Source organism: Microvirga sp. BF8, assembly GCF_059888585.1.
On sequence record NZ_CM187619.1, the window covers coordinates 2,897,420 to 3,010,582 of the forward strand.

Below are 113,163 nucleotides of genomic sequence, written 5' to 3' on the forward strand. Positions count from 1 at the left end.
GCCGTGCATCCCGCACCCGGCTATCTCGAGGGCGTGCGCGAAGCCTGCACGCGCTACGGCACGATCCTCATTTTCGATGAGGTGATCACCGGATTTCGCCTAGCGGCCGGCGGCGCGCAGGAGCGCTTCGGCATCACGCCCGACCTCTCCACCTTCGGCAAGGCCATCGCCAACGGCTTCCCGGTCGCCGCCATCGCCGGGCGCGCGGATCTCATGGACATGTTCGCCACCGGCGGTGTCGTGCATGGAGGGACGTACAACGCACAACCCATCGCCATGGCGGCGACAGCCGCCACCCTGAAGTCGCTGAAGCCCTCGCTCTACGCGACGATCGAGGAACGCGGTGGCCGCCTCATGACGGGCATGCGCGATATCTTTGCGCGTGCCGGGGTGGTCGCCCAGGTGGCCGGGTTCCCGCAGGTCTTCCACGTGGCTCTCGGCCTCGAAGAACCGGCGCGAAACTACCGCGACCTCGCCCGGATGGACCGGGCCGCCTACGTCGCTTTCACGACCGCCCTGTTGCGCCGGGGCGTGCGGGCCCTGGAGCGCGGCGCCTGGTTCCTCTCCATCGAGCACACGGACGCCGTGATCGAAGAAACCCTCCTGGCCGCCGCGGATGCCGTGAGCGAACTCAAGGCCAAGGGCGCATTGCCGATCGGGGGGGCCCACAAATGAATCTCCATCTCGCGCCGGGGCGGACAGCATGCGCATCTTCGTAGCCACCCTTGGGACCGAGACAAACACCTTTTCGTTCTTTCCGACGGGTATCGATGACTTCAAGGATACGTTCTGGTGCGAGGGGAATATCGAGGCCGTTCCCGCCTCGCCCTGGTCGGCGCCAGGGCAAATCTGGGTCGAGCGCGCGCGCCAGGAAGGCTGGGAAGTGGTCCAGAGCCTCTTCGCCTTTGCATCCCCGGCCGGGCCTACGACGCGCGCGGCCTACGAGTCCATGCGGGACCGCATCCTGAGCGACCTGCGAGGGGCAGGCCCGATCGATGCGGTCCTGCTCTACCTGCACGGAGCCATGGTGGCGGATGGCTACGACGATTGCGAGGGCGATCTCGTCTCGCGCATACGCGCTCTCGTCGGCACCCGCGCGAAAATTGGAATCGAGCTCGACCTTCATGCCCACATCGACCATACCCTTGTCGCTGCCGCCGACATCATCGTGATCTACAAGACCTATCCGCATATCGATCACGCGGAGCGGGCCGAGGATCTCTTCGATCTCATGCGGCGGACCCTCATGGGCGAGATCGACCCCAAGATGGCCCTGTTCGACTGTCGGACCATGGGGCTATTTCCGACCACCATGGAAGGACCGATGGGGGCGTTTACGCAGGCGATGTTCGACGCCGAGGGGAAAGACGGCGTCCTCTCCCTTTCCCTGAACCACGGCTTTCCCTGGGCAGATGTTCCTCTGGCAGGCGCGAAAATGCTGGCCGTCGCCGACGGTGACACGGCGCTGGCTGAGCGCGCGGCGCGCGATTTCGGGGAGCGCTTCTATCGCATCCGCAGGGCTGCCATGCTCCCGTTCACGCCGTTCAAGGAGGCAATCGCGGAGGCAAGGGTCAAGGGCGACAAGCCGCTCCTCATTGCCGATACGTCCGACCAGATCGGCAGCGGGGCGCCTGGTGATACCACGCATGTCCTACAGGCCTTTATCGAGGCGGGAATTCGCAACGCAGCGATTGCGCCTCTGTGGGATCCGCTCGCGGTCCGCATCTGCTTCCAGGTCGGCATTGGGGCGCGGATCAGATTGCGGATTGGCGGCAAGTTCGACCCCAATTCCGGCCCACCCTTCGATGCAGATGCGGAGGTTCGGTTTCTGAAGAAGGACGCTTACCAGGACCACATCAACGACGAACGGATCAGCATCGGCGACGCCGCCGTCGTGCGAGCCGAGGGCATCGATATCCTTTTGACGACGCAGCGCACCAATCTCTACTCGCTGAGCCTCCTCACGCTGCACGGCATCACTTTCGACGACAAGCAGGTCGTCGCGATCAAGAACCTCTACAAGCACAAGGATCTCTTCGTCGACAACACACGCAAGCAATTGTTCGTGGCCACACCCGGAACCAGCAATCCCGACTGGGCCGCCCTGCCCTTCAAGCGCCTGCCGCGTCCGATCTGGCCACTCGACCCGGATCCGCTCGGGCTCGACTGACTCGGCGCTCCGCCCCGGTCCCGTACAGCAGATCGCCTCAAGTGCGGGTGTTGCGCAGGAACTCCGCGAGCCGTGCGCTGCGCGGATTTCCGAAGATCTCCGCTGGCGGCGCATCCTCGATGACCAGGCCGTGATCCATGAAGACCACCCGGTTCGAGACATCGCGGGCAAACCGCATCTCGTGTGTCACGATCAGCAGCGTCGCTCCGTCGTCAGCGATCGCCTTGACCGTGTTCAGCACCTCCTGGACGAGCTCCGGGTCGAGGGCAGAGGTCACCTCGTCGAGGAGGACGAGCTTCGGATCCATGGCGAGTGCACGGGCGATGGCGACACGCTGCTGCTGGCCGCCCGAAAGTTGGCTCGGGTAATGATCGGCCCGGCTGGAAAGCCCCACGCGTGCGAGCCAGCGCTCCGCGACCGCACGTGCCTCCGGCTTGCTGAGGCGGCGGACTTTACGTAGGCCGAGCATCACGTTGCCGGCGGCGGTGAGGTGCGGGAACAGATTGAAGCTCTGGAACACCATCCCGGTCATAGAACGTTGGCGCGACAGCTCGCGGTCGCCCAGGCGATGGCGGCGCCCGTTTACCACCCTGTACCCGATGACCTCCCCGTCGAGTACGATGTCGCCGTCCTGGAATTCCTCAAGAAGGTTGACGCATCGCAGCAGCGTCGTCTTGCCCGAGCCGCTGGATCCGATGACCGACACCACTTCACCTTTGTGGAGCGTGAGGTCGACCCCTTTGAGGACCTCCACGGCGCCGAAGCGCTTGTGCAGTCCGCGGATTTCGAGGAGCGGGCGCGCAGCTTCCATGATCAGCGTCCCTGCACGCGCCGCTCGACAGCCTTGCCGAGCTGGTCGAGGGAGATGTTGGCCAAAAGATAGAGAACTCCTGCGAAGAAATAGAACTCGATGGTCATGAAGGTACGTCCGATGACTTCCTGGGTCCTGAGAAGAAGCTCGCCCACGCCGATGATCGACAGGAGGCTGGACCCTTTGATAAGTTCAACGCCCGTGTTGATCCAGGGCGGCAGGGCGCTGCGCAGCGCCTGCGGCAGAAGCACGTAGGCGAGCGTCTGCGGGAAGGTGAGTCCGATGCTGCGCGCCGCCTCGGCCTGGCCGGGCGGGACCGCCTGTAGGGCACCGCGGACCAGTTCGCCGATATGGGCGCCTGCAAAAAGCGACAGCGCCAGGATGCCCGCATGGGTTGCATTCAGACTGATTCCGACGACGGACGGAATATAGAAGGCCGCAAGGATCAGGACGAGGACGGGCGTGCCCCGCATCACGTCCACGTAGATCCGGAACGGCAAGCGGACGATGGCGGCGCCGTAGACGAGCTGGATGCCGCAGATGCATCCCAGGACAGTGCCGAACAGGATGGCGGCCGCTGCGACCTCGATCGTGAGCAGGAACCCGTCCCACAGGGGCCATCGGGCGATCCAGACCTGGTTCAGGAACGGCTGCATGGGCTCAGAACTTCGGGAACAGCCGCTCGAGACGGCGTAAGATTGCGGCAATGGCGAAGCAGGTCGAGATGTAGAGTCCGCTCGCCACGATCCATGTCTCGACGACACGGAACGTGTCCACGTTGATCTTGCGCGCCTGGAACGTCAGCTCCGGAATGGCGATCGCCGCAGCGATCGAACTATCCTTGAACATGCCGATGAAGGTATTGCCCATGGACGGCAAGGCATTGCGCAGCATGATCGGCGCGACGACCGAGACGTTGGTCTGGATCCGCGTGAGGCCGATGGCCCGAGACGCCTCGACCACTCCTTTCGGCACGGATGCAAGGCCGGCGCGGAAGACCTCCGTCAGGTAGGCGCCCGAGTAGAGCGCGAGAGCGCCGATGAAGCTCTCGTACTTGTCGAACCGGATCCCGAGCTGCGGAAGCGCGAAATAGACGATCAGCACCAGGACGAGGAGAGGCAGGTTTCGGATCAGCATCACGTAGCCGGCGGCGACCGCGCGGACGCTGCGGGACGGGCCAATGCTGGCGAAGGCCGCAACCAGACCTATGACGGTGCCGCACGCCACTGCCGCGATCGCCAGGCCGAGTCCGATAGCGAGCCCCGACAACAGGTTGCCGAAGCTCGCCCAGACCGCTCCGAACTGAAGCGAATAACCCATGAGCTGCGTATGCGAAGGCTATCGGAACTCGGACGGGAAGCCGATCTTCGGCTCCGGCGGCGTCTCGCCGAACCAGCGCTCGAAGGCCGCTTTGTAGACTGGGAACGTGGTGCCGGTCATGGACTCGCGTATGGCGACGTTCACGAAGTTGAGCCAATCAGGATCGCCCTGTCGGACGATGCAGGAGTAGGTCTGCGGGTTCCAGCTGAAGCCGGAATCCACATAGCGGCCAGGATTTTGCTTCATGTAGTAACGCAGGGACGAGGAGTCCGTCGCCGCGGCGTCGGCCCGCCCGGAGTTGAGGGCCTGATACATGAGATCGACGCTCTCGAACTGGTCGACCTTCGCCTCGGGAAGCGCGTCCCGGACCATCTGTTCCGCAAAGACGTTCTGAAGCACCGAGACGGTCACCTTGTTCCCCGCAGCCTTGAGGGCGGCGTAGTCAGCGTAGCGGCCTCCCGAAACGAGCATGAGACTGACGCCTTCGCGATAGTACGGGACGGTGAACGCCACCTGCTGCGCGCGCGCCGCCGTCACGGTCACGAACTGGCACGCGATGTCGACCTTGCCGGTCACGATGTTCGGAATGCGGGCATCGGAGGCCTGATTGACGAACTCGATCTTGGAGGGATCGTCGAACAGGCCTTTAGCGATGATCTTCGCGATCTCGATGTCGAAACCGACGAGTTCACCTTTCTCGTCGCGGAAATGCCACGGGGGATTGGTACTTCCGGTCCCGACTATGAGCTTCCCGCGGCTAAGAACTTCCTTCAGCTTTCCCTGGGCGGAGGCGGTTTGCGCCGGCAGCATCGCCAGCGCGCAGAAACCGATCCCGACAGCTACCTTGATCGTCCACTTCAACACGCTGTTCCCCTCTTCTTCGTTGTCGCGTCCCGCCTCGCATCGCCATCGCGTATATCGCCTTGCCGCGCGAAGTTCGCGCCGTGTCTCCTACTTGCGCGCTTCGACGGTGCCTCGCGGTCGCGATGATCGCACAGAACAGCGAAGCATTTGGCAGTTTTGATCCCAGCACAAGCGTGGACCGTTCCACGGGACGAAACATCTGGGAGTGGGTTGTCCCGGAAAGCTCTTCCCGGGCATCCGACCGTCCTGGACCAGCCGGCGTGATCCGCACCGGAGGTGCTGCCCGAGCAAGCACCATTTGATACGGTTGTATCGCGAATTCGAAGAGAAGACGTGAATGGGATGAACGTTTGCCAGCTCGTTCACGGCAAGCCACTTGAACCGCTCTGCAAGCGAGAGGTTCGGGTGAGAGGGCAGCAAGATCTGTTCCTGATCATGCGCCGGCATTATCAACCAAGGACAGTTACTTTCAGGGCAGGATTGATGCCGCCGACTCCGGTCCGGCGCGTTTCCCGTCCAGCGGCGAAGCGAAACTTTCCCGGGAGTTGGAGCGCTGGCGGCCTTTCTCGCCCACAGAGTCCTGGTCACAGGCTGACCTGGTTCCGTCGCAAATCCGAAGCCGGGACGGGAATGGAGCAGAAGATCACGATCCGTTCATACGGCGAGTGGATCAAGCCGTTTGGCAAGAGGCGGCTGCCGATGACAGACAGGTGCCTGTAGAACGGCGCCATTCAGACCTATGAAGCGGGCGGCAATGGTGGAGCTGGTGGCGATTCGTGTTTCACGAATATCGCCTCGCTCGCTGGCGGCAATGGCGAAACCGTCGAGATCTGGTTCAGTGAGCGACGCAATCTGCCAGCCAGGCACTTCCTGCCCGTGGCTGGCAACCGCATGGCCGCCGCCATAAACCTCGTCCGGATCTAGGTGCGGCCGCAGGGCACCTGGCTCGCGCAGACCCGTCAATCCGTACTCGCCAGGCTCATAATGGCTTCACTGCAGCATCACGGATTCGCCAGCAATCTCTTTTGCGAAGCACGTCCAATCAAAGACTGTCCTGCACGGTGCCGACGGAACGGCCGATCCGGCTATAGATCCCGCCTCCGATCATGCCGCCATCGACGGCCAGATCGGTCGCAGTGATGAAGCGGCTGTCGGGCCCGAGCAGGAAGATCACCGCACCGGCCACTTCATCCGGATCGGCTCCCCGTGCGAGCGGCGTCAGGGCTCGGTTGCCCTCGAAGAACGCCCGCGCCTGGTCGAGACCGTAGCCGCCGTTCGGCCTGTTGATCATCGGCGTGTCGACGAGACCGGGGCAGACGGTGTTGACCCTGATCTTCCGGGGGGCGAGCTCGATGGCTGCCGCCTTCGCGAGTCCGCGAAGGCCCCATTTGCTGGCCGTATAGGCGGCGCTGAAATAGCCCGTCAGCCCGGCCGTCGACGACACGTTCACGATCGATCCGCCGTCCATCATCACCGACGCCGTCATGCGGATGCCGAGATAGGCTCCCGTCAGATTGACGCTCAGCAGGCGCTCCCATTCCTCCAGCGAGGTTTGGGTGACGGTCTTGCGTAAGGTGATGCCGGCATTGTTGACGAGGCCCGCCAGCGGCGCGCCGATGGCTATGACGGTCTCCAGCACCTCGCGCCATGTGCTCTCCAGCTGCACGCCGCCCGCGACAAGCCGCAGGCGGGAATTCTGTGTGCGGTCGATGGCCCAGTCGGGGCTGTCCGGCGAGAGCGGGTCGACGACGACCACATTCGCCCCTAGCGCCAGGAGCCGGTTGACCTCCGCTGCGCCTTGCCCCCGCGCGCCGCCGGTGACGATGAACGTTTTGTCGTTCCAATAAGACTCGTTCATGCGCGGACGATGCCTCCATCGACGCTCAGGACATGGCCGGTGATGTAACTGCTGTCATTGCCGACCAGGAAGCTCACTGCGTCGGCGATTTCCTTTGGCTCACCGAGGCGCGCGAGCGGCGTTCGCCCCAGGAGCTGCGTGCGCTGCGCCGGATCCTGGTGCATCCAGGCGCTCATGACGGTTTCGATGTATCCAGGCGCGATCGCGTTGACGCGAATGCCGTATTGGCCCCATTCGACGGCGAGGCAGGACGTCAGATGGGCGACGGCCGCCTTTGCGGAGGCATAGGCGGCGCAGTTGGGCCGTGCCTTGAGGCCTGCATAGCTCGACAGGTTGACGATGGCTCCGCCGCGGCCGCTCGCGCGCATGCTGCGCGCCGCGTACTGCGCACCGAAGAAGGTCGCCGTCAGATTGACCGCAAGCGTTCGGTTCCACTCGGCCTCGCTGATGTCGAGCGCTTCCCGGCGCTCGAGAAAACCCGCGTTGTTGACCCAGACGTCGATCGCGCCGTGGCGGGCGACGATGTCTTCAGCGGCCTTGGCGAGGGCCTGCGTGTCCGCGATGTCCACCGTCAGATGATCGATGTCCACGGCCTGCTGCGCAGGGCTCACGCGGTCGATACCGACGATCGTTAAGCCATCGGCTTTCAGCCGCCCGCAGATGGCCGAGCCGATTCCACCGCTCGCGCCGGTAACGACGGCAACTTTTTTCTGTTCCATGAATCTGTTCGTTGTCTCGGGATCACTCGGTGGAGGTTGCCGGCGGTCGGGTGGACAGCCGGCAAGTCTCATTTACTGGCTGCGGATCTCGCTCAGCGGCACGCCCTTCGTCTCCCGGATCATCATCGCAGCGATGACGGCGAGGAGCCCGAGGAACATGATGTAGACCGAGAACACCCATGACATGCCGATGGAGTTGAGCCAGGTGTTCAGATAGGGCGCGGTGCCGCCGAAGATCGCCACGGAGAGCGAAGACAGGAAACCGACGCCGAGGGCGCGCTGCTGGGTGGGAATCTGTTCGGCGATGAGCGCCGGGTAGATGGAGGCGATCAGCGCCCAGACCGCGAGACCGAGCCCCTGCGACACGAACAGGGTCCAGGGCTCGGAACCCAGGATGGCATTGACCGGGAACGGCGCCAGCATGATACCAATGCCATAGAGGAAGACCATGGGCTTGCGGCCGAGCCGGTCCGCCAGATGCCCGAAGAACGGCAGCAGCAGCAGCGTGATGACCTGCGCGCACAGGCTGGCGATGAAGGCGCCGTTCGCATCCATGCCGTGAGCGGAGATGGCCATGCTCGGCGCAAAGGTCACCCACGTATAGTAGGCGACGTTGGAGGATGCGGAGAAGAAGACGACCTTAAGCAGGATCTGCATCTTCTCCTGGCCGGTCAGCGGCCGCGCCTCAGCCTTGTTCGCGGAATTGTTGCTGTAGATCGGCGATTCATGAGCCGCACGGCGCATGTAGAACGCGACGATGCCAAGCAGACCGCCCACCGCGAAACCGATGCGCCAGCCATAGGACATCATCTCGTCCTTGGAGAAGGCCGAGGTCAGCACGATGCCGAGGAAGGTAGCTGCGATGACGCCGAGCGTCACGCTGACGAAGACCGAACTTGCCCAGAGGCCGCGATGCTGGGGCGGCGAGATCTCGGCGACATAGGCATAGGATACGCCCGACTCGCCGCCGTGGGCCAGACCCTGCAGAAGGCGGGCGACCAGGAGCAGCACCGAGGCCCAGATGCCGATGCTCTCATAGCTCGGGATGAGCGCGATCATGAGGCTCGCGAGCGCCATGGTCGACATCGTCAGGATGAGCGTGTTCTTGCGGCCGATCCGGTCGCCGAAGCGGCCGAAGACGATGCCGCCGATCGGCCGCGCGACGAAGCCGACCGCGAAGACCGCGAGCACGGACAGAAGCGCGGAGGTCGCGTTGGTCTTGTCGAAGAAGTTGGACGCCAGATAGACGGCGAACGTGCCGTAGAGCGTCCAGTCGAACCATTCGAGCATGTTGCCGACGGCCGCTGCGCGCAGGGAGCGCAGCGATTTCGACTTGTCCATGGTCGTCGTCTTCGCCCCCACGACGGGCGATAGGATGTGAGCGCTTGTCATGTGTTGTCCTCCCATGAAGCTTGGGCTCTTTTCGGCTGCTTGCGAGCCTTTCAACCTGCTTTTGGTCACAGGTGTTTGCTGAACCAGTCGGCCGCCGCCGTGCTGGTCTTGTCGAAATGCGTGGTGTAGGCCGTATAGTGGCCGCCCTGGAGCAGCAGCAATTCCTTCGGCGCCGAGGCTTGGTTGAAGGCCTGGAGCTGAAGATCGGTGGGCGTCTGGCGATCGTCGTCGGCGACGATCATCAGCAAGGGCTTTGGCCCGATGCGGGAGATCCACTGTCCGGGCTCGTAGGTGCGCGCCATTTCCAGGGAGCGGACCGTCACCTCGTTGCGCCATTCCGGGCAGCGGGCGGCCTGCCCCATCATGTAATCGTAGGATTCCGCGCCCGGATAGGCCACGCCCGCCTCGCCTTCCAGACCCACTTCCTTCATGGTGCGAAGCGGCTCGCCCCGCAGCCGGGCCAGCCGCTCATCGGCGAAGAGATCGTGCAGGGCCCTCAGGTTGTTGGGATGGGTCTTGCGCAACCCTGACAGGTAGCCGCTGATCGTCGGCACCTGACTCACCACGCAGCGCACGCGCGCATCCGTCGCCGCGATGACCAGCACATGGCCGCCGCTATAGCTCGTCCCCCAGACGCCGATCCGCCCGGCATCCACCTCGGGCCGGGAGCAGAGATAGGTGATCGCCGCCCGGTAATCCTCCAACTGCCAGGCCGGATCGATTTCCTGGCGGGGCAAGCCGTCGCTCTTGCCAAGACGCCGGTAGTCGAAAGTCAGGCAGGCGATGCCCCGGCGGGCGATGGCACGGGCATAGTCTTCGAGGTCCCCGCCGGCGGTCATCCCCCAGCCGTGGCCGAGAACAACGGCGGGGAGAGGCGCCTCATCCTCCCCCTCAGGCCCGTAGAACGTGCCGCGAATGGTTGCATCGTAACATGGAAACTCAACGGACAATTCCGCGACGTTCATGCCCCCCACCTCCCTGATCATTATCTGATTGACTCTTTGACGTGATTTTTGCCCAGTATGCCGATTGATCAATATTAAAAGACGCTCCTATCAATCGCGATTTCCGATAGATCAAAAATGGACCTACGCAAACTCGAATGCTTCGTGGCCGTCGCACGGATGCTGCACTTCGGTCGGGCGGCGGATTTCATCGGCGTGCGCCAGTCGGTTGTTTCCGAAGCGGTGAAGGCTCTCGAGGAGGCACTCGGGGGCAAGCTGCTGGAACGGACCAGTCGCCGGGTGAGCCTTACCCCTCTCGGAGAGGCCTTTCTCAAGGACATCCAGCCCTCGGTGATGGCGCTCAAGACGGCCCTCAGCGACGCCCGCCGCCGGGCCCAGGGACGGGGGATGGAGCTCGCGATCGGCTATCTCGGCGGAGGCTTCTATGAGCTGACCTCAGGAATTGTCGCAGAGTTCCAGCGCCGGCGTCCGGATGTCAGGCTGCGCTTCGTCGAGCTCAACTACCTCAACCAGGGCTCGGCGGTCGTGCACGGCATGGTCGATGTTGCCATCGTCCGCCTGCCCCTGCCGAACGCAGGACTGTCGCGCGGGGCGACGCTCTTTCGCGATGCGCGCCTGCTCATCGTGCCGGATGGTCATCGCCTCCAGGGACTTGCGCTGGTCGACCCGGAGGAGCTTCGGCACGAATGCATGGTGCAGCTTCCGCCGGGCTACGTTTCGGATGTATGGACAACCTATCATTTCCCGACGGCCACACCCGAGGGCCACCGGATCGCCGGCGGGCCGGAGATTACCACCGTGCGCGAGGGGCTGGTGGCCGTGGCCACCGGCGATTGCGTCATGACGCTGTCGGCCCGAGCCCAGAACTATTTCACGCATCCCGGCATCGCCTTCGTGGAACTCGACCTGCCCCCCATCGAGAGCGCCCTGGTCTGGCGCGTCGACGATCAGCGCCCGGTCATCCAGGATCTCGAGAACGCAGCCCGCACCGTGGCGCAGCGGATAGGCACCATGCTGGCCTGACCGCAGACCGAAGTTGCGATGGCTCGCCCACTAACGGGACATGTTGCATGCAATTCTGGCTAAGCCTCACCTGCTGGAAACCGGAACGAGCACTTGATCCTGGAGCGGCTTTCGATTTTGACGGGCTCATATCCGCAATCATTCCCGCTCACGGAATTCCTGGCGCGGTCAGATGCGAGCAAGCACATCTGTCGCAAACTCATTGGTAACCAGTTCGGCCCACGTCTCCGTTATGCTCCCGACGTGTCAAGGTTCAAGGGCTGCCATTTTGATCACTCGGTCATCCTGCTGCGCGTTGGCCACTTATCATGGGCTAGACGGGAGCGTGATCCAAACCTTGCGTTCTCAGGTCGTCCGGCGAGAGCGTGAGGTTGAACGCCATCAGTCGTGCACGGTGCGATTGCGCCGAACGATTGATGTTGAATATGGTGATCGCCCCCGGCGCGATAGGCGAGAGCTGAGGCGGAGCCAAGCCGACCAGCACGTCGCAGGCAGCCCGGACGACTCCCTCATGGGCGACGATGACCACGTCACCATCGGCCCGCTCGACGGCTTCGCTGATCGCCGCACCGACGCGGTCCCGAAACTGCTCCCACCCTTCGCCGCGTGGCGGCGTATAAAGCCCGAGCCGCCAATCGCGGTAGGCGCCTCTGTCGGAGGCCTCGATCAGCTCGATCCAGCGGCCCGTCCAGTCGCCGAGATCCATTTCGCGCAGGCGCTCGTCGGTGGCGCAATCGGTGAAGCCGAGAAGTTCGGCCGTGTGGCGCGCCCGGCTCAGGTCCGAGGTCACGACGAGTCCGGGAGCGGGGCCGTTCGTGAAGAACTTCGCCGCACGTCGCGCCTGCTCGATGCCGCGCAACGACAGGGGCGCGTCTGCATGGCCCTGCAAACGACGCTCCGCATTCCACACAGTCTCGCCGTGGCGGACCAAAATGAGTCTCATGATTCACTGTTCCAGGATAGGGATTCTGCTGCCCGACCGCGCCTTTCGGAGGCTCATCTGGCAGCGGCCTTCGCCACAATGGGCAACAATTCGGGCATTGCGTGGATCAGGCGTTCCGCTCCGAGTTCCGCGTGGGGCTTATGGCTATAGCCGTAGGTGACCGCGAAGGCGCGCACGCCGGCTGCCTTGGCCGCCTGCACGTCATGGTAGTTATCGCCGACCATGAGTGCCGCCTCGGGCGCTGCGCCCAGATGGTTCAGCGCTGCGATGATCGGGGCCGGGTGCGGCTTGCGCTCGGGAAGGGTATCCCCTCCGACGACTGCATCGAAATAGGCCCGCAGACCGAGCGCCTCCAGGATGTCGACAGTGGCCGCGTAGGGCTTGTTGGTGACGACCGCCAGCGGAAGTCCAAGACCGCGCAGGCCAGCCAGCGTTTCCACGACCCCCGGATATGCCCTAGTGTGGCGAGACGCATTCGCCTCATAGATTTGGAGGAAACGAGCAACAAGCGCAGGAAGGCGCGACAGGTCTCCGCCTGTCGCCGAGACGGCCCGCTCCACGAACTTGGCCGCTCCGTCGCCAATCATGGATTTGACCTCGTCGAGTCCGACCTGCCGCAGGCCTTCCTCTGCCAGGAGGACGTTCACTGCGTCTCGAAGATCGCATGCGCTGTCGACGAGAGTCCCGTCCAGATCGAAGATAACGGCTTTCAGGGGAGGCATGTGGTCGATCCTAAGGTCTCAGACCCCAAAAAGTGGGATCCCCTACTGGGATTGGTCCGATGGGCTGGTGTTTGCAGAACGGGCAAGAACGGCGGCAGGGATATTTCCCCTCCGTTCGGACGCACCCTCAGGCGGCGAGCCAGAGGGCCGAACGCAGGGAAAGGCCGATCTCTGTAGAGGAGCCCGGCTGGTGGAGCGACTCTCCCGAATGGAACGCCGTGTCGATAGAGACCTCCGCGGCACCGATCCTCACCCCGTATCGTAGGGTGGAGCCGAGGAACTCGCTATACACAACGGTGCCCGGAAGCCGAACGTCGCCTGGTCCGTGCCTGCCCAGGGACGCGTGTTGCGGCCGGAAGACGAGCTTGGCTCCCTCCGGCACGACCACGTGAGCCGGGATCGGCAGGCGAACCCCGCCGTCGATGTCGAAGAAGCGCTCGCCTCCCTCGCGCACCACGTGGCCCTGCAAGATATTGGCCGTGCCGAGGAAATTCGCCACAAACAGATTGGCGGGCTTCTCGTAGAGCTCCATGGGCGTACCGACCTGCTGCACGATGCCGTCGTTCATGACGGCGATGCGGTCGCAGATGGTGTTGGCCTCCTCCTGGTCGTGGGTGACGAAAATTGTCGTCAGGCCCAGCCGCTGCTGCAGCTCGCGTAGTTCCCGCCGCACTTGGACGCGCATCTTGGCATCGAGGTTGGAAAGCGGCTCGTCCAGGAGCAGAACCTGCGGCTCGATGGCGATGGTGCGGGCAACCGCGACGCGCTGCTGCTGCCCGCCGGAGAGCTGCGAGGGACGCCGGTCGGCCAGATGAGCGAGCCCGACGAGTTCCAGGGCCGCGGCGACGCGCCTGTCGATCTCGGCCCGCGGCACCTTCCGCTCCTCGAGACCGAAGGCAACATTGCGTCGCACCGTCATGTGCGGCCACAGGGCGTAGGATTGGAAGACCATTCCGACATCGCGCTTCCAGGGCGGAAGACGGGAGACGTCCTGCCCGCCCACGAGAACCTCGCCGCCATCGGCGTGGTTGAAGCCCGCAATCAGGCGCAGCAAGGTGGTCTTTCCGCATCCCGACGGGCCGAGGAAGGCGAAGAACTCGCCCGGCCGGATATGCAGGTTGATGCCCTTGAGGACATGGTTGGCGCCGTAGGACAGGTCGACGTTGCGGATATCGACGTCCACGGCGTTGGCCCCGAGGGTCGTAGCGGGAAGAGGCTGGTTCATGGGTCTCGTTTCCTCGTTCTCATGACGCCGTCAGTGTCCGGCCGTCTTGGCCTTCTGGCTTTTCTCGATGATCAGATGGGACGCGAAGGTGCACAGGGCGACGAGCAGGACCGCGATGACGCCCAGCGCGGCCCCGGGCCCCCGCCCGGCCGCCGACTGCATGAACACGTAGAGCCCGTAGGCGAGCGGCGCATCCGCGTTCGACTGGACGAGCATCAGTGTTGCGGAGAGCTCCACGGCCGCCGTCGCGAAGCTCGTGACGAAGCCGGCCAGGATGCCGCCAGTCATCAAGGGCAGGACGATCCGCCGGATCGTGCGTGTCTTCGTAGCACCGAGATTCTCCGCTGCCTCCTCAAGCGAGACTGAGATCTGCTGTAGGGCCGCATAGCAGGCGCGCAAGGCATAGGGCAGGCGCCGGATCGCGAGGGCCAGCACGATCGTGACCCATAGGGCCGCCAGCGGTGTGCCATCGGGAAGCTGCACACCGTAGAAGGTACGCAGATAGCCGATGCCGAGCACCACGCCTGGGATCGCCAAAGCGGCAGTCGCCGCCCAGTCGAGCCATTCCCGGCCGAAGAGTCGAGTTCTCAGCACGAGGTAGGCGATGGCGGTGCCGAGGACGACGTCGATCAGCCCCGCCAGGGATGCATAGATGAAGGTGTTCTTCACGTACACGAAGCTCTCGCCGAACACGCGCCCGTAATGGGCTAGGGTGAAGCCGTCCGGCAGCGGGCTGAAGGACCAGATGGTCGCGAACGAGAGGAGCAGCAACCCGATATGGGGCGCCAGGACCAGCAGCAGGATGATCAGAACCGCCGCATAGGCGAGTAGGCTCTCCCAGGGGCGCATCTGGCGTTTCGCCAGACCGCCGCCACCGCGCTGCACGGTGGCATAGTCCTTGCCGCGCATGGCGCGCGCCGAGATCCACATGGCGAGGATCGACATGCAGATGAGCACGACCGAGATCACGTACCCCATCGGGTCTGCAATGCCGATCGACGTGACGCGCAGATAGGCCTGCGGCGCCAGCATGTCCTTGACGTTCAGGAGCAGAGGCGTCGCGAGATCGTCGAACACCTTCACGAAGACCAGTGACGCGCCGGCGATGTAGCCCGGCATGGCGAGCGGAAAGACGATGCGGCGGAACAGCCGAAAGCCCGAGCTGCCGAGATTCTGCGCCGCCTCCTCCATGGACCGGTCGATGTTGCGCAGGGCCGCCGAGAGGTTGATCAGAATGAACGGGAAATAATGAACGGCCTGGACGAAGATGACGCCGTTCAGCCCTTCCATGAAGGGAATCTTGAAGCCGAACCAGTCGTCGAGGAGGAGGTTAACGGTGCCGTTACGCCCGAACAGGAGCAGCATCGCGACGGCGCCGACGAAGGGCGGCATGATCAGCGGCAGAAAGCCCAGTGTCTGGATGATCATGGCGCCGCGGAACTTGAAGCGAGTCGTGATGTAGGCAAGCGGCAGCGCAATGATGGACGCGACGACGACCGACATCGCGGACGCATAGAACGAGTTCCAGAACGAGCGGATGAACAGGTCCGTCCGGGCGAAGTCCAGGAAATTGACGAGGGTGAACACGCCGGTCCCCTTCTCGGTGAAGGCGACGTAGATCACCGTTCCGACCGGGATGACGAGGAACAGGATGAGGAAGGCGGCGATTCCGAGCGCAAGAGCGATCTGCCCCGGCGTCGCCGATGTCCTGAAGAAATGCCTGTGAGACGCGGACGGCGCATGCGCGCGTCCGGCCGTCGTGGCGCCGGCCATGAACGCTCTCCTAAATCCGATAAGGGGGATGCTGCGGGCGGCTCGCCGCGGCGAGCCGCCCAAGGGTCCGATCAAGCAGGTTGGATCAGCGTGCGAGCTTCAGCGCCTGCTCGGCCTTGGCCTGGGCCTGCTGGTAATGCTCCTTGGCGAAAGAGGCCCATTGCTGCTCGAACTCGGCCTGGCGCGCGCCCTTCTGCTTGCCGCCCGTGAAGGCGCCGGCGATCTCGGGTGAGGAGGCCTGCTGCTCGGTAATCGGCGTGGCGGCCACGAGGTCGCGCGCCTCCTTCACGAGAGCCTTGGCGTCGGCATTGTCCTTCTTGGCGAGGGCCGCCTCGGCGTCCTGGATCGCCTTGGTGGCCGCCTTGAGGGCGTCCAGTTGGAATGTGACGGTCTGGTCATAGAGAACGTCGACGACATTGGTGCGCTTCTCCGACACGTCGACGTCGAACTTCACCCGGGCGCCGAGGGACGGATCCTTGAAGGGATTGGGATAATCTGCTGGAGCCTTGGCGTAGACGGCCGGGTTGACCGGCAGACGGCGGATGCTCGGCTCGAGCAGCACTTCCTGTCCGGCGGGCGAAACCAGGTAATCGACGAAGGCCTCGGCCCCTGCCTTGTTCGGCGCGTTGGCGATCACCGCGACATTCGCCGGCACGATGGTCGTGATGGTCGGATAGACGAACTTCACGGGGAAGCCCGAGGCCTGGGACGAGAAGGCGAAGAAGTCGATCACGATGCCGAAACCGACCTGTCCCGAATTAACCGCCTCCGGCACGCCGAAGGACCGTTCCGTGATCTGGCTGAAGTTGCCGGACATTTCCTTCAGGGTCCGCCAGCCCTTGTCCCAGCCCTCGCCCTGAAGGATTGTCTCCACGGTCAGGTGGGTCGTGCCGGAACGGGACGGCGCCGCCATGGCGACATGGTCGTGGTAGACGGGTTTGGCGAGGTCCTGCCAGTCCTTGGGCTCAGGCAGCTTGTTGGCCTTGGCGTAGCGGTCGTTCCACATGATGCCGTAGCCCGACGCCGCGAAGCCCGCATAGAAATTTTCCGGATCGTTGATCGGATAGGAGCCGATCTTGTCCGGAATGCCCTCCGCTTTCGGCTTGTACTTCTGCAGCAGGCTTTTGCCCTTGAGAACCTCGAAGGCGTCCGGTGCCGAGGCCCAGAAGACGTCGACCTGATTGTTGGCTTTCGTCTCCTCGACGAATTTCACGCCCGCATTGGTGTTCCGGTTCTGCACGTCCAGGGTCACGCCTGGATGCGCTTTCTCGAAAGCCTGCTTGAACGGGTCGGTCACGTCCTTCGAGAATGAGGTCACGACAGTGACCTTGCCGGACTGGGCGAAGGCAGTTCCCGTGAACAGGGCAGCACCGACGATAAGCGCCGCGGCAGCGGCAGAATGGCGAAGCATCAGTTTCCTCCAGCGTGATGGCTGTATGTTGGGTCCGCTCGAAGGCGGCCGCCGATGCTTCTTGCAAGAACCGTGCCAGCTCGCTTTTCCGATCACCCGGGGATGCTGGTATCCCTCCGACCTGACGGGAGGAGGGAAAGAACCGTAACGTCGACCCGCCGGATGGGTCAGAACCGTAACATCACTCCTTGAGTTCGCCCGCGCGGCCGAGATCATATTTGCGCATCTTCAGGTAGAGTGTCTTGCGCGTGATCCCGAGCGCCTCGGCAGTGGCACCGATGCGCCCTCCCAGGCGCGCGAGGGTCTCGTCGAGCACGCGCCGCTCCGCAATCTCCATCTGCTGGTCGAGGGTCAGCATCTCGCGGGAACCGGCTTCGGCCTGTGGCGCGTCATCGTCGTCCAGGCCGAGGAGATACCGCTCAGCGGCGTTGCGCAGTTCGCGCACGTTCCCGGGCCAGTCCTGCTGTTCGAGCCTTTCCTGGGAGGAGGGATCAAGCGTGGGGACCGCCCTGCCCTGGCGCGCAGCCGCAAGCACCAGGAAGTGGCGGAAGAGCAGAGGCACGTCGTCCCGCCGCTCGCGGAGCGGCGGCAGGCGGACCGTGACGACATTCAGCCGGTAGACCAGGTCCTCGCGGAAGGCGCCTTTGGCGGCAAGCGCGGCAAGGTCCGCCTTCGTGGCTGCGATAACGCGGATGTCGACTGGGATCTCCTTGTTGGACCCGAGGCGCTCGATAGTCCTTTCCTGGAGCACCCGCAGCAGCCGGATCTGCGCGGTCATGGGCATGGACTCGATCTCGTCGAGGAAGAGCGTACCACCGCTCGCATGCTCGATCTTGCCGATCCGCCGTTCGCGGGCGCCCGTGAAGGCGCCGGGCTCGTGGCCGAACAATTCGCTTTCGATCATGGTCTCGGGCATGGCGCCACAATTGACGGCCACGAATCTCCCCTTTCGGCGGCGGCCGAAATCGTGGAGGGCGCGGGCCGCGACCTCCTTGCCGGTGCCCGTCTCGCCAAGGAGAAGGACATCGGTCTCGGCCTCCGCGAGTGTCCGCAGGTTTCGCCGCAGGCGCTCGATGGCGGCGGAGCGGCCCACAAGTCGGCCCGCAAAGGGGTCCTGGTCGGCCACGCTGGCCTTGAGGGCCCGGTTCTCCAGGATGAGGCTGCGATGGGAGAAGGCCCGCCGGACAGTCTCGACGAGCCGGACAGGATCCGCCGGCTTTTCAAGGAAGTCCCAGGCGCCCGCCCGCACGGCCTTGATGGCCATCGGCACATCGCCGTGGCCCGTTAAGAGGATGACGGGAATCTCACGATCGACCGCCTGGACAGCCTCGAGGAAATCGAAGCCGTCCTTCCCGGGCATGCGTACGTCGCTCACGACGACGGCTGGAAGATCGGGCGACAGGATGCCCAGCCCTGCCTCGGCGGACGCGAACGCCGTTACGTCGAAGCCGTCGAGCTCCAGCGTCTGCCGGTAGGCGTCGCGCACCTCCGCGTCGTCGTCGACGAGAACGACGCTGGGCTGGAGGCTCATGACGGATCTGCCGCCGTCAGTTCGATCACGAAGGTCGTTCCGTCTCGTCCGGTCTTCGCCAAAATCAAATCCCCTCCAAAGTCCTTCGCGATGTTGTATGACATGGACAGGCCGAGGCCGAGTCCCAGGCCGGCCGGCTTTGTAGTAAAGAAGGGGTCGAAGACCGCCCCCCGGTGACGATCCTCGATGCCCGGCCCGTTATCCGCAACCGTCAGGCTGACCCGATGTCCTCCCGTTCGCGCGGCGATTTCGATGCGCCGGTCCTTGCGCCCGTCGAGGGCGTCGAGGGCATTCGACAGGAGATTGACCACGACCTGCTCCAGTCGGACCTCCTCTGCCCGCACCGCGAGGGGCGCATCCGGAAAACTCACGCGTACATCGACCTGCTCCTCCGCGAGGCGCTGCTCGAACAGGGTCAGGGCGCCCTCGACCGTCGCGCGCAGGTCAACCCTGTCGAGAGCATCGGCCGGACGGCGGGCGAACCGCTTGAGGTGCCTGATCAGCTCGGCCATCCGGGCCGTCAGCTGCTGGATGCGGTCGAGGCTCGTCCTTGCGTCGTCCGTGCGGCCGCGTTCGAGCAGGACCGCGCCGTTGTGGGCATGGGAGCGGATCGCCGCAAGGGGCTGGTTGAGCTCGTGGCTGATCCCGGCCGCCATCTGTCCGAGGGCCGCGAGCTTGGCGGCCTGGACCAGATCGTCCCGGGTCTGCCGGAACACCGTCAGCGCCCGGGCCAGATCCCCGAGTTCGTCGTCCGTCGGCGGGGGTAGGACCGGCATGGACGGACCGCTCGCGATCGTCGTCGCCGCCACGGTCAATCCACGCAGCCGCACGACGAGACCGCGCCGCACATAGAACCAGCCGACCAGGATCGTGATTCCCAAGGAGGCGACCGCGATGGCGAAGAGGAGATTGCGGCCGACCACGATGGCATTGGCTGAACGCTCCGCCGCGCGCCGCGCGATGGCCTCCGTCCGGCTGACCTCCTGGGAGATGAGCGCGCCGAGCTGGGTGACAAGTCTTCTGTTGTCAGCAAGGAGGCCCTGGGCCTCGGCGATGGCCTCGAGCTCCGCCCGCTTCAGGGCCGCAAGCCCGGTCTTCGGATCGGAGACCGCCAGCAGGCGCGCGGCGATCTGGCTGATCGTGATCGTGTCGGTCCAGCTGACGAGCGCCTTCGTCTCGACGTCCAGCTGATCCGCCATCTCGCCGATGAAATTGCTCGTCTCCTGAAGGTCCTCGATGGTCGGGACCGTCGCGAGCCGCCCCAGCAGGCCCACGATGAGATTGGCCTGTGCGTTGATGGCCAGAAGAGCCTCGCTCTTGCGGCTTTCCTCCCGCAGGGTCCGGCGCCCGGCCTCGGCAGCTTCGCCTGGCGCGACACGGCCGATCGCCGATTCGATGTTGAAGCGTGCATCGTCGATGAGCGGATCGACCTCCTCGATCAGGTCGGCCTGGAGCCACCGCAGCTCCTCGCTGATCTCCCGCGAGCGTTCGTGCAGGGGGAAGCGCCTATCCGCGACCCGGTCGATGGTGTCGAGGTTGGTCTTGATCGCCTCCGTCACGACGAGGAGCTCGGGCGACAGCGACCCGTTGTCGTTCCGCTCGTTGAGGACGGACCTGAGAGCCGTGAGGCGCTCAACAAGGGTCCCGCGGATGCGGTTGTACGCCTCCTGTCGCTCGGCGACGGCAAGGTCCGGCGTGCTCGCGATCACGTTGGCGCCCGCCTCTGCGAGGCGCGCTGAGAAGGACAGAGCGGGCAAATGAGCCTTCGCGACGGAGTTCAGCTCCTCACTGAGTCGAGCATAGGACAGCCAACCCACGACGCAGGCGCCGACCGCAAGCCCGCCCACGCCCAGAAAGGCGATCGTGAGACGTCCCCCGATGCCCAGTCTCCTGCGGTGGATCATGGCCGGCCGGCCTCCGGCAGGCGCTTTGCCTGCTTGCCGGCGGCATCGAGCCTAAGTGCGGCCTCGGACAAGGCCTTTGCAGCCCGCCGCATGTTCTCTTCGATTCCCTCTTTGATCCGGGTCTCGAGCTGGATCTGCGGCTCCGGCCTCGGCAGGCCTCGCGGCACCCTGATCAGACCCTTCCAGCGCTCCCGATCCATGGCCTCGTCCCGGCCGAGAGGCGGCCGCGTCAGGGCGGCCCTGGCCTCGCTCACCAGGCGGGCGACCTGCGTGTCGGCCCGCTCGGTCAGCGCGGTTTCCAGCGTCCGAACCGAGCGCCACAGCCGCCCGAGCTCGGCCCTTCGGAAGGTGATCGCCTCGTCGAAGATGATGTTCACGAGTTCGTAGCGCGCAGCCGAGAGGCTTGCGTCGAACAGGCTCTTGGCGAAAAGCCCGTCACGGGTGAAGGGCTGGCCCTCCGCCGCCTCGTCTGCCGGATAGGCGGCGGGCGAGATCGGCAGCCGGGCGACGGCCGGATCGCGCAGGAGGGCCTGTCCTTCAGGCGACAGCACGAAATCGACGAAGCCCTCGGCCCCTTCGCGATTCTCCGCATCGGCCAGAATCGCGATGCTCGCAGGCACGAATAGCGTCTCCTCGGGAAGGATGAACCGGGTCGCTCCTGCGGGAACGTTCTCCGGATTGGCCAGGAAGTCGATGGAGGGGCCGATTCCAAAACGGCCCCGGGCCACCCCTGCCGACACGCCGAAACTACGGGCCGTCACCGTGGCAAGATTGCCGCCAATCTCAGACCATATGCCCCAGCCGTGCTCCCATCCATAAACCTGGAGGATGGCCTCAACCATGAGATGCATGGTGCCCGACCGGGACGGAGAGCTGATGCCGATATGCCCGGCATAGATCGGCGCCGTCAGTTCGCTCCAGCCCCTCGGCACTGGCAACCCTCTCTCGTTGAGGTAATGCGGGTTGTAGACGAAGCCGTAGCCCGAGAGCGCGAAGCCGAGATAGGTCAGATCCGGATCGTTCACCGGATACCCGGCAATGAGATCCGGTGCCCCTGTTGAGCGGGGTGTCAGCCGGGCGAGGCGCCCGGCGCTCTTCAGGATCTCGAAGGCGTCTGGCGCCGAGGCCCAGAAGATGTCCACCTTGCGCCTCTCGCCGAGGAGGTCGGCGACCGCGGCCGTGGTCTTACGCTGCACGAATTCGAGCGTGATCGACGGTCGGCGCCGTCCGAAGGCGGTCCGGAACGGCTCGAAGAACTGTGGCGGGAACGACGTAAGGATGCGCACCACGTGCGCTTTTTCACCTGCGATGCCAGCCGCCGTCGACAGGACCAAATGGACGAATATTACAGTAAAACAAACAGAGACAGTACGAAGCATGTAGTGATGCTGCCACTCGGATCGGGCTGCATCATAGGCCCGAGATAGACTAGACGATCAAGTGCCTCTCTGAGCCGGTCCGATGATACGTCCTGGCATCACCTTGTGATGAACAGGGAAAGGAACCCGCCATGGCGACCTGACAACCGCGAAACGGTTCCTGCGCATGGCGCCCAAGCGGCATGGTCGACCTGAGCGGATCGCAATTGACGGCAGTCAGACGAACCGCGAAGTGAACTTGTCCTGTGATTTTGAAGACCGGCCCCAGGAGAGATCGCGGAGCGCCTTCGCTTCACTGCATTCACAGTTTCATGCCGTGGGATCTTGCCGCAGCTACGCGGGACGCCTGGGAGCGACCAAGAACATTGCAGATCCAAATTCCGGTGCGGGCCAACCCGTCGAGATCAACGCCCGTGGTGAGGCCCTGCCCTTCCAGGAGATATACGACGTCTTCGGTCGCAACGTTGCCAGTTGCGCCTGGCGCATAGGGACATCCCCCAAGTCCCGCGACCGACGCATCGATCGAGCGAACCCCGAGTTCAAGCGCCGTCAGGACATTGGCGACGCCCATTCCATAGGTGTCATGGGCATGGATGGCGATGTTCTCGATTGGGATGCTCCCCATCACGGCCTTCACGAGTTCACGAACTTCGGCGGGACGCGCCACCCCGATGGTGTCGCCAAGCGCAATCTCGTCGCACCCCATTTCGGCGAGCTTGTCGGCGACCCGGACCACCGAGGCAACAGGCACCCTTCCTTCATAGGGGCAGCCGATTACGCAACTCACGTAACCACGCACGAAGCGCCCCGCTGCTTTCGCTTGCTCCACGACGGGTCGTATCCGCGCGAGGCCGTCGGCGATGCTACAATTTGTGTTGCGTTGAGAGAACGTGTCAGACGCCGCCGTGAACACCGCGACCGACCCGACTGGGCTGGCCAAAGCTGCCTTGAGCCCGGTCTCGTTTGGAACCAGAGCCATGACCTCCGCCCCCTCCGGGGGAGCGAGCGCGGCGATCACGGCTGCGCTGTCCGCCATCCGCGGCACCCACCGGGGTGACACGAATGCCCCGGCCTCGATGTGGCGCAGGCCCGCATCGAACAGGCGCTTGATCAGCTCGACCTTGATGTCTGTGGACGGATGGGAGGGCTCGTTCTGAAGCCCATCCCGGGGACCAACCTCTACGAGACGAACTCGATCCGACATCATTCAGACCTTGCGGATCTTCGCGAGTTCCGCTTCTGCCGCGTCGATCCTCACGGTTCCCGAAGTGACGAGCGCTTTCGCAACAGCATCGATCTCTGGACCGGTAGCTCCGGCCATGATCGCGACATTCTGCGCATGGAGCGCCATATGGCCTTTCTGGATTCCGGTTGTGGCGAGCGCACGCAAGGCTGAGAAGTTTTGGGCGAGACCAACAGCCGCAATGATCCGTGCGAGCTCCTCCGCCGTTCGGACACCCAGAATGGACAGGCACGTCCGGGCGACAGGGTGCACCTTCGTTGCGCCGCCGATCAGTCCGACCGCCATGGGCATCTCGAGAACTCCGACCAGATGCCCTTCAGCGGACTTCTCCCAGCGAGTCAGGCTGCCGTAGCGTCCGTTCCGAGCTGCGTATGCATGCGACCCAGCCTCGACAGCGCGGGTGTCATTGCCCGTTGCGAGAACGACGGCCGAAACCCCGTTCATGATGCCCTTGTTATGTGTGGCCGCACGATAAGGATCGGCATCGGCGAAGTGATAGGCACTGAGCATCCCATCCCGGACCTCCTCGCCGCCGATCGCCTCCAAGGGCCACATGGCCCGGGCACGGGCGACGCGCCGGTCGGCCAAGTTCGACAGGATACGAAGGAAGACCTTGCCTCCCGTCCAGGCTTCGATGCTCGGCGCGAGCTTCTCGGCCATGGTGTTGACGGCGTTCGCCCCCATCGCGTCGCGGGTGTCGACGATGAGGTGAGTAATGACCATGGGACCCCCACGGCTCTCGACCACTCGTACCTCGAGGTCCCGAAACCCGCCCCCGAACTTCACGAGGACCGGATCGCAGGCGTCGCAGATCGCCTTGATCTCGTCCTTCCGCTCCAGGATCTTGATACGGGCGCTCTCCGGATCACTCACGCCGACAAGCTGCACCTGGGCGATCATCAATGCTCCAGACATGGAGGTCGTGAAGCCCCCAGCGTCGTAGCATTGCTTCGCTGCATTACAGACTGCGGCGACGACGGAGGATTCCTCCGTGGCCATCGGGATCAGGATATCCTTGCCGTCGATCCGCATATTGGTGGCGACGCCGATCGGGATCGTCATGGTGCCGACGACGTTCTCGATCATGTGGTCCGCGATATGGGGATCGAGGTTTCCGGTGTTCGTCAGCAGCTCAACGGCCTTGTCATCAAGGCCGCAGAATTCGGCGACGACTTTCAGACGGTCGGGAGTCGGGAGCTTATGGAAACCCGAGATGCGCGAGGATTGAACAGAGGTGTTCGGCAGGTCAGCCATGGTTAACTCCAGCTCTTCTTATTGATCCATGATGCGAGGAAGAATCGTCATAAGGCCCGGGAAGGCCATCGCGATCGCCAGACCCAGGGTCTGGAGCGCCCAGAAGGGAAGAATTCCGCGGTAGACCACGCCCATGTTCAGCTGCGGAGGCAGCGTGCCCTTCATGTAGAACAGGGTGTAGCCGAAAGGCGGCGAGATGTAGCCCATCTGGATCGTGATCGCGAACAGCACGCCAAACCAGATCTCGTCGAAGCCCAGGAGCCTGACGATCGGGATGAAGACCGGGACCGTGAGGAGAATGATTCCGATTTCGTCAAGAACCGTACCAAGGAAAACCAGGAGCGCCATCATCACGAGCAGGATGACGTAGGGCGCTACATCCAGGGTCTTAATGAAGTTCAGGAGCGCATCCGCGCCGCCAAGACCTGTGAAAATCGCCACATAGGCCTTCGCGCCGATCGTGATCCAGAGGATCATCGCCGTCGCCTTGAGCGTGTCGAAGCCTGCGCCCCAGAGGGAGTCGAAGGTGAGGCGGCGCTCGATCGCCGCGGCTATGCAAGCGCCGAGGACGCCGACCGCGGCCGCCTCTGTCGGTGTGGCGATGCCGAAGAAAATCGAGCCGAGAATGAGCACGATGAGCATCGTCGGCAGGATCAGCGACGTGAGCGCCCCCAGCCGCACAGAAAGCGGGGCCGGCTTGAAGTTGTCCGGGAGGGGAGCGGCCTTCGGATTGAGCCAGGACACCAGCAGGATGTAGGCGATGTAGAGCGCAGCGAGCATGACACCGGGTACGATGCCCGCAATCAGCATCTTGCCGATCGACACCTGTGCCGTCACCGCATAGACGATCGTCAAGACAGACGGTGGGATCAGGATTCCCAGAGTACCAGAGGCGCAAATCGTGCCAGTCGCGAGTGCTGGGTCATAGCGGCGGCGCAGCATCTCCGGCAGGGCGAGCATGCCCATCGCGGTGACCGCTGCGCCAACCACTCCCGTCATGGCAGCCATGACAACCGAGATCACGACCGTCCCAATTGCAAGTCCACCCCGCAACCGCCCGAACCACAGCTCCATCGCTCTGTAAAGCTTCTCGATCACGCCGGAGCGGGACAGGATGCCTGCCATGAGGATGTAGAGCGGGATGCCGAGTAGCGCCTCCGACCGCATTGTATCGAAGATCTGGAGGACGATGATCACCACCGCGTCGGCGTTCCATAGGGCTACGGTGACCAGGAGCGAAAGCCCACCGAGAACGAAGGCGATGGGTAGCCCGGTGAGCATGAAGAGCATCAGGCCACCGAACATGAGAACGAGGATTGCGGAGGAGTTCATAGGCCGGTCTCCGCCGCGGCAACATCGGCCTCGCCGGTGATCGTCATCAAGAACTCGGCAAGGGCCTGGGCGAAGAGAAGGACTAGCGCGATCGGAACGGCTGCCTTTGTCCACCAGATCGGCGGATTCCAGGCGGAGAAGGACGTCTCACGATAAAGGAAGGATTCGACGGACACGGGAACCGTGTAGCAAAGCAGTATCGCACAGAACGCCATAATGATCGGCAAGTTCACGAGATCCACGATACGCCTTGCGTTGGGGCTGAGACGCTGATGGAGAAGATCCATGGAGACATGCCCCCGCAGGTGCAGCACGTATGGACCGCCCAGCAGGAAGTATGGGCCAAACAGGAGCGTGGCGAGTTCCATTCCCCAGACCGTCGGGCTGTGGAAGAAGTAGCGCATCGTCACCTCGATCAGCATGACCGCGACGACGATAAAGATGAGAGACACGGCGAGGTTGAAGGCCGCCCGGTTGACGGCCGTTACCGCGCCTGCAAAGGCTGCGACGGGCGATGGCACGAGCCACTCCTGCAACGGATCGAGATGGAGGACGGGCGCCGGCGAAGCCGACGCCCGGATACAGGCCTCTTAGAGAATGCCCTGCTTCTTCATGTACGCCATCTGGCTGTCCAGAACCTTCTTGGCGAGCGCATTGTCTTTCGTCGCGGCCTTCCAGGCGTCGACTGCCTTGGCCCGATTTTCCTGGATATCAGCAGGGTCGAGATTATGGATCGTGACACCCTTCTCACGATATTTCGCGAGGACGGCGGCGTCCTGTTGTTTATTGTGCTCGCGCAGATCTCTGGAGACTTCTTTCGCAGCGTCCTCGAGAGCCTTCTTGAATTCCGCAGGCAGACGCTCGTAGGCGGCGCGGTTGGCAACGTAACTCGTCGCGGTCGTTGGCTGATGAACGCCCGGCAGGACGAGGTGCTTTGCCACCTCGGCGAGTCCAGCCTCGTAGTTTGCAGTCAGGTCGCCGCGATCGGCGATGTCGACCACACCCTTATCCAGAGCTGTATAGACCTCGGCCGTTGGAAGCGGAGCCACACTGACGCCGAAGGCGCCCATCACCGTCGATGCCAGGCCGACAAAGCGACCCTTCTTGCCCGCGAGATCCGAGATTTTGGTGATCGGCACCTTAGAATGGATCGGCTCCTGGCCATAAACCGTGGGTGCGATATAGACGAGACCTGCGGATCCATAGGCCTCCTTGGCCAGTTGGAGCCCTCCTCCTTCGTAGAACCAAGCCTCATACTGCTCGGGCTCCAGGAAGCCAAACGGAACCGAGCTGGTAAAGGCAAAAGCTGGGATCTTGCCGGCCTCATATCCGTCGAAGGTCTTCATGAGCTGGAAGGCGCCGCCGCGCACGGCATCGAACATCTGAGCGGCAGGGACGATCTGGCCGGCGGCAAACAGCTCAATTTTGAAGCGGCCATTCGTTAATTCACCCACGCGCCGCACGAATTGTTCTTCGAACTTCTGGGGAGTGGTCCCCGGATCCCAAAGCGCCTGCATACGCCACGTCACCGCTTCCTGGGCAAGAGACGACGTCGCAAGGCCGAGGCCCATCACGATACCCGTGATTCCGGCAGTCAGCACCTTACAGGCATTCCGACGATCTATAGAGGTCATGGCGTTCTCCCTTTTTCTTGGAATGGGGCATTCACATTGTCATTCTTGTTGCGATAATCGTCCACGACAGGATGGGACACTTCAAGGGACAGTTTGCCGACTTTATCGCCCATACTGTCCCACGTTTATGTCTCGCACGATGCACCACGACTGCACAAAGGTGACAGGCCATGAGTCGAGTGAACGGCATTGTTGAGAGCATCATTCATCTCGTCGACAGTGATATCCTCAAGCCCGGGCAGCGCGTGTCATCCGTGCGAGCCGGTGGAATCGAGTACGGCGTCTCCAAGAACACGATGGCGGAGGCATACGACCGCCTCGTTGCAATGGGTTACCTGACTGCAAGGCAGGGCTCCGGTTACTACGTTGCGCATGCAAGAAGGCTGTCGACAACGGAGCGGCCGTCCCATGTGGTCGAGGCGATCGACTTTGTGTCTCTCCTGGAGGAGCAACTTGTTCAGAGCTACGCCGTCAGGGTTGGAGATGGCCGCCCGCCGGCCTCATGGACGGAGCGGTTCGAGTTGGGTCCCTCCGCCCGGTACCTGAACGTGTTCGGAGGCGAGAGCGAGCATGGATACGGGACCCCCCAGGGATTTGTCCCTCTCAGGGAGCGTGTGGCGCTGGCTCTTGCCGAACGTTCGATCAAGGCCTCTCTCGACCAGATTATCCTAACGCATGGCGCAAATCATGCTCTCGATCTCATCGCACGACGTCTTCTTCAGCCGGGGGACACGGCGCTGGTCGATGATCCTGGCTATTACCCACTGTTTGCGAAACTGAGACTCTTGGGTGTCAAATTTGTAGGGGTCCGCCGCCTCAGGGATGGTCCGGACCTCGACGACCTCGCGGCGAAAGCCGCCACCTACAGGCCGAAGGCGTTCTTCACCCAGTCACTGGCGCATAATCCAACAGGCGGCTCGATTACACTGCCCGTTGCACACCGCCTGCTTCAAGTCGCCGAAACCCATGGCTTTCGTATCGTGGAGGACGATCCCTTCGCGGACATCCTTCCGCCGTTCAGCGCGCGCCTTGCAGCCCTGGATCAGCTCGGTCGGGTCATTTACGTAGGCACCTTCTCGAAGACCCTGTCGGCAAGCCTCCGGGTCGGATACATCGCGGCCGAACCGGCCCTTGCGAAGACGATCTGCGATCTGAAGATGGTAACGATTACGAGCACGTCCGAGTACGTCGAGAAAATCGTCTATAACATCATCGCCAGCGGCCAGTACCAACGTCACTTGCGACGTCTCAAAGCTCGCGTCGCGACGGCAATGGAGTTGGCAATCGCCCGTCTTGAGGAGGTCGGCATCGAAGTATCCATGGTCCCGAACGGAGGATACTACATCTGGGGACAATTGCCGCCCGGGATCGACGAGCGCGAGCTCGCAAAGAAGGCTGCCGAGCAGGGAATATTCGTCGCGCCCGGATCGCTCTTCACCCCTGAGAAGGCAAGTCCAGTCCCGATGATGCGCATCAATATCGCCTATGCTGACGACAGCCGCTTTCTCAAATTCATGCGACACTACCTGTCCCTACAGCGGCCTGCGACTTAGACGAGACGGCTGTGTTGCAGGAACAAGGCGCAGCGAACCTAACCAAAACGCCTTTTCATGCGGCATGGCCGAAGAGCTGATCCACGAAACGGACTTCGCCTGTCGCGCCGGATTGCCTTCGGATACGAGGTCGCTCATCGTCTTCAGAGCCTTGTGCAGAAAGCGATGGGCCGCCCGAGTGTCTCGTCGGTTCTGGACGCATCGGAAGATGATGGAGGGGGCAACCGCCATACCGCGCTCGGAGATCATGTCGACCAGAGCGCGGCGCGTCGTTCGTGTCCTGAGCGATGAGTGCGTCAGTCTTGCTGAGATCGCGCTCTTGGGAGGCCGCAACGTCGCTGGCCTCGGTAACGTAATCGAACTGCCGCTCGATCCTGGCGATCTCCTTGTGCACGGCATCCTCCTTGCGCCCGGTGAGGGCATCCGACGCGACCCGACGGGCATCGCGAGGAGATCTGAGATGTCATGGACAGAGGGTCACCCCCGCCGTGGCCGCGGCGGTATTTCGATGGTCACGAGCTCACCGGTCTTGGGGTCGAGGATGGTCATGGCTTACTCCTGTACGCGTCGTGCAGGGAGAACGCGCCGGGGCGCCCAAAGATCGAGGCCCGTTCCCATCGTGGTAAGCAATTCGTTACCGGAAGAACCCGGTCCAGGTCTGGCCGAGGGGAATTTCAGTCCGTAAACGGACGAGCGCACAACATTTGTTGGCTTTTTCCCTTCCCTCATCGGAGACATGAATTGATGAACACGGCTGACCTCAAGACGGTTTGGGCCCCTCGCCTCCTGAGCATCCTGCGCATCGTTGCGGCGCTGATCTTCATGGCTCATGGAACCCAGAAGCTGCTCGGCTTCCCGGCCTCGCCCAATCCCGCCCCGGCGATGATGACCCTTCCGTGGATCGCCGGCCTGCTCGAAATCGTCGGCGGCGCACTTCTCACCCTCGGCCTGTTCACGCGCCCGGTCGCCTTCATCCTCTCCGGGCAGATGGCTGTCGCCTACTGGATGGCACACGCGCCGCGCAGCTTCTTTCCGGTACAGAACGGCGGCGATGCCGCCATCCTGTACTGCTTCGTCTTCCTCTATCTCGTGGCGGCAGGCGGTGGCCTGTGGAGCCTCGACAATCTGAGGCGGAAGGCTGCCTGATTTGCGAAGAGGCGAGGAGGCCGCCTGCGCCTCCTCGCCAGTGGCCACTGGTGTCAGGACTGGCCGGCTCCGCGTTCCTTCAGAAGCCGTACCCGCTCATCTTCCATCTCGACGTCGGTCCGTGGCCCGTCCGTGTCATCGAGCGGATTCGGCATCAGGTCCGTCGTCAGCCCCGTCGTGGTGGAGGCGGCAGCGCCGATGGGCGGCGCGTGTCCCTCCCAGCCATCGGCGCGCCACGCGCTCTCGCGCTCCTCGATATCGACCCGGCCCTCGTCATCCAGGATGTCGATGACCCGGCCCATTTCCGCTTCGTCGATGCGTACCGTGACCAGGGCCCCGCCCCGTCGGATGCCCTCGGCATAGACATGGGCCTCCTCTTCGTTGACGCCGGCATCTACCAGGGCACCGGCGAGCCCGCCCACCGCCGCACCTGCGCCCGCACCGACGAGAGTCGAGACCAGCCATCCCGCCGCCACGACGGGCCCCAGTCCCGGAATGGCGAGCATGCCGAGCCCCGCGAGCAGACCCGCCCCTCCCCCCGCGAGGGTGCCGATCGCCGCGCCGGCTCGCGCCGCGTCGTTCCCGTCCTCCTCCAAGTCGAACGTGCGGGACGCATGCTGGGAATAGGCGTTGTTCGCATTGCTCGCGACGAGGCTGATATCCTCGTGGGGAATGCCGGCCGCCTCGAGGCGGGAAATGGCACGCGCCGCACCGTCGTAATTGTCGTAGAAAGCGGTAATCGTATTTCGAGCCATCAAAGTCCTCCTTGAAATTGCGTGTGCGGCAGGCCGCGCGGTCCTATTTCCATGCGATGTTGCCGCGGTAATCGAGCATGACTTCGACGCTCCGGCCCTCCCGCTGCGCCATGCCGTGCCAGATGCCCTGATCGTCCTTCTGAAGCCCGGACACATTGGCGAATCCTTGTGATTCGATACGGGAGCGCGCCTGTCCCTCCGTGAAGCTGTTGGCACCCGGAACCACCCTGCCGGCACCCTCGGGTCCGCTCTTCGGCTTGATGTCGGCCGGGGTGCTCGCATCCGGGCCACGGCCCGCATTGGTCTGCGCGACGGCCGCATTGCTCAGCAGGACAGCTGCCGCAACGGCGAGGAGAAGGCGCATGGAAGGGACCTTTCTGTTGAGTTTCCATGGGGCCTAATGTGCGACAGGTTCGCCGGTTCCGCGCCAGACGGTCACGGTTCGGGGATTCAGGCTCAGTGAAGGCGTCGCTATGGCTGCGCTTGCGTGCCGCCTTTTCCTTCGGTACTGCGGCGGCTACACAGGACCCAGCAAAAGCGCCGCAACAAGGCGTATCGGGGGCGACCGACATGCGTCACATCCATCTCGACAATGGCCTGCGGCTTCGGTTTCCCGGCCGGTGTGAGGAATTCGACCAGGGTGTCGAGATCGGCATGCTGGCGGTGCTGATGGATTCGCAGCTCGAGCAGTTCAGCCGGCGAATCGCTCGGGGCAATGTCGATCAGGTCCGGGCCATCGCGAAGCAGATGGGCTATCACGTGGTCGAGGATCAGGAGGCCGGCGAGTTCGTCGAACTGAGCTTCCGGCACAGTTCCTGCCGGCCCCAGCTCAAGGTGGTGCATTCGGCCGGCTGAAGGGTTTGCCCAACAAAAAAAGCCGCCCGAAGGCGGCTTTTCGTGTCGTCCCGAATAAGGCTCAGGCCCGGCGTGTGATGGACCATGCGGCCTGCATCAGTGCTGCGGCGAGCGCCGTCTTCACCACGGTCGCGGCAACGAAGGGCGCTGCGCCCACGGTCCACGCCTTCGCGAACGGCATCATCGCCGAGAGCCATCCGAGACCGACGGCGAAGATCACCGCGTGGCCGATGGCCATCATGACGACGACGCGGGCGAGCGAACGGTCCCAGCCCCGCTCGGCCATGGCGCCCATCACCAGGGCAGCGGCCAGGAAGCCGAACAGGAAGCCGCCCGTGGGGCTCGCGAAATAGCCGATTCCGGCCGGCAGAGGGGGCGTGTTGGCGAAGACGGGCATACCCATCGCGCCCTCAGCGAGATAGAGCGCCACCGTGGCGCCGCCGAGACGCCAGCCATAGGAGGCGCCGATGAGCAGGACCACCATCGTCTGCATGGTCATCGGGACGTAGGGCAGAGGCACCTGCACCTTTGCAGAAATCGTCAGCAGCGCCGAGCCCGCGACCATCAGCACCATGGCGCGTAGGGCGGCGAAGGGGGCATCGTCACGGGAAGGCCAGAGCAGGCCGACGAGAGTGGACGGCGAGGCAAGGGGCGTAGCGCCAGTCGACATCAGGAGATCTCCAGATCCAATATCCGCCATTCGCAGGCGGTTCGGGAGGCCTTATAGGTGGGACGGGCGAACGTCTCAAGCGGCAGACATTCCTCTCATCCCCGGCAGCCTGACAGATGCGAGACCAGCCATGGCGGACGACCTCACCTTCGACACCACCCCTCCCGCACGGGCCGGCGAATGCCTGCGGCTGAGCCCTCTCGTGCGCCGGGTCGTCGCCGGGAACTCGGGGCCCATCACCTTCACCGGCACCTGCACCTACGTTGTCGGCTGCGGCCAGGTCGCGATCATCGATCCCGGCCCCGACCTGCCGGAGCATGTCGAGGCACTGCTCGAAGCGGTGCGTGGTGAAACCGTGACCCATGTGCTCGTCACCCATACCCACAAGGACCATTCTCCGGCGGCCAGGGCCATCGTGGCGGCGACGGGAGCGAGGCTGGTGGGCTGCGGGCCCCATCGCAGCGCCCGCGCACTCGGTGCCGAAGAGGTCAACCTCCTGGAGGCAAGCTCCGACAGGGAGTACGCACCGGACGAGGAAATGCGCGAGGGCGACCAGGTCTCGGGCCAAGGTTGGAGCCTGACGGCGGTCGAGACGCCGGGCCACATGGCGAACCACCTGGCCTTCTTCCTGCCAGAGGAAAACGTCCTCTTCTCCGGCGATCACGTGATGGCCTGGTCGACCACCGTTATCGCCCCGCCGGACGGATCCATGAGCGACTTCATGGCGTCCCTGGAAAAGCTCCGCTGCCGTGGCGACGATCTCTACTGGCCGGGCCATGGCGGACCCGTCCGCGAGCCGCAGCGCTTCGTGCGCGCCCTCGCCCACCACCGCCGCCAGCGGGAAATCTCGATTCTCAACCGGCTTGCTGCCGGTGACCGAACCGTTCCTGCCATCGTGGCCGCCATCTATCAGGGGCTTAAGCCTGCGCTGATCGCGGCAGCAGGGCTGTCGGTCTTCGCCCATCTCGAGGATCTGGTGGCCCGCGGCACGGTCACGACCGATGGCCTGCCCTCCGTGGACGGCGAATACCGGCTCGCCTGATCCCGGTCAGTCGACCGCAAGCGCAAGGTTGGATGCTTCGTCCAGGAATGCGCGGACGCGCGCCGCGTTCGCACCGAGATCGTGCGTGCCCATCCGCGAGGCGGAGCGGATGTCGATCCGCGTCCCGTCGGCACGGGGCCGGATGCGCACAGTCACGTCATCCGGAAGCTTGAGGAGGAATGTCCGGGCCACCGCCTCCAGGCGTCCCGTACCCATGCGACCGCCCGGGGGAACCGCCTCGATGACCTGCCAGCCGAGATTTTGCGCCGCCTTCTGCACCACCTGGAAAGCCTCCTCGGGCCCGAGATCGAGGGTTAACGGCGCGATGCGGGTATAAGCCTCGCGCTGTGCTTCCCGATCGCTTGGGGACACGTCCGGAGGAACGCGGCCGCCCCTCGCCTCGAGGGCCGCCCGGGAGCGCGAGAAAGCCGGTGGATCATCCGTATCGGTGGCGATGTCCTTGATCGGCGGCAATGTCACCGCCTTCACGGCCATCCAGGAGGGGTAGGCCAGTACCAGGACGCCGAGGAAGAGGCCTCGAACCGCGTAACCGAGGCCGCGACGGCCCTCCTGCCAGATCCGGATGAAGGCGACGAAGGAGAGCCCGACCGCAACCAGCGCCACCGCGAGGCCGGCGCCCAGGGCCGCGAACCCGGACGGGTAGTCGATCAAGCCGAAGCGGATCAGCCCCACGGCCATGACCGTGACGGCCACGGAGAACCACGCGACCGTCGGCGACCATTTTGCCGGTCGTGAATAAGGTTCTTCGATGATGAGATGGCGCATCAGAACGTCTTACAAATCTCTTCGAGCGCGCGCCACTCCCGATCTGGCGGAGGCGGCCGGCCGGCTTACGCCGGGACAAGCCGCCCGGGCGCCTCGGGACGCTGGGCGGAGACAGGATGGGTCGGGAGAAATGCGGGACGCCTGCTTTCGTTCCGTCGGCGTCATGACGCCGCCCGTAAGCCGCCGCATCGACATTCAACCAATCGGTTGACTATCGAAAATGACCTGCTTATATTCAACTGCATGGTTGAATATGAAACACCCCAGCTGGATACCGTCTTTCACGCCCTCGGCGACGCGACCCGTCGGCGGATGCTTCGCGACCTCGCGGGCGGCGAACGCACGGTCAGTCAACTTGCAGAACCCTTCGCGATCTCGCTCGCGGCTGCTTCCAAGCACATCAAGGCGCTGGAAAACGCCGGACTAATCCGTCGCGAAGTCCGGGGCCGCACCCATCTGTGCCGGCTCGACCCCGGACCGCTCGCCAGTGCCCACCATTGGCTGAGCACCTATGAACGCTTCTGGACCGATCGTCTGGATGTGCTCGAGCGGCTCCTCCGCGAGGAGGACGCCCGCAAAAACCCCGCCCCTAAAGGAGACGACCGATGACAGACCTTGTGACCGTGGAAGCCTATGGCGTACTGACCGAACCTGCCACATTGACGATCCAGCGGCTTCTGCCCGGCCCCATCGAGCGTGTCTGGGCGTATCTGACCGACAGTGACCTGCGTCGCCAGTGGCTGGCGGCCGGCGAGATGGAGATGAAGGTCGGCGCTCCCGTCGAGCTGGTCTGGCGCAACGACGAGTTGACCGACCCGCGCGGCCAGCGCCCGGCAGGCTTCTCCGAGGACCACAGGATGCAGAGCCGCATCACCGAACTCGATCCGCCCCGCAAACTCGCCATCACCTGGGGAAGCACCGGTGGCGTCTCCTTTGAACTGGAGCAGGCGGGCGACGGCGTCCTGCTCACCGTGATCCATCGCCGCCTGCCCGACCGCGCAACCATGCTGAACGTCAGTGCCGGCTGGCACATGCACCTCGACATCCTGGTCGCTCGCGCGACGGGCCAGGAGCCCGAGCCGTTCTGGGATGGCTGGAGCCGCCTGAAGAAGGAATACGACCGGCGGATGCCGGCCTGACCGAACCTGCCCTAAGCCCTGCCCGGACCGTCCGGGCGGGGCATCCGCAGGGCCGACCTGGGATGGGAAGGCAGGCGGGCGGCTTCGGCCTCTTCAACGCGGGAACGGGATGCCCGATCGGGTCGGATCGCGAGCATTGTTCTTAGGAACTTTATCAGGATATGTTATTGCGCTATTCCGCTCGTCGCGAGCTGGCAGCTCCGTCTGCGGCCGGCATCCCCGATCCGGACGATCGCCAGGGATGACGGCGCAAACGGTTTCGCTATAAACTATCCCAAACTCCGCGAGGAAACCGTGCCCTTGGCGTCTCCCTCTCCGACTCAGGCATTCGACCCGGCCGCCGACCCGTTCCGGGTCTGGTTCCGCTTCATCCGGCTGCACCGGCGCGCCACGAACACCATCGCCGCAGAGCTGAAGACGCTCGGGTTGTCGATTCCACAGTTCGACCTCCTGTCCACCCTCACAGAGCAAGAGGGACTGAGCCAGCAGGAACTGGCCGAACGCCTCTATGTGACGAAGGGGAATGTGTCGGGCCTGCTCGACCGCATGGTGGAGGCCGACCTCGTCGAACGCCGCGCCATTCCCGGAGACCGCAGGTCCAACGCCCTGTATCTCACCGAGAAGGGCCGCGAGCTCGCGGAGCGCGGCATCGCTGCGCAGAGGACCTACGTGAAGACCACTCTCGGGACGCTTCCGCCGGAGGATCTCGCCGACCTCGAACGGATCGTTCTCGCCTGGCGCGAGCGGGCCCGGGCCGCGGAGGATGAGACCCTCGCCCGGCTTCGCCGCTGACTGACCACCCGCCGCCTGCCTGCAACGTTGTTAATCCGGGATTAAGGTTGCTCCAGGCATTTGCCGCCAAGCCAGCAAATGATCACGAGACTGCCCCGAATCGGCCCCGAGACTCCTGATCATGCAAGCAGGCTATGGAACAGCCTGTTTTCCTTGGGAGGAATTTCGTGACGAACCAAATCGCCCAGCGCGACAGCCAACCGCATCCTCGCGCGGCCCAGACCGAACGCCAGCAACAGCCCGCCTTCAAGCCGGTCGCCCTGCCCGCACTCGCCGCTGCCGTGCATGCGGCAGGCCTTCGCTCCCAGCCGAGCCGGCAGCACGACCTGCCTGCGATTCTTCGCAAGGAAGCGATGACGGACTGAGATCGGATCGCGGGACGGAGGAAGGAGCGCCCCTGGCGCTCCCCTGGCTCAGCGGACGATGACCTTCGCGTTCACATCGACCCGGTTGTAGAGGTCGACCACGTCGATATTGCGCATGCGGATGCAGCCGGACGAGACGGCACGGCCGATCTTCTCCGGTTCATTCGTGCCGTGGATGCGGTAGAGCGTGTCCTTGTTCCCTTCGAACAGGTAGAGCGCACGGGCGCCGAGGGGGTTCTCCGGGCCGCCCTTCGTGAAGCGGACATGCGGCCAGCGGGCCTTCATTTCCGCAGGCGGGTTCCAATCCGGCCATTCCGCCTTGCGAGCGATACGAGAGGTTCCCGTCCAGCCATAGGCCTCGTCGCCGACCGCGACGCCGTAACGGATCACCTTCTTGCCTGGCAGCACGTAGTAGAGGAAACGCTCCTTGGTATCCACCACGACGGTTCCAGGCGCTTCGCCCGTCGGGTCGTCCATCAGGTAGCGCCCGTACCGCAGATCTTCCTCCGCTTTCGGGACCAGCGCCATCCATTCGGTGTCGCGGGACGAGACTTGCGGATCGGGAACACCCTTGAACGTGCACCCGGCGAGAGCCGTCGTGGCCGCGAACAGGAGAGACAGGCTGGAAAGGCGCATGGTCAAAGCTCTTACCCGGCTTCAGGAGCCGTTTGGATAAACGTAGCGGGTTGGGAAAAGTCCCATACCCCTTTGGGGCGATTCGCCCACCATGCCACGGCTTTTGCGGCAAGGGTGTTGCATCGCAACAACATAGACACGCGCTCTTCGGGCTGCGACAGTGGAACGGCCGATTTCCAGTGCCATCCAGAGTTTCTCCGTCCCGCATGTCCACGCTCTACATCACGCATCCGGCCGCTCTCAATCACCAGACCCCGCTGGGGCACCCCGAAAGGCCGGAGCGCATCCGCGCCATCGAAGGCGTGCTGGAAAAGGAGCGGTTCGCGTCCCTCATCCGCGAACAGGCGCCGATGGCCGAGGTCGACATGCTGACCCTCGCTCATCCCGAACACCACGTGGTCGCTATCCGCGACATCGCTCCCCGCGAGGGCCTTGTCCGCATCGACGAGGACACAGTGATGTCACCGGGCACCTACGAGGCGGCGCTCCGCAGCGCCGGCGGCGCGGTCCTCGCCGTGGACGAGGTCATGACCGGGACGGCCAGCAACGCCTTCGTCGCCATGCGCCCGCCAGGACATCATGCCGAGCGGACACGGGCCATGGGGTTCTGCTTCTTCAACAATGCGGCCATCGCCGCCCGCCATGCCCAGCGCCGGCACGGCGCGGACCGGGTCGCGATTTTCGATTGGGACGTGCATCACGGCAATGGCACGCAGGACATCTTCTGGCGCGATCCGACAGTGCTGTACTGCTCGACCCATGAATCTCCGCTCTATCCGGGGACGGGGGCAGCCTCCGAACAGGGCGAGCACGGCACCATCGTCAATGTGCCGCTCGCGACCGGCAGCGACGGCGCGGTGTTCCGGGAGGCGCTCGAGGCCGTCATCCTGCCGCGCATCGCCACCTTCGCGCCGGACCTGATCGTGATCTCGGCCGGATTCGACGCCCATTGGCGCGATCCTCTTGCGGGTCTCAACCTCACCGAGACCGATTTCGCCTGGGCGACCCGGAGGATGATGGACCTCGCCGACCGCTTCTGCGGCGGGCGGCTCGTGTCGGTGCTCGAGGGCGGCTACGACCTCGAAGGTCTCTCCAAATCGACCGCAGCGCATATGGATGCGCTGATGGGCCGGGAGGTGGCCACCTAGGCGGCCGCCTCCCGCATTCGCGCCGGGGCGATCTCGCGGGTCAGAAGAGACAGCGTGCGAAGAAGTTCGCCGAGCGCCACGGCCCGCGCGGCCGAAGCGACGGCGAGAGTGACGAGCGCGCCCTCGGGATGCCCCCAAAGAGCGAACAGGGCGGCCACGCCGCTGCCGAGGAGCGCCATCGCCTGGATGGCCGCCAGCCGCCTCTGCTGAGGGAAGAGCGAGCAGGACTCGTTCAGGGGCGCTGCCAAAGCGAGAAACATGTGGAATGCCGCCACCGCAGGCACGATGTCGGCCAGGTTCGCGAGCTTCGTGCCGGCGAGGAACGGATCGGCGAGGACCAGCGCGCCGGCGAGCGCCATGAACCCGAGAGCCACGGGGACGATCAGGATCATCATCAGCCGGCGCCCGAACAGGACGTTCCGCCCCTCTCCCGACGGGCGCAGCCGGTGCAGGAAAATCGGGGTCATGGTGGCCGCGACGATCTGAGTCGGAACGTCGAACATGCGGTAGGCCAGCGCCACATGACCGGCCAAATCGGTATCGGCGGAGAGTGGCAGGATCAGCAGCGGCGACAGGATGAAGGCGAGCGCGCAGAACGTGCTCGGCAGGTTGTAGAACGGCAGGTTCCGCCGCCGCACCGCCAGGTCGAGAAGGCCTCTCGCCGTCCAGCCGGTCCGGAGGATCGGGCCACGTCCGCGCCTGCGCCAGGCGAGATAGGCGACAGCCGTGGCATGGCCGACGATATCGGCCATCGCGAAGGCGACCGCGTCATTGCGGAGCCCCAGGACGAGGACCAAAAGGACGAGTGGCTGGCACACGGACTGCACCAGGGAGCCGCGACCGATACCCTTGAAATCCCCATCCCTCGTCGTCTGGGCAAAGCCGAGGCGAACCAGGCCCCGCATCAGCAGGGAAACCGGCAGAAGGCATGCGAGCACCGGCGACATGAGCCACCATTGCCCGACTGTCAGGGCGAGCACCGAGAGGACGAGCCATAGAGTCCCGCCGATTGCGGCGCACAGGCGGACGACCTCGTGAGCCTCGCCCTCCTCAGGGGCGGAGACGATCGCCGCGTCATAGCGCAGAAACAGCGACATCGCGCCCAGGGCCGCCAGGGTCTGGTAGACGCCGAACTCGGCGAAGGCCTGGATGTCGACGAGCCAGACCGACACGGCGAGGCTGACGACCGACATGCCCCGTGCCCCCACGAGCCGCAGGCCGAGAAGGCCGGCATCGCGCAGGGCGCGGCCCCACAGGACCTGCCGGAAGGTCTGCAAAATCGTCCGGCTCCAGAGAGTGGCCGTCGGCGGCATCCAGGCTCCTCGACCGGAGCGCAGGCACGCAGGCGCCGGCGCCCCGATGTGCTCGGGGTGGAATAAAGCCGGAAGGGCGGATGCCGGATCGGCTCGCGGAAGCGGCCTAGTGATCGAGTGCTTCTTCGCCGAGCAGTTCGATTCCAAAGCCGCTGAGGCCGACGTAAGACCTGCTTGTTGTGGCAAGATTGCGGATTGATACGACTCCGAGATCCTTCAGGATCTGCGCGCCAAGGCCGATCTCGCGCCATTGGCTCGAACGCAGGGCCTCCGAGGCCGTCGTGTCGCTGTCCGAGAGGTTCGTGGTCGGCACCCCGGCGGTGCCGTCGCGCAGATAGACCAGGACCCCCTTCCCTTCCTTGGCGAACAGGCGCAGGGCGGCCGCGATGGTCTTGCCGCCCTCGAAGACGTCGGTCAGGGCATTGGCCCGGTGAAGGCGGACCGGAATATCGGCGCCGTCGCCGATGCGCCCGTGAACCAGGGCCATGTGCTGCACGCTGTCGAAAGGCGTCGAATAGGCATAGCCCGTGAAGGTGCCCCATTCGGTCTCGACGGGGAACGTCGCGATGCGCTCGACGAGTTTCTCCCGCGCCTGGCGATAGGCGATGAGATCGGCCACCGAGATGCGCTTCAGCCCGTGCTTTTCGGCGAATGTCGCGATCTGCTCGCCTTTCATGACGGTGCCATCATCGTTGGCGAGTTCGCAGATGACGCCGACCGGCGGCAGACCGGCAAGCTTGCACAGGTCGACCGCCGCCTCCGTATGCCCGGAGCGCATGAGCACGCCCCCGTCCTTGGCAACCAGCGGGAACACATGGCCCGGCCGCACGAAATCGCCCGCGCCCATGTTGTTGTTGGCCAGCGCCCGCACGGTGTTGGTGCGCTGCTCGGCGGAGATTCCGGTCGTGAGGCCGTGCTTGACGTCCACCGTCACCGTGAAGGCCGTGCCGAGGGGCGCGTCGTTCGAGGCGACCATGGGGTCGAGCCGCAGGCGCCGCGCCTCGGCAGCGCTGAGCGGCGCGCAGACGATGCCGCAGGTGTTCCGGATGATGAACGCCATCTTCTCCGGCGTGCACAAGGAGGCCGCGACGATGAGATCGCCCTCGTTCTCACGATCGTCGTCGTCCGTGACGATCACGATTTCGCCCCGTGCGAATGCCTCGAGGGCCTCGGTGACGGAATGCAGCATAAGGGCCTCCTTGGAGAGAATGGGCAGAAAGTCGTTGGGAGTGACGGCGCCGCGGGTCTCGCGGGCGATGAGGGCCGCGGTATCCCGGGACAGCCAGACATGGTCGTTATTGCACAGCTGCGTGACGGCCCCCGGCGTGACGCCGATGCGGCGGGCGAATTCCACCCGGGACACACGCTTGCGGGACAACCATTCGGCGAGCTTCATGCCGCGACCTTAGCAGAGGCGCGATTTTAGCAACACTAAAATTTGCGAAAAGTCAGGTTTGCAAATCTTCAGCAGTTCTCAACTCGCCGCGGGCCATTCCGGAGAACGGCCCACCTGTGCGCGGTGACGCAGGAACTGGTCCGCAAGGACGCACGCGACCATCGCCTCGCCGACCGGCACCGCCCGGATCCCGACGCAGGGATCGTGGCGGCCTTTCGTGAACACCTCCGCTTCCGCGCCGGAGCGGGTCACGCTGGCGCGGGGCGTCAGGATCGAGGAGGTCGGCTTGACCGCGAAGCGGCAGACGAGGGGCTGGCCCGTCGAGATGCCGCCGAGCACCCCGCCCGCGTGGTTCGACAGGAAGGTTGGCGCACCGGCATTGCCGGGTCGCATCTCGTCGGCATTCTCCTCGCCCCGGAGCGCCGCCGCGGCGAAGCCATCGCCGATTTCCACGCCCTTGACCGCGTTGATCGACATGAGCGCGGAGGCCAATTCCGCATCGAGCTTGCCGTAGATGGGCGCGCCGAGGCCGGGTGGAACGCCCTCGGCGACGATCTCGACCACCGCGCCGATGGAGGAGCCCTCCTTGCGCAGACCGTCGAGATAGTCCTCGTAGAAGGCCGCCGCCTCGGCATCGGGGGAGAAGAAGGGATTCCGGCCGACCTCGTCCCAGTCCCACTGGGACCGGTTGATCGGGTGCGGCCCCATCTGCACGAGGGCGCCGCGAATCGTCACGCCTGGCAGGACCTTGCGCGCGACGGCGCCGGCAGCGACACGGGCCGCCGTCTCCCGGGCCGAGGAGCGCCCGCCGCCGCGGTAATCGCGGATGCCGTATTTCACGTCGTAGGTGAAGTCTGCATGGCCGGGCCGGTAGGTCTCCTTGATGTCCGAGTAGTCCTTGGAGCGCTGGTCGACATTCTCGATCAGGAGAGCGATCGGCGTTCCCGTCGTGACCTGACGTCCCGTGCGCTCGTCGATGAAGACGCCGGACAGGATCCTGACCTCGTCAGGCTCCTTCCGCTGCGTCGTGAACCGTGACTGGCCCGGACGCCGGCGGTCGAGCTCCGCCTGGATCTCCGCGACATCGAGTGGGATCAGCGGCGGGCAGCCATCGATGACGCAGCCGATGGCCGGGCCGTGGCTTTCGCCGAAGGTGGTGACGCGGAAGAGATGACCGAAGGTGTTATGGGACATGGCGCTGACTTGAGGTTCAGCGCGTCTTAGAGCCAAAGCGCCGAGGTGTCACGCCTGGCATCCCGCTATCCCGTCCCACCGTCGTTCCGGGACGGCGCAGAGCGTTTGCGCCGACCCGAAGGGCCATGCGAAGCGGGACACCCGGAAACGCCGGTGCTGAAGGACAGAGAGCCGCGGTGTTCGCAGTGCTTTTTCCTGAAGCGTTAGAGATTATGGTTCCGGGCCCGCACCTTTGGTGCGTCCCGGAATGACAGGAGGAGAGAACCGAACGTCCCTATTCCACACGGATCCGGAACGTATAGGTCAGGACGGTCGTGGGATTGAGATCGTTCGAGCGCCACGGCACGTCGAGGACGACCTCGTCGGTGCCCTTGAAGCCCTTCTTCGGCGCATAGACATAGGCGAGCCCTCGCACCTTGCGGCCAGGACACCGCGTATCCTGTCCGAGCGCCTGCTCGTGCGGCACGATCTGGAAGCTGCCATTGGCCGGACCCTGGCGAACCTTCACATCAGGAATTTCCGACGGATAGCAGGTATCGACCTCGTAGCTGAGGAACCCGCCAATGGCGGAGCGGCTATTGGCCTTGACCGTGCGGTCCAGGGTTTCTGCGGCCGCAGGCGCGGCGATGAGCGCGAGCCCCGTCAGGGCTATGCCGATTCGGCGCATGGGCGCCTCCTGTCATGAAACTGAATTTCATGACAGGAGCATATTTTCCTGCGGGACGCAACGGCAGGGCCGGGTCAGGCCCAGCGATAGCTTCGACCCTCGATCACGAGGATCTTGCCCTGCCAGATGTCGATGCTGGCGGCATGGCGGGTGGAGACGCCGCAGGCGACCGCCAGAAAAGCGCGGGCGACGCCGCCATGGGCGACGAGGGCGGTGTCGCGGGTGAGGTCGTCCAGGATGGGGCGAACCCTCGACGCCAGCATCGCATAGCTCTCGCCCCCGCCCGGCGGGGCATAGTTCCACTTGTCCCGCTCGCGCAGGGCGGCCAGCTGCGGCTCGAGCTTGCGGACTTCCTTCCAGGTCAGCCCTTCCCAGGCGCCGAAGGTGAGCTCGACCAGGCGTTCGTCCAACCTGTAATAGTCCGGGTAGAGGCCCATGACGGCGCGCATGCGCTCCATGGTCTCACGGGTGCGCAGCATCGGGCTCGCCACGTAGTCGAGGTCCTCGACCTGGGCCACGAGGCCCTGCAGGCGGCGGCCGGCCTCCTCGGCCTGGACGCGGCCGACATCGTTGAGCGGAATGTCCTTCTGCCCCTGGAGCCGCCCCTCGACGTTCCAGTCCGTCTCGCCGTGGCGAATGAAGTAGATCGTCGGGCGTCGCGCGTTCACGATCAGTCTTTATCGAGAGAAAGGTCCGGCGCCTCGGGATTCTTCATGCCGACCACGTGATAGCCTGCGTCCACATGCAGGATCTCGCCGGTCATGCCGCGCGCCATGTCGGAAACCAGGTAGGCCGCCGTTTCGCCGACCTCCTCGGTGGTCACCGTGCGCCGCAGGGGCGAATTGTACTCGTTCCACTTCAGGATGTAGCGGAAATCGCCGATCCCGGAGGCGGCCAGCGTCTTGATCGGGCCGGCGGAGATCGCATTGACGCGGATGTTCTGCGGGCCGAGATCCGCCGCCAGGTAGCGGACGGAAGCCTCGAGCGCGGCCTTGGCGACGCCCATCACATTGTAATGGGGCATCCATTTCTCGGCGCCGTAATAGGTCAGCGTGAGAAGCGAACCGCCCTTGGCCATCAGCTTCTCGGCGCGCTGGGCGATGGCCGTGAAGGAATAGCAGGAGATCAGCAGCGACTTGGAGAAATTGTCCTCGCTCGTCTCCACGTAGCGTCCGGTCAGCTCGTCCTTGTCCGAGAAGGCGATGCAATGCACCACGAAGTCGATGGAGCCCCAGAGCTTCCGGACTTCGTCGAACACCGCGTCGATGGACGCGCCGTCCGTCACGTCGCAATGGCCGACGACGGCCGCGTCCAGCTCCTTCGCCAGGGGCTCGACCCTCTTCTTCAGAGCCTCGCCCTGGTAGGTGAAGGCCAGATCGGCCCCATGCTTGCGGGCCGCCTGTGCGATGCCCCAGGCGATCGACCGGTTGTTCGCAACCCCCATGATCAAGCCGCGCTTTCCGGCCAAGATGCCGGGCGCCGTTGTCTCTGCCATGAATCACCTTAAAACGTCGCTGGACACGTCGAAACGATGGCTTCTTTAACCGACACCGTGTCCAGGGGGAAGTGTCCTCGCGGACTTCACCCCGGCAAATGCCCCGAGCCGGGGGCCCGGCCGCTAACTCGCCTTGGCGGAGCGGCGCTTGCGGGCATAGTCCATCAGGTCCTCGTCCACGACCTCGGGCAACTTGATCTCGACGGTCGCGAGAAGATCGCCCGACCCGCTCTTGGTCGGCAGCCCCTTGCCGCGCAGGCGGAAGGTGCGGCCCGAATTGGTCAGGGGCGGGATCGACATCTCCACGGCGCCGGTCAGCGTCGGCACGCGGAGCGTGCCGCCGAGGACGGCCTCCTCGATCTCGATGGGGAGCCTGAGGCGCAGGTTTGAGCCTTCGGCGGTAAAACGCTCATGCGGCGCGATCCGGATGGTGAGAAGGGCGTCGCCCGGATCGATGCCCGGAGCGCCCTGGCCCAGGCCGCGCAGGCGGATCACCTGCCCGTCGGCCACGCCCTTGGGAATCACCACATCCACATCCCGACCCGTGGGAAGCCTGAGGCGCTTCTTGGCCTCGCCGGCAACCTCCTCGAGGGTCACTGTCAGGGTCGCATTGACGTCCTCGCCCTTCTGCTGCGGCCTGGCGCGTCCCCGGCGCCCGCTCTCGGAGGCGGAGCGGAAGGCCTCGCCGAACAGATGGGAAAAGATGTCGTCGTTCGTATCGGCGCCACGGGCGCTCCGGCGTCCGCCGAAAGGCCCGCCGGCGCCGAAATTGAAGCCGGCGAAATCCTCCGCGCGGGGCCCGCCGCCGCCACGGCCGCCGCCGAACCCTTCGAAACCCTGGAACCGTGGCTTTCCCTCCGCATCGATCTCGCCGCGGTCGAACTGGCCGCGCTTCTCCGCATCGCCAAGGATCTCATAGGCGGAGTTCAGCTCCGCGAATTTGTCCTTCGCCTTGGGATCGTCCTTGTTGCGGTCTGGATGGTAGGTCTTGGCGAGCTTGCGGAACGCCTTCTTGATGTCCGCTTCGCTGGCCGTGCGGGGCACGCCGAGAATCTCGTAGGGGTTACGCATCGTGAATTCCATCAGCCATTGAATGGGGGGCGGTCGGGCGCAGGAGCAGCCGCCCACCGGCTCAAACGACCATATGGGAAAGTGTTGCCCGTTTGCAACGGCCACGGTGGCCCAGGGCGCCTAACTCTTCGCGGTCTTCGCGGGCTTCAGGTCCTTGATCGCCCAATCGCCGCCGGAGGGGCGGCAGGCCGTGCCGTCGAAGGATGCGACCGTCGCGGCCGCGAGATGCGCCGAGAAGGAGCGGCAGATTTCGTCGTTCCTGACGAAGGGCGTACTGGACGGAGAGAACGTGCCTTTGTGGGCCGTGTCGGGATTGTCCCAGCTGACCTGGGTGCCGGCCCCCTGCGGGTCGAGCGCAACGGCGAGAGCCGCCTTCGCCCGGCGCCAATCCTCCTCGTTGAGGTCGGCCGACAGGGGCGAGACGGACGTCCTCGCAATCGACCCGGTCGCCTGCGGCTCCTCCTCCTGATAGCCGACGAGGCCATAGGTGAAGCTGCAGGCGCTGGTCGACAGGGCCATCAGCACGACAATCGCCATTTTCAAAGCTTCGCTCAGGACAGCGTCTGATCTATAACGGCGCGCATCGGCCCTCATGCGGCGTCGGCCTCCCTGGAACGAATTGGTCACAGATCAGGATAAAGCCTTGAATCAGTTAAAAAGCGGTGACTTCACCGAAGTCGACGAGCCCTGGGCCCTCATTCAGACCTGGCTCGACGAGGCCACGCGCACCGAGCCGAACGATCCGAACGCCATGGCGCTCGCAACCGTCGATGCGGACGGCCTTCCCAACGTGCGGATGGTGCTGTTGAAGGGTTTCGACGAGAACGGCTTCGTGTTCTACACCAACACGGAATCGAACAAGGGCCGCGAGCTCCTCGGCCAGAAGAAGGCCGCCCTCGTGCTGCACTGGAAGAGCCTGCGGCGCCAGGTCCGGGCCCGCGGATCGGTGACCGTCGTCAGCGATGCCGAGGCCGATGCCTATTTCCAAAGCCGGGCCCGCGACAGCCGCATCGGCGCCTGGGCGAGCCAGCAATCGCGCCCGCTGGAGAGCCGCTTCGCCCTGGAAAAGGCGGTGGCCGTGAACGCGGCGAAATACGCCCTCGGCGAGGTGCCGCGCCCGCCCTACTGGACGGGTTTCCGCATCGCCCCGGTCTCCATCGAGTTCTGGCAGGACAAGCCCTTCCGCCTCCACGACCGCGTCGTCTTCACCCGCGAGGGCGAGGGCTGGCGCAAAACGAGGTTGTATCCGTGACCTTTCCAGACATGCGGGGGTAAAATGCCACCGTCATTCCGGGATGGTCCAAGGGACCAGACCCGGAATCCATCAGCGCTGACGATGCCGGACGAAGAGCAACTGCCATCGTGGCTCCCTATTCAGAGACATTGATGCTTATGGGTTCCGGGTTCGCCTGCGGCGCCCAGGAATGACGATTAGAATATGACCATGGACCCCAGGCGTTCCACAGGATAGGGTCCGCGCCCCAGCCAGACAGGTCGCCCATGCCCACATCGTCCTCCAATTCCCGTCGCATCATGCTGCTGACCGGCGCCAGCCGCGGCATCGGGCATGCCACCGTGAAGCGCTTCTCGGCGGCGGGCTGGCGGGTCATCACCTGCTCCCGCCACGCCTTTCCCGAGAACTGTCCCTGGGAAATGGGTCCCGAGGACCATCTCCAGGTCAATCTCGCCGACGCCGACGACACGCGCCGGGCCATTGCCGACGTGAAGGGGCGGTTGGCCGCCGAAGGCGGCGTGCTGCACGCGCTCGTCAACAATGCCGGCATCTCGCCGAAAGGGCCCGGCGGCTCGCGACTGGGAACGCTCAACACATCCTATGAGGACTGGGTGCAGGTGTTCCAGGTGAACTTCTTCGCCTCGATCATGCTCGCCCGCGGCCTCATGGACGAGCTGACAACGGCGAAGGGCTCCATCGTCAACGTCACGTCCATTGCCGGGTCCCGGGTCCATCCTTTCGCGGGCGCAGCCTATGCCACGTCGAAGGCGGCCCTGGCCTCCCTGACCCGCGAGATGGCCGCCGATTTCGGGCCCCTCGGCGTCCGGGTGAATGCCATTTCGCCCGGCGAGATCGACACCGCGATCCTGTCCCCCGGCACGGAGAAGATCGTTGAGCAGATCCCGATGCGCCGCCTCGGCACGCCCGACGAAGTCGCGAAGGCCATCTACTTCCTGTGCACTGACGCCTCGTCCTACGTGAACGGCGCGGAACTGCACATCAATGGCGGGCAGCACGTCTAGGGCATCGGACCCATAGGTGGACCCGCTTTTGGGACCGGATCCGATGCTCATCTCCTAAGCCGGCGCATTCTGCGGAAAACTCGACCCGGTTCTCCGCACGGCGCGCCAGAGACGCCCCGCCTCAAACCCCTGAATGCGGAAAGCCGGGAACCTTCCCGGGGAAGCTTCATCCAATCGGACATGCCGGGCTTGTCGCCTGGCACAAGAGAGGATGACATCATGCTTTTCCGTTTCGCCGTCGCTGCCGGACTCGCGGTTTTCGCCCTGCCTGCTCTCGCGGCCGACCAGGTCGAGAAGGCGCCGCCCACGGGGGCGTACAAGAAGGTCAGCGAACTCGTGAAGCTGCCCGATTTCCTGCCCGGGCTCGGCCAGCTCTATGTCGACCCCAAGACCCTGCCGGCCGGCCCGTTCCTGGCCTACGACCATGGCGGCAAACTGGTCAGCACGATCTACATGCTTCCCATCGAGGATCTGACCAACAAGGACAAGAAGTTCGACGACCTCGCCGCGCCCGGCGGCACGGTCGACCATGTGGACGTCTATTACAATGCCGGCCATCCGGGGGTCGAGAAGCCCCACGCCCATGTGGTGCTGTGGCATGTGCCGAAGACCGGAGAGGCGTCGGTGGCGAAATGATGCTGTCCCGGCGCCATATCCTGGGGATCGGCGGGGTCATCCTCGCCGCGCCCCTCTCCGTCCGGCGGGTGTCAGGGAGCACGGGCGACCCAGTCGAGATCGCGATGCGGGGCAATGCCGACGGCTCTCAGGTATGGTTCGATCCGGTCGGCATCGTCATCCAGCCCGGCCAGACGGTGCGGTGGGTCAATCGCGATCCGGGAAACTCCCACACCGCCACCGCCTATCACCCGCAGAATTCCGAGAGGCCGCTCCGGATCCCCGACCGCGCCATCCCCTGGAATTCGGACTATCTTCTGCCGGACGAGAGCTTTTCGGTCACGCTGACGATCGAGGGGGTCTATGATTACTTCTGCATCCCGCACGAGCATGCCGGCATGGTCGGGCGGATCGTGGTGGGACGCCCGGGTCAAACTCCGGCGGAAGGCGTCTCGTCACGGGCGGGCGGCAGCGGGGAGCCGATTCCGGCGGAGGCGCTCCAGGCGTTCCCATCCGTGGACGACATCGTGCGTCGCGGCGTGGTGCGCCGCACGTGACATGATCCTCCCGACTGCCGGGAACCTTTGTCCGCCTCGCCCATCCAATGGGCAGGAAGGGAGCTTGCCATGCAGCACGCAGCGGTCGCCGCATCACGGCTGGACGATCTCGGGGACATGGCGCTGGTCGAGCGGGCCCGGCTCCGCGACAGCGCCGCCTTCCGCCTGATCATGCAGCGGCACAACCGGCGCCTCTTCCGCGTCGCGCGCAGCGTGCTGCACGACGACAGCGAAGCCGAGGACGTGGTTCAGGAGACGTATGTGCGCGCCTTCACCCATCTCGGCGACTTCCGGGGTGACGCGCGCCTCTCGACATGGCTGACGCGCATCGCCCTCAACGAGGCGCTCGGCCGCCTCCGGAACCGACGCCCCAAGGTCGACTTGACGCATCTCGACCGGATCGACGAGCAGGGAGAGTCCCGCGTGATCGTTTTTCCCGCAGCCCGCAGAGACGGTGACCCGGAAGCCGAAGCGGCACGATCGGAGGTCCGCCGCCTTCTCGAGCAGGCCGTCGACCGGCTGCCTGATCCGTTCCGCGTCGTCTTCGTGCTGCGGGACATCGAGGAGATGAGCGTCGAGGAGACCGCCTCGCAGCTCGGCCTGCGTCCCGAGACGGTCAAGACCCGGCTGCATCGCGCGCGGCGCCTTCTCAGGAGGGCGCTCGACGAGACGCTCTCTTCTGCGCTCGTCGATGCCTTTCCGTTCGCCGGAGCGCGCTGCGCGACGCTCACCGAGACGGTTCTGGAGCGCATCGGCCTCCCGGCCCCGCAGGAATGATCGCGCCCCGGCCGTTCGTCTACGCGGCTTCCGCCGGCCAAGGTCCGAGATAGCGGGACTGGGGCCGGATTATCCGGCCGGTCCTGGACTGTTCGACCGCATGAGCCACCCATCCGGCGGCGCGGCCCGCCCCGAAGAGGGGCGTGAAGCCCTCGCGCTGAATGCCCAGCGCCTCGAGCAGCAGCGCCGTGTAGAACTCCACGTTGGTGTCGAGCCGCCGCCCCGGCTTCCGGCGGGCGAGCACGTTCAGCGCCGCCGCTTCCACCACTTCCGCGAAGGCGATGCGGTTGTCCCGTCCTTTGAGGCGCGCCACGGCGCCTTTGAGCACATCCGCACGCGGGTCGCGCACCTTGTAGACCCGGTGGCCGAAGCCCATGAGACGCTCGTTGCGGGCGATGGCGGCATCGAGCCACTCCTCGGCCTTGTCGGCGCTGCCGATGGCGTCGAGCATGTCGAGCACGGGCCCCGGTGCACCGCCATGCAGAGGACCCTTCAGGGCGCAGAGACCCGCCACCACGGCCGAGAGCAGTCCCGCCTCCGTGGAGGCGACGACCCGGGCCGTGAAGGTCGACGCGTTGAGGCCGTGGTCCAGGATGGTGACGAGATAGGTATCGAGCGCCTTCGCCTCGCTGGCATCGGAGGCCTCGCCGCGCAGCATGCGCAGAAGATCGGCCGCATGGCCGGCCGCGGGATCGGGAGCGAGAGGCGGGAGACCCTGCGCGCCGCGCACCGCCATGGCCGCCGCGACGGCCGCAGCGCCGACGGCGAGGGTCGCATGGTCCGTCTCCGCGTCCGGCAGCGCCGCGAGCAGGAGGCGCATGCCCTCCACCGGACTGAGTCCATGCAGGTGGCGCGCCAGCGGCGAGAGATGCGCAAAGGCCCGGGCCCGGGCCTGTCCGAGGGCGGCGCGCGGATCTCCGGGGAGCGGCACGAGTCCGTCCCAGAGCATCGCGACCGCATCTTCGAAAGAGACCCGTCCCGCCAGCTCCTCCAGATCGTGGCCGCGGACGATCAGGCGCCCTGCCTCCCCATCCACATGGCTGAGGATCGTTTCGGCGGCGATGACGTCGTCAAGTCCAGTCGTCATGAGAGATCTCCATTTTCGGAGCCAAGCTTCGCGCCGGGATTGCGAAACGGTCAATCTTGAATCAACATATCAACCTATGTCCACGCCCTCGCTTGACCTTACCTCGGCGGAAGACGCCGCCAGCCGCCTCGGCGTCAGCCGGGCGAGCCTCTATGCCTATGTGAGCCGCGGCCTGATCCGCTCCTTCTCCTCCCCCCACGATCCGCGCCAGCGGCTCTATGCCCTCGACGACGTGGAGATTCTGGTGGAGCGCAAGACCCGCTTCCGCCGCCCGGCAGCGGCGGCCGCCACCGCTCTCGACTGGGGGCTGCCGGTCCTGGAGACGAGCATCACCCAGATCAAGGACGGGCGACCGTTCTACCGTGGACGGGACGCGGTGACGCTGGCCCGGACTGCGACGCTCGAGGAGACCGCCCGGCTGCTGATCGGCGGGCTGGACGAACCGGCCTTCCGGCATCCTTCCAGACCTCCACCGGACATTCCCACGCAGCCGGCTCTCGGACCCCATGCCTTCGTCTCACGGGCGGTCCGTCTTCTCTCCACGCCCACCCCGAAGGAGACCCGCGCGGCCGAGGTCGCGGCGATCCTGCGCCTGATGGCGGCGGCAGGAAGCGGCGCGGACCCTGGCACAGAGCCGATCCACCGCCACCTGGCATCCGCGTGGAATGCCTCACGGCACGCCACCGATGCGATCCGGCGCGCGCTGGTCCTCTGCGCCGATCACGAACTCAGCGCCTCGGCCTTCGCGGTCCGGGTCACAGCCTCCACCGGCGCGTCGCTTCGCAACGCCGTTATCGGAGGCCTCGTCGCCCTGAGCGGACCCTATCACGGCGGCATGATCGAGCGGGTCCGGGCCTTTCTTGACGCTCCCGGAATCTCCTCTCCTGCCGGCTTCCGGCATCGGCTCTATCCCGATGGCGACCCCCGCGCCGCCGCCCTGCTGGAGAACGTCCCGCTTCTCGCCGCCGATGCCACCACCCTCAAGGCCGTCGAAGCCATGTCCGGCGACAGGCCCAGCATCGACATGGCCCTGGTGATGGTGGAGCGCGCCTATGGGCTGCCGCTCGGCGCCTCCTTCGCTCTTTTCGCCATCGGGCGGACGGCCGGATGGCTCGCCCATGCCATCGAGCAGCGCAGCCAGGCCACCCTGATCCGTCCTCGCGCCCGCTATGTCGTGCCGGAGGAGACACCATCCTCATGAGGCTGCCCCAATGACCGCAGAGCGCCGCTATCCCAGCCGTCCGTTGCTCGCCGCCTCCGTTGCCGTGTTCCGGAACGGGCGGATCCTCCTCGCTTCTCGTGGCAAACCGCCTGGCGAGGACCTGTTCTCCCTGCCTGGCGGGCTGGTCGAGACCGGCGAGACGCTCGCCGAGGCCGCCTTGCGGGAACTTCATGAGGAAGTTGGTGTTAAGGCCAAGCTGATCGGCCTGATCGCGCCCGTGGAATTCATTGAACGGGACCCGGAAGGCCGTATAAAGCATCATATCGTCATCGCCGCCCATGCCGCGCGCTGGGTTTCCGGCGAACCCCGGACAGGTCCGGAAGCAAAGGAAATCCGTTGGGTCACGGAACGGGACATCGCCGGCCTGAACATGACGCCGGGCCTCGCAGCCATTCTGGAACAGGCCTTCGCCCTCGAACGGCTGGACGCGGCGCGATGAGGTGGGGACTCCTGATCGGGGCGGCCATTCTCGCGACGACCGCGCCCGCGAATGCGCAGAACTTCTTCGAGCGGCTGTTCGGCCCGCCGCGCCAGCCGGAGGTCAGTCCCCAGCCTCAGATCCAGCCGCAATATCGCCCGCAGCCGCAGCGACGCCCCCCGGCGCAGCAGCAACCTCAGCCGCAGCGCTCGGCACCGGCGAAGGAAAAGGAACAGAAGGCCGAGCCCGCCCCGCCGGTCGAGCCGCCCCCCGCCCCCTATGAGAAGGAACTCCTGCGTCTCGCCGAGATCATGGGCTCCCTCGCCCTCCTGCGCCCCCTGTGCTCGGCACCGGATTCGGGCGAATGGCAGACCCGCATGCAGGCCCTGCTCGACGCGGAAGGCACCACGCCCGGGCGCAAGGAGCGGCTGGCGGGGGCCTATAACAAGGGCTTCCAGGCCTATGCCCTGACCTATCGGATCTGCACCGCCTCGGCGCAGGAGGCTTCGAACCGCTATCTGCGGGAGGGCGAGACCCTCGCCCGCAACATCGCCAGCCGCTACGGGGGCTGATTTATCCACATTTTTCGGCCGCTTCCCCCCTCGCATTAACCTCTTTGCAAGGAGATGCTGGCGATGGGCCGGTGCGACGACTACATTCGGGCTAACCGAACTCGTGCCGCCCCTTCAAGGGGCCTGGATCATGAACGACAACGACGTCCTTCTCTCCGACCTGCCGGAACTCAGCGCCATCAAGCAGGCCGCCCTGAGCTACGTGACCGAGGCTTTCGCCGAGGCCGAGCTTGACGGCCTCGATGGTGACTGCATGGCGCAGGCCGCCCTTTTCGCCGCCTTTGCGGAGCTCGTCGCAACCTATGGCGAGGAGGCGGTGGCCGAGTATGCGGCCAGCCTCCCCGACAAGATCCGCAGCGGCAACTTTTCCATGGCGCTGAAGCACTAGATTCGGCGCTGAACCACCAATCTTCCTTACCGCCGGGACGCTCGCCCGGGGTGCTGGAATGGCGTCCCCGTACCTGATCATGTCTGAAAACGCTGTCGACAGCGCCAAGAAGTTCGACCCCGCCCGTGCCGGGGAATATGACCGGCAGAGCCGCATCGCGCTCGCGGGTTATGATGCCTGCCACGACCTGACGGCCTGCATGCTTTCTGCCTCCCTGGGGTCAGGAACGCGAGCTCGCCTCCTGATTGCCGGTGCCGGCACGGCCCAGGAAGTGCTGTCGATCGCTCCCCTGGAGCCGGAGTGGCGCTTCACTGCCGTCGACCCTGCGCCGCCGATGATCGAGATCGCCAAAACGCGTCTGGAAGCAGCGGGCCTTCTCGACAGAACCACCCTGCATCTCGGCTACATCGAGGATCTGGCCGACGATCCGGCCTTCGATGCGGCAACCCTGATCGGCGTGCTGCATCACCTGCCCGGAGACCAGGCCAAGAAGGCGATTCTCGCCGCGATCGCCGCGCGCCTGAGGCCGGGTGGAGCCTTCGTCCTCGCCGGCAATCATTACGCGTACGAGAGCCAGCCGCTCATGCTCAAAGCCTGGCGGCAGCGCTGGATGATGCAGGGCGCCTCCGCGCAGGAGGCCGATGCGAAGCTTGCCAAGATCCTGAACGGCGCCGACCCGCCCCAATCCGAATCCGTCGTTGCCGACCTCCTGGCAGAAGCCGGATTCGAGCCGCCGACACGCTTCTTCTCCAGCCTCTTCTGGGGTGCGTGGCTGACGCGGAAGGTCAGGTGACATCAAAAAACTTGACCGGCGGCGCGATATGGCGATGATCGCCCGCATGATCACGACCCTGCCTTTTGCCACTTCCTATTACCGGCCGTCTGCATAGAAGCGGCACGGGTCGATCAATTCTGTCGAAATGGTGCCGCCGCATGGCGGCGTTTTCATTTCAGCACTGCCCTGCGGTGGTCAAACTCTCCGAGGACCGCATGAGCACGTCAACGCCCCCTTCGATTCACCCTCCATCCCATAAGGGACCGGCCGCACTTCCGCATCGGCGGCGCAGCCTCGCCATCGTCGGCGTGGGCGCATTCGGCGAATTCTGCATTCCGCATCTTCGTCGATTTCTCGACGTCCGGATCTGCGATGCCGGCCGGGACCTGAAGCCGCTTTGCGGGACGTGGGGAGTCGATGCCGTGGATCTCCCGACGGCTGCCCAGCAGGACGTCGTCCTCCTGGCTGTGCCGCTTCGCAGCCTCCGCGCCGTCGCGCGGGCCATCGCGCCGCATCTGCGCCCCGGCACCCTCGTGGTCGATGTCTGTTCCGTGAAGACGGAGCCTTTGAGAATCCTGACCGAAGAACTCCCGGAAACCGTGCCTGTCGTCGGAACGCATCCCCTCTTCGGTCCACACAGCGGCCGCCATGGGATTGCGGGCCTTCGGATCGCCGTCTGCGGCCCTTCCGCCGTGAAAAGCCGGGTTCTGACGCGGTTCCTGAGGCGGCATCTCGCCCTCGATGTGATCGCAACGACGGCCGACGACCACGATCGGCAGATGGCCTATATCCAGGGCCTCACCCACCTGCTCGGACGCGTCACCGCTGCGATGGCGCTGCCGCCTCTCGACTTGACGACCGAGTCCTTCGGCCATCTCCGGCACATGGTGGAGATGGTGCGTCACGACACGGATGAGCTGTTCCGCACCATCGTCCTCGACAATCCCTACGGACCTGAGGCGATGCGCTGCTTCGTCGATGCCGCAAGAAAGGTGCTGCGACCGGTCAGCCCGCCGCCCAACCAGATTCTTTGAGGGAGTGGTTTCGTGTCATTCCGTGGCCGCGAAGCGGATCCAGGAATGGCGGTGGGGGCGGGACGACGATCTACCCGCCCAGGGTCTCCTCGAAGCGCACGACCTCGCCTTGCGAGGGCGTTTCGACGGAGCCGTCCCACATCACGACGTTGCCGCGCACGATGGTGCCGATGGGCCAGCCCGTGACGGTAACGCCGTCGTAAGGGGTCCACCCGGCCCTGGAGGCGATCCAGTCATTGGTGATCGTCTCGCGGCGCCTGAGGTCGACCACGGTGAAGTCCGCATCGTAGCCCACGGCGATGCGGCCCTTCCGGGCGATCCCGAACAGGCGCTTGGGGCCCGCGCTGGTCATGTCGACGAACCGCTCCAGCGTCATCCGACTCGCATTGACGTGGTCGAGCATGATCGGAACGAGAGTCTGCACGCCGGTCATGCCTGAGGGAGTATTCGGATAGGACTTGTCCTTCTCGGCCCGCGTGTGCGGCGCGTGGTCGGAGCCGAGGATATCGGCGACACCCTCGTCAAGACCCTGCCAGAGCGCGGCGCGATGGAGTTCGTCGCGCACAGGCGGGTTCATCTGCACATAGGTTCCGAGGCGCTCGTAATCGTCAGGCGCGACCAGGGTCAGGTGATGGGGCGTCACCTCCACCGAGACCCGATCCTTGCAGTCCTTCAGCAGCGCCATCTCCTCCGCCGTGGTGACGTGGAGAACATGGATGCGCGCACCGGTGTCATTGGCGATCCGCACCAGGCGCCGCGTGCAGGCAAGCGCGACCTCGGCCGAACGCCAGACCGGGTGGGAGCTCGGATCGCCTTCGACCCGGAGATCCTTGCGCGCGCGCAGCAACGCCTCGTCCTCGGAATGGAAGGCGGCCCGGCGGCGGGTGCGGCGCAGGATCTCGGCGATGCCCTCGTCGTCCTCGACGAGGAGCGAGCCCGTCGACGAGCCCATGAAGACCTTGATGCCGGCGGCGCCGGGCAGGCGCTCGAGTTCGGCCACATGCTTGGCATTCTCGTGGGTTCCGCCGACCCAGAAGGCGAAATCGCAATGCATGCGGTGGTGCCCGCGCGCGATCTTGTCGGCCAGGGCCTCGGGGCTCGTGGTCTGCGGATCGGTGTTCGGCATTTCGAAGACCGTCGTGACGCCGCCCATGACGGCTGAGCGGGAGCCGGATTCGAGATCCTCCTTGTGGTCGAGGCCAGGTTCTCGGAAATGCACCTGCGTATCGATCACGCCAGGCAGGATGTGCAGTCCCCTGCAATTCACTTCGCGCCCCGCCGAGGCACGGGACAGATCGCCGATGGCGGCGATGGCGCCGTCCCTGACGCCTACGTCGCGCTCGGCCCGCCCGTCGTGATTCACGACGATGCCGCCCTTGAGGATCAGGTCGAAGGTCTGTGGCATGGCGATCTCTTCTCTTGAGGCTGGTGCCAACCGGGCATATGTCACGCTTCAGACAAGAGCAACTGGAGCGGGATATGCCGTCAGCCCATCTCACCGACAGGGGCGTCGTAAGGGTCTCGGGCGAGGACGCCAAGTCTTTTCTCGACAACCTCGTCACCTGCGACCTGGACCGGGTCTCCCCGCATCGCGCACGGCTGGGGGCGCTGCTGACGCCCCAGGGCAAGATCCTGTTCGACTTCATCGTCTTCGCAGCGCCCGGGGACATCGGCGGCGGATATTACCTCGACATCACGAAGGTCTTCGCGCCGGATCTGGTCAAGCGCCTGACATTTTACAAGCTCAGGGCCAAGGTCATCATCGAGGACCGTTCCGAGATGCTGGCGGTGGTCGCCGGCTGGGACGCTCCCGCTCCTGCCGAGGAGGCAGGCCTCGTCTCGGAGGATCCGCGCCTCGCGGATCTTGGTTGGCGTGCGATCGTTGCGGCCGAGGATGCTGCTGAATTCGCTCACGTTTCCACGGACGAGTACCAGGCCCGCCGTATCGCTCTCGGCGTGCCGGAGGGCGGGCGCGATTTTCTCTTCGGCGATGCCTTTCCCCACGAGGCGCTGATGGACCAGCTCCACGGCGTCGATTTCGACAAGGGCTGCTATATCGGCCAGGAAGTCGTTTCCCGCATGCAGCATCGCGGTACGGCGCGGACGCGGATCGTGCCGGCGGTCTACGAAGGGGGCTTCGCCGCCGAGGCCGGCGTCGAGGTCACGGCCGGCGAGAAGATTCTCGGACGGACCGGCACGGGCGCGCACGGGCGCGGCCTTGTGATGATCCGTCTCGACAGGGCGGCCGATGCCCTGGCGGCGGGAGAGCCGATCAGGGCCGGCGGCATCCCCATCTCGCTGGAGAAGGCGCCGTGGGCAGCTTTTCCCTTTCCGGGCGAAGTGAAAGCCTAATCCGGGAAACACAGGCGCTTGAAGGAACGGAACGGTTCACGATGGCGTTACCGTGGGTTAAACCTCGAAAGCCGGAAGGGCATGGCGAGGGATGGTGGCGTGATTGGGGAGCGCTCGATGAATTCTGTAACACTACCCCGGGCCGTGGTCCGGGAGGAAGGGCATTTGCAGCTCCTTCTGATGTCGATCACGGATTATGCCATCTATATGCTGGATTCGACCGGGCATATCGTGAGCTGGAACGCGGGGGCCGAGCGCTTCAAGGGATACAAGGAAGCCGAAATCCTCGGCGAGCATTTCTCCCGCTTCTACTCCGATGAGGATAAGGCGACGGGCCTGCCCGCCCGCGCCCTCAGGACGGCCGCCGAACAGGGCAAGTTCGAAGGTGAAGGCTGGCGCGTCCGCAAGGACGGCACGAAATTCTTCGCAAGTGTCGTCATCGACCCGATCTTCGACGAAACCGGCAAACTCGTCGGCTTTGCCAAGATCACCCGCGATATTACCGAACGGAAGAACGCCCAGGAAGCACTCGCGCAGGCGCAGGCCGCGCTCTTCCAGTCGCAGAAGATGGAGGCCGTCGGCCAGCTCACGGGCGGAATCGCGCACGACTTCAACAATCTTCTGACGATCATCGTCAACAATCTCGATCTTCTGACCCGCAGCGCCCGCGATCCGCGCGATGTCCGCCTGATCGAAAGTGCGCAGCGCGCGGCCGACAGAGGCGCGAAGCTGACGCAGCAGCTGCTGGCATTCTCGCGCCGCCAGCCGCTTCAGCCCGAGATCAACAACCCAAACACCTTGATCAAGGGCTTCGAGCCCGTTCTCCGCCGTGCCTGCGGTGAGACAGTGACCTTCCAGGTATCCCTCGACCCGCATCTTCGCGTGGCGAACGTCGACGGGCCGCAATTCGAGACCGCCCTCCTCAACCTTGTCATCAATGCGCGCGACGCGATGCCCGCGGGAGGGACCCTGACGATTGCGTCACGCAACGTAACCCTCAACGCGAACGACAAGGGCAAGGGCGATCTCAAACCTGGCAAATATGTGCGGATCACCGTCTCTGATACCGGCGAGGGTATGTCGACGGAGCTCACGACCCGAGTCTTCGAGCCGTTCTTCACCACCAAGGAGGTTGGGAAGGGAACAGGTCTCGGGTTGAGCCAAGTCTATGGCTTCGTCACGCAATCGGGCGGCCATATCGAAATCGACAGCACTCCTGGAGAGGGCACGACGGTGATCATGCTGCTGCCGGCCCAGGAGGGCGAAGAGGAAGCGACGGAATCGACGGGTGATGATCACGAGATGAGGCAGAGCGCAGGAACGGTTCTGATCGTCGAGGACGAGCCGGAAGTTCTCGAGATCGCCTGCGAGATCTTCGACAGCCTCGGCTACGAGGTTCTGACGGCGACCGATGCCATTGCAGCGCTCAACGTGCTGCGGGGCGATACGCATATCGACGTTCTGTTCTCCGACGTGGTGATGCCGCGCGGCATGAATGGGCTCGAACTCGCCAAGGAATGCAGACGCCTCCGCCCGGGGATCAAGATCCTGCTCGCCTCCGGCTACCCGATCTCCACGATTCCCACTCAAGGGCTGCCCGATGGCGCATCCTTCATCAGCAAGCCTTATCGGTGGACGGAGCTGGCCGACAAGCTCCGCCATCTGCGGGCCAAACCCTGACAAGCCCTCACAATCGGCGCCGGCGACGCATCGTTCTGCGTGATGCGCCGGCGCCTGAGAATTGATTGGTCGAGCCGTACCGTTTTCGATTATGTCACCCGTGACACGCTTACGGGTGGAACATGTATCAGCCGCCGCATTTCCGCGAGGATCACCTCGAAATCCAGCACCGGTTCATCCGCTCCCAACCGCTCGGCCTCCTCGTGACGGCGGGACGCTCCGGCCTTCTCGCCAATCCGATCCCGTTCCTCCTCGATGAGGCGGCCTCGCCGCAGGGGACGCTCCAGGCTCACCTCTCCCGCGCCAATCCGCAATGGCGCGATGTGCAGTCGGGCGAGGAGGCTCTCGTCGTCTTCCAGGGTACGGACGCCTACATCACGCCGTCGTGGTACGAGACGAAGCGCGAGACCGGCAAGGTCGTGCCGACCTGGAACTATGTCATCGTACAGGCCTACGGCCGCATCACGGTGATTGACGATCCCGCATGGGTCATGAGGCAGATCGTTGCCCTCACCTCTCGGCAGGAGGCCCCGTTCACCGAGCCATGGGCCGTCGGCGACGCGCCGGACGACTTCGTCGCTGCGCAGCTCAAGGGCATTGTCGGCATCGAGATCGAGATCACCCGGATCGAAGGCAAGTGGAAGGCCAGTCAGAACCGGCCCGAGGCCGACCGGAAGGGCGTGAGCGAAGGCCTGCGCGGACAGCCCGATGCCGGGTCGCAGGCCATGGCGGAAATCGTGGACATGATGGGCGCCGGGCCGAAGGGCTAGGCCGCACAGTGCCCGTCCGAGAGGCGCCGTCAACCCGGGGGCGCACGCCTGTCATTCCAAGACCGCGCTAGCGGAGCCCGGAACCCATAAACTGTATCGGTTTAGGACAAGCGCAGAGGATATTTCAGCTCTCCACCCTTCCAGCCTGGTGTTTATTGGTTCCGGGCCCAGCGCTCGGCGCTGTCCCGGAATGACATGGGAGGAAACGGTCCGCCGCGGCGGGAGCCGCCTTTTGTCGCGGGCAGCTCTTCCCGACTCCCTGCGACAAAGCTAAACCATCCGCATGACCGACGGACTGATCCAACATCCCGACCACAAGGTGCGCTGCTGGTGGCCCGGCGCGGACCCCTTCTATGTCGCCTATCACGATACCGAATGGGGAGTGCCCGAATACGACGACCGCGCCCTGTTCGAGAAACTCATTCTCGACGGGTTCCAGGCCGGCCTGTCCTGGATCACCATCCTGCGCAAGCGCGAGAATTTTCGCCGTGCCTTCGCCGGGTTCGACCCGGCGGTGATCGCCCGGTTCGACCAGGCGCAGGTGGAGGCGCTGATGCTGGACCCCGGCATCGTCCGCAACCGCGCCAAGATCGAAAGCACGGTCGCCAGCGCGCGGGCCTGGCTCGTCATCCAGGAACGTGGCGGCTTCTCGCAGTTCCTGTGGGATTTCGTCGACGGGCGACCGATCCAGAACGACCTCAAGAGCCGCTCGGAGGTGCAGCCGGAAACGGACGTGTCCCGTCGCATCTCCAGGGCCCTCAAGGCCGAAGGCTTCAACTTCGTCGGACCGACCATCGTCTATGCCTTCATGCAGGCGGTCGGCATGGTGAACGATCATCTCACCGGATGCTTCCGCCATGCGGAATGCGCGGCCCTCGCCGAGAAGCAATGATGGCGAAGGAGGCCAGGGTCTGGCAACGGATGCTGTCGGGCAGGCGCCTCGACCTGCTCAACCCCTCCCCCCTCGACGTCGAGCTCGACGACATCGCCCACGGGCTCGCCCGCGTGGCGCGATGGAACGGGCAGACCGAGGGCCCTCACATCTTCTCGGTGGCGCAGCACAGCCTGCTCGTCGAAGCCATCGCCGCCCAGCTCGACCCCGCCATGGTGTCGTCCACGCGCCTGGCGGTACTGCTGCACGATGCGCCGGAATATGTGATCGGGGATATCATTTCGCCCTTCAAGGCCGTGATCGGCGATGCCTACAAATCCGTGGAAAGCAGGCTTCTTGCGGCCGTTCACCTCCACTTCGGCCTGCCGGCGGAGCCGAGCCCCGCGCTCAAGCGCTTCATCAAGCGGGCCGACAGGCAGGCCGCCTTCCTGGAAGCGACGCGACTGGCTGGCTTCTCCCGCGACGAGGCGATCAGGATCTTTGGCCGGCCGGAGCCGATGCCCCGCGCCCTGCAGGATCTTCTCGAACCCTGGCCGGTCTCGGAAGCCGAAGAGCGCTACCGCGATCAGGTTCTCGCCTGCACGGTCACGCCGCCCCGATGAGGACAACAGGCCGCCCTATGCTCCCGGCCCTCTTCAAGCACGAGTCATTGCCATGCCGACCCTGCACGTCTGTCCCCTCTCCCGCCTGCACGACACCGTTGCCGAGACCCGCGCCAGCCACGTGGTGACGTTGATCAATGACGGCTCCCTCGTGGAGCGCCCGGCCGCCATTGCGCCGGAGCGGCACCTCTTTCTCGGCGTCAGCGATATCGTGGAACCGATGGACGGCCATATCCTGCCGGCTGCGGAGCACATCGAGCGGCTGCTCGCCTTCGTCCAGGCCTGGGAGCGGCAGAGCCCCCTCGTCTTCCATTGCTGGGCCGGGATCAGCCGCTCGACGGCCGCGGCGTTCATCTCCGCCTGCGCCCTGGCGCCGGACCGGGACGAAGCCGAGATCGCGAGAGCCCTGCGCCTCGCCTCGCCCACGGCGACTCCCAACGGCAAGTTCGTTGCCCTTGCGGACGACGTCCTGAGGCGGCAGGGGCGGATGGTCGAGGCGGTGCGCGGGATCGGCCGCGGGGCGGAGGCTATGGAGGGTACGCCCTTCATGTTACAGCTTAACGGGGGCTAGCCGATTCCGTTGACAAGGCGTCGCTCGCCCTGTGGTGAAACCCGAGGGGGCTTGCCTTGGACATCGAGATCCTGCTTCTCGTTCTGCTCGCGCTCGCCTTCCCGATCAGCGCGGTCACCGGCCTGGTGCTGGCCATCAAGGCGCGGCGCAGCATCGCCCTCCTGACCGCGAGGCTCGATACCATCGAAGCGAGCCTGCGGACGGCTGTCCCTGCCGCGCCTCCGGTGTCCGAAGCGCCCTCCCTGGCGCCGGAATTGCCCGCCGAAGCAGCCGAGCCTGTTCCGGCGGAATCCGAGGCTGCGCACGCGCCTGTCCCCGCCATCGCCTCCGCGCCGCCTCCGCAAGCCGGCGAGCGTGGAATCGAGGAGAAGCTCGGCACCCGCTGGGCCGTCTGGGTCGGCGGCCTCGCGCTGGCACTCGGGGGCATCTTCCTGGTGCGCTATTCCATCGAAGAGGGCCTCCTGAGCCCCGCCATGCGCGTCCTTCTCGGCGGCCTCCTCGCCCTCGGCCTCGTCGGTGCCGGCGAGTGGCTGCGCTGCCGGGAACGGTCCATCACCCTTCCCGGGTTTCCCGCCGCGAACGTCCCGAGCGTCCTGACCGCAGCCGGCACCTGCACCGCTTTCGCCTCGGCCTACGCAGCCTACGCTCTCTATGGCCTGATCGGGCCGGGCATGACCTTCGGGCTGCTCGGCGTCATCGCCGTCCTGGCCATGGTCGCCGCAACGTTGCACGGACCCGCGCTGGCGGCGCTCGGGCTGGTCGGCGCCATGGCAAGCCCCTTCCTCGTCTCCCCGGAAGAGCCGCAACCGTGGGCCCTGGTGATCTACCTCGCCTTCGTCGTGCTCCCGGCATACGGCGTCGCACGGCTGCGCCTCTGGCGCTGGCTCGCGCTGGCAGGTGCCACGGGCGCCCTCCTCTGGACTCTGCCCATCTTCCTGATCGATAGCGCCAATGCCTTACCCGCCATGGTGCATCTGGCGATCCAGTCGGCCTTTGCCGCATTCTTCCTCATCGTCGACCCTTATCGGAACGTCTCCGACGATGCTGCCGTCATCGACGGGCCCGCGAGTATCGCTCTGCTGGCCTTCGCGGCGGGGAGCGTGGGCGTCGCCAGCGCCGTCGCCGCGGGCGATGCGCGGCCGGTCTTCGTCGCAGCCGTCATCCTGGTCCTGACCGCCGCCGGCATCCGCGCCCCGAGCGGAGCACCGCTGGCCGCCTGGGCCGCCCTTGCCGCCGTGGGCACTCTCGCCGTCTGGCCGATCAGGACCCTGCTCGGCCAGGACCCGGAGAACCTGTTCTATCAGTCGGGCGACGCCTTCGCGGTGCGCCCCGACGCGCTTGGCACCTACCTGGCCTTCGCCGCTGTGGCACCTGCCGTGGTCGCAGGTGCGTCGCTCGTGCGGCTGTTCCGAGGGGAGGGCCTGCGGCTGCCTGCCGCCGCCTGGTATGCGGGCACGGCGACCTGCGCCCCCCTGCTCGCGCTTGTCGTGGCCTATTGGCGGGTGGCGGAGCTGGAAAGGAGCCTTTCCTTTGCGCTCGTGGCCGGCCTTCTCGCCCTGGCCTTCCTTTATGCCACCGTCTGGCTCCGCCGCAGCACGGAGGGCGCGGCCGCTCACCTTCGTCTCGGCATCGGCGCCACGGCATCGGCCGCGCTTTCGGCCCTCGCGCTCGGCCTCACCTTCGCCCTCGACAAGGGCATGCTGACCGTCGCGTTCGCCCTGACGGCGGTGGCGACTGCCTGGGTGGCCCAACGTGTCGCCATTCCGGCCCTGCGCTCTGCCGTCGGTGCCATCGGGCTTATTGTCCTCGGGCGGCTGGCCTGGAGCCCGACGGTCGTCGATGGCGATCCAGGCCCGATTCTCGTCAATTGGCTGCTCTGGGGCTACGGCGTTCCAGCCCTGGCCTTCTTCCAGGCCAGCCGCCTCCTCGAGCGGAGCGGGCGCGATGTCGTGGTCCGGCTGTCGGAGAGCCTCGCCATCGTCTTCGCGGCATTCCTCGTTTTCTTCGAGATCCGCCATGCCCTGAACGCGGGCGATCCGCTGGCGGCGCGTTTCCAGCTTCTGGAGGCGGGCCTCGTTGCGACGGAAAGCCTCGCCTTCGCGCTTCTCCTGACCCGCCTCGACCTGCGCCGGACCGATCCGGTCTATCGCTGGGGATCGCTGGTCTTCAAGCTCGTCTCCATCGGCCTCTCCGCTGGCGGCCTTTTGATTGTCGAGAACCCGCTCCTGACCGACGACCTGGTGCCCGGCGGCATCTTCTTCAACGCCCTGGTCCCGGCCTACCTGCTGCCAGCCATCCTGACGCTCCTCCTCGCCGTCCAGGAACGGGGCGTGCGGCCGCCCCTCTATTCCTGGTCCTCGGCCATTCTCGGCCTTCTCCTCCAGATGGCTTATGTCGGCTTGCAGATCAGGCGGGTCTTCCAGGGGCCGGAACTGGGTTTCTGGCGCGGCTTCAGCCAGGGCGAGCAATGGAGCTATTCCGTGGCCCTCCTCATGACCGGCATTCTGCTCCTCGGCATCGGGCTCGTGCGCGATATTCGCTTTGCCCGCCTCGCCTCGGCGGTATATCTTGTACTCGCCGTCCTGAAGGTGTTCATCGTCGATCTGGCCAATCTGGAAGGCGTCATGCGGGCCTTGTCCTTTATCGGCCTCGGTCTTGTTCTCATTGGCATCGGTCTCGTTTATCAGAGGCTGCTCGCGCAAAGGCCGGGCGACATCACGGCCACGCGGTAAGCATTTTCGGAGTACGGTATTTTGGCGGACGGCGGCATGAGCGACATCACTTCCATCAAGGCTCTCCCCTTCGAGAAGGCCCTCGCCGAACTGGAGGAGATCGTGCGGCGGCTCGAGCGTGGCGACGTCCCGCTCGAGGATTCGATTGCGATCTACGAGCGCGGCGAGGCCCTGAAGAAACATTGCGAGCAGCTTCTCAAGAAGGCCGAAGCCCGGATCGAGAAGATCACCATCGGGCCCGACGGTCAGGCCGCCGGCAAGACACCGCTCGACGTGGAGGAATAGCTTCAACCTGTCGCCGATGCGGCAGATCCCGGGCCCGCGATCCCTCAGAACGTTCTGTCCGGCACCAAGCGCCTTTTCCTGAACGCCCTGGCGAGAGTGACCTTGTCCACACCCCTCCTCAATACGATTTCGTCACCTGAGGATCTACGTCGCCTCCCCGAGGCCCGGCTCCGGCAAGTCGCGGACGAGTTGCGGACCGAGACCATCGGCGCAGTCTCCGTCACAGGCGGACATCTGGGCGCGGGGCTCGGCGTGGTCGAACTGACGGTGGCGCTTCACTACGTGTTCGACACGCCGCGCGACCGGCTGATCTGGGATGTGGGACATCAGGCCTACCCGCACAAGATCCTGACCGGCCGTCGCGACCGCATCCGCACCCTGCGTCAGGCCGGTGGCCTGTCCGGCTTCACCAAGCGGGCGGAGAGCGAATACGATCCCTTCGGCGCCGCCCATTCCTCGACCTCGATCTCGGCCGGGCTCGGAATGGCCGTGGCGCGCGATCTCGACAGGCGCCACAAGAACGTGATCGCGGTGATCGGCGACGGCGCCATGTCGGCAGGCATGGCCTACGAGGCCATGAACAACGCCGGCGCCATGCATTCGCGCCTCATCGTCATCCTCAACGACAACGACATGTCCATTGCCCCGCCGACCGGCGCCATGTCGTCCTATCTCGCGCGGCTCGTCTCCGGCGGCACCTATCGCGGCATCCGCGAGACGGCGAAGCAGCTCGCGAAGAAGCTGCCGAAATTCTTCTACGACAAGGCCGCCAAGGCGGAGGAATTCGCCCGCGGGTTCTGGACCGGCGGCACGATGTTCGAGGAGCTGGGGTTCTACTATGTCGGCCCCATCGACGGGCACAATCTCGACCATCTCCTGCCGATCCTGAAGAACGTGCGCGATTCAGAGACCGGGCCGGTCCTGGTCCATGTGGTCACCCAGAAGGGCAAGGGCTATGCCCCGGCCGAGGCCGCCGCCGACAAGTATCACGGCGTCGTCACCTTCGACGTGGTGACGGGCGCGCAGGCGAAAGCCAAGGCCAACGCACCCTCCTACACGAAGGTCTTCGGCGAGAGCCTGATCAGGGAAGCGGCTAGGGACGACAGGATCGTCGCCATTACCGCGGCCATGCCCACAGGCACCGGCATCGACATGTTCGGCAAGGAATTCCCCGGCCGCACCTTCGACGTCGGCATCGCGGAACAGCATGCCGTCACGTTCGCGGCCGGCATGGCGACGGAAGGCTACAAGCCGTTCTGCGCGATCTATTCCACCTTCCTTCAGCGCGGCTACGACCAGGTGGTGCACGACGTCGCCCTGCAGAACCTGCCCGTGCGCTTCGCCCTCGATCGGGCGGGCCTCGTCGGCGCGGACGGGCCCACCCATGCAGGCTCCTTTGACATCGCGTTTCTCGGCTGCCTGCCGAAAATGACGATCATGGCCGCCGCCGACGAGGCGGAACTGGTCCACATGGTCGCCACCGCGGCGGCCTACGACGACGGCCCCATCGCCTTCCGCTATCCCCGCGGCGAAGGCGTCGGCGTCGACCTGCCCGAGCACGGCATCCCGCTTGCCATCGGCAAGGGCCGGATTGTCAAGCAAGGCAGCCGCGTCGCCATTTTGTCCCTCGGCACCCGTCTCTCGGAGGCCTTGAAGGCGGCGGAGGAACTGGAAGCGCGCGGGCTTTCCACGACCGTTGCCGACGCCCGCTTCGCCAAGCCCCTCGACGAGGAGATGATCCTCCGCCTCGCCCGAGAGCACGAGGTGCTGGTCACCGTCGAGGAAGGCTCCATCGGCGGCTTCGGCTCCTTCGTGCTCCAGCTTCTTTCGGACAGAGGGGTCCTCGATCGCGGCACCCTCAAGGCCCGCGCCATGGTACTGCCGGACAGCTACATCGACCACGACAAGCCCGAGCGCATGTATGCCAGGGCCGGGCTCGACGCGGCGGGAATCGTCACCAAGGTGTTCGAGGCCCTGGGCCAGGACCAGTCGCACAAGGCAAGGGCCTGACGAGGGCAGAGCGGCGCCTCAGGACGACAGGGTGGCCGAACGGGCGCTCGACCTCCCGGTCAGGGAGGGGTAAGTGTCCTGCATCATGAGCGGAACATCACCATGAGAGCGGCATGACCCGCAAACGCGCCGATTTGGTCCTCGTCGAGCGGGGCTTCTTCACGAGCCGGGCGCGGGCGCAGGAGGCGATTGCAGCCGGCGTCGTCACTGCCGACGGTGTGACCCTCCGCAAGGCTTCCGACCTGGTGCCGGAGGAGGCGGTGATCACTGCCGAGCAGCCTCACCCTTACGTCTCCCGCGGCGGCGTGAAGCTGGCAGCGGCGCTCGATGCCTTTGCCATCGATCCGAAGGGCTGCGTCTGCCTCGACATCGGCGCCTCGACGGGCGGATTCACCGATGTGCTGCTGATGCGCGGCGCCGCCCATGTCTATGCCGTGGACGTGGGGCATGGCCAATTGCATCCGAAGGTCGCGCAGGACGAGCGCGTGACGAATCTCGAAGGGACCGACGCGCGAACGCTGACACCCGCTCTCGTGCCGGAGCTGGCCGACCTCCTCGTCTCAGATGTCAGCTTCATCTCCCTCAAGCTCGTCCTCCCGGCCGCGATCGCCCTGCTCAAGCCCCGCGCGTCCCTCGCGGTCCTCGTGAAGCCGCAATTCGAGGCCGGCCGCGAGCGCGTGAAGAAGGGTATCGTGCGCGACGAGGCCGTTCACCGTGCCGTCTGCGACGATATGACGGCCTTCGTGGCCGGGCTGGGCTTCACGATCATCGGACTCGTCCCGTCGCCCATCGAAGGTGGCGACGGCAATCGGGAATTTCTGTTGGGAGCGCACCGTGGATGAACGGGTGACCATCGAGCGCCTGGGCGCCAAAGCGGACGGGATCGCGGCGACGAGCCAGGGCCCTGTCTTCGTACCCTATGCGCTTCCTGGCGAAACGGTGGAAATCGAGCGCGACGGCTCGCGGGCGCGGCTTGCGCACGTCGTCGAAGCATCGCCGGAGCGTGAGACGCCGTTCTGCCCCTATTTCGGCGAATGTGGCGGCTGCGCGACTCAACACATGCGTCATGGTTTCTATCAGTCGTGGAAGCGGGACATTCTCGCGCACACCCTGCATCAGGCGCGGATCGACGCTCCCCTCGAACCGATGGTCGATGCCCATGGCGACGGACGCAGGCGCGTGACCCTGCATGTGCGCTTTCCCGACCGCGCCATGCACGTGGGCTACATGGCGGCCCGCAGCCACCATGTGGTCGAGATCGACCATTGCCCTATCGCCGTACCGGCATTGCAGCGCCGTGCGCCGCAAGTGGCGCGCGCCATCGGCGAGCACCTGAAATCCGCCCGCAAACCCCTCGATATCCAAATCACGGCGACGCAATCCGGCCTCGACGTGGATATTCGCGGTCACGGCCCGGTCAAGGACAAGGATCGCTTCAGCCTGATCGAGCTCGCCGCTACCCTCGATCTCGCGCGCCTCTCGCTTCATGGAGACGTCATCGTCGAGCGCCGCCCGCCCGCCATTGCCATGGGCCGCGCCACCGTCGTTCCGCCGCCCGGTTCCTTCCTCCAGGCGACGCAACGCGGCGAGGAGACCCTCGCAGGTCTCGCCGTCGAGGCGTGTTCCGGTGCCAAGCGTGTCGCCGACCTGTTCTCCGGCTGCGGGCCTTTCGCCCTGCGCCTTGCGGAGCGTTCCGATGTCCATGCGGTCGAAAGCGACAAAGGCTCGGTGGCGTCCCTCGACAAGGCGGCGCGCGGGACGCCCGGCCTGCGGCGCGTCACCGTTGAGGCACGCGACCTCTTCCGGCGCCCGCTGCTCACACTCGAGTTGAACGCCTTCGACGCCGTGGTGATCGATCCGCCGCGCGCGGGAGCTGAAGCGCAGGCCCGGCAGATCGCGGCCTCAAAGGTTCCCCTCGTGGTCAGCGTCTCCTGCGATGCGGCCACCTTTGCCCGCGACGCGGCGATCCTGATGGGTGGCGGCTACACGCTTGAGCGCGTCGCGCCCGTCGACCAGTTCAAGCATTCCCCCCATCTCGAAGTCGTCGGCATCCTGCGGCGGGAGGTGGCGAGAAAGAGGCCGCGCCGGCTCTGAAACGGAGCCGCGCGCACCGGCTCCGCGGCGGAATGGCTCACGCGGTCAGAACCTGCCTCGCCGGCGGGGACGGATTCTGCATCGCCGCTGCACCTTTTGTCTCCGCTTCATGACCGAGCACGTCCGGAGCATCGCCCAGACCGAGATCGTCGCCAAGATGTGCGTATGCGGAAGGATCGAAATGCGTCTCGGGTCCGAGGAGGCACGCCGATAGCGCGGCGCGGATTTCCGCCTCGTCGAGGCTGGTGCCGATGAAGACCAGTTCCTGCCGCCGATCGCCCCAGACGGGATCCCAGCGAGGCCGCAGATAATGATGGAACTGCGGCACGTTCGGCCACTTGTGCCTCGGAACGGCGCACCACCACAAGCCCTTGAAGTTGACCCGCACCTGCGCGCCCGCCACGGAAAAGTGGACGACATTGTCAGGACGATTTGCGAGCCAGAGATGCCCCTTTGCGCGCAGCAGGCCTTGCCATCGCCGGTCGAGGAAGGCCTTCAGCCGCGCCGGATGGAAGGGTCGGCGTGCCCGGAAGACGAAGCTCGATATGCCGTATTCCTCGGTCTCGGGAGTGTGCTGGCCATTCCCGTGGAGTTCCTTGAACCAGAGCGGATGGGTGGCGGCCCTGCCTTCCCGGAACAGGCCCGTATCGAAGATGCGCTCATTCGGAACCCTGCCGAAATCTGTCTCGACGAGCGCCGCATCCGCGTTGAGGGCACGAACGATGCTGCGAACCCGCCCGCGCTCTGTCTCTTCCACAGACGAGATCTTGTTGATCACGATGAGATCGGCAAATTCGATCTGATCCACGAGGAGGTCAGCGAGAGACCGTTCGTCGTCCGGCGTCGCCTCCTGCCCGCGCTCCCGGAGAAGGTCGCGGCTGCTGAAGTCGTTTGCCAGGCTCTGCGCATCGACGACGGTGACGATGGCATCGAGGCGCGCAACGTCCGAAATGGAAAATCCGTCTTCACCGCGGAACGAGAAGGTCGCCGCGATCGGCAGCGGTTCGGCAATGCCCGTCGCCTCGATCAACAGGTAATCGAAGCGCTTCTCCCCGGCCAGACGGGCGATCTCCGAGTGAAGGTCGTCCCTGAGCGTGCAGCATATGCATCCGTTCGTCAGCTCGACCAATTGCTCCGTGGTATGGGACAGATCGGCGCCACCGTTGCGGATGAGATCGGCGTCGATATTGATCTCGCTCATGTCGTTGACGATGACGGCGACGCGCCGCCCGTCGCGGTTGTTGAGAATATGGTTGAGCAGTGACGTCTTGCCGGCTCCCAGAAAGCCGCACAGGACCGTGACGGGCAGGAGCGATTTACTCCCGGTGGTCGTGACCGTCATCACCACTCCTCAGGTCGTCATCGGGTTGAACAGGACATCGACGAAGTAGCTCGTGGACCCGTAGGTGCTCGTGGGGAAAAGGCCCGACGACCCATAGGCGTAGACACCATTGTTGCCTGCCGGCGCCGTCAGCGGCCCGTTCGTTACGGCCGAGGCGAAGTAGTTGCTGGTGGACGCGTAGTGCCCGTTGCTGTGGTAGGAGACCACATAGGTCTCGCCCGGATTGAGAGCGATGGGGTTCGCAAAGCTTGCCGTCTGCCAGCCGCTTGCCGACTCGTTGTTGAAGGTCAGGGTGCCGAGGAGAGCCCCGGTCGATGTCCACAGATGACCTTCATGGACTCCCGTGTCGCCCGAGCCTTTGTAGAACTTGATGCCGCTAACGGTTCCTGCGGTGCTGGCCTGGAACCTCATGCCGAGTTCGACCCCATTGGGATCGGCATTCGAGAGCACGTCCGGCGTCGTAGCGGAGGAGAACAGGGACACCGACTGCGCGCTCTCCTCGATCACCGATAGATCGACGGTGGCGGAGGATGTCCCGCCATGGCCGTCGGAAATCGTATAGGTGAAGCCCGCCGCGCCGGTATAACCGGCCGTGGGCGTGAAGGTGACGGTATTGGTCTGGGCGTCGAACGCCACGCTGCCGTTGGTGGCGCCGCTCACGCCGGTGATGGCGAGGGTGTCGCCGTTCGGATCCGTGTCGTTGGCCAGGAGCGAGGCGCCGGCAATCGCCAGAGCGCTGTCCTTCACGGTAGAGAAACCGCTGTCCGCCGCCGCCACTGGCACGAGGTTCTCCACGGGCGTCGCATTGAACAGGACATCGACGAAGTAATTGGCCGACCCATAGGAATTGGTCGGGAACAGAGCCGACGTGCCATAGGCATAGACGCCGTTGTTGCCGGCCGGCGCCGTCAGCGGCCCGTTCGTGACCGGCGACGTGAAGTAGCCTGACGTCGAGGCATAGTGTCCGTTGCTGTGATAGGAGACCACATAGGTCTCGTTGGGATTGAGGGCGATGGGATTCGTAAAGGTCGCCGTCTGCCAGCCGCTCGCGCTTTCGTTGCCGAACGTAACGGTGCCCAGCAGCGTCCCGGTCGACGTCCACAGATGCCCCTCGTGCACCCCGGTATCACCGCTGCCCTTGTAGAAGCGGATACCGCTGACCGTGCCGGCGGTCGAGGCCTGGAACTTCATCCCCAATTCCACGGAACCCGGGTCGGTATTCGACAGGATCGCCGGTGTCGCGGATGACGAGAACAGGGAAACCGGAACGGCACTCTCGTCGATCACCGACAGGCCGACACTGGCCGAAGACGTCCCGCCATGGCCGTCGGAAATCGTATAGGTGAAGCCCGCCGCGCCGGTATAACCGGCCGTGGGCGTGAAGGTGACGGTATTGGTCTGGGCGTCGAACGCCACGCTGCCGTTGGTGGCGCCGCTCACGCCGGTGATGGCGAGGGCGTCGCCGTTCGGATCCGTGTCGTTGGCCAGAAGAGAAGCCACCGAGATCGTGAGGGCGTTGTTCTGAACGGTCGTGAAACCGCTGTCCGCCGTCGCAACGGGGGGCTGCTGCGGACCGGAATCGAAGATGACGTCGACCCAGTAATTCGCGTTGTTGCCATCGGAGGTCGGAAAGAGGGCACCGTCTCCATAGGCATAGACGGAGGCGCCCACGGGGGCTGTCAGCGGCCCTGCCGTCTGTGGAGTCGTGAAATAGTTCTGGGTGATGGAATAGTACTTGGTGTGATAGGACGCCACATAGGTCGTGCCGGCAGCGATTGCGACGGGCGCGGAGAAGGTTGCCGTCTGCCAGCCCGAATAGGTCATGTCGTCGAAGTTTGCGGTTGCCAGCAGCGTGCCGTCCGACGACCAGAGATGCGCCACCCGTTCGCCCAGGATCTGAGCCGGCTTGTAGAACCGGATTCCGGTGATGAAGCCGGACGCCGAACTCGTGAATTTCATGCCGAGCTCGACATTGCCGGCATCCACGTTGAACAAGGTTTCCGGCGTATCGGAAAATTCGAAGAAACTGTCCGTGAGGGCAGGCTGCACAGTCACGGAGATGGGCGTCGTCGCACCTCCGAGATTGACGCTGTCATCCACCGCGCGAGCCAGGATCTGATAGGTTCCGCTGTCCTGGGTATGCCAGGTATAGGTCCAGGTCTCGCGTCCCGACGCCTTGTGCCACGTGGTGCCACCGTCAGTGGAGACCTCGACCCCGGCGACGATGCCGCCCACGTCGGCGGCGGTGCCACTGATCGTGATCTGCTGGCCCTCGTAGATGTTCGCCGTTCCGTTCGGGAAGCTCAGCGTTGCGGTGGGGGCGGTATGGTCTGTCGAGGCCGCGGCCAGAACGAGGCTGGCCTGCAGGGTTTGCGGCTGAATGCCCATGTCGGCGAACAGGTTCACCATGGCCTGCTGGACATTGGGATCGGTCTGCGTCGCTTCGACGGAGTTGTTTTCGTCGAGCCCCCAGGACCAGTAGACCGTTCCGGCGCCGAAGACGAGTGCGCCGCTTTCCGCGCGATAGAGAGTGAGGCTGTGCGTCGCCGTCCCCGGTCCGACCGTGGATCCGTAGTCCTGGAGGAGTGTGTTCACGCTGATGGTCGAGAGGGACAGGTTGATCAATCCGTCCGGGCGGAAGCCGTTGTCGACGTCGGAATCCCATTCGTAGCCAAGAAGATTCTGGGCGAGCGTGCCGGTTTCGCCCGGCTGCAGGTCCGCAATGGAGGTATTCCTCCAGAACCTGAACTGCGACATGTCGTAGGGAATGCTGATCGTGTCACGGCGGTATGAATCCACCATGAACATCGTGCCGGTCAGGGAGTTCTCGGGCTCCTGCCCCTCCTCGGCGAAACGCGGGTCGCGCCAGGTCCCGGTGCCGGTATCGGAAGGATCGATGTCGGCGTGGGCCAGGCTCTCCTTGTAGGAAACGAGGGTCCGATAGGCCGTTCCGCTGCCGTCGATGCTGGTTTCCCAGCGGATCTTCCAATAGGCTTCGTTGCCGCTCCAGAAGGCCAGGTTGACTCCGGCATCCCGGGCCGCTTCCACGTTCGCCCGCTGCTCGGCCGACCAGTATTCGTCGTGGCCCACCGAGAGGAACGCCTTGGTGTTGAGCAGCTGTGCACCGTCGCGGGACGAATCGACGCCCGAAATATAATTGACGTCATAACCGTTCTGCTCGAGCCAGCGGATGGCCGGATATTCGGCGCCGAAGATGAAATCCCACGGCCCGCCGGTAGGGCTCGTGGTCGTGATATAGGGCCGGTTGTAGCTCACCGCGTAGGCGCGACCGATCGCCGTCAGTCCGCAGCTGCAATTCGGCGGAATGTAGGAGATCATGTCATCGGGATTCAGGGGAACCTGCCCGTAATAAAGGCTCGCGCCACCCCAGGCATTGTAGGCCGCCCAGGTGGTATCCGACGTCTGGAAGGTGATGTCGCTTTTGTCTTCATCGTTCCGCACGATGAACGGGATGAGGTTCTGTCCTTCCGTACCATCCTCGCGAACGAGCTTGGCGAAATAGACGCCCGAGACGGCATCCTCCGGCACATCCCAGCTCGCCGACACGGACCAGTTGCCGCAATCGATCAGGCCCAAGGAATAATCAACGATCGGGTGCGGCTGAATCTGCGCCGAATCCAGGGTCTTTTCGATCGAGGTGACCTTGTGGGCGCCAGCACCGCCATAATAGCCGAGTCGATAGATATCGAGACGGTAATGCGTGGAGTCGGTGGCGATCTTGAAATCGATCGTGCTGCCGTGATTGACGCTGATGTTGGTGGCGAAGCCCTGGATGTTGTTGTCGCCCACGCCGTTGGGCAAACCCCACTCGCTTTCCGGAGAGCCCAGCTTCTGGTTCTCCAGAACGATGGCGTTGCTCGTAGAGGATGGCGCGGTCAGCCCCTGGATGACGCCAGGCGCAGGCGCCACGGTCGAGCTCGTGCCTGTCGAAACCGGATCGCTCGTTGTCGACGTGCCAGCCACACTCGTGCTCGTCAGCCGGGAGGCCGTCGGGACCGACGTCGCGGAGGATCCCGTGCCTCCGGCACTGGAAAAGCCGGTAACGGACGGAATAGGCGACTGCGTCCCGACCATCACGGGCCCGGAGCCTCGGCTCGACATCGACGAGAAGGGTGCGAACGAAAGAGGCCGGGGAGCACCGATGATCGGATCGATTCCAGGCGTATCGACGGGTGAGACCGAGGTCGGGGTCAGCGGATCGAGGTGGCTCGGTGGTCTTTCACTCCCAAACCCGTGGCCCGCGGGCCCACTCGGTCCCTGGGAGGCGTCATCGTTGCCCGAAGGCGGCGGCGAGCTTGATCCCGTGAGAATTCCGAAACTGGCTGAGCCGGTCACCGACGCAGCGCTACCCGACCTGAGCGGATCGTCGAGATCACTTGCTTCAGGGTCGATCCCGGCCTGGTCCTGGGCTCCGGCGCGCAGTAGCCGCAAACGCCTCAACATGGTCTGGAGCAGTTGATCGTCCGTTACCCGCATCGCAGCCCCCTTGCGAATCCAGACCGGCATCGCGCGCGGAATAAGGTCGCTGCAGGGGAAGATATGCCGAGTTCATTTTCCCGGCAGGCGCGCAATGGTAGAACACCTCTTTCGGGTAGATTCGCGCGGACTGGCGCGCCGATGCTTCATCTTTCGCGTCGGTCATGGCTCTTCGGGATGAAGCGGATTGTCGGCGCCCTCTTCGCGGCAAGCCGAGGCCGGACCAACCGCGAGGCCTCGTCATCGGCGATTGCGGAGTAGCCGTGGCGCCGCGACCAGCACCCGAGGCGAGGCCCGGACCCCTCCTCGAAACCGCGCCCTTCGTCCTGCCGGATCGCTACATGGGGGGACGGGAATTCGCCGCCCCTCCGCGAGCCACCCGCAGCGGGGCGCGCTCCTCGGTCGACAGAACGCCGTCGTGGTTGGCGTCGAACTTATCCCACGTCGCTCCGGCAATCTTGCCCATCCTGCGAACGGGAATTCTCGGGACCGACCGGCTGCCGAGCTTCCGGGGCGTAGAGTAGGATTTCAGATAGGGGGTCCTCAGATAATACCGGATCTGGACCGCGCGAGGGTCTTCGTTGGCGAATCCCTTCGCATCGGCTTCGGTGAGGATCCCATCCTTACCCGCGGCCACTCTCGCAAATTCGACTGTGGCAGCGACATAGTGCTTGCGGTCACGTGCGCCGAGGATGGCGTTCCTGGCGGGTGCGGGCAGCGTCTCAGCCACTTGGCTGCTGGATGCTTCCTTCAGCGTGGCAGGCAGATCGCCCGTGTCCTGGGCGGAGGCCGGCAAGGGAGCGATGGCAAGGACGAGTGCCGCAAGCAGGGAGTGGCCGCTGACAATCATCGATGACTCCTTCTGCCTCGCATGGCTTCACACATGGATATCAAACATGAAGGGAGAAACCGAGACAAAATGATGGGGCATCCCACGACCGACGGCTCTCTTGCTGCCTGCAAGCCGCTGCGGACCGCCTGGCGCATCGTGCAAGTCCAAAGGGCCCCGTCGGCAAGAAAGCAGACCGGAGTTTTCCGCAGCAAACGACGCGCTGCCCTGTAGAGGGACCCGTGCGGCGCTCTAGAACAAGCTCCCCTGGTCGTCCTCGTCACTGGATCGCGGCTTCGCGGCCCGGCGCTTCTCGACGACGGGCGCGGCCTCGGGCGTGGTGAGCGGCTCCTGCACCCCGGCATCGTCGTTCTCGACTTTGTTCACGCGGCGGCTGACGGGAACCATGTCGAGCCAATCCTCCGGGCAGGGCCGAACCAGCCGCATGGCCTTCGCCGTGTCTTCGTCACGCACATCGAGCCAGGCTCCAATGTCGTCGTACGAGAGGATCACCGGCATGCGATCATGCACCGCGGCGAGCACGCCGTTGGCGTCCGTCGTCACGATGGCAGCGGTGTCGATCTCGCCGCCCGAGGGATCGGAATACGTTTCCCAGAGCCCCGCCAGCGGCATCGGCCCGCCATGGCGCTGGCGGATCAGGAACGGCGCCTTCTCGCGCCCATGCCGCTGCCACTCATAGAAACCGTCGGCAAGGAAGATGCAGCGTCGCCGCTTGAGGGCCGCCTTGAAGGTCGGCTTGGTCTCGAGCGTCTCGCCGCGGGCGTTGATCACAAGGGCAAAGTCCCTCGGGTCCTTTGCCCAGGACGGCAGGAAACCCCAGCGCACCAGCCTGAAATGCCGCTCGCCCCGATCCTCGAGCACGATGGGGACGGGCTGCGTCGGAGCGATGTTGTAGCGCGGCGGGAAATTCGGCTGCTCGGGATAGCCGAAGAGGTTGCGGTAGGCCTCCGGCGGCAGGGTGATGGCGTAGCGCCCGCACATGTCATCGCCCTCTCAGAGCCACCGCTTCCAGCGGAAGAACACATAAGGAAGGATCGCGGCGACAATGATCATCAGGATGGCGAAGGGATAGCCGAGCTTCCAGTGCAGTTCCGGCATGATCTCGAAATTCATGCCGTAGATGGAGGCCACCAGGGTCGGAGGCAGGAAGATCACGGACACCACTGAGAACAGCTTGATGATGTCGTTCTGCTCCATGGTGACGAGACCGAGCGTCGCATCGAGAAGGAACTGCAGCTTGTTCGAGAGAAAGGTCGCATGCTCCTCGATCGATTGCACGTCGCGAATGGCGGTGCGCCATTCCGCCTGGAAGCCTTTCGACTTCTGCGGTCGCGGCATGCTGGCCGACAGGAAGAGCAGGAGACGCTCGACCGACACCATGCTCTCGCGGACATTGGAAATGACATCGCCCTTGCGGCCGATGGACCTGAGCGCCGCCCGGAAACTGGCTGCGCGCCGTGCGCCGAGGCGGTCGTTCTCGAAGACCGTTTGCGAGAGGCGGTCTATACGCGAGCCGATCTGAGCCAGGATCTCCGCCGCCCTGTCGATGATCGTCTCGATCAACCCGTCGAGGACCGCCTCCGCCTGTGGCCGGCAGCCGCCCGGTTTCACCGCGCGCGCCGCGAACATGGAAAACGACCGCGGCTCTCCATAACGCACGGTCACCAGGGCCCGCTCGGTCAGGATGAAGGACACGTCGATGAGTTTCGGCACCTCGCTGTCGGACCCGCAGAGGACGCGCGCCGTCATGTAGCGGGCGTCGTTCTCGCGATAGAGGATCTCGGACGGCTCGATATCGGCCATTTCCTCCCGGGTGGGGATCTCGATCGCAAGGTGCCTCTCGACGAGCTTGTCCTCGGCGCGGGACGGGTCGATGAGGTCGATCCACAGGGCATCCTCTGGAATGGCGTCGTCCGGCCGCAGGACCTTTCGCTCCAGCGACTCCGTTCGCGCTCCCTCGATCGGCCTGTGGACGATGATCATGCCAGTCTCCGCCTGCTCGGAGGAAGCATTAGCGTTTTTCTGTGACATTCGCGAGAGCAACATCAGCCACCCGCATCCGATGGGCCCCCTGTGTCCCGGGCCGGCAGGTGCCCTAGGCGCCGTCCGGAACGAAGAAATCCGGCATCAGGGGCCTGGACGGATCGACCCGGTATTTCTCGAAATCGGTCATGCCCTCCCCTTTCAGGAAGGTGTCGTCGATCAGGAACTGGCCGGTGAAGCCCTTTGCCGGTTTCCCGAAAATGGCATGAGCCGCGTCGGCCAGGATCGCCGGCGTGCGGCTTGCCTGGACGATGTCGTCGCCGCCGAGGAGATTCCTCACCGCGCTCGTCGCGATGGTCGTGCGCGGCCAGAGCGCGTTGACCGCGATGCCCTTTTCCCGCAGTTCCCCCGCAAGCCCGAGGACGCACAGGCTCATGCCGTATTTCGCAAGGGAATAGGCGAGATGCGGCGCGAACCATTTCTCCTTCATGTCGAGCGGCGGCGAGAGCATGAGGATGTGCGGGTTCTCCGCCTTTTCCAGGTGCGGGATCGCGTATTTCGAGACCATGAAGGTGCCGCGGGTATTGATCTGGTGCATCAGATCGAAGCGCTTCATGTCGGTCTGCGGTGTCCGCGTGAGGCTGATCGCGCTGGCGTTGTTCACCACGATATCGAGGCCGCCGAAGGTCGCGACCGTCCTTTCGATGGCGCCCTTCACAGCCTCCTCGTCGCGTACGTCCACGACGAGCGGAAGCGCCTTGCCGCCGGCCTTCTCGATCTCCTCCGCCGCCGTGTAGATGGTGCCGGGCAGCTTCGGATGCGGCTCGGCGGTCTTCGCCGCGATCACGACATTGGCGCCGTCCTCGGCAGCACGCAGGCCAATGGCGACACCGATGCCGCGGGAGGCACCGGTGATGAAGAGCGTCTTGCCTTCGAGACTCATGATGTCAGCTCGCCAGGATTGCAGGGGCATCGTGGAGGAAGCCCGCGCCGCTCAGGACCATGTCTTCGAGCCCCTTGGCGCCGACGGCGATGTTTTCCGCAAAGAAGCGGCAGAGCGCGATCCGGCTTGCATGGGCGGGATCCGCGTCGCCGTCGCCGATCATTCTGTTGGCGGCCAGCGCCGCATCGGCGAGGGCCGCTCCGCCTTGGGCGAGGGCGAAGAGGCGCAGATACGGCGTTGCGCCGGCGAGCGCCTGGGAGGGCGCATTCGCAAGCACCAGCTTGAGGAGATGCCCGGTCGTCCGGTCGAGGCTCTCGATGGCATCGCGCAATCGCGCCGCCGTGTTCCCGAAAAGAGGCGTTCCTTCCTTCATGAGGCGCGTGACCGTGGCACGCATGCCGGCGATCTGCGCCCGGACCGTGTCGCCGCCGGACATCGGCAGCTTGCGCATGACCAGATCGATGGCCTGGATGCCGTTCGTGCCCTCGTAGATCGGCGCGATGCGCGCGTCGCGCAGGTGCTGCGCCGCGCCCGTCTCCTCGATATAGCCCATGCCGCCATGAACCTGGACACCGAGGGACGCGACCTCGACGCCGATATCGGTCGAGAATGCCTTCGCCACCGGCGTCAGGAGCGAGGCCCGCTCGTTCGCGCTGCGGCGTGCGGATTCGTCCGATTCCAGATGCGCCCGGTCGATCGCAGCGGCCGTCATGTAGCAGATGGCCCGGGACGCGGCGGTGAGCGCCTTCATGGTGAGCAGGTTCCGCTGGACGTCGGGATGCTCGACGATCGGGCTCATGCCGTCGCCCGCAGGGCCCGGCGCACGGCCCTGACGGCGTTCCTTCGCGTAGGACAGCGCCTGCTGATAGGCGCGTTCCGCGATCGCGACGCCCTGAAGCCCCACGGCGAGCCGGGCATTGTTCATCATGGTGAACATGCAGGCGAGGCCACGGTTCTCCTCGCCGAGGAGCCAGCCGATGGCGCCGTCGTGGTCGCCGAACGCCATCGTGCAGGTGGGAGATCCATGGATGCCGAGCTTGTGCTCGATGCCGGCGCAGCGCAGATCGTTGCGGGACCCGTCGGGCAGGAACTTCGGCACGAGGAACAGGGAAATGCCGCGGGTGCCCGCCGGGGCGTCGGGCAGGCGCGCCAGAACGAGATGGACGATGTTGTCCGCCAAATCGTGCTCGCCATAGGTGATGAAGATCTTCTGGCCCTTGATGCGGTACGTGCCGTCGCCGACCGGTTCGGCGCGGGAGCGCAGAGCGCCGAGATCCGAGCCGGCCTGCGGTTCCGTCAGGTTCATGGTCGCCGTCCACTCGCCGGAGACAAGCTTGGCGAGATAGCGGCTCTTCAGGTCCTCCGTCCCATGCGTCGCCAGGGCCTCGATGGCGCCCATGGTGAGGACCGGGCCAATGCCGAAGGCCATGGAGGCGGAGTTCCACATTTCCACGCAGGCCGAATTGAGAAGCGTCGGCAACCCCTGACCGCCGAAATCCGCCGGTCCCGGGAGGGCATTCCAACCCGCCTCCGTCCAGGCGCGGTAGGCCTCCTTCCAGCCGGGCGCGGTGGTGACTTTGCCATCCTTCCATGTGGCGCCATGCGTGTCGCCCCCGCGGTTGAGGGGAGCGATCACGTCACCTGCAAACCGGCCCGCCTCCGCCAGGATGGTCTCCGCCAGGTCGACGGAAAGATCGCCATAAAGGCCATCCTCCAGTGCGCGGTCGAAGCCCGCCACATGACGCATGGTGAAGGCGATGTCGGAGACCGGGGCACGATAGTCCATCGTGGTTCCTTTCGGCGGAAGGCTTTTGATATTGACGCAGGTCGCTACGCAGCTAAACCCGCCACAGGCCAGGAATAGGATAGTTTAGACGTGAACGATCAAGGGTCAATGGTCCAAACGGAGCGTCTCCGGGCGGATGAGGCCGGTCTCGCGCGTGCGGCGGAGATCCTGCGGGGTGGAGGTCTTGTCGCATTCCCGACGGAAACCGTCTATGGCCTCGGAGCGGATGCGTCCCGGCCCGAGGCGGTCGCCAAGATTTATGCGGCCAAGGAACGCCCGCGCTTCAATCCCCTGATCGCCCATGTGGACAGCATCTCGACTGCCTTCACCCAGGGCCTTTTCAACGATACGGCCCGCCGTCTCGCTGAAGTCTTCTGGCCAGGACCGCTGACCCTGGTCGTCCCTGTCGCGCCGACCTGCACCGTCTCGGACCTCGCCCGCGCCGGGCTCGGCAGCGTCGGGCTCAGAGTCCCGTCACACCCCCTCGCCCATCGGCTTCTCTCAGCAGTCGCCCGCCCTGTCGCGGCGCCTTCGGCGAACCGGTCGGGCCGCGTCAGCCCGACAGCGGCCGACCATGTCCTCGGCGACCTGAACGGGCGCATCGATGCCGTTCTCGACGGCGGCGACACGCAGGTTGGTGTGGAATCAACGATTGTATCCTGCCTCGGCGACACGCCGCACCTGCTTCGTCCCGGCGGCGTCACCCGGGAAGCCATCGAGGACGCCATCGGCCGGAAGCTCGAAGCCATGCCCGAGACCGGCGAGAGCCCCGTCGCGCCCGGGATGCTCGCGTCCCATTACGCGCCGCGGGCACGGGTTCGCCTCGACGCCAGGGAGATCCGCGCCGGCGAAGCGGCGCTACTGTTCGGAGGCGACCAGCCGCACGGCCTCGAGCGCGCCACGGCGGTTCTAAACCTGAGCGAGACGGGCGACCTCACGGAGGCCGCCGCTCATCTCTTCTCGGCCCTGAGGCAACTCGATGCCTCGGGTGCTCAAACCATCGCCGTCGGCCCCATCCCCGAAACCGGGCTGGGCGAGGCCATCAACGACAGGCTCGGACGCGCCGCGGCGGAGCGATAACAGGCTCCGCCCGGCTTGCGCGATCTACTTCGCGGCGATCTTGGTAGCGATCTGCGCCACGTGGCGGCCTTGGTAGCGGGCTCCCTCGAGCTCGACCGCGCTCGGCTGGCGGGATCCGTCGCCGGCGGCGATCGTGGAGGCGCCGTAGGGTGACCCGCCCTTCACCTCGTCCACGCCCATCTGGCCAGCGAAGGCATAGGGCAGTCCCACGATGACGAAGCCGAGATGGAGAAGCACCGGGTGGAACGTGAGGATGGTCGATTCCTGGCCGCCATGCTGCGTCGCGCTCGACGCGAAGACCGAACCCACCTTGCCGACGAGGGCGCCGCTGGCCCAGAGGGCACCGGTCTGGTCGAGGAAGTTCTTCATCTGCGCCGTCATGTTGCCATAGCGGGTCGGCGTTCCGAAGATGATGGCGTCGTATTGCGGAAGCTCCTCGACGGTGGCGATGGGGGCCTTCTGATCGAGCTTGTAATGGGCGCTCTTCGCCACGGCCTCCGGCACGAGTTCAGGCACCCGCTTCACCACCACCTCGGCACCCGCCTCGCGGACGCCCTCGGCAACGGCGTAAGCCATCTGCTCGATATGTCCCCAGGACGAATAATAAAGAACCAGAACCTTAGCCATTCGAATCTCCCGTCAGATGAGCTCAAGACAGCGTGCGGGAAACATGCGAAGATGGCTTCCCGGTCGCGATCGTCCACTGCAATTGTTATGCTCGGTCAGGATAATCTTTCCCAACTGCAAGACTAGTGTTAGTATTGCAGGATAGTTTTTGCGTGGATGCAAAGCCGTGGCGAAGCAGCACCTTGTCTGGGACGATTTCAGACTCGTGAAGATCATCGCTGAGGCCAATGGGCTGGCAGGTGCCGCGGAGCGCCTGGGCGTCAATCATTCCACGGTCTTTCGGCGTCTCGGCCAGATGGAGGAGAGCCTCGGGGTCAAGCTCTTCGAACGGCACCGGACCGGCTATGTGCTGACGCCCGCGGGCGAAGAGATGACATCCCTTGCCGAGCACATGGAAGAGAATGTCGCCACCTTCACGCGCAAGCTCGCAGGACAGGCGGTAGCCCCGACGGGGGAATTACGGGTCACGACAAACGACACGCTCCTCGTGCACATGCTGACGCCGATCTTCACGAAATTTCTCGCAGCCTGCCCTGAGATGCGTCTCGACGTCGTACTGGCCAACCAGGCCTTGAATCTCTCGAAGCGCGACGCGGACGTGGCGATCCGCGCGACCGACAATCCGCCCGAGACCCTCGTGGGACGGCGCGTCGCGACGATTGCCTGGGCGATCTATGGCCGCGTGGCGGATTTTCCGAACCCCGCCGAGGTCATGGATACGCCGGCCCTCTATCAGCGCTCCTGGGTCGCCCTCGGCGACAATCTTGCCACTCTCAAGGCGGCACGCTTCGTCCGCGACCGCGTCCCCCTCGAGCGGATCACCTACAAGGTGAACACGGTCCTAGGATTGGCCGAGGCCGTGGAGGCCGGCCTCGGAATCGGTCCTCTCCCCTGCTTCATCGCCGACGGCAAGCGAAGCCTCGTGCGTCTCTCCGATGTGAACCCGGACTTTTCGGCGGGCCTGTGGCTTCTCACCCACCCGGACCTGCGCCAATCGGCCCGCGTGCGCGCGTTCATGGATTTCATGGCCGCCGAGATCAGCCGCCAGAAGAAGTGGATCGAGGGCGGCGGCGCCAGGGCGCAATAAGGCTGTCGCCGCTCAGTCGATCTGGACCACGATCCGCCCGCGCACCTTGCCTTCAACGATGGTGCGTCCCGCCTCCACCACCTGATCGAGGGTGATCGACGTCGTCATGGTCTCGAGCTTCTCGTGGTCGAGATCGCGAGCCAGCCTGCTCCACGCCTCCAATCGAAGCGCGCGTGGCGTCATGACGGAATCGATCCCGAGGAGGGACACGCCTCGCAGGATGAAGGGGGCGACGGAGGCGGGCAGATCCATGCCGCCGACAAGGCCGCAGGCGGCAATCGCCCCACCGTATTTTGTCATCGAGAGCACGTTGGCGAGGGTATGGGAGCCTACCGTATCGACGCCGGCAAGCCAGCGCTCCTTGCCGAGCGGCCGGGCTGGGCCCGTCAGCTCGCTGCGCTCGATGATCTCCGCCGCCCCGAGATGTTTCAGATACTCCGCCTCCTGCGGCCGGCCGGTCGAGGCGATCACCTGCCAGCCCGCCCGGGCGAGAAGAGCCACGGCGACCGATCCGACGCCCCCTGCCGCACCGGTCACGACGGCGGGCCCGCGGTGGTAGCGCAGGCCGTATCGCTCGAGCGCCATCAGGCACAGCATGGCCGTGTACCCGGCGGTGCCGATCGCCATGGCCTGATAAGGGGTCAGTCCTTTCGGCAGGTGGATGAGCCAGTCGCCGCGAACGCGCACCTTCTGCGCGTAGGCGCCCAGATGGGTCTCCCCGAGGCCCCAGCCGTTGAGGACCACCGCATCGCCCGGCCTGAACTCAGGGTGCGAGGACTGCTCGACCGTTCCCGCCAGATCGACTCCCGGGATCATTGGAAAGCGGCGAACGACCGGCGCCTTGCCCGTGAGCGCCAAGCCGTCCTTGTAGTTGAGGGTCGAATACGCCACCCGGACGGTGACATCGCCCTCCATGAGGTCGGCCTCGTCGAAATCACGACGCTCGACCGTCTGACCGGTCTCGGTCTTGTCGATCACGATCGCCTTGAAGGTCCCCATCCTCGCTCCTCCGCTCCATCACCACATTAGTGGCGCTGCCCCGCGTCGGGGCAAGGGAAGATTCGCGCTTCTCCGGATGCGACCGGCCTCACTCCGCCGGCTGCAATCCGAGGGACCGTTCGACGGGCTTCTCCTTGATGGGCAGGTTGATCAGGGCCGAAGCGACGCCGAGCGCGATCGAGAGCCACCACACGAAGGTGTAGTTGCCATAAGCCTCGTAGAGCAAGCCTCCCAGCCAGACGCCGAGGAACCCGCCGACCTGGTGGGAGAAGAAGGCGAAGCCGTAGAGCATGGCCATGTAGCGGGTGCCGAACATCAGCATCACCAGGGATGACGTCGGCGGCACGGTCGAGAGCCACAGCAGGCCGATGGCGACGCCGAAAGCGATCGAGGTGGTGGGCGTCGCGGGCAGCAGGATGAACGCCGCGATGGCCACGGCGCGCCCCAAATAGATCCACGCCAGCAGCCACCGCTTCGACATGCGGGTGGAGAGCCAGCCCGACGTGAGGGACCCGAAGGCATTGGCCAGCCCGATGACGGCGAGGGTCCAGCCGCCGACGGCGGCGGAGAGGCCGGCGTCGCGCAGATAGGCCGGCAGGTGGACCGTGATGAAGGCGAGCTGGAAGCCGCAGGTGAAGAAGCCCAGAACCAGCAGCACATAGGAACGGTGGCGGAAGGCTTCCGAGAGCGCCTGACGGATCGACTGGCCGGGGACCGGCGCAGGGCCGCCCTGGCCCGCCGCTTCCACGGGCCGGGTCGCGAGGGCGACCGCCAGGGGCAGGACGAGCAGGACGCTGACCGCGAAGACCATGAGGGCCTGGTGCCAGCCGAAGGAGTCGATCAGCAGGTTGCCGATGGGCGGGAACAGGAACTGTCCGAAGGATCCGGCCGCGGTGCCGGCGCCGAAGGCCATGGGGCGCCAGGATTCCGGCAGGAGCTTGCCGAAGGCGCCGAGCACCAGGTTGAAGGAGCAGCCGGACAGGCCGAACCCGATCAGGACGCCTGCGCCGAGATGCAGCATGCCGGGAGACGAGGCATTGGCCATGACCACGAGGCCGAGCGCATAGAGGATCGCGCCGACACAGAGCACCCGGAATGCCCCGAATCGGTCGGCGACCGCCCCCGCGAAGGGCTGGCCGAGGCCCCAGAGCAGGTTCTGCACCGCGATGGCGAGGCCGAAGACGTCTCGGCCCCAGCCGTACTCGACCGTCATCGGGATCTGGAACAACCCCGAAGAGGCCCGCGGCCCGAAGGTGATGAGGGCGATGAGGCAGCCGCACAGAACGATGAGTTCCGGCGAGAAGCGGGAGCGGGCGGCAGGGGCGGACATGGTCGTTCCTCGGCGGATGGAATCGGCGCGGGGCGCAGATACTATCTCCGGCCGCACTGGAGCAATATCGAAAGTTCATTGCGCAACCCATGAGGAAACATGATGGGTCGACGGCAGCCGGTGCCGGGCCGCCAGCCTCTTCGGCCGCGCGCTCGCAAGCCTTCCGACGCTCGTGTCTTCCCGGTGGCGCGTCGGTTGGCGCGGAGAACCCGGGTCTATGTGTTCCTATGATCTGCCAGGTCCAGCCCGGGATGACGGAGACCTCAGATCACCATGAAATCATGATGGCTCAGGAGAAGATTGGCCGAAAGAACGGCGATCTGCACCGGGGCCCGCGCGCCCGATCCATCGGGATCGTACCAAAGAGCGCCGGTCCTGCCGTTGTAGAGGACATGGTCCTCGGGATCGGAAGCCTTCGCGCCCTTGTGAAACGCGTCTTCGTCGAGCGCGCCGGGGCGCAATGACCGGAAGATCCGGTCGTCGAGGCGGATCGTATCCTCGCCGGGTCGGAAATCGGCGATCCTGTCCGCATTCGTCCTGGCATTCGGCTTCGTGTCGAATACGAAGGTGTCATGCCCCCTGCCGCCGGCAAGGAGATCCCGCCCGGCTCCGCCTTCGAGGCGGTCATTGCCGTCATAGCCGTACAAGCGATCGTCCCCTGCCAGGCCGCGCAAGCGGTTGGCTGTCCCGTTGCCCCGGATGAGATCGTCCCCGGCCCCTCCGAGGGCATTCTCGATGGTCACGCCGTTGGCGATCGTATAGCCGCCCGCAGTCCCGGACTGGGCGGAGACGAATCCCCCCGCGTGGGGATCGTTGGCGCGAAGGGTGGCTGGCCGCAGGTCGATGGTTGCGTCCTGACGGGAATGGAGGGCGCTGATGGTATCGCCCCCGCCCGCATCCCAGATGCAGGACCAGCCGGTGCCGGGGCCGTTCCGGGTCGGCAGGGAATAGACGTTTCCACCTTTTGCCGTATTGGGATTGGGACCATAGAGCGTCTGGAGTGCCGCGATATCCAGGGCGCCGAGCGCTCCTTGGGCACCATAGGTCGCATCGTGGTCGCGCCGGGCCCAACCGGAATTATACGACATGACAGTCCATATGCCCTGGTTGAGACCGTTGCGGCCAGTATCGTGGGCGCTCGAGACGCCCGGGAAGCGGCTGGCATCGTCCTCCCATCCGCCGTCATGAGGATGGGCGAGGCCGACACCGTGCCCGATCTCATGCATGATGGTATTGCGGCCATCGCCGCCGATGCGCAGGTTCTTCCAGTCGTCGGTCGGGTTGAAATACCCCCAGATCGGCCGGTCGTTGGGGATTTCGTGGATGCCCGCCGACCCGGTCCAGATTTCCGCTTTCCACCAGACGATGTCCGCCTCCGCAGCCGAGCGCGCCGGGGCAAAGGTCAGTCCGCAGACCTTTGCATAGACGGCCAGGGCTGCCTTGAAGACACCCGTTTCCCCAGAGGTCCAGGCCTGTGCGTCCGCCCGGTTCGTGAGATACGGGCTGGGGCCGTGAAGCGCGCTGGCGGCGTCGAAATTCGCGCGGGTTCCGAAAAGAACCTTGATCGGGCCTTTGGCGGGGTCCCAGGCCTTTCCGCCCCAGACCAGGGAATCGATATAGGCACTTCCGTAGCCCGACCCGGGAACGTCCTTCACTGCGGCCATGGCGGGTTCCTGCAACCTCCCAATCGCGGAACATTATAATAGTTCCTGTCGCTCGGCGCGTGCCCGCAAACACCGTCCGAAGGGTCAGGTCTGTCCCGGCCGCAGCTTGTAGAAAACATGCCGGCCGATGACGTCCATCTTCTTGAGACGTTTGGCCCAGTAAGGCCTTACGTAACTGGCATGGTAATGGGTCGATCCGCCCACATCGGCGAGATAGGTCTTCCCCTCGAGCACGGCGGCAGCGATCCGCTTGGCCCGATCCCAGGGCTCAGGTTCCGTCACCCGCAGGGCCTTGCCCTCGCAGGCGAAGGTGAACTGACAGGCCAGGTGGCGGTGCCGGTTCTGATAGACGACGCCGCAGATCGAGGATGGATAGAGGCCGCTCTTCACCCGGTTCAGAACCACCTGGGCAACGGCCGCCTGGCCCTCCTCGGATTCACTCCGCGCCTCGAAGTACACCGCTTCGGCCAGGCAGCGCTGCTCCTTGCTCAAGTCGTCCGGATCGATGAGATCGGCATAGCGCGGGCGATCGTCGTCCGACCGGGCGATGGACGTGGTGCCGAAGCCCCCATTCTTATCCATTCGGGAGACAGGAGCGGCGGCGATCTCGATCGGCGTCGCATCGGCTGGGGCGGGCGTCGTCGAGGACAATACGATGGCGCGCTTGACGAAGGGTGTCGTCGGGCTGGCCGCGGCACCCGTCGAGCCTGCGGCGGCCGCCGCCGGAGACTGGATCGAGGTCGCCTGCCGCGTGGTGGTCAGTTCCGGCGCCTGCCAGGGCTCGAAACCCTGAGGCTCCAGTTCGGGTGCTTCGAGCTTGCCCTCCATGAGAATGGTTGGGGGCAGGAGATTCTCGTTGCGGCTGAACAGGAGGCGCGATCCGGATGGTGTGAGGCTGGCGTGAAGCTCGCGGGCCCGATCGGAAAGTGTGACGTGGCTCGGCGCGGCGCGTGCACCCTTGAGACTGCGCTCGACGACAGGATAGCTGCCGGCGCCGGCCTTCATGTCAGGACGCGGTGGCTCACTCTGCACGATCGCGTTCTCGGGAAGATCGTAGCGATGGGTGCGCCGCAGAATGTCCCGGCTGAGATCGAGTTTGCCGGCAAGGGCGGCGGCGGCCCCGATGGGCGGTATGAGCCCCGCCTCCGTGAGGCGGGTCACGGGGCTGCGGGTCGAGAAGCTGAAACCGGAATTGACATCGTTGCTGGCAGAGGCCGTGAACGAGACCAGAAGGCCGGCCGCGAGCGCCCAGGGCGCCGTCGTGACGCAGATCCATCTCACCCGGGAGCGACGATACCGAACTCGCACGCGACCTACACCTTACCAGAACCCACTCGAGGAGCCTCCGCGAAGGCTGCTCCGGCTAGCAGGTGTTATCGCCGATTAAGGTTGATGCCGGGTTAAAGGCCCGCCTCCGTCATTCCGAACACATCCCCACCGTCACTCCGGGGCAGCTCGTAGCGCTGGGCCCGGGACCCATCACCGTTGACGATGCGGGATAAAACAAGGCGGCTGCCGCCGCGTCCTGTCTTCCAATTGCGGTGACTATGGGTCCCCACTCGCCTGCGGCGCCCCGGACTGACAGTCGAAGCTTGTCACGCTCAGGATATCGCCATTTTCCGCAATATCGCGGCGGTCTCCGCATCCGCCGGGAAGAAGGCCTCGATGGCGAGCTCGGAGAGCGTGACATCGACCGGCGTGCCGAAAACCGTCGTCGTGCTGAACAGTGTGAGCATGCCATCATCCGACCGGAGCTGAAGAGGCACGAGGACTCCCGCGTAGTCCTGGCGGGGATGAGGCGCGCGCGACGCGCCGCCTGGCGTCGGATAGGCGCGCAATTCGTCCATCAGCTTTATCAGCGTCGCATCGGCGGTCACATCCACCTGATGATGCAGGCGCGTCAGGATGTGGTCGCGCCATTCTGAGAAATTGGCGATGCGTGGCGCCAGTCCGGCCGGGTGAAGGCTGAGACGCAGCACGTTCACGGGCGGCTTCAGGAGAAGCGGATCGACGCTTCCGACCAGCGGCATCAGCGCGCCGTTGGCGGCGATCAGGGACCAATGGCGATCGACCGCAAGCGCTGGAAAGGGCTCGTGCCCCTTGAGCACCAGATCGACCGCCTGCCGCGCAGCCTGCAGGGCTGGATCGTCGAGCTGCCGGTGGGAATAGACCGGCGCGTACCCCGCGGCAACGAGCAGGATGTTGCGCTCACGCAGAGGAATTTCGAGCTGGTCGGCAAGAAGCAGGACCATCTCCCGGCTCGGCTGCGAACGCCCGGTTTCGAGAAAGCTCAGGTGGCGGGTGGAGATGTCCGCCTCGAGGGCGAGATCCATTTGGCTCATGCGCCGCCGCTGTCGCCAGTCGCGCAGGTGGTCGCCGATGGTGGAGTGAGATGTGCTCATGGGAGAACGATAGCCGAAGCGGCAATCCGCTTCCATGACCTGAGAGGTAATCGACCAGTCCCTCCCTGACGACGAACATGGCGGCACGGTCGCTGAGGCGATGACGGCGGAAGGCCGGATCGTCACGGACCCCGACACATCGTTCGAAAAGGAGCTTTCCATGTCCACCATTTCCCCCTCCGCGCTTCTGCGTCAGGCCTTCATGGCGGATGCAGCCACCAGCGCCGCCCTCGGTCTCCTTATGCTGCTTGCCGCTGGCCCGATGGCACCCGTTCTCGGGCTTCCGGCTCCCTTGATGCGGGTGTCGGGCATCGTCCTGCTCCCCTATGCGGCCTTCGTGGGCTATCTCGGTCTGCGTGATCGCCTGCCTCGGGTCATCGTGTGGGCAGTCGTGGTCGGCAACGCCATCTGGGCCATCGACAGTCTGTTGCTGCTCTTCAGCGGCTGGATCGAGCCGACCCGCGCGGGGACTGTCTTCGTCGTCGCACAGGGACTGGCAGTCCTCATGTACGCGGAGTTGCAGTATGTCGGCCTGCGGCGCTCGCAAGGGGCGCGCGCAGCCGGATGAAAAGGCCGGTCCCGCCGGCCGGCGGTGGTCCGTCAGGTCCGACGGATCATCGCCTCGATCTTTTCTCCCAGCGCATGGAAGGCGAGCGGCTTGGCGATCACCTCCATGCCGGGACCAAGGAAACCCTCCCTCAGCAAGCTGTTCTCAACATAGCCGGTCATGAAAAGGACCTTCAGATGGGGTCGCCGTTCGAGAGCGGCGTCGGCCAATTGCCTCCCGTTCAGTCCCGGAAGCCCCACATCCGTCAGAAGCAGATCGACCGGCACGGGCGTCTCAAGATAACCCAGCCCCTCGATCCCATCCGCGGCGCTGAGAACACGGTAGCCCATCTCCTGAAGCATCTCGACGACCAGAGCGCGGACGACAGGCTCGTCCTCGACCACGAGCACTGTCGCACCGACGGTCGTGCGGTTGTCATCGACGACATCCACAGTCTCGCATGCCGGTGAACCGGCGCCGACATAGCGGGGCAGACAGATCGTCACGGTGGTGCCGCGGCCGAGTTCCGACTGTATCCGCACATGACCGCCGGACTGCTTGACGAAGCCATACACCATCGACAATCCAAGACCGGTGCCCTGCCCCAGGGGCTTCGTGGTGAAGAAGGGTTCGAACACTTTCCCGATCACATCGTCGGACATGCCGGACCCGTTGTCGGTGACCGACAAGGACACGTATTGCCCGAGCGCCATGCCGTGCTGCATGGCGGCCCATTCGTCGTCGATGGAAAGGTTCGCCGTCTCGATGACGATATGGCCGCCACCCGGCATTGCGTCCCGGGCATTGATGACGAGATTGAGGACGGCATTCTCCAGCTGATTTGCATCGCAATGGGTCAGCCAGAGCGTTTTGGAGAACCGCTCCGCGATTTCGATCCGTTCCTTCGCGGTTCCACGGAGGAGCTCCGCCATCGACACGATCAGCATGTTGGCGTCGACGGGCTTGGGATCCAGCGGCTGGCGCCGCGAAAAGGCGAGCAGACGATGCGTCAGGGCTGCGGCCCGTTTGGCCGAGGACAGGGCCGCCTCGATATAGCGCCCGATCTGGTCACTCCTGTCCTGGGCGATCCGCGTCCGGATGAGGTCCAGGCTTCCGATAACGCCGGTCAGGAGATTGTTGAAGTCATGGGCGATGCCGCCGGTGAGCTGCCCGACCGCCTCCATCTTCTGGGATTGCCGCAAGGCTTCCTCGGCCTGAAGCAGGGCCTGCGCCGCCTCGCGCTCCGCGGTGATGTCGCGGCCGATTGCGTGGACATAGCCTTCGTCGGAAACGACGGTCCAGGAGATCCATCGGAAGGAACCATCCTTGTGGCGGATACGGTTTTCATGACGCAAGGGGCCCACACCATCGCCCGTGCCGCTCAGGCTGATGCTCTCCTTTTCGTCCGGGTGAAGAAGCTGGGAGAAGCGCGTGCCGGCGAGGTCGCTCTCGTCCCATGAAAGCAGGGCTTTCCAGGCAGGATTTGCGGCTGCGATGTGTCCCTGCGCGTCGATCACGATCATCAGGTCGGTGGACAAACGCCACATCCGGTCGCGCTCGCGCGTGCGCTCCACGACTCTTTCCTCGAGGCGGGCATTCATCGCCTCGAGCTCCTGAGCGGCGACATTCTGGTCGTGGATATCCGTGTTGGTCCCGATCCAGCGGATGACCTTGCCCTCGGAATCGTGGATGGGCACGCCCTTCGACAGAAACCAGCGATAGGCGTGGTCGCTCTTGCGCCTGAGTCTGAATTCGCTTTCGAAGATGGTGCCGTTTCCGACTGCCTGCTTCCAGGCCTCGGCGGTCTTTTCGAGATCGTCGGGATGAATGACGGTCTTCCAGGCACCGTTCGCGAGTTCGTCGGCCGACGCACCGGTATAGTCATAGAAGCGGCCGTTGAACCATTCCGCCTTGCCGCTCTCGCCGGCTTCCCAGACCTGATGCGGCACCGCCTCCACAAGGGCGCGGAAGCGCTCCTCACTGGCCCGCAGAGCCTCCTCGGCGACCTTGCGCTCCGTGATGTCCCTGAAGAAGCTGACGATCCCGCTCGGCACGGGGCAGATGCGCAGTTCCAGCCAGCGATCCTTGCCGAAGCCCAGGTAGCGCCGGACGACGGAGACGGGGACCTGCTCAGCGAGGCAGCGCCGGTAGGCGTCCTCCAGAAAGGACCCGGCGGAGGTCGGCCACGCGTCCCAATGGGTCTTGCCCAGGATTTCATGCTCTTCGCGCCCGTCATATTGCAGGGCGGCCGGATTGAGCTTTACGACCCGGAACTCCCTGTCGAAAGCCACGAAGCCATCACCGAGCAGGTTGAGGATGTGATCGGCACGGTCGCTGCTCGCCTTGAGAAGCTGTGCCGCCCGGACACGGTCCGTCACATCGACGCCCTGGAGGACGACGCCCTCGACGCTTCCCTCCTGGCTCAGGATCGCCCGGCCGGAAAAATCGACGAAGTGCTGTTCCTCAAGGGCATCCGGCTCGGGTTGAACGACGATCGGCACATCCTGAAGGGTAAAGGGGCCGCCACCGGCATAGGCCCGGTCCAGGGCCTCGACGAACCTCGGGCAGGAGGCAAAGGGCAGGTCCGTAAGCGCGACACCGGTCACTCCGTGCGCGCTCAACCGGCCGAAGGCCGCATTCGTCCAGACGATGGTGTGCATCGGCCCTTGGAGGACGCACAGGAACCCGGTCGCCTGCCCGAGGGCGGCCAGCACCTCCGTCGCGCCGGGAACCGATCGGCCGGAATCGCCGATCCGGGAAGGGCTCGCCATGGGGCGATGGAACGCAATGTCCTTTTGGGTGCCGAGACCTTGCGGCATCGTGATCTTTCAGAAAAAGGCCCTTCGGCCTCATGCTTGATCGCTGCGATGACTCTCCATGCCTTGACTCATGGAGATGCAATGCCCAACTTAAATGCCATTATATAACAATTCAACCGACAGACAAACCTGCCCGTGCGATGCCACACCCGGCAGCAGACGCTTCAGAAGCTGCGTCCATCCACCGGGATCGGTTTGACGTCCTTCACGTCGAAGCCTTCGAGGCAGCGCACGTTGATCGCCGCCGTCTCCTCGCCCGTCGGCTTGCGGCCTTCGGCAAAGGGCGCACAGCCGCATGTGGAGCAGAACCGGTGGCGGATGGCGTGCTTGTTGAACGTATAGGTGGAGAGATCACCCTCCCCTTGCGTCACGATCAGGGCGGTGCGTGGGACGAAGGTCAGCAGATAGCCTTTGCGGCTGCAGTGGGAGCAGTTGCACTCCATCACCTGGTCGAGTCCGGCCTCGACCTCGAAGGCCACCTTCCCGCAATGGCATGAGCCCTTGTACATGCGTGCTCCTCGTTCTGGAAAGCCGTCAAAAGAGAGTGACGATAAGGCCCGCGCCGAAGACCCCTACGAAGCGGTCGCCCATGGTGAGCGGCTCCGCCCGGCCCTGCGCGGCGGCTTGCCTCAGGGCAATGTCCAGCACGAGCGAGACGAGGAAGGGCCACACGAGAGGTGCAATGGCGGCATGCCTCAGTTCAGGCCGCTGCTGCACGATTAGACCGATCGCGATGCCCGAGACGAGCATCGCGGCCAGATAAAGGATCCTGCTGCCGGACAAAGCCACTGCGATTAAGCCTGACTCGCCGCCTGGCTGCCCAGTGCCGCCTGCGCGGCGGCAAGGCGTGCGATCGGCACGCGATAAGGCGAGCAGGACACGTAGTCGAGACCGACGCTCTGGCAGAAATGGATCGAGGCGGGATCGCCGCCGTGCTCGCCGCAGATCCCGAGCTTGATGCCGTTGCGCGCCTTGCGTCCACGCTCCGCCGCAATCCGGATCAACTCGCCGACGCCATCCTGGTCGATGGTGACGAAGGGATCGGCGGGGAGAATGCCTTTCTGCGTATAGGAACCCAGGAAGGACGCGGCATCGTCGCGGGAGATGCCGAGCGCGGTCTGCGTCAGGTCGTTGGTGCCAAACGAGAAGAACTCCGCCGTCTTGGCGATGTCCTCGGCCCGCAGGGCCGCGCGGGGCAGCTCGATCATCGTGCCGACCTGATATTCCACGCTGACGCCGGTCTCCTTGGCGACTGCTTCCGCCATGGCGACGATGCGCGCCTTCACCAGGTCGAGTTCCGCTTTCGTCATCACGAGCGGCACCATGATTTCCGGCACGATCGGCTTGCCCGTGGCGCGACCCGCCTCGACCGCCGCCTCGAGAATGGCGCGGGCCTGCATCTCGGCGATTTCCGGATAGGCGACCGCGAGACGGCAGCCGCGGAAGCCGAGCATCGGATTGAATTCGTGCAGTTCGACGGCGCGGCGCTTCAGCTTGTCCACCGAGGCATTCATCGCCCGCGCCACTTCCTCCATCTCCGCATCCGTGTGCGGCAGGAACTCGTGCAGCGGCGGATCGAGGAGACGGATCGTCACCGGAAGCCCGCTCATGATGGTGAACAGTTCGACGAAATCGGCGCGCTGCATCGGCAGCAGTTTCGCCAGCGCCGCACGACGCCCGGCCTCGTCGTCCGACAGGATCATCTCGCGCACCGCGACGATGCGGTCGCCCTCGAAGAACATGTGCTCCGTGCGGCAGAGGCCGATCCCCTCCGCGCCAAAATTGCGCGCGGTCCGCGCATCGAGCGGCGTCTCCGCGTTGGCGCGGACCTTCATGCGGCGGACCTTGTCGGCCCAGCCCATGAGGGTGGCGAACTCGCCCGACAGCTCGGGCTCCAGCATCTTCACCTGCCCGAGGAGCACCTGGCCGTTGCCGCCATCGACAGTGATGATATCGCCCTTTTTGAGGCTCTGGCCCGCGACCGTCATGGTCTCGGCATTGTAGTCGACCCGGATCGAGCCGGCACCGGATACGCAGGGCTTGCCCATGCCGCGCGCGACCACTGCCGCGTGGGAGGTCATACCGCCACGGGTGGTGAGAATGCCCTCCGCCGCATGCATGCCATGGATGTCTTCCGGCGAGGTCTCGATGCGCACGAGGATGACCTTGCGGCCCGCCTTCTTCGCGGCTTCCGCATCCTCGGAATTGAACACGATCTCGCCGGAAGCGGCGCCCGGCGACGCCGGCAGCCCCATCGCGAGGATCTTGCGATCCGCCTTGGGATCGATGGTCGGGTGGAGCAGCTGATCGAGGGCGGCGGGCTCGACGCGGTTGATCGCCTCCTCCTGCGTGATCAGCCCCTCGGAGGCCAGCTCCACCGCGATGCGCAGGGCGGCTTTCGCCGTGCGCTTGCCGTTGCGGGTCTGGAGCATCCAGAGCTTGCCTTTCTCGACCGTGAATTCCATGTCCTGCATGTCACGGTAGTGCTTTTCGAGAATGCCGTAGATGCGCACGAGCTCGTGATACGCGTCCGGCATCGCCCGCTCCATCGAGGGCTTGTCGGAGCCTGACGCGACGCGCGCCTTCTCGGTGATGTCCTGTGGCGTGCGGATGCCGGCCACCACGTCCTCGCCCTGGGCATTGATCAGGAACTCGCCGTAGAGCTCCTTCTCGCCGGTCGAGGGATTGCGGGTGAAGGCGACGCCGGTCGCGGACGTCTCGCCCATGTTGCCGAAGACCATGGCCTGGACGTTGACCGCCGTGCCCCAGCTCGCCGGAATGCCGTGGAGTTCGCGATACTTGTTCGCGCGGTTGTTCATCCAGGAGCCGAACACCGCCCCGATGGCGCCCCAGAGCTGCTCCTCAGGCTCCTGCGGGAAGGGCCTGCCCAGCTCCTTCTCGACGATCGCCTTGTAGCGTGGGATCAGCGCCTTCCAGTCGTCGGCGGTCAGATCCGTGTCGAGGGTATAGCCGCGCCGGTCCTTGTACTCGTCGAGGGCCTCCTCGAAATGGTGGTGGTCGATCCCCATCACCACGTTGGAATACATGGTGATGAAGCGGCGATAGGAATCGTAGGCGAAGCGCTCGTCGCCCGCGCCCCGGGCGAGGGCCTCGACGGTCAGATCGTTGAGACCGAGATTGAGGACGGTGTCCATCATGCCCGGCATGGACGCCCTGGCGCCGGAGCGGACCGAGACCAGGAGCGGATTCTCGGCATCGCCGAAGGTGCGGCCCGTGAGGCGCCCGACGAAGGCCAGGGCCTTGTCGACGTCCTGCTTCAGCTCCGGCGGATAGGATCGGGAATGGTCGTAATAGTAGGTGCAGACTTCGGTGGTGATCGTGAAGCCCGGCGGGACGGGAAGGCCCAGATTGGACATCTCGGCGAGATTGGCGCCCTTGCCGCCAAGCAGGTTCTTCATCCCCGCCTCGCCCTCAGCCTTGCCGTCACCGAAGGAATAGACCCACTTCGTCATCGTTCGACCCTTTGGCTTACCTGACCTGCCGTCATGCAGGTGCTGGCTTGAAGCATGCCAAACCAAAACGCAACCTGAACAGCCAAGGTTCCTGGACCCGACAATGGTCGATAGAATGAAATTCCTGTGTCTTGTCAGTCCCTTGGAAAGAGACAGGCATTTTTCGATGTGCCACGCACAGCGCCGGACAAATCCACCGTCATTCGAACTATTTCATACTTAATCCTGCAACAAACAACACAGATAAAACGGCAAGTGATCTTCCTCCCTCCGTATCCGCAAAAAAATCCGCCGGCGCGAACTGCACCGGCGGATCGGGATCCGGAACGACGGTTGCGCGTCAGACGCGGTAGCGGCCGTTGCGCTTCACATAGACGGTGGTGCCAACAGGAACGCGCTCGTAGAGATCGGCGACGTCCTCGTTCAGCATGCGCACGCAGCCTGAAGACACTTGCTCGCCGATGCTCCAGGGCTCGTTGGTGCCGTGGATACGGAAGAGAATGTCGCGGCCGTCCTGGTAGAGATAGAGGGCGCGGGCACCGAGCGGGTTGTCCAGGCCGGCCTCGCGGTAGCGCGGCAGGTCTGGCTTGATGCTGACCATGGTCTTGGTCGGCGACCAGGCTGGCCAGACGCCCTTGCGGCCAACCGACGCAACACCCTTCCACGAGAAGCCCTGCTTGCCGACGCCGACGCCGTAGCGGACGGCCTTGTTGTCCGGCTGCACCAGATAGAGCACGCGCTCGTCGATATCGACGACGATACTGCCCGGCTTCTCGGGGCCCTTGTACTCCACGGTCTGGCGCGCGTACTTCGCGTCCATCCTTCTGCGGTCGACCAGGGGAATGTCGTAGGGCTTGTCGGGCGCGACCCCCACATACCAGCCTGCATAGGGGTCGGCTTCGGCGGCGGCCTGCGGCGGGGTCTGGACGCTCTGGCAGGCAGCGAGGGACACGCTCATCAGAGCGCCGAGCAGAAAGCGACGAAACATCATCGGTCTTTTCTTGAAACTTGGGAACGGAGTTGGGGCCTGCCTAACGCGAAGCAGCCCGCAATGCTGTGCCCTCCATGCAACATCCAGGGGAGAATGTACCCTCATCCCTCGATACGCGAGAAATCCGCCACCGTGCGCGTTGCCTCGCGGATGGCATTGAGAAGCCGCAAACGGTTCCCGCGGAGGTCCGGATCCTCGGCATTCACCGTCACCTTGTCGAAGAATGCGTCCACAGCCGGGCGAAGCTCGGCCAGGGCCCGCATCGCGCCCTCGAAATCCTCACGCATCACATGCTCGCGAGCATGGGCGGAGGCGGCATCGAGGACCTCGAGCAGAACCTTCTCCTCGGGCAATCCGCGCTCATGGATGAGGTCGCGGTTCGGCGCCTCGGCATAGGGGCGCCCGTCCTTCTTTTCCTCGATGCGAAGAATGTTCGCCGCGCGGCGGAAGCCGGCGAGAAGATTGGCGCCATCCTCCGTGTCGAGGAAGTTCCCGAGGGCCTCGACGCGCCGGACGATCATGAGCAGGTCGTCCTGCCCCGGAAGCGCGAACACCGCATCGATGAGATCGTGCCGCGCTCCCTGGTCTCGGAGATAGACTTTCAGGCGGTCGGCGAAGAAGGAGAGAAGGTCCTTCGCATCGAAGTCAGCACCGAAGCCCTGCTCTCTCTGATTGCGATAGAGCTGCAGCCCTCCTTCGAACAGACCAAGTGCATTCAAACGAAGCCTATTTTCAACGACCAGGCGAATGATTCCGAGGGCGGCGCGGCGCAGCGCATAAGGATCCTTCGATCCCGTCGGCTTCTCGTCGATCGCCCAGAAGCCCACGAGAGTATCGAGCTTGTCCGCCACGGCGACAGAGACGGAAACCGGATCGGTCGGCACGCGGTCGGAGGGGCCGAGGGGCTTGTAATGCTCCTCGATGGCCGATGCGACGCTGACGGGTTCGCCCTGGATCGCCGCGTAGTAGCGGCCCATGAGACCCTGCAACTCGGGGAATTCTCCCACCATCTCGGTGACGAGGTCGGCCTTGGCGAGGCGCGCCGCGCGCTCGGCCTGGACAGGCTCGGCGCCGACGATGGGCGCGAGTTCCTTCGAAAGGACCGCAATCCGTTCCACGCGCTCGTATTGCGTGCCGAGCTTCTCGTGGAAGACGATGCTCTTCAGCTTTTCGAGCCGGTCTTCCAGCTTCACCCTCTGGTCCGTTTCCCAGAAGAACTTGGCGTCGGAGAGCCGTGCCCGCACCACGCGCTCGTTGCCGCCGACGATGGTCCTTCCGTCGTCCTTCGCCACGAGATTCGAAACGAGCACGAACCTGTTCGCGAGCTTGTCGGTGCGCGGGTCGAACAGCACGAAGCATTTCTGGTTGGCGCGGATCGTGGTGCGGATCACCTCCGGCGGGATGTCGAGGAAGGCTTCGTCGAAGGAACCCATCAGCACCACCGGCCATTCCACGAGGCCAGCGACCTCCTCCAGCAGGCCCTCGTCCTCGACGAGTTCGAGACCCTGCGCGAAGGCGAGGTCGCGGGCGTCGTGCAGGATGATGTCCTTGCGGCGCTCCGCATCGAGCACGACCTTGGCCCGTTCGAGGGACGGCGCGTAATCGTCGTAGCGGCGCACCCTGATCGACCCCGGCGCGAGGAACCGGTGGCCGTAGGTCACGTCTGCCGAGGCAATCCCATCGACCTCGAAACGCACCACCTCCGGCTCCTCCGTCTCGGGGCCGAAGGTGCAGAGGATGGATTTGAGGGGACGAACCCAGCGCAGCGAGCCCGGCTCACGGGAGGCCGCGCCCCAGCGCATGGATTTCGGCCACGGGAAGGTCCTGACGATCTGCGGAATGATCTCCGCCAGCACGTCCTGCGTCGGACGTCCCGGACGCTCGATCAGCGCCACGTAGAACTCGCCCTTCTTCGGGTCCTTCTCGATCCTGGCTTCGGCGAGGGAGGACAGCCCCGCGCTCTTCAGGAAGCCCTGGACCGCCGCCTCCGGCGCACCGACCCGGGGCCCCTTGCGCTCCTCGCGTACATCCTGCCCCTTCACGGGCAGGCCGACGATGTTGAGCGCCAGCCGCCGCGGCGTCGCGAAGGCCTGTGCCCCCTCATAGACGAAGCCCCGCTCCACGAGCGCGTCGGTGACGAGCTTCTTCAGATCCTCAGCGGCACGCCGCTGCATCCGGGCGGGAATTTCTTCGGAGAAGAGTTCGAGGAGAAGGTCGGGCATGGGAATTTGGATCTCAGGACTGGTGGGCTTGGGCAGCAGGCTGGTCGGTCACGACGCCCCCGCCCTCGGTCTTCAGCCACGCCGCGCCGCAGGCCTTGGCGAGTTCGCGGACGCGCAGGATGTAGCTCTGACGTTCCGTAACGGAAATCACGCCCCGCGCATCGAGCAGGTTGAAGACATGGCTCGCCTTGATCGCCTGATCGTAGGCGGGCTGGGCCATGAGGTGACGCTGGTCGTTCGCACCGGGCTTGGGCTCGCCGTCGGCCAGATACTTGCGGCAGGCGGCCTCCGCGTCGCGGAACTGGCGGAACAGCATCTCCGTATCGGCATACTCGAAATTGTGCCGGGAATATTCCTGCTCGGCCTGCTTGAAGATGTCCCCATAGGTCACCTTCTCATCGCCGTCACGGCCATTGAAGTTGAGGTCGTAGATCGACTCGACGCCCTGGAGATACATGGCGAGGCGCTCGAGCCCATAGGTCAATTCGCCCGCCACGGGCGCGACCTCGAAGCCCGCCACCTGCTGGAAGTAGGTGAACTGGGACACCTCCATGCCGTCGCACCAGCATTCCCAGCCGAGCCCCCAGGCGCCCAGCGTCGGGCTCTCCCAATCGTCCTCGACGAAGCGGATGTCATGCACAGCGGTGTCGATGCCGATGGCCTCCAGGGACTTCACATAGAGGTCCTGGATGTCCGGCGGGTTCGGCTTCAGGATCACCTGGAACTGATAATAGTGCTGGAGGCGGTTGGGGTTCTCCCCATAGCGCCCGTCCTTCGGGCGGCGGGAGGGCTGCACGTAAGCCGCGCGCCACGGCTTCGGCCCCAGGGCCCGCAGGGTCGTCGCCGGATGAAAGGTGCCCGCGCCCATCTCCATGTCATAGGGTTGGAGAATGACGCAGCCTTGGCTGGCCCAATATTGCTGGAGCGTCAGGATGAGGCCCTGGAAGGACCGCGCAGGATTCATATGCGCTTCATCGCTCGTCATGTCGGCGTCCGGTCTTGCTGATTGCGAGCCGAACCCTTGGGATGCAGGGCGGCGCAAGTCAAGGGTTGGGCTTTCCCTCTCATCGACCCCCAGGCCAGTCCGGGGCCGCGCCGTGGAGCCCAGCCCGCACGGCCACGCGAAGTGGGAGACCCATCACCGCGGAGGGTCCAGGATAAAGAGCGGCGGCTGTCGCCGCTCTCTATCCCGCATCCTGAGCGTTTATGGGTTCCGGGCCCTCGCACCGCTCGCCCCGGAATGGCAGGGATGGCACTAAAGCCCCAGCCTTGCCCAGGCGGCCCGCTCCTCCAGCACATCCAGCATCGCGGCCGGGTCGACCAGGCTTGTCTCGCCGAGAGCACGGCGGCCGAGCAGACGGCCGAGGAGCGGCGGCCTCGGTGGCTCGACCATCCGCAGTTGAACCTTCTCGCCGAAGCGCAGGCGCATGATCGTGCGGATATCCCCGATGCCATCCGCGAGTCCGAGGCGGACGGCTGGCTCGCCGACCCAGAAGGCGCCCGAGAAAAGGTCGCCGTTGCTCTCGTCGAGCTTCGCGCCGCGGCGGGAACGGACGAGGCCCACGAAGACGTCGTGGATCTCCCGCTGGAGGTCCTTCAGGCGCTCGACATCCCGCGGGTCCTCCGGCTGGAAGGGATCGAGCATCGCCTTCTTCTCGCCGGCCGTGTAGACGCGCCGCTCGATCCCGAAGCGCTCGATCAGCCGGTCGAACCCGAAGCCGGCGGAAACGACTCCGATCGAGCCGAGGATCGAGGACGGGTCGGCGAAGATCTCGTCGGCTGCGCAGGCGATCATGTAGCCGCCCGATGCCGCGGCGTCCTCCACGAAGGCATAGACCGGCAGCTTCTTCTCCTCCGCCAGGGCACGAATGCGCCTGAAGATGAGGTGCGACTGGGCCGGCGATCCGCCGGGTGAATTCACCACGATCGCCACCGCCTTGGCCCCGGGCATGGCAAAGGCGCGCTCCAGCACCGGAGCGACACTGGCGATGGAGAGCCCCGGCCGCAGAGGCATCATGGCGCCGATGGTCCCCGACAGCCTCACCACCGCCACCTGGGGTCGGCGGACCCGGAACCGGGCGGGAATGAGGAACTGAAGCCGTTCGGGCAGGCGCGAGATCAGGGAATCTTGAGTCATGAGGTCCCATGTAGTGCGACGGAATCAAAAGCGCCATCCGATGCCCCGGATGTGGCCAAGATGAACATTCCTTTAGGGAACCTGTCGGCCTGCGTTCAGTTAGGCTCCCTTAAACATTAGGTCCTAGAACAGCCCCGTTCGCAACTCTGTAACGGGCCGATGAAGTGCCCGAGCAAGGAGATTCACATGCGTCGATTTCTTTACGGCCTTTTTGGCGTGGCGGCCCTGGGGTTCGGTGCAGCAGTCACCGCCCAGCCCGCCTCGGCTCTGCCCTATAATCCCGGCTACCATGGGGGTCCCTTCGTCGAGACCGTTCAGTATTACGGACCACCGCGTGGCTATTATCGCCGCTGGCACCGTCCACCGCCGCGGTATGGCTATTATGGCCGGCCCTACCGCCCCGTTGCGCGCTGCTGGGTCCGCCCGGAGCGGGTGTGGAACGGCTATCGCTGGGTGACGCGACCGGTTCGGATCTGCCGCTGAGCCAGTCTTGCAAGCACGCCGGATAGGGCGCCTTCGGGCGCCCTTTTTCATGGGAGCGTGTTCATGGGAGCGTGGCCTCGCCGCGATGGATGGCGTCTGCGAGCGGCGTGAACCGCCCTATTGAATCGTGCAGCACCAGCGGCGGCGCGATCGTCAGCGGGGTCCTGCTGCCCTTCGTGCCCGAGAGAAGGACCCGAATCGCCGGCTGCTCGAAGGTCGGGTGAACGCACCGGATCTGCAGGCCGCCGAGCCTTCCGCCGATCGCTTCCAGGCATCCCGCGACCCGGTCGGCTCTATGGATGAGCACGAACCGTCCCTTCGGCTTGAGAAGGCCGATGCAGGTTCGAACCCACGCTTCCAACCCTCCGGCAGGGAGTGCGTGCGCGGCCGCCCTCCCCCGGTCGGGAGACAGGCGGGCCCGCCCCTCCTCCAGAAAGGGCGGGTTGGTGAGAACGAGATCGGCACTCTCGGGATGGAGGCCGGCGGCGCCGCGCGCCGCCCGGTCGAGGACGTCCACGACCGCCACCTCTCCGGCAACTCCATTGTCCTGGCAATTGCGCCGGCAGAGTTCCGCAAGCTCGGGATCGCGCTCCACGAAGACATAGCTGGCGTTTTTCTCCCGGGCCGCCACCATGAGGCCGACCGCGCCCGTGGAGGCTCCCACATCGACCACCCGATCGCCCGCCTCGACCCTCGCTGCCGCCGCGAGCAGCACCGCATCCGACCCGGCGCGATGGCCCTTTCGCGGCTGTATCAGGGACACATGCCCGTCGAGGAGCGAATCGGTCGTCGTCTCAAGCATGTCGCAGCTCGGTATCGAGACCCGCCTCGCGGATCAGGCGGCGCGCCTGAGCCTCATGATCTGCCGGAACCAGGATTCGCCTTGGAAAAGCACCGGTCATGCCCTCCAGCGCGCTCATATGCGCATCGGCGACGAGCACGGGGATATTGGCGTTTTCCAACAACGATTGTAGGAAGCCGATCAGAACGAGATCGCTGGTTCTCACGATTTCGACCATCGGCGCCGGGCTCCTCCTGCGACAAGCTTCGCATTGCAGCATGAGATCCGCCATGCCACGGTGTCTTGATATTCCTACCGGCCTGTCACGCCGGCAACCCGGGTTCTGAAACGTGGGCGTCGTCGTACCCTTCGAAGACAAGCATCCCGAGAGGAATGCGAGCATCGAGAAGCTCGTCTCTCTTGTGTCCTCGGACATGGAGCGCGTCAATGCGATGATCCTGTCGCGCACCGGCTCTGAGGTCACCATGATCCCGGAGGTGGCGACGCACCTCATCTCCTCCGGCGGCAAGCGCCTGCGCCCCATGCTCACCCTCGCGACCGCAGGTCTCGTCGGATACGAGGGCGACGGCCATGTGAAGCTCGCGGCGAGCGTCGAGTTCATGCACACCGCGACCCTGCTCCACGACGACGTGGTCGACGAGAGCGACATGCGCCGCGGCAAGATCGCGGCGCGCATCAAGTGGGGCAACGAGGCGAGCGTTCTGGTCGGCGACTTCCTGCTCGGCCAGGCCTTCCGCATGATGGTGGAGGTCGGCTCGCTGCGCGCCCTCGACATCCTCTCCGCCGCGGCGACGGTGATCGCCGAGGGCGAGGTCATGCAGCTCGCCGCAGCCAAGAACACCGAGACCACGGAGGACGAGTATCTCGCCGTGATCCGCGGCAAGACCGCGGAGCTCTTCGCGGCCGCCTGCGAGGTCGGGCCGGTGATCGCCAGCCGCTCGAAGGCGGAGCAGGCCGCATGCCGTTCCTACGGCATGAATCTCGGCATCGCCTTCCAGCTCGTGGACGATGTTCTCGATTACGGCGGCAAGGCCGCGACGCTCGGCAAGAATGTCGGCGACGATTTCCGGGAGGGGAAGATCACCCTGCCGGTGGTGCTCTCCTTCCGGCGCGGTTCGGACGAGGAGCGCGCCTTCTGGCGGCGTGCCCTGGAGCGTGGCGAGACCGAGGATTCGGATCTCGAACAGGCCATCGCCATCATGCGCCGTCACCGGGCGCTCGAGGATACCATCGAGCGTGCCCGCCATTACGGCGCCATGGCCCGGGACGCCCTCGCCCTCTTCCCGAACGGGCCCATGAAGCAGGCCCTGCTCGAGACGGTCGATTTCTGCATCGCCCGGGCGCATTGAGCGCCCGGCGGCCTCGTCTTTCAGGCGACCCCGCCGGAGAATTTTGCTCTCTTCTGCCTCGTTCTTTTAAAAGAACATTTTGATTGACATATCGACTTGTCCCCGGCATGTTCGTGCTGCTGACCGACGGCTTCGGGCCATCGCCAGCAGCGGCGATTTGAGACGAGCAGCTTGCCCCGCGTCACCAAAGGCTAAAGCGCCACGAAGCGTCCTTCGCCTCGTGGTTCACAGGATCGATGTGCCATGACGCGCCTTCTTGCCTCACGAATGCCGATGTCTTGTACGGGCTGTCGCCCCGTGCGGCTTCGCGGCGGCTGTCGCCTCCCGGCCTGATCCCCCTTCACTGTCCGAACCACACGCCGGCTTCATCCGAAGCCCGGACGAACTTTGCCTGAAAGGTCCCACCATGTTCGATTTCACCCGTCGCACCCTGCTGTCCGCCACTGTCGCGATCAGCGCCGTTCTGGCCGCCGCGCTGCCGGCTGCCGCCGACCAGACCATCAAGGTCGGCGTCATGTCCGGCGCCGAGGAAGAGGTTGCACAGGTCGTCAAGAAGGTCGCGGCAACCAAGGGGCTGAACGTGCAGCTCGTGCCATTCTCGGATTATGCCCTGGTCAACGAGGCCCTCGCCCGCGGCGACCTCGATGCCAATGCCTTCCAGCACAAGCCCTACCTCGATGCGCAGATCGCGGCGCGTGGCTACAAGATCGTCCCCGTGGGTTTCACCTTCGTGCAGCCGATCGGGCTCTATTCCAAGAAGCTGAAGGCGGTGGCGGATCTGCCCAAAGGTGCCAGGATCGGCATTCCCAACGATCCCAGCAACGGCGGTCGCGCCCTCAACCTTCTCGCCGCCGAGGGCCTGATCAAGCTGAAGGCTGGCACGGGATTGTCGCCGACCCTGCTCAACATCGCCGAGAACCCGAAGGGCATCGTCGTCTCCGAACTCGACGCGGCGCAGCTCCCCCGCGCCCTGCCCGATCTCGACGCAGCCGTGATCAACACCGACCATGCGATCAATGCCGGCCTCGACATCCGCAAGGATACGATCGCCGTGGAGAAGCGGGAGGGCAATCCCTACGCGAATTTCGTCGCCGCCCGCCTGGGCGAGGAGAACCGCGCGGAGATCAAGACCTTCGTCGCGTCCTACCAGTCGCCGGAGGTGGCAACCTTCCTCGACACCCGCTTCAAGGGCGCCATCATTCCGGCGTGGTAACCGCGAGCAGGGCATCGCAGGAGAACATCCCAGGAATGGCCGGGCTTGCCCCGGCCGTTTGCCGTACGCCCCTCTTACCCTGTCCTTCCCGGGCGAGTCGGCGGAGCCCGACCCGAAGGGCCGTCCCGGAATCGCGTCACATCTCTTCCCAAGCGCCGCGCTCTCGGGCATGAACCCCCCATGCCACGGCCTCTCGCGACCCGCGCCCCCGCCAAGATCAATCTGACACTTCACGTCCTTGGACGGCGGGCGGATGGCTATCACGAGCTGGAAAGCCTTGTCGCCTTCGCCGGCACCGGGGACGACCTTCGGCTCGCGCCCGGCGGGACGCTTGGTCTCCGGGTGAGCGGACCGACGGCGGGTCTTGCCGGAAGCGGTTCCGACAATCTCGTGCTGAAGGCGTCCCGCCTCCTTGCGGAACGGGTCGAGGGACTTCGCCTCGGCGTGTTCCACCTGACAAAGAGACTGCCCGTAGCCGCCGGGATCGGCGGCGGGTCCTCCGATGCGGCGGCGGCCCTGCGGCTCCTTGCCCGGCTGAATGGCCTGCCCCTGTCCCATCCGGCCCTGCGGGACGCGGCCCGCCTCACGGGCGCGGACGTGCCCGTCTGTCTGGAACCGCGGGCGCGCATGATGCGGGGAGCCGGGGAAACGCTCGGCCCGGCTCTCCGGCTGCCGAGTCTCTTCGCCATCCTGGTCAACCCGGGCGTTCCCGTCGAGACCCCCCAGGTCTTCAAGGGGTTGCGGTTGGAGCCTGGGCAGCCTTTCGCGGGCGAGCCGCATCCGGATCCTGCGGCGGTCTCGGGAGAGGCGCCCTTCGCGGCCCTGAAAGCGGCCCGCAACGATCTGGAGCCGCCGGCCCGTGCGCTCCAGCCCCTGATCGCGGAAGCGCTCGGGTTGCTTTCGGAGAATCCGGGCTGCCGCCTCGCGCGCATGTCCGGCTCCGGCGCGACGGTCTTCGGTCTTTATGACGCCCCCCGCGCGGCAGAGGAAGCGGCACAATCCATTCGGCGGCAGCGGCCGCAATGGTGGATCCGGGCGACACGTTTGCGGTAACCGCTTCGCCATCATACCAGAGCGGCACCATCATTCCGGGACACGCAAAAAAATGGCCGGGACATGCCCGGCCATGAGGAAGATCGCCGTGAGACCTAGCCGCCGCTCTCCGAAGCCGCCTCCGGCTTCGGTGCGGGCGCCGCTTCCCCATCGACCTTGGCCTCGTCCATGCCGTTGTCGATCTTCTTGAGGATGTTGATGAGGTCGTCGTGCTCCGGATTGGAATCCTTCGCATGGTTCCACTGGAACTTGGCCTCGAGCTTGCGCCCGGTCTTCCAATAGGCATCGCCGAGGTGATCGTTGATCACCGGATCGCCGGCCTTCAGTTCCACGGCCTTCTCGAGTTCGCGCACCGCGTCGTCATAGCGTCCCATGCGGTAATAGGCCCAGCCGAGGGAATCGATGACCATGCCGTCCCGAGGGGCGAGTTCGACCGCCCGGGTCAGCATCTTGAAGGCCTCGTCGATATTCTCGTTCCGGTCGACCCAGGAATAGGCGAGGTAGTTGAGGACCTGCGCCTTACCCTGCGGCAGGGTGTCGGGAACCAGCTCCAGGGCCTTCTTGAGATCGGCCTCAGCCTTGTCCCACTGCTTGGCGCGCTCATAGGACGTGCCGCGGTAGAAGAACAGGATCCAGTGCCCGCGCGTCGGGGTGCCGACGAGCTTGATGGCCTTGTCGTAGCTCTCGGCGGCTTCCGCGAACTGCTTGCGCGAACGCTGCACGTTGCCGAGCGCCATGACCACCTCGACCTCGTCGGGGTGCTTTTCCATCAGGGCCTTGAGATGGCTCTCCGCCTCGGCGCTGCGGCCGAGAAGCTCATAGTTCTGGCCGATGGCGATGTCGGCGCTGGTACGGACGGGTGCATCCTTCGGCACGCGGCTGAAGACGGCGTTCGCCTGATCGTACTGCTTCAGACGCTCATAGACGTCGCCGAGCGTGACAAGGGCGAGGGCATGGCTCGGGTCGAGATCGAGGCCAAGGCGCAGATAGATGATGGCGGTCAGCTCGTCGCCCTGGCTGTTGCCGACGACGCCGAGGCCATACAGCAACTCGGCGGCCCCTTCCTGGGCGGTCGTCACGGTGGGCCCGAGGGGCTTGCCGTCCTTCAGCGCGGCCATCGCCGCGCGCACGGCCGGATGGCGGGGCACTGTCTCGTCGAAGGTCTTGTAGATCGACAGCGCCTCGTCGCGTCGGCCACGCTTGGCCAGGAAACGGGCGTAGGCATCGACGACCTGAAGAGTGTTGCGTTCGCCCTCATAGGCGGCCTTGAAGCGTTTTTCGGCCTCGGCCGCATTGCCGGTCACGTCAGCGATCAGGGCGGCATGGTACTCGCGGAACTGGTTGAAGGCGCGCTCGCTCTTGAGCTTGTCCACCGTCGCCAGCGCCTGCTTGCCATCCTTGGCGCCCGCAAAGGCCCAGGCCGTCAGGAGCGTCGCGGTCAGATCGGCCGGGCGGCCCTTGACCGCCAGCTTGGCGCGCGCGTCGCCGTATTTCTTGGCCTTGAGCGACTGAACCGCCAGGGCGAACCGCGCGAGGTTGTTGGAGCCGTCACGGGTGGAGAGGCGTTCCGCCGCGCGGTAGGCCTCCGGCATGGAACCGTTGGCCAGGAAGGCGACGAAGGCGCGCTCCATGAGCTCCTGATTGCGCGGATCCTCCTGGATCGCCTCCCGGAAGAAGGTCGTCGCCGCCGCCGTGTCATGAGCCGTGCCGGCCACATAGGCGGCGAGGTAGTTCCCCTCCAGGCTCTGCGCCGGCTGCAAGGTCTCATTCGGATCCGTACTGGCCGCGAGAACGGGGGCCGCCAGAAGGCTGGCGGCTGCGAACACAAGCGCGGGCAGGCCCCTGCGGGCCATGGACATGTTAAAGGTTGGCACTCAGTGCTGCTCCAATCATCGCGCATCCGGGGGAAGGTTCCCGGAGAGATGTGCGCCAAATCAGGCCGGAGAATGGCGTCTCCCTCATCCGGCGGCAAGGGGAACATTGCCGCTGGTCGAGGTCTCGTGAAGAAAGATCCGTTGCGACGGACACGCTTCTGTCATTGCGGACTTGCCTGCCGGCACTCCGGAATGATGGGGGGAAGACCTGGGAACAGGAAGGTCCGGGAACAACGGGAGTTTACATATTCACGTAGTTCGGCCCGCCGCCGCCCTCGGGGGTGACCCAGTTGATGTTCTGGTTGGGGTCCTTGATGTCGCACGTCTTGCAGTGGACGCAGTTCTGGGCGTTGATCTGGTAGCGCACACCGCCCTCGCCCTCGACCCACTCGTAGACACCCGCCGGGCAGTAACGCTGCGAGGGGCCGCCATAGACGTCGTGCTCGGACGCCTTCTGCAGGCCCATGTCCTTGACCTTGAGATGGACCGGCTGGTCCTCCTCGTGGTTGGTGTTCGACAGAAACACGGAGGACAGCCGGTCGAAGGTCAGGACCCCGTCCGGGCGGTCATACTTGATCGGCTTCACCTGGGAGACCGGCAGGAGGCTCTCGTGGTCGGGCTTGCCGTGCTTCAAGGTGCCGAAGAGCGAGGCGCCGAACAGCTGCGCCATCCACATGTCGAGGCCGCCGAGCGCCACGCCCACGGCCGTGCCATAGCGCGACCAGAGCGGCTTGACGTTGCGAACGCGCTTGAGATCGGAACCGATGGGCGAGGCGCGCCAGCTTTCCTCATACGAAGCCACCTCATCGTGAGCGCGGCCCGCCTGCAGGGCGTCGAAGACATGGTCGGCGCAGAGCATGCCGGACAGGATGGCGTTATGGCTCCCCTTGATGCGCGGCACGTTGACGAAGCCGGCGGAATCGCCCACCAGGCAGCCGCCCGGGAAGGTCAGGCGCGGCACCGATTGCCAGCCGCCCTCCATGATGGCGCGCGCGCCATAGCCGATGCGCTTTCCGCCCTCGAACACGTCGCGCACCATCGGATGCGTCTTGAAGCGCTGGAACTCGTCGAAGGGCGACAGGGTCGGGTTCTTATAGTTGAGATGAACCACGAAGCCGACCGAGACCAGATTGTCGTCGAAATGGTACAGCCAGGAGCCGCCGCCGGCGTTGTTCGGCAGCGGCCAGCCCATGGAATGGCGCACCAGGCCCGGCTGGAACTTCTCCGGCCTGACCTGCCAGAGCTCCTTGATGCCGATGCCGTATTTCTGGTGGTCGCGACCCATGTTGAGGCTGTAACGATCGACCATCTGCTTGGTCAGCGAGCCGCGGGCGCCCTCGCCGAAGATCGTGTATCTGGCGCGCAGCTCCATGCCGCGGGTGAAATTGGCGTTCGGCTCGCCGTTGCGTCCGACACCCATATCGCCGGTGGCGACCCCGACGACCTTGCCGTCCTCGATCAGGACCTCCGCCGCCGGGAACCCCGGATAGATCTCGACGCCGAGCTCCTCCGCCTTACGGCCGAGATAGCGGGCGACATTGCCGAGCGAGCCGACGAAATTGCCGTGATTGTTCATCAGCTTGGGCATGAACACGTTGGGCAGCCGCACGCCGCCCGCATGGCCCAGATACAGGAACTCGTCGGCGGTCACCTCGGTCTTGAGGGGACGATCCGGATCGGAGCGCCACTCGGGCAACAGGGCATCGAGGCCGATGGGATCGATCACGGCGCCGGAGAGGATATGGGCGCCGACCTCGGAGCCTTTCTCGACCACGACCACGGAAACATCGCTCCCGCGCGCGGTGGCGTCCTGCTTGAGGCGGATGGCCGTTGCCAGGCCCGCAGGACCGGCGCCGACGATGACGACGTCGAACTCCATCGATTCACGGGCAGGCAGATCGGCCATTTTGCATTCTCCTGATACGCGCTTCGGACCCGGATGGTTCATACATGAACCATCCGGGCGACTTTCTCAAATACGACCTAAAGCCAGACGCATTCCTAGCTTCATTGCCATGATGCTGAAAGTTCTGTTTCAGCATGAAGTTATGCTTAAATCTCCACTTGCTCCCAAAATTGGGAACATGTATGAATTCTCCATGCTTGTGATCGGCACTTCGAGACTCGAAGCCTATTGGACCTCCCACCCTGAGGCGAAGGCCCCACTGGAAGCTCTCAACGCTCTTCTGTCGGCTGCCCAGTGGCGCAACGTCAGTGAAATGCTGCGGCAGTGGCCGGCGATTGCCCGCCAGGAGAAGGACAGTATCAGGCTCACCCTTTCGGAAGAGGGATGCGAGGTTCTCGTCCGGATCAACTTCACCCGTGAGATCGCGCAGATTCAAGCCGTACATCCCTTCACGCCCCATGGAGCAATCAGCGATGGCTGTCAGTGTGCAACCTATCCGCTCTCCAGCGGATTACGAGCAAGCCCTGCGTGAAATCGAAACGCTCATGAACGCCGAACCGGGATCCCCCGAGGAAGACCGGCTCGAGGTCCTGGCTGCTCTTGTGGCCGCCTATGAGGCAAGGCAGGGCGGCAACAGAGTCGCCGACCCGATCAATATCCTCCAGCTCACGCTCCGCGCTCAGGGCAAGGGTCAGAAGCACGTGGCTGCCGCACTCGGCTCACGCTCCCGCGCCTCCGAGATTCTGAGTCGTAAGCGATACTTGTCGGCGGACATGATCGAGAAACTGTCCCAGGCCTTTGCCATCCCCGCGCATCTTCTGGCGACGCCCTACGAGCTTGCAACCGCTCGGCTGCGCCGGATCCTCGTCGGCGGCGCGGCGGCAACCGCCCTCCTGATCGGATCTGCGATCGCCGGCACAGCCATGCTCCTCTCGCATTATGGGCAGGATCTGCCGGATGTGGCATCGCTCGCCACCTATCAGCCGCCCAATGTGATGAGGACCGATTTTGCTGGACGCGTTGTGGAGCGGCGAATCTTCATTCCGCTCTCTCAGATTCCGCCCCATGTGGTGAAGGCCTTCCTCGCGGCGGAGGATCAGGATTTTTACGACCATGGCGGGGTCAGCACCCGTGCCATCCTGCGGGCGGCACTCCACAATCTCGCCACGCTCGGCGTCGATCCCGCGGGCGGCAGCACGATCAGTCAGCAGGTCGCGAAGAACGTGCTCCTGCCGGGCAAGCCCCGTTCCCTCGAGCGCAAGGTCAAGGAAGTCATCCTCGCCCGGCGGATCGAGGCCAATCTGTCGAAGGACCGGATCCTCGAGATCTACCTGAACCAGATCTATTTCGGCGGAAGCGCCTACGGCATCGCTGCTGCGGCGAGCGCCTATTTCGGCAAGCCCGTGGCGGATCTGACTCTCGCGGAGGCCGCCTACTTGGCGGCGCTGCCGAAAGCGCCGAACGATTATCGTCTCGACATGGCCGAGAATCGCGGCCGGGCCAAGGTGCGGCGCGACTGGGTCCTTGCCCGCATGGCCGACGACGGGCTGATTACGACCTCGGCCGCCTATCTCGCGGCGGACGAACCCTTGGTCATCGAAAACTGACGAGCAGGAAACGGGTTGATCGCGACGCGAACGCGTCCATGATGGGCTGCACAGGCGGATGTGGCCGCCCATGTCCCCGGCGGGGTCGCCCCGGAGCAGCCCGACAGGAGCGGCGATCATGACAGACCAGGCCTTCACGCTTTTCGAGACATCGATCGGCACCTGCGGACTGGCCTGGAACGGCCGTGGTATTGTCGGCTTCCAGCTTCCGGAAGCCCATGGCGGCGCAACCCGCAATCGCATCGCCCGCCGCTTTCCCGGCGCCGTCGAGACCCCGCCCCCGCCTGCGATCCGCGACCTCATCCTGGACATCGTCGCCCTCCTGAAAGGCGAAGCCCGCGACCTCTCTGCCGCCGTTCTCGACATGGACGGCGTGCCCGACATGCACAGGCGGGTTTACGAGGTCGCACGGAGCATTCCGCCCGGTCGGACACTGACCTACGGGGAGATTGCCGCCCGGCTCGGAATCGACGATGCCCGGACCATCGGCCAGGCCCTGGGGCGCAATCCGTTCGCAATCATCGTGCCGTGCCATCGGGTCGTCGCAGCCGGCGGCAAGCTCGGCGGTTTTTCTGCGACCGGTGGCAGCGCCACCAAGCGTAGGCTCCTCGAGATCGAGGGTGCGAGGCGTGACGACGGCCCGACGCTGTTCGATCTCATGGCCTGAGGTCCGGCCCCACGCCCCTTGGGGCGGTTTGTGTTGTCCGCGCCATGGAGGATGCTTACATAGGCTCCATGGATATGTCCCCCGACCGCGACGCCCTTCAGGCGCTCCTCGACTTTCATGTCGAGGCGGGGGTGGATCTTGCCCTAGACGAAACCCCGCACAACCGCTTCGCGGAGGCCTCCCCGACGGCGCTGCCCGAACAACGCCCGGCAGCGGAGCCGCGGGCCGCGCAGCCGCGGCAGAAC

106 protein-coding genes and 2 pseudogenes (2 of these 108 only partly in view) are annotated in these 113,163 nt (G+C 65.1%); 46 read left to right on the plus strand and 62 right to left on the minus strand.

Annotated features, from left to right (window positions below):
• Together AC522E_RS13775 and AC522E_RS13780 are read left to right on the plus strand one after the other, a co-directional pair.
• Positions 1–675, plus strand: the 3' end of a protein-coding gene (locus AC522E_RS13775) for an aspartate aminotransferase family protein (RefSeq protein WP_500746828.1). It extends 693 nt beyond the left edge of the window; the window shows 675 of its 1,368 coding nt (coding positions 694–1,368); its start codon lies beyond the left edge, outside the window; it ends in the stop codon at positions 673–675.
• A gap of 28 nt (positions 676–703) precedes the next feature.
• Positions 704–2,170, plus strand: coding sequence for a M81 family metallopeptidase (locus AC522E_RS13780; RefSeq protein WP_500746829.1), 1,467 nt, complete (start codon positions 704–706; stop codon positions 2,168–2,170).
• 37 nt (positions 2,171–2,207) lie between these two features.
• On the opposite strand, the gene AC522E_RS13785 is transcribed toward AC522E_RS13780, so the two are convergent.
• The 9 genes from AC522E_RS13785 to AC522E_RS13825 all read right to left on the minus strand — a co-directional run bounded on the left by AC522E_RS13785 (position 2,208) and on the right by AC522E_RS13825 (position 10,099).
• Positions 2,208–2,981, minus strand: coding sequence for an amino acid ABC transporter ATP-binding protein (locus tag AC522E_RS13785; RefSeq protein WP_500746830.1), 774 nt, complete (start codon positions 2,979–2,981; stop codon positions 2,208–2,210).
• Between the two features lie 2 nt (positions 2,982–2,983).
• The gene (locus AC522E_RS13790; protein WP_500746831.1) at positions 2,984–3,637 is read right to left on the minus strand and encodes an amino acid ABC transporter permease; all 654 of its coding nucleotides are present in this window, start codon (positions 3,635–3,637) and stop codon (positions 2,984–2,986) included.
• Between the two features lie 4 nt (positions 3,638–3,641).
• The gene (locus AC522E_RS13795; protein ID WP_500746832.1) at positions 3,642–4,301 is read right to left on the minus strand and encodes an amino acid ABC transporter permease; all 660 of its coding nucleotides are present in this window, start codon (positions 4,299–4,301) and stop codon (positions 3,642–3,644) included.
• A gap of 18 nt (positions 4,302–4,319) precedes the next feature.
• Entirely contained in the window at positions 4,320–5,111 is a 792-nt protein-coding gene (locus AC522E_RS13800; protein WP_500750694.1) for a transporter substrate-binding protein, read from the minus strand.
• Positions 5,112–5,819: 708 nt separating this feature from the next.
• Positions 5,820–6,128 (minus strand): hypothetical protein, encoded by a 309-nt coding sequence (locus tag AC522E_RS13805; RefSeq protein ID WP_500746833.1) that lies wholly within the window; start codon positions 6,126–6,128, stop codon positions 5,820–5,822.
• Positions 6,129–6,207: 79 nt separating this feature from the next.
• Positions 6,208–7,023, minus strand: a complete 816-nt coding sequence (locus AC522E_RS13810; RefSeq protein WP_500746834.1) for an SDR family NAD(P)-dependent oxidoreductase — start codon at positions 7,021–7,023, stop codon at positions 6,208–6,210.
• On the minus strand, positions 7,020–7,742 hold the full coding sequence (locus tag AC522E_RS13815; protein ID WP_500746835.1) for an SDR family NAD(P)-dependent oxidoreductase: 723 nt from the start codon (positions 7,740–7,742) through the stop codon (positions 7,020–7,022). The genes AC522E_RS13810 and AC522E_RS13815 overlap by 4 nt, the downstream gene beginning before the upstream one ends.
• A 72-nt stretch (positions 7,743–7,814) precedes the next feature.
• Positions 7,815–9,134 (minus strand): MFS transporter, encoded by a 1,320-nt coding sequence (locus AC522E_RS13820; RefSeq protein WP_500746836.1) that lies wholly within the window; start codon positions 9,132–9,134, stop codon positions 7,815–7,817.
• Between the two features lie 65 nt (positions 9,135–9,199).
• Complete coding sequence (locus AC522E_RS13825; RefSeq protein WP_500746837.1) at positions 9,200–10,099, minus strand: alpha/beta hydrolase; 900 nt, start codon at positions 10,097–10,099, stop codon at positions 9,200–9,202.
• A 117-nt stretch (positions 10,100–10,216) separates the two neighbouring features.
• Here AC522E_RS13825 and AC522E_RS13830 point away from each other — a divergent pair, with 117 nt between their 5' ends.
• A complete protein-coding gene (locus AC522E_RS13830; protein ID WP_500746838.1) occupies positions 10,217–11,122 on the plus strand; it encodes a LysR family transcriptional regulator in 906 nt (301 codons plus the stop codon).
• Positions 11,123–11,435: 313 nt separating this feature from the next.
• Here AC522E_RS13830 and AC522E_RS13835 read toward each other — a convergent pair whose 3' ends face one another.
• The 8 genes from AC522E_RS13835 to AC522E_RS13870 form a co-directional block, all read right to left on the minus strand.
• On the minus strand, positions 11,436–12,065 hold the full coding sequence (locus AC522E_RS13835) for a histidine phosphatase family protein (protein ID WP_500746839.1): 630 nt from the start codon (positions 12,063–12,065) through the stop codon (positions 11,436–11,438).
• A gap of 53 nt (positions 12,066–12,118) precedes the next feature.
• The gene (gene gph, locus AC522E_RS13840; RefSeq protein ID WP_500746840.1) at positions 12,119–12,787 is read right to left on the minus strand and encodes a phosphoglycolate phosphatase; all 669 of its coding nucleotides are present in this window, start codon (positions 12,785–12,787) and stop codon (positions 12,119–12,121) included.
• A 127-nt stretch (positions 12,788–12,914) separates the two neighbouring features.
• The gene (locus AC522E_RS13845; protein WP_500746841.1) at positions 12,915–14,012 is read right to left on the minus strand and encodes an ABC transporter ATP-binding protein; all 1,098 of its coding nucleotides are present in this window, start codon (positions 14,010–14,012) and stop codon (positions 12,915–12,917) included.
• A 30-nt stretch (positions 14,013–14,042) separates the two neighbouring features.
• A complete protein-coding gene (locus tag AC522E_RS13850; RefSeq protein WP_500746842.1) occupies positions 14,043–15,785 on the minus strand; it encodes an ABC transporter permease in 1,743 nt (580 codons plus the stop codon).
• A gap of 85 nt (positions 15,786–15,870) precedes the next feature.
• Positions 15,871–17,196, minus strand: a complete 1,326-nt coding sequence (locus tag AC522E_RS13855) for an ABC transporter substrate-binding protein (protein ID WP_500746843.1) — start codon at positions 17,194–17,196, stop codon at positions 15,871–15,873.
• A 181-nt stretch (positions 17,197–17,377) separates the two neighbouring features.
• Positions 17,378–18,727: a sigma-54-dependent transcriptional regulator gene (locus tag AC522E_RS13860; RefSeq protein ID WP_500746844.1), complete on the minus strand. Its 1,350-nt coding sequence runs from the start codon at positions 18,725–18,727 to the stop codon at positions 17,378–17,380.
• Entirely contained in the window at positions 18,724–20,631 is a 1,908-nt protein-coding gene (locus AC522E_RS13865) for an ATP-binding protein (RefSeq protein WP_500746845.1), read from the minus strand. The genes AC522E_RS13860 and AC522E_RS13865 overlap by 4 nt, the downstream gene beginning before the upstream one ends.
• Entirely contained in the window at positions 20,628–21,920 is a 1,293-nt protein-coding gene (locus tag AC522E_RS13870; RefSeq protein WP_500746846.1) for an ABC transporter substrate-binding protein, read from the minus strand. The genes AC522E_RS13865 and AC522E_RS13870 overlap by 4 nt, the downstream gene beginning before the upstream one ends.
• A gap of 226 nt (positions 21,921–22,146) precedes the next feature.
• Here AC522E_RS13870 and AC522E_RS13875 point away from each other — a divergent pair.
• Positions 22,147–22,290, plus strand: a pseudogene (locus tag AC522E_RS13875) (IS6 family transposase); the annotation flags it as partial.
• Between the two features lie 21 nt (positions 22,291–22,311).
• Here the strand turns inward: AC522E_RS13875 and AC522E_RS13880 are convergent.
• From AC522E_RS13880 to dctP, 5 genes are all read right to left on the minus strand, one after another.
• Positions 22,312–23,217, minus strand: a complete 906-nt coding sequence (locus AC522E_RS13880; RefSeq protein ID WP_500746847.1) for a hydroxymethylglutaryl-CoA lyase — start codon at positions 23,215–23,217, stop codon at positions 22,312–22,314.
• Complete coding sequence (locus AC522E_RS13885) at positions 23,218–24,507, minus strand: hydroxymethylglutaryl-CoA reductase, degradative (protein ID WP_500746848.1); 1,290 nt, start codon at positions 24,505–24,507, stop codon at positions 23,218–23,220.
• Between the two features lie 18 nt (positions 24,508–24,525).
• Positions 24,526–25,839, minus strand: a complete 1,314-nt coding sequence (locus AC522E_RS13890; protein WP_500746849.1) for a TRAP transporter large permease — start codon at positions 25,837–25,839, stop codon at positions 24,526–24,528.
• Positions 25,836–26,360, minus strand: a complete 525-nt coding sequence (locus tag AC522E_RS13895) for a TRAP transporter small permease subunit (RefSeq protein WP_500746850.1) — start codon at positions 26,358–26,360, stop codon at positions 25,836–25,838. The genes AC522E_RS13890 and AC522E_RS13895 overlap by 4 nt, the downstream gene beginning before the upstream one ends.
• Before the next feature lie 69 nt (positions 26,361–26,429).
• Positions 26,430–27,473, minus strand: coding sequence for a TRAP transporter substrate-binding protein DctP (dctP, locus tag AC522E_RS13900; RefSeq protein WP_500746851.1), 1,044 nt, complete (start codon positions 27,471–27,473; stop codon positions 26,430–26,432).
• 170 nt (positions 27,474–27,643) lie between these two features.
• On the opposite strand from dctP, the gene AC522E_RS13905 reads away from it, so the two are divergent.
• A complete protein-coding gene (locus AC522E_RS13905; RefSeq protein ID WP_500746852.1) occupies positions 27,644–29,026 on the plus strand; it encodes an aminotransferase-like domain-containing protein in 1,383 nt (460 codons plus the stop codon).
• Between the two features lie 744 nt (positions 29,027–29,770).
• Positions 29,771–30,172 carry a DoxX family protein gene (locus AC522E_RS13910; protein ID WP_500746853.1) on the plus strand — a complete coding sequence of 134 codons (402 nt, stop codon included), beginning with the start codon at positions 29,771–29,773 and terminating at the stop codon, positions 30,170–30,172.
• 53 nt (positions 30,173–30,225) lie between these two features.
• Here the strand turns inward: AC522E_RS13910 and AC522E_RS13915 are convergent, their stop codons facing one another.
• Both AC522E_RS13915 and AC522E_RS13920 read right to left on the minus strand, forming a co-directional pair.
• The gene (locus AC522E_RS13915) at positions 30,226–30,927 is read right to left on the minus strand and encodes a hypothetical protein (RefSeq protein WP_500746854.1); all 702 of its coding nucleotides are present in this window, start codon (positions 30,925–30,927) and stop codon (positions 30,226–30,228) included.
• A 43-nt stretch (positions 30,928–30,970) separates the two neighbouring features.
• Positions 30,971–31,291, minus strand: a complete 321-nt coding sequence (locus AC522E_RS13920) for a PepSY domain-containing protein (protein ID WP_500746855.1) — start codon at positions 31,289–31,291, stop codon at positions 30,971–30,973.
• 206 nt (positions 31,292–31,497) lie between these two features.
• Between AC522E_RS13920 and AC522E_RS13925 the strand changes: the two genes are divergently transcribed.
• A complete protein-coding gene (locus AC522E_RS13925) occupies positions 31,498–31,782 on the plus strand; it encodes a hypothetical protein (protein ID WP_500746856.1) in 285 nt (94 codons plus the stop codon).
• Positions 31,783–31,843: 61 nt separating this feature from the next.
• Here the strand turns inward: AC522E_RS13925 and AC522E_RS13930 are convergent, their stop codons facing one another.
• Positions 31,844–32,452 carry a biotin transporter BioY gene (locus AC522E_RS13930; protein WP_500746857.1) on the minus strand — a complete coding sequence of 203 codons (609 nt, stop codon included), beginning with the start codon at positions 32,450–32,452 and terminating at the stop codon, positions 31,844–31,846.
• Positions 32,453–32,582: 130 nt separating this feature from the next.
• Here AC522E_RS13930 and AC522E_RS13935 point away from each other — a divergent pair, with 130 nt between their 5' ends.
• Positions 32,583–33,494 carry an MBL fold metallo-hydrolase gene (locus AC522E_RS13935; RefSeq protein WP_500746858.1) on the plus strand — a complete coding sequence of 304 codons (912 nt, stop codon included), beginning with the start codon at positions 32,583–32,585 and terminating at the stop codon, positions 33,492–33,494.
• A 6-nt stretch (positions 33,495–33,500) separates the two neighbouring features.
• Here AC522E_RS13935 and AC522E_RS13940 read toward each other — a convergent pair whose 3' ends face one another.
• Positions 33,501–34,280: a DUF1499 domain-containing protein gene (locus tag AC522E_RS13940; protein ID WP_500746859.1), complete on the minus strand. Its 780-nt coding sequence runs from the start codon at positions 34,278–34,280 to the stop codon at positions 33,501–33,503.
• A gap of 243 nt (positions 34,281–34,523) precedes the next feature.
• On the opposite strand from AC522E_RS13940, the gene AC522E_RS13945 reads away from it, so the two are divergent.
• The 4 genes from AC522E_RS13945 (at position 34,524) to AC522E_RS13960 (ending at position 36,576) form a co-directional block, all read left to right on the plus strand.
• Positions 34,524–34,889 (plus strand): ArsR/SmtB family transcription factor, encoded by a 366-nt coding sequence (locus AC522E_RS13945; protein WP_500750696.1) that lies wholly within the window; start codon positions 34,524–34,526, stop codon positions 34,887–34,889.
• Entirely contained in the window at positions 34,886–35,419 is a 534-nt protein-coding gene (locus AC522E_RS13950; protein ID WP_500746860.1) for an SRPBCC family protein, read from the plus strand. Before AC522E_RS13945 ends, AC522E_RS13950 begins: the two co-directional genes overlap by 4 nt.
• 300 nt (positions 35,420–35,719) lie before the next feature.
• Positions 35,720–36,211, plus strand: coding sequence for a MarR family winged helix-turn-helix transcriptional regulator (locus tag AC522E_RS13955; RefSeq protein WP_500746861.1), 492 nt, complete (start codon positions 35,720–35,722; stop codon positions 36,209–36,211).
• A 167-nt stretch (positions 36,212–36,378) separates the two neighbouring features.
• Positions 36,379–36,576, plus strand: a complete 198-nt coding sequence (locus AC522E_RS13960) for a hypothetical protein (RefSeq protein ID WP_500746862.1) — start codon at positions 36,379–36,381, stop codon at positions 36,574–36,576.
• 48 nt (positions 36,577–36,624) lie between these two features.
• Here AC522E_RS13960 and AC522E_RS13965 read toward each other — a convergent pair whose 3' ends face one another.
• Entirely contained in the window at positions 36,625–37,212 is a 588-nt protein-coding gene (locus tag AC522E_RS13965; RefSeq protein ID WP_500746863.1) for a L,D-transpeptidase, read from the minus strand.
• A gap of 206 nt (positions 37,213–37,418) precedes the next feature.
• Here AC522E_RS13965 and AC522E_RS13970 point away from each other — a divergent pair, with 206 nt between their 5' ends.
• Complete coding sequence (locus AC522E_RS13970) at positions 37,419–38,360, plus strand: histone deacetylase family protein (protein WP_500746864.1); 942 nt, start codon at positions 37,419–37,421, stop codon at positions 38,358–38,360.
• Here AC522E_RS13970 and AC522E_RS13975 read toward each other — a convergent pair.
• From AC522E_RS13975 to AC522E_RS14010, 8 genes are all read right to left on the minus strand, one after another.
• A complete protein-coding gene (locus AC522E_RS13975) occupies positions 38,357–39,673 on the minus strand; it encodes a polysaccharide biosynthesis protein (protein ID WP_500746865.1) in 1,317 nt (438 codons plus the stop codon). The two genes, AC522E_RS13970 and AC522E_RS13975, sit on opposite strands and share 4 nt — an antisense overlap.
• A 106-nt stretch (positions 39,674–39,779) precedes the next feature.
• On the minus strand, positions 39,780–41,069 hold the full coding sequence (gene ribB / locus AC522E_RS13980) for a 3,4-dihydroxy-2-butanone-4-phosphate synthase (protein WP_500746866.1): 1,290 nt from the start codon (positions 41,067–41,069) through the stop codon (positions 39,780–39,782).
• Between the two features lie 78 nt (positions 41,070–41,147).
• The gene (gene aroC / locus AC522E_RS13985; RefSeq protein WP_500746867.1) at positions 41,148–42,263 is read right to left on the minus strand and encodes a chorismate synthase; all 1,116 of its coding nucleotides are present in this window, start codon (positions 42,261–42,263) and stop codon (positions 41,148–41,150) included.
• Positions 42,264–42,537: 274 nt separating this feature from the next.
• Entirely contained in the window at positions 42,538–42,930 is a 393-nt protein-coding gene (locus tag AC522E_RS13990; protein WP_500746868.1) for a hypothetical protein, read from the minus strand.
• Between the two features lie 74 nt (positions 42,931–43,004).
• The gene (locus tag AC522E_RS13995; protein WP_500746869.1) at positions 43,005–43,598 is read right to left on the minus strand and encodes a histidine phosphatase family protein; all 594 of its coding nucleotides are present in this window, start codon (positions 43,596–43,598) and stop codon (positions 43,005–43,007) included.
• A gap of 2 nt (positions 43,599–43,600) precedes the next feature.
• Positions 43,601–44,425: an enoyl-ACP reductase FabI gene (fabI, locus tag AC522E_RS14000; protein WP_500746870.1), complete on the minus strand. Its 825-nt coding sequence runs from the start codon at positions 44,423–44,425 to the stop codon at positions 43,601–43,603.
• 123 nt (positions 44,426–44,548) lie between these two features.
• Complete coding sequence (locus AC522E_RS14005; RefSeq protein WP_500746871.1) at positions 44,549–45,496, minus strand: DnaJ C-terminal domain-containing protein; 948 nt, start codon at positions 45,494–45,496, stop codon at positions 44,549–44,551.
• 120 nt (positions 45,497–45,616) lie between these two features.
• Entirely contained in the window at positions 45,617–46,033 is a 417-nt protein-coding gene (locus AC522E_RS14010; RefSeq protein ID WP_500746872.1) for an RT0821/Lpp0805 family surface protein, read from the minus strand.
• Between the two features lie 55 nt (positions 46,034–46,088).
• On the opposite strand from AC522E_RS14010, the gene pdxH reads away from it, so the two are divergent.
• The 5 genes from pdxH to AC522E_RS14035 all read left to right on the plus strand — a co-directional run bounded on the left by pdxH (position 46,089) and on the right by AC522E_RS14035 (position 49,701).
• On the plus strand, positions 46,089–46,748 hold the full coding sequence (pdxH, locus tag AC522E_RS14015) for a pyridoxamine 5'-phosphate oxidase (RefSeq protein WP_500746873.1): 660 nt from the start codon (positions 46,089–46,091) through the stop codon (positions 46,746–46,748).
• 281 nt (positions 46,749–47,029) lie between these two features.
• Complete coding sequence (locus AC522E_RS14020) at positions 47,030–47,752, plus strand: SDR family NAD(P)-dependent oxidoreductase (RefSeq protein WP_500750697.1); 723 nt, start codon at positions 47,030–47,032, stop codon at positions 47,750–47,752.
• A gap of 219 nt (positions 47,753–47,971) precedes the next feature.
• On the plus strand, positions 47,972–48,388 hold the full coding sequence (locus AC522E_RS14025; protein WP_500746874.1) for a DUF5602 domain-containing protein: 417 nt from the start codon (positions 47,972–47,974) through the stop codon (positions 48,386–48,388).
• A complete protein-coding gene (locus tag AC522E_RS14030; protein ID WP_500746875.1) occupies positions 48,385–48,924 on the plus strand; it encodes a plastocyanin/azurin family copper-binding protein in 540 nt (179 codons plus the stop codon). The genes AC522E_RS14025 and AC522E_RS14030 overlap by 4 nt, the downstream gene beginning before the upstream one ends.
• 69 nt (positions 48,925–48,993) lie before the next feature.
• The gene (locus AC522E_RS14035; protein WP_500746876.1) at positions 48,994–49,701 is read left to right on the plus strand and encodes an RNA polymerase sigma factor; all 708 of its coding nucleotides are present in this window, start codon (positions 48,994–48,996) and stop codon (positions 49,699–49,701) included.
• A gap of 19 nt (positions 49,702–49,720) precedes the next feature.
• Here AC522E_RS14035 and AC522E_RS14040 read toward each other — a convergent pair whose 3' ends face one another.
• Positions 49,721–50,788: a citrate synthase/methylcitrate synthase gene (locus tag AC522E_RS14040; RefSeq protein WP_500746877.1), complete on the minus strand. Its 1,068-nt coding sequence runs from the start codon at positions 50,786–50,788 to the stop codon at positions 49,721–49,723.
• Positions 50,789–50,864: 76 nt separating this feature from the next.
• On the opposite strand from AC522E_RS14040, the gene AC522E_RS14045 reads away from it, so the two are divergent.
• The 6 genes from AC522E_RS14045 to AC522E_RS14070 all read left to right on the plus strand — a co-directional run bounded on the left by AC522E_RS14045 (position 50,865) and on the right by AC522E_RS14070 (position 55,197).
• A complete protein-coding gene (locus AC522E_RS14045) occupies positions 50,865–51,989 on the plus strand; it encodes a citrate synthase family protein (RefSeq protein WP_500746878.1) in 1,125 nt (374 codons plus the stop codon).
• Positions 51,990–51,999: 10 nt separating this feature from the next.
• Entirely contained in the window at positions 52,000–52,449 is a 450-nt protein-coding gene (locus AC522E_RS14050) for an NUDIX hydrolase (RefSeq protein ID WP_500746879.1), read from the plus strand.
• Positions 52,446–53,000, plus strand: coding sequence for a TIGR02301 family protein (locus AC522E_RS14055; RefSeq protein WP_500746880.1), 555 nt, complete (start codon positions 52,446–52,448; stop codon positions 52,998–53,000). Before AC522E_RS14050 ends, AC522E_RS14055 begins: the two co-directional genes overlap by 4 nt.
• A 130-nt stretch (positions 53,001–53,130) precedes the next feature.
• On the plus strand, positions 53,131–53,388 hold the full coding sequence (locus AC522E_RS14060) for a hypothetical protein (protein WP_500746881.1): 258 nt from the start codon (positions 53,131–53,133) through the stop codon (positions 53,386–53,388).
• 79 nt (positions 53,389–53,467) lie between these two features.
• Entirely contained in the window at positions 53,468–54,181 is a 714-nt protein-coding gene (locus tag AC522E_RS14065; protein WP_500746882.1) for a class I SAM-dependent methyltransferase, read from the plus strand.
• A gap of 197 nt (positions 54,182–54,378) precedes the next feature.
• Complete coding sequence (locus AC522E_RS14070) at positions 54,379–55,197, plus strand: prephenate dehydrogenase/arogenate dehydrogenase family protein (protein WP_500746883.1); 819 nt, start codon at positions 54,379–54,381, stop codon at positions 55,195–55,197.
• 70 nt (positions 55,198–55,267) lie between these two features.
• Here AC522E_RS14070 and AC522E_RS14075 read toward each other — a convergent pair whose 3' ends face one another.
• The gene (locus AC522E_RS14075) at positions 55,268–56,602 is read right to left on the minus strand and encodes a dihydroorotase (RefSeq protein WP_500746884.1); all 1,335 of its coding nucleotides are present in this window, start codon (positions 56,600–56,602) and stop codon (positions 55,268–55,270) included.
• Positions 56,603–56,676: 74 nt separating this feature from the next.
• Between AC522E_RS14075 and ygfZ the strand changes: the two genes are divergently transcribed.
• From ygfZ to AC522E_RS14130, 11 genes are all read left to right on the plus strand, one after another.
• Positions 56,677–57,549, plus strand: coding sequence for a CAF17-like 4Fe-4S cluster assembly/insertion protein YgfZ (gene ygfZ / locus AC522E_RS14080; RefSeq protein ID WP_500746885.1), 873 nt, complete (start codon positions 56,677–56,679; stop codon positions 57,547–57,549).
• Positions 57,550–57,666: 117 nt separating this feature from the next.
• A complete protein-coding gene (locus tag AC522E_RS14085; protein WP_500746886.1) occupies positions 57,667–59,229 on the plus strand; it encodes a PAS domain-containing hybrid sensor histidine kinase/response regulator family protein in 1,563 nt (520 codons plus the stop codon).
• A 122-nt stretch (positions 59,230–59,351) separates the two neighbouring features.
• Entirely contained in the window at positions 59,352–59,999 is a 648-nt protein-coding gene (locus AC522E_RS14090) for an FMN-binding negative transcriptional regulator (RefSeq protein ID WP_500746887.1), read from the plus strand.
• Positions 60,000–60,282: 283 nt separating this feature from the next.
• The gene (locus AC522E_RS14095; RefSeq protein WP_500746888.1) at positions 60,283–60,891 is read left to right on the plus strand and encodes a DNA-3-methyladenine glycosylase I; all 609 of its coding nucleotides are present in this window, start codon (positions 60,283–60,285) and stop codon (positions 60,889–60,891) included.
• Positions 60,891–61,493 (plus strand): YfbR-like 5'-deoxynucleotidase, encoded by a 603-nt coding sequence (locus AC522E_RS14100; RefSeq protein ID WP_500750698.1) that lies wholly within the window; start codon positions 60,891–60,893, stop codon positions 61,491–61,493. Before AC522E_RS14095 ends, AC522E_RS14100 begins: the two co-directional genes overlap by 1 nt.
• A gap of 52 nt (positions 61,494–61,545) precedes the next feature.
• The gene (locus AC522E_RS14105) at positions 61,546–62,064 is read left to right on the plus strand and encodes a tyrosine phosphatase family protein (RefSeq protein WP_500746889.1); all 519 of its coding nucleotides are present in this window, start codon (positions 61,546–61,548) and stop codon (positions 62,062–62,064) included.
• Positions 62,065–62,120: 56 nt separating this feature from the next.
• Positions 62,121–64,796, plus strand: coding sequence for a DUF2339 domain-containing protein (locus AC522E_RS14110; RefSeq protein ID WP_500746890.1), 2,676 nt, complete (start codon positions 62,121–62,123; stop codon positions 64,794–64,796).
• 36 nt (positions 64,797–64,832) lie between these two features.
• A complete protein-coding gene (locus AC522E_RS14115) occupies positions 64,833–65,081 on the plus strand; it encodes an exodeoxyribonuclease VII small subunit (RefSeq protein ID WP_500746891.1) in 249 nt (82 codons plus the stop codon).
• A 96-nt stretch (positions 65,082–65,177) separates the two neighbouring features.
• A complete protein-coding gene (dxs, locus tag AC522E_RS14120) occupies positions 65,178–67,091 on the plus strand; it encodes a 1-deoxy-D-xylulose-5-phosphate synthase (protein WP_500746892.1) in 1,914 nt (637 codons plus the stop codon).
• A gap of 113 nt (positions 67,092–67,204) precedes the next feature.
• Complete coding sequence (locus AC522E_RS14125; RefSeq protein ID WP_500746893.1) at positions 67,205–67,933, plus strand: TlyA family RNA methyltransferase; 729 nt, start codon at positions 67,205–67,207, stop codon at positions 67,931–67,933.
• Positions 67,926–69,185: a class I SAM-dependent RNA methyltransferase gene (locus tag AC522E_RS14130; protein ID WP_500746894.1), complete on the plus strand. Its 1,260-nt coding sequence runs from the start codon at positions 67,926–67,928 to the stop codon at positions 69,183–69,185. Before AC522E_RS14125 ends, AC522E_RS14130 begins: the two co-directional genes overlap by 8 nt.
• Before the next feature lie 37 nt (positions 69,186–69,222).
• Here AC522E_RS14130 and AC522E_RS14135 read toward each other — a convergent pair whose 3' ends face one another.
• The 7 genes and pseudogenes from AC522E_RS14135 to AC522E_RS14165 form a co-directional block, all read right to left on the minus strand.
• Positions 69,223–70,527: a GTP-binding protein gene (locus AC522E_RS14135; protein ID WP_500746895.1), complete on the minus strand. Its 1,305-nt coding sequence runs from the start codon at positions 70,525–70,527 to the stop codon at positions 69,223–69,225.
• Between the two features lie 9 nt (positions 70,528–70,536).
• Positions 70,537–74,598, minus strand: a pseudogene (locus AC522E_RS14140) (DUF4082 domain-containing protein); the annotation flags it as partial.
• 763 nt (positions 74,599–75,361) lie between these two features.
• Entirely contained in the window at positions 75,362–75,874 is a 513-nt protein-coding gene (locus AC522E_RS14145) for a hypothetical protein (protein WP_500746896.1), read from the minus strand.
• Positions 75,875–76,105: 231 nt separating this feature from the next.
• Positions 76,106–76,855 (minus strand): SOS response-associated peptidase, encoded by a 750-nt coding sequence (locus AC522E_RS14150; protein ID WP_500746897.1) that lies wholly within the window; start codon positions 76,853–76,855, stop codon positions 76,106–76,108.
• A gap of 12 nt (positions 76,856–76,867) precedes the next feature.
• Complete coding sequence (locus AC522E_RS14155) at positions 76,868–77,857, minus strand: magnesium transporter CorA family protein (protein WP_500746898.1); 990 nt, start codon at positions 77,855–77,857, stop codon at positions 76,868–76,870.
• Between the two features lie 112 nt (positions 77,858–77,969).
• The gene (locus AC522E_RS14160) at positions 77,970–78,800 is read right to left on the minus strand and encodes an SDR family oxidoreductase (protein WP_500746899.1); all 831 of its coding nucleotides are present in this window, start codon (positions 78,798–78,800) and stop codon (positions 77,970–77,972) included.
• Between the two features lie 4 nt (positions 78,801–78,804).
• A complete protein-coding gene (locus tag AC522E_RS14165; RefSeq protein WP_500746900.1) occupies positions 78,805–80,586 on the minus strand; it encodes an acyl-CoA dehydrogenase family protein in 1,782 nt (593 codons plus the stop codon).
• 90 nt (positions 80,587–80,676) lie between these two features.
• Between AC522E_RS14165 and AC522E_RS14170 the strand changes: the two genes are divergently transcribed.
• Entirely contained in the window at positions 80,677–81,666 is a 990-nt protein-coding gene (locus AC522E_RS14170) for an L-threonylcarbamoyladenylate synthase (protein ID WP_500746901.1), read from the plus strand.
• Positions 81,667–81,690: 24 nt separating this feature from the next.
• On the opposite strand, the gene wrbA is transcribed toward AC522E_RS14170, so the two are convergent.
• Positions 81,691–82,293, minus strand: coding sequence for an NAD(P)H:quinone oxidoreductase (gene wrbA, locus AC522E_RS14175; protein ID WP_500746902.1), 603 nt, complete (start codon positions 82,291–82,293; stop codon positions 81,691–81,693).
• A 166-nt stretch (positions 82,294–82,459) separates the two neighbouring features.
• On the opposite strand from wrbA, the gene AC522E_RS14180 reads away from it, so the two are divergent.
• Positions 82,460–83,380, plus strand: a complete 921-nt coding sequence (locus AC522E_RS14180) for a LysR family transcriptional regulator (protein WP_500746903.1) — start codon at positions 82,460–82,462, stop codon at positions 83,378–83,380.
• A 12-nt stretch (positions 83,381–83,392) separates the two neighbouring features.
• On the opposite strand, the gene acuI is transcribed toward AC522E_RS14180, so the two are convergent.
• The 5 genes from acuI to AC522E_RS14205 form a co-directional block, all read right to left on the minus strand.
• Positions 83,393–84,379 carry an acrylyl-CoA reductase (NADPH) gene (gene acuI / locus AC522E_RS14185; RefSeq protein WP_500746904.1) on the minus strand — a complete coding sequence of 329 codons (987 nt, stop codon included), beginning with the start codon at positions 84,377–84,379 and terminating at the stop codon, positions 83,393–83,395.
• 88 nt (positions 84,380–84,467) lie between these two features.
• Positions 84,468–85,709, minus strand: a complete 1,242-nt coding sequence (locus tag AC522E_RS14190; protein WP_500746905.1) for an MFS transporter — start codon at positions 85,707–85,709, stop codon at positions 84,468–84,470.
• Between the two features lie 263 nt (positions 85,710–85,972).
• Positions 85,973–87,373, minus strand: coding sequence for a M10 family metallopeptidase C-terminal domain-containing protein (locus AC522E_RS14195; RefSeq protein WP_500746906.1), 1,401 nt, complete (start codon positions 87,371–87,373; stop codon positions 85,973–85,975).
• Between the two features lie 84 nt (positions 87,374–87,457).
• Positions 87,458–88,681 (minus strand): cell wall hydrolase, encoded by a 1,224-nt coding sequence (locus tag AC522E_RS14200; RefSeq protein ID WP_500746907.1) that lies wholly within the window; start codon positions 88,679–88,681, stop codon positions 87,458–87,460.
• 293 nt (positions 88,682–88,974) lie between these two features.
• Positions 88,975–89,775 carry a helix-turn-helix domain-containing protein gene (locus AC522E_RS14205; protein ID WP_500750700.1) on the minus strand — a complete coding sequence of 267 codons (801 nt, stop codon included), beginning with the start codon at positions 89,773–89,775 and terminating at the stop codon, positions 88,975–88,977.
• 160 nt (positions 89,776–89,935) lie between these two features.
• On the opposite strand from AC522E_RS14205, the gene AC522E_RS14210 reads away from it, so the two are divergent.
• Positions 89,936–90,343, plus strand: coding sequence for a hypothetical protein (locus AC522E_RS14210; protein ID WP_500746908.1), 408 nt, complete (start codon positions 89,936–89,938; stop codon positions 90,341–90,343).
• 32 nt (positions 90,344–90,375) lie between these two features.
• Here the strand turns inward: AC522E_RS14210 and AC522E_RS14215 are convergent, their stop codons facing one another.
• The 8 genes from AC522E_RS14215 to AC522E_RS14250 form a co-directional block, all read right to left on the minus strand.
• Entirely contained in the window at positions 90,376–93,141 is a 2,766-nt protein-coding gene (locus tag AC522E_RS14215) for a hybrid sensor histidine kinase/response regulator (protein ID WP_500746909.1), read from the minus strand.
• 164 nt (positions 93,142–93,305) lie between these two features.
• Positions 93,306–93,650 (minus strand): GFA family protein, encoded by a 345-nt coding sequence (locus AC522E_RS14220; protein ID WP_500746910.1) that lies wholly within the window; start codon positions 93,648–93,650, stop codon positions 93,306–93,308.
• A 25-nt stretch (positions 93,651–93,675) separates the two neighbouring features.
• A complete protein-coding gene (locus tag AC522E_RS14225; protein WP_500746911.1) occupies positions 93,676–93,930 on the minus strand; it encodes a hypothetical protein in 255 nt (84 codons plus the stop codon).
• 5 nt (positions 93,931–93,935) lie between these two features.
• Positions 93,936–96,614 carry a pyruvate, phosphate dikinase gene (ppdK, locus tag AC522E_RS14230; protein WP_500746912.1) on the minus strand — a complete coding sequence of 893 codons (2,679 nt, stop codon included), beginning with the start codon at positions 96,612–96,614 and terminating at the stop codon, positions 93,936–93,938.
• 340 nt (positions 96,615–96,954) lie between these two features.
• Positions 96,955–97,605, minus strand: coding sequence for a L,D-transpeptidase (locus AC522E_RS14235; RefSeq protein ID WP_500746913.1), 651 nt, complete (start codon positions 97,603–97,605; stop codon positions 96,955–96,957).
• A gap of 101 nt (positions 97,606–97,706) precedes the next feature.
• Positions 97,707–99,827, minus strand: coding sequence for a glycine--tRNA ligase subunit beta (gene glyS, locus AC522E_RS14240; RefSeq protein ID WP_500746914.1), 2,121 nt, complete (start codon positions 99,825–99,827; stop codon positions 97,707–97,709).
• Positions 99,828–99,840: 13 nt separating this feature from the next.
• Positions 99,841–100,812 (minus strand): glycine--tRNA ligase subunit alpha, encoded by a 972-nt coding sequence (locus tag AC522E_RS14245; RefSeq protein WP_500746915.1) that lies wholly within the window; start codon positions 100,810–100,812, stop codon positions 99,841–99,843.
• A 270-nt stretch (positions 100,813–101,082) separates the two neighbouring features.
• Positions 101,083–101,964: a S49 family peptidase gene (locus tag AC522E_RS14250; RefSeq protein ID WP_500746916.1), complete on the minus strand. Its 882-nt coding sequence runs from the start codon at positions 101,962–101,964 to the stop codon at positions 101,083–101,085.
• A gap of 186 nt (positions 101,965–102,150) precedes the next feature.
• Here AC522E_RS14250 and AC522E_RS14255 point away from each other — a divergent pair, with 186 nt between their 5' ends.
• Entirely contained in the window at positions 102,151–102,447 is a 297-nt protein-coding gene (locus AC522E_RS14255) for a hypothetical protein (protein WP_500746917.1), read from the plus strand.
• Between the two features lie 61 nt (positions 102,448–102,508).
• On the opposite strand, the gene AC522E_RS14260 is transcribed toward AC522E_RS14255, so the two are convergent.
• Together AC522E_RS14260 and AC522E_RS14265 are read right to left on the minus strand one after the other, a co-directional pair.
• On the minus strand, positions 102,509–103,249 hold the full coding sequence (locus tag AC522E_RS14260; protein WP_500746918.1) for a tRNA1(Val) (adenine(37)-N6)-methyltransferase: 741 nt from the start codon (positions 103,247–103,249) through the stop codon (positions 102,509–102,511).
• Positions 103,242–103,466: a putative signal transducing protein gene (locus AC522E_RS14265; protein WP_500746919.1), complete on the minus strand. Its 225-nt coding sequence runs from the start codon at positions 103,464–103,466 to the stop codon at positions 103,242–103,244. The genes AC522E_RS14260 and AC522E_RS14265 overlap by 8 nt, the downstream gene beginning before the upstream one ends.
• Positions 103,467–103,578: 112 nt before the next feature.
• Here AC522E_RS14265 and AC522E_RS14270 point away from each other — a divergent pair, with 112 nt between their 5' ends.
• From AC522E_RS14270 to AC522E_RS14280, 3 genes are all read left to right on the plus strand, one after another.
• Positions 103,579–104,598: a polyprenyl synthetase family protein gene (locus tag AC522E_RS14270; protein ID WP_500746920.1), complete on the plus strand. Its 1,020-nt coding sequence runs from the start codon at positions 103,579–103,581 to the stop codon at positions 104,596–104,598.
• A gap of 406 nt (positions 104,599–105,004) precedes the next feature.
• Positions 105,005–105,811: a MetQ/NlpA family ABC transporter substrate-binding protein gene (locus tag AC522E_RS14275; RefSeq protein ID WP_500746921.1), complete on the plus strand. Its 807-nt coding sequence runs from the start codon at positions 105,005–105,007 to the stop codon at positions 105,809–105,811.
• A gap of 180 nt (positions 105,812–105,991) precedes the next feature.
• On the plus strand, positions 105,992–106,864 hold the full coding sequence (locus tag AC522E_RS14280) for a 4-(cytidine 5'-diphospho)-2-C-methyl-D-erythritol kinase (RefSeq protein WP_500746922.1): 873 nt from the start codon (positions 105,992–105,994) through the stop codon (positions 106,862–106,864).
• A gap of 95 nt (positions 106,865–106,959) precedes the next feature.
• Here the strand turns inward: AC522E_RS14280 and AC522E_RS14285 are convergent, their stop codons facing one another.
• Both AC522E_RS14285 and AC522E_RS14290 read right to left on the minus strand, forming a co-directional pair.
• Positions 106,960–108,738, minus strand: a complete 1,779-nt coding sequence (locus AC522E_RS14285; protein ID WP_500746923.1) for a tetratricopeptide repeat protein — start codon at positions 108,736–108,738, stop codon at positions 106,960–106,962.
• Positions 108,739–108,979: 241 nt separating this feature from the next.
• Positions 108,980–110,644 carry an electron transfer flavoprotein-ubiquinone oxidoreductase gene (locus AC522E_RS14290; RefSeq protein WP_500746924.1) on the minus strand — a complete coding sequence of 555 codons (1,665 nt, stop codon included), beginning with the start codon at positions 110,642–110,644 and terminating at the stop codon, positions 108,980–108,982.
• A 109-nt stretch (positions 110,645–110,753) separates the two neighbouring features.
• Here AC522E_RS14290 and AC522E_RS14295 point away from each other — a divergent pair, with 109 nt between their 5' ends.
• The 4 genes from AC522E_RS14295 to AC522E_RS14310 form a co-directional block, all read left to right on the plus strand.
• Entirely contained in the window at positions 110,754–111,176 is a 423-nt protein-coding gene (locus AC522E_RS14295) for a type II toxin-antitoxin system HigB family toxin (protein ID WP_500746925.1), read from the plus strand.
• Between the two features lie 13 nt (positions 111,177–111,189).
• A complete protein-coding gene (locus tag AC522E_RS14300) occupies positions 111,190–112,251 on the plus strand; it encodes a helix-turn-helix domain-containing protein (RefSeq protein WP_500746926.1) in 1,062 nt (353 codons plus the stop codon).
• Between the two features lie 118 nt (positions 112,252–112,369).
• Complete coding sequence (locus AC522E_RS14305; RefSeq protein ID WP_500746927.1) at positions 112,370–112,918, plus strand: methylated-DNA--[protein]-cysteine S-methyltransferase; 549 nt, start codon at positions 112,370–112,372, stop codon at positions 112,916–112,918.
• 68 nt (positions 112,919–112,986) lie between these two features.
• A protein-coding gene (locus tag AC522E_RS14310) for a uracil-DNA glycosylase (RefSeq protein ID WP_500746928.1) crosses the window boundary here: on the plus strand, positions 112,987–113,163 show its 5' end (the start). It continues 663 nt past the right edge of the window; 177 of the gene's 840 nt are visible here — the first part of the coding sequence; the start codon lies at positions 112,987–112,989; its stop codon lies off the right edge, out of view.

What these genes read in the sequence shown, in the direction of transcription:
- AC522E_RS13780 (WP_500746829.1), top strand. Translation starts at nt 704, where the DNA reads ATGCGCATCTTCGTAGCCACCCTTGGGACCGAGACAAACACCTTTTCG.
- AC522E_RS13785 (WP_500746830.1), bottom strand. Translation starts at nt 2,981, where the DNA reads ATGGAAGCTGCGCGCCCGCTCCTCGAAATCCGCGGACTGCACAAGCGC.
- AC522E_RS13790 (WP_500746831.1), bottom strand. Translation starts at nt 3,637, where the DNA reads ATGCAGCCGTTCCTGAACCAGGTCTGGATCGCCCGATGGCCCCTGTGG.
- AC522E_RS13795 (WP_500746832.1), bottom strand. Translation starts at nt 4,301, where the DNA reads ATGGGTTATTCGCTTCAGTTCGGAGCGGTCTGGGCGAGCTTCGGCAAC.
- AC522E_RS13800 (WP_500750694.1), bottom strand. Translation starts at nt 5,111, where the DNA reads ATGCTGCCGGCGCAAACCGCCTCCGCCCAGGGAAAGCTGAAGGAAGTT.
- AC522E_RS13810 (WP_500746834.1), bottom strand. Translation starts at nt 7,023, where the DNA reads ATGAACGAGTCTTATTGGAACGACAAAACGTTCATCGTCACCGGCGGC.
- AC522E_RS13815 (WP_500746835.1), bottom strand. Translation starts at nt 7,742, where the DNA reads ATGGAACAGAAAAAAGTTGCCGTCGTTACCGGCGCGAGCGGTGGAATC.
- AC522E_RS13820 (WP_500746836.1), bottom strand. Translation starts at nt 9,134, where the DNA reads ATGACAAGCGCTCACATCCTATCGCCCGTCGTGGGGGCGAAGACGACG.
- AC522E_RS13825 (WP_500746837.1), bottom strand. Translation starts at nt 10,099, where the DNA reads ATGAACGTCGCGGAATTGTCCGTTGAGTTTCCATGTTACGATGCAACC.
- AC522E_RS13830 (WP_500746838.1), top strand. Translation starts at nt 10,217, where the DNA reads ATGGACCTACGCAAACTCGAATGCTTCGTGGCCGTCGCACGGATGCTG.
- AC522E_RS13835 (WP_500746839.1), bottom strand. Translation starts at nt 12,065, where the DNA reads ATGAGACTCATTTTGGTCCGCCACGGCGAGACTGTGTGGAATGCGGAG.
- gph (WP_500746840.1), bottom strand. Translation starts at nt 12,787, where the DNA reads ATGCCTCCCCTGAAAGCCGTTATCTTCGATCTGGACGGGACTCTCGTC.
- AC522E_RS13845 (WP_500746841.1), bottom strand. Translation starts at nt 14,012, where the DNA reads ATGAACCAGCCTCTTCCCGCTACGACCCTCGGGGCCAACGCCGTGGAC.
- AC522E_RS13850 (WP_500746842.1), bottom strand. Translation starts at nt 15,785, where the DNA reads ATGGCCGGCGCCACGACGGCCGGACGCGCGCATGCGCCGTCCGCGTCT.
- AC522E_RS13855 (WP_500746843.1), bottom strand. Translation starts at nt 17,196, where the DNA reads ATGCTTCGCCATTCTGCCGCTGCCGCGGCGCTTATCGTCGGTGCTGCC.
- AC522E_RS13860 (WP_500746844.1), bottom strand. Translation starts at nt 18,727, where the DNA reads ATGAGCCTCCAGCCCAGCGTCGTTCTCGTCGACGACGACGCGGAGGTG.
- AC522E_RS13865 (WP_500746845.1), bottom strand. Translation starts at nt 20,631, where the DNA reads ATGATCCACCGCAGGAGACTGGGCATCGGGGGACGTCTCACGATCGCC.
- AC522E_RS13880 (WP_500746847.1), bottom strand. Translation starts at nt 23,217, where the DNA reads ATGATGTCGGATCGAGTTCGTCTCGTAGAGGTTGGTCCCCGGGATGGG.
- AC522E_RS13885 (WP_500746848.1), bottom strand. Translation starts at nt 24,507, where the DNA reads ATGGCTGACCTGCCGAACACCTCTGTTCAATCCTCGCGCATCTCGGGT.
- AC522E_RS13890 (WP_500746849.1), bottom strand. Translation starts at nt 25,839, where the DNA reads ATGAACTCCTCCGCAATCCTCGTTCTCATGTTCGGTGGCCTGATGCTC.
- dctP (WP_500746851.1), bottom strand. Translation starts at nt 27,473, where the DNA reads ATGACCTCTATAGATCGTCGGAATGCCTGTAAGGTGCTGACTGCCGGA.
- AC522E_RS13905 (WP_500746852.1), top strand. Translation starts at nt 27,644, where the DNA reads ATGAGTCGAGTGAACGGCATTGTTGAGAGCATCATTCATCTCGTCGAC.
- AC522E_RS13910 (WP_500746853.1), top strand. Translation starts at nt 29,771, where the DNA reads ATGAACACGGCTGACCTCAAGACGGTTTGGGCCCCTCGCCTCCTGAGC.
- AC522E_RS13915 (WP_500746854.1), bottom strand. Translation starts at nt 30,927, where the DNA reads ATGGCTCGAAATACGATTACCGCTTTCTACGACAATTACGACGGTGCG.
- AC522E_RS13920 (WP_500746855.1), bottom strand. Translation starts at nt 31,291, where the DNA reads ATGCGCCTTCTCCTCGCCGTTGCGGCAGCTGTCCTGCTGAGCAATGCG.
- AC522E_RS13925 (WP_500746856.1), top strand. Translation starts at nt 31,498, where the DNA reads ATGCGTCACATCCATCTCGACAATGGCCTGCGGCTTCGGTTTCCCGGC.
- AC522E_RS13930 (WP_500746857.1), bottom strand. Translation starts at nt 32,452, where the DNA reads ATGTCGACTGGCGCTACGCCCCTTGCCTCGCCGTCCACTCTCGTCGGC.
- AC522E_RS13935 (WP_500746858.1), top strand. Translation starts at nt 32,583, where the DNA reads ATGGCGGACGACCTCACCTTCGACACCACCCCTCCCGCACGGGCCGGC.
- AC522E_RS13940 (WP_500746859.1), bottom strand. Translation starts at nt 34,280, where the DNA reads ATGCGCCATCTCATCATCGAAGAACCTTATTCACGACCGGCAAAATGG.
- AC522E_RS13945 (WP_500750696.1), top strand. Translation starts at nt 34,524, where the DNA reads ATGGTTGAATATGAAACACCCCAGCTGGATACCGTCTTTCACGCCCTC.
- AC522E_RS13950 (WP_500746860.1), top strand. Translation starts at nt 34,886, where the DNA reads ATGACAGACCTTGTGACCGTGGAAGCCTATGGCGTACTGACCGAACCT.
- AC522E_RS13965 (WP_500746863.1), bottom strand. Translation starts at nt 37,212, where the DNA reads ATGCGCCTTTCCAGCCTGTCTCTCCTGTTCGCGGCCACGACGGCTCTC.
- AC522E_RS13970 (WP_500746864.1), top strand. Translation starts at nt 37,419, where the DNA reads ATGTCCACGCTCTACATCACGCATCCGGCCGCTCTCAATCACCAGACC.
- AC522E_RS13975 (WP_500746865.1), bottom strand. Translation starts at nt 39,673, where the DNA reads ATGCCGCCGACGGCCACTCTCTGGAGCCGGACGATTTTGCAGACCTTC.
- ribB (WP_500746866.1), bottom strand. Translation starts at nt 41,069, where the DNA reads ATGAAGCTCGCCGAATGGTTGTCCCGCAAGCGTGTGTCCCGGGTGGAA.
- aroC (WP_500746867.1), bottom strand. Translation starts at nt 42,263, where the DNA reads ATGTCCCATAACACCTTCGGTCATCTCTTCCGCGTCACCACCTTCGGC.
- AC522E_RS13990 (WP_500746868.1), bottom strand. Translation starts at nt 42,930, where the DNA reads ATGCGCCGAATCGGCATAGCCCTGACGGGGCTCGCGCTCATCGCCGCG.
- fabI (WP_500746870.1), bottom strand. Translation starts at nt 44,425, where the DNA reads ATGGCAGAGACAACGGCGCCCGGCATCTTGGCCGGAAAGCGCGGCTTG.
- AC522E_RS14005 (WP_500746871.1), bottom strand. Translation starts at nt 45,496, where the DNA reads ATGCGTAACCCCTACGAGATTCTCGGCGTGCCCCGCACGGCCAGCGAA.
- AC522E_RS14010 (WP_500746872.1), bottom strand. Translation starts at nt 46,033, where the DNA reads ATGGCGATTGTCGTGCTGATGGCCCTGTCGACCAGCGCCTGCAGCTTC.
- pdxH (WP_500746873.1), top strand. Translation starts at nt 46,089, where the DNA reads ATGCGGCGTCGGCCTCCCTGGAACGAATTGGTCACAGATCAGGATAAA.
- AC522E_RS14020 (WP_500750697.1), top strand. Translation starts at nt 47,030, where the DNA reads ATGCTGCTGACCGGCGCCAGCCGCGGCATCGGGCATGCCACCGTGAAG.
- AC522E_RS14025 (WP_500746874.1), top strand. Translation starts at nt 47,972, where the DNA reads ATGCTTTTCCGTTTCGCCGTCGCTGCCGGACTCGCGGTTTTCGCCCTG.
- AC522E_RS14030 (WP_500746875.1), top strand. Translation starts at nt 48,385, where the DNA reads ATGATGCTGTCCCGGCGCCATATCCTGGGGATCGGCGGGGTCATCCTC.
- AC522E_RS14035 (WP_500746876.1), top strand. Translation starts at nt 48,994, where the DNA reads ATGCAGCACGCAGCGGTCGCCGCATCACGGCTGGACGATCTCGGGGAC.
- AC522E_RS14040 (WP_500746877.1), bottom strand. Translation starts at nt 50,788, where the DNA reads ATGACGACTGGACTTGACGACGTCATCGCCGCCGAAACGATCCTCAGC.
- AC522E_RS14045 (WP_500746878.1), top strand. Translation starts at nt 50,865, where the DNA reads ATGTCCACGCCCTCGCTTGACCTTACCTCGGCGGAAGACGCCGCCAGC.
- AC522E_RS14050 (WP_500746879.1), top strand. Translation starts at nt 52,000, where the DNA reads ATGACCGCAGAGCGCCGCTATCCCAGCCGTCCGTTGCTCGCCGCCTCC.
- AC522E_RS14055 (WP_500746880.1), top strand. Translation starts at nt 52,446, where the DNA reads ATGAGGTGGGGACTCCTGATCGGGGCGGCCATTCTCGCGACGACCGCG.
- AC522E_RS14060 (WP_500746881.1), top strand. Translation starts at nt 53,131, where the DNA reads ATGAACGACAACGACGTCCTTCTCTCCGACCTGCCGGAACTCAGCGCC.
- AC522E_RS14065 (WP_500746882.1), top strand. Translation starts at nt 53,468, where the DNA reads ATGTCTGAAAACGCTGTCGACAGCGCCAAGAAGTTCGACCCCGCCCGT.
- AC522E_RS14070 (WP_500746883.1), top strand. Translation starts at nt 54,379, where the DNA reads ATGAGCACGTCAACGCCCCCTTCGATTCACCCTCCATCCCATAAGGGA.
- AC522E_RS14075 (WP_500746884.1), bottom strand. Translation starts at nt 56,602, where the DNA reads ATGCCACAGACCTTCGACCTGATCCTCAAGGGCGGCATCGTCGTGAAT.
- ygfZ (WP_500746885.1), top strand. Translation starts at nt 56,677, where the DNA reads ATGCCGTCAGCCCATCTCACCGACAGGGGCGTCGTAAGGGTCTCGGGC.
- AC522E_RS14085 (WP_500746886.1), top strand. Translation starts at nt 57,667, where the DNA reads ATGAATTCTGTAACACTACCCCGGGCCGTGGTCCGGGAGGAAGGGCAT.
- AC522E_RS14090 (WP_500746887.1), top strand. Translation starts at nt 59,352, where the DNA reads ATGTATCAGCCGCCGCATTTCCGCGAGGATCACCTCGAAATCCAGCAC.
- AC522E_RS14095 (WP_500746888.1), top strand. Translation starts at nt 60,283, where the DNA reads ATGACCGACGGACTGATCCAACATCCCGACCACAAGGTGCGCTGCTGG.
- AC522E_RS14100 (WP_500750698.1), top strand. Translation starts at nt 60,891, where the DNA reads ATGGCGAAGGAGGCCAGGGTCTGGCAACGGATGCTGTCGGGCAGGCGC.
- AC522E_RS14105 (WP_500746889.1), top strand. Translation starts at nt 61,546, where the DNA reads ATGCCGACCCTGCACGTCTGTCCCCTCTCCCGCCTGCACGACACCGTT.
- AC522E_RS14115 (WP_500746891.1), top strand. Translation starts at nt 64,833, where the DNA reads ATGAGCGACATCACTTCCATCAAGGCTCTCCCCTTCGAGAAGGCCCTC.
- AC522E_RS14125 (WP_500746893.1), top strand. Translation starts at nt 67,205, where the DNA reads ATGACCCGCAAACGCGCCGATTTGGTCCTCGTCGAGCGGGGCTTCTTC.
- AC522E_RS14135 (WP_500746895.1), bottom strand. Translation starts at nt 70,527, where the DNA reads ATGACGGTCACGACCACCGGGAGTAAATCGCTCCTGCCCGTCACGGTC.
- AC522E_RS14145 (WP_500746896.1), bottom strand. Translation starts at nt 75,874, where the DNA reads ATGATTGTCAGCGGCCACTCCCTGCTTGCGGCACTCGTCCTTGCCATC.
- AC522E_RS14150 (WP_500746897.1), bottom strand. Translation starts at nt 76,855, where the DNA reads ATGTGCGGGCGCTACGCCATCACCCTGCCGCCGGAGGCCTACCGCAAC.
- AC522E_RS14155 (WP_500746898.1), bottom strand. Translation starts at nt 77,857, where the DNA reads ATGATCATCGTCCACAGGCCGATCGAGGGAGCGCGAACGGAGTCGCTG.
- AC522E_RS14160 (WP_500746899.1), bottom strand. Translation starts at nt 78,800, where the DNA reads ATGAGTCTCGAAGGCAAGACGCTCTTCATCACCGGTGCCTCCCGCGGC.
- AC522E_RS14165 (WP_500746900.1), bottom strand. Translation starts at nt 80,586, where the DNA reads ATGGACTATCGTGCCCCGGTCTCCGACATCGCCTTCACCATGCGTCAT.
- wrbA (WP_500746902.1), bottom strand. Translation starts at nt 82,293, where the DNA reads ATGGCTAAGGTTCTGGTTCTTTATTATTCGTCCTGGGGACATATCGAG.
- acuI (WP_500746904.1), bottom strand. Translation starts at nt 84,379, where the DNA reads ATGGGGACCTTCAAGGCGATCGTGATCGACAAGACCGAGACCGGTCAG.
- AC522E_RS14190 (WP_500746905.1), bottom strand. Translation starts at nt 85,709, where the DNA reads ATGTCCGCCCCTGCCGCCCGCTCCCGCTTCTCGCCGGAACTCATCGTT.
- AC522E_RS14195 (WP_500746906.1), bottom strand. Translation starts at nt 87,373, where the DNA reads ATGGCCGCAGTGAAGGACGTTCCCGGGTCGGGCTACGGAAGTGCCTAT.
- AC522E_RS14205 (WP_500750700.1), bottom strand. Translation starts at nt 89,775, where the DNA reads ATGAGCACATCTCACTCCACCATCGGCGACCACCTGCGCGACTGGCGA.
- AC522E_RS14210 (WP_500746908.1), top strand. Translation starts at nt 89,936, where the DNA reads ATGTCCACCATTTCCCCCTCCGCGCTTCTGCGTCAGGCCTTCATGGCG.
- AC522E_RS14215 (WP_500746909.1), bottom strand. Translation starts at nt 93,141, where the DNA reads ATGCCGCAAGGTCTCGGCACCCAAAAGGACATTGCGTTCCATCGCCCC.
- AC522E_RS14220 (WP_500746910.1), bottom strand. Translation starts at nt 93,650, where the DNA reads ATGTACAAGGGCTCATGCCATTGCGGGAAGGTGGCCTTCGAGGTCGAG.
- ppdK (WP_500746912.1), bottom strand. Translation starts at nt 96,614, where the DNA reads ATGACGAAGTGGGTCTATTCCTTCGGTGACGGCAAGGCTGAGGGCGAG.
- AC522E_RS14235 (WP_500746913.1), bottom strand. Translation starts at nt 97,605, where the DNA reads ATGATGTTTCGTCGCTTTCTGCTCGGCGCTCTGATGAGCGTGTCCCTC.
- glyS (WP_500746914.1), bottom strand. Translation starts at nt 99,827, where the DNA reads ATGCCCGACCTTCTCCTCGAACTCTTCTCCGAAGAAATTCCCGCCCGG.
- AC522E_RS14245 (WP_500746915.1), bottom strand. Translation starts at nt 100,812, where the DNA reads ATGACGAGCGATGAAGCGCATATGAATCCTGCGCGGTCCTTCCAGGGC.
- AC522E_RS14250 (WP_500746916.1), bottom strand. Translation starts at nt 101,964, where the DNA reads ATGACTCAAGATTCCCTGATCTCGCGCCTGCCCGAACGGCTTCAGTTC.
- AC522E_RS14255 (WP_500746917.1), top strand. Translation starts at nt 102,151, where the DNA reads ATGCGTCGATTTCTTTACGGCCTTTTTGGCGTGGCGGCCCTGGGGTTC.
- AC522E_RS14260 (WP_500746918.1), bottom strand. Translation starts at nt 103,249, where the DNA reads ATGCTTGAGACGACGACCGATTCGCTCCTCGACGGGCATGTGTCCCTG.
- AC522E_RS14265 (WP_500746919.1), bottom strand. Translation starts at nt 103,466, where the DNA reads ATGGTCGAAATCGTGAGAACCAGCGATCTCGTTCTGATCGGCTTCCTA.
- AC522E_RS14275 (WP_500746921.1), top strand. Translation starts at nt 105,005, where the DNA reads ATGTTCGATTTCACCCGTCGCACCCTGCTGTCCGCCACTGTCGCGATC.
- AC522E_RS14280 (WP_500746922.1), top strand. Translation starts at nt 105,992, where the DNA reads ATGCCACGGCCTCTCGCGACCCGCGCCCCCGCCAAGATCAATCTGACA.
- AC522E_RS14290 (WP_500746924.1), bottom strand. Translation starts at nt 110,644, where the DNA reads ATGGCCGATCTGCCTGCCCGTGAATCGATGGAGTTCGACGTCGTCATC.
- AC522E_RS14295 (WP_500746925.1), top strand. Translation starts at nt 110,754, where the DNA reads ATGATGCTGAAAGTTCTGTTTCAGCATGAAGTTATGCTTAAATCTCCA.
- AC522E_RS14300 (WP_500746926.1), top strand. Translation starts at nt 111,190, where the DNA reads ATGAACGCCGAACCGGGATCCCCCGAGGAAGACCGGCTCGAGGTCCTG.
- AC522E_RS14305 (WP_500746927.1), top strand. Translation starts at nt 112,370, where the DNA reads ATGACAGACCAGGCCTTCACGCTTTTCGAGACATCGATCGGCACCTGC.